General features: G+C 46.3%; 98 protein-coding genes, 1 tRNA gene and 2 riboswitches (1 of these 101 cut by a window edge). Of the genes, 63 read left to right on the plus strand and 36 right to left on the minus strand.

What is annotated here, in order from left to right:
• Positions 1–252, minus strand: partial view of a nuclear transport factor 2-like protein gene (locus SD450_RS08060; RefSeq protein WP_318344073.1) — the 5' portion only. 216 nt of this gene lie to the left of the window's left edge; 252 of the gene's 468 nt are visible here — the first part of the coding sequence; its start codon is at positions 250–252; its stop codon lies off the left edge, out of view.
• A gap of 102 nt (positions 253–354) precedes the next feature.
• A complete protein-coding gene (locus SD450_RS08065; protein ID WP_318344074.1) occupies positions 355–573 on the minus strand; it encodes a helix-turn-helix domain-containing protein in 219 nt (72 codons plus the stop codon).
• A 110-nt stretch (positions 574–683) separates the two neighbouring features.
• Here SD450_RS08065 and SD450_RS08070 point away from each other — a divergent pair, with 110 nt between their 5' ends.
• Complete coding sequence (locus SD450_RS08070) at positions 684–887, plus strand: hypothetical protein (RefSeq protein ID WP_318344075.1); 204 nt, start codon at positions 684–686, stop codon at positions 885–887.
• A 126-nt stretch (positions 888–1,013) separates the two neighbouring features.
• Here SD450_RS08070 and SD450_RS08075 read toward each other — a convergent pair whose 3' ends face one another.
• The 8 genes from SD450_RS08075 to SD450_RS08110 form a co-directional block, all read right to left on the minus strand.
• Positions 1,014–1,520, minus strand: a complete 507-nt coding sequence (locus tag SD450_RS08075; protein WP_318344076.1) for a hypothetical protein — start codon at positions 1,518–1,520, stop codon at positions 1,014–1,016.
• A 337-nt stretch (positions 1,521–1,857) separates the two neighbouring features.
• On the minus strand, positions 1,858–2,208 hold the full coding sequence (locus SD450_RS08080) for a hypothetical protein (protein WP_318344077.1): 351 nt from the start codon (positions 2,206–2,208) through the stop codon (positions 1,858–1,860).
• 74 nt (positions 2,209–2,282) lie between these two features.
• Positions 2,283–3,107, minus strand: coding sequence for a thymidylate synthase (locus SD450_RS08085; RefSeq protein ID WP_318344078.1), 825 nt, complete (start codon positions 3,105–3,107; stop codon positions 2,283–2,285).
• 132 nt (positions 3,108–3,239) lie between these two features.
• The gene (locus SD450_RS08090; protein ID WP_318344079.1) at positions 3,240–3,599 is read right to left on the minus strand and encodes a four helix bundle protein; all 360 of its coding nucleotides are present in this window, start codon (positions 3,597–3,599) and stop codon (positions 3,240–3,242) included.
• A 116-nt stretch (positions 3,600–3,715) separates the two neighbouring features.
• Positions 3,716–5,176, minus strand: coding sequence for a NupC/NupG family nucleoside CNT transporter (locus SD450_RS08095; protein ID WP_318344080.1), 1,461 nt, complete (start codon positions 5,174–5,176; stop codon positions 3,716–3,718).
• Positions 5,177–5,182: 6 nt separating this feature from the next.
• Positions 5,183–5,815, minus strand: coding sequence for a bifunctional nuclease family protein (locus SD450_RS08100; RefSeq protein WP_072878396.1), 633 nt, complete (start codon positions 5,813–5,815; stop codon positions 5,183–5,185).
• A 91-nt stretch (positions 5,816–5,906) separates the two neighbouring features.
• Positions 5,907–6,875 (minus strand): electron transfer flavoprotein subunit alpha/FixB family protein, encoded by a 969-nt coding sequence (locus SD450_RS08105; protein WP_318344081.1) that lies wholly within the window; start codon positions 6,873–6,875, stop codon positions 5,907–5,909.
• Between the two features lie 70 nt (positions 6,876–6,945).
• Positions 6,946–7,692, minus strand: a complete 747-nt coding sequence (locus SD450_RS08110; RefSeq protein ID WP_151889796.1) for an electron transfer flavoprotein subunit beta/FixA family protein — start codon at positions 7,690–7,692, stop codon at positions 6,946–6,948.
• Between the two features lie 172 nt (positions 7,693–7,864).
• Between SD450_RS08110 and SD450_RS08115 the strand changes: the two genes are divergently transcribed.
• The 4 genes from SD450_RS08115 (at position 7,865) to SD450_RS08130 (ending at position 14,826) form a co-directional block, all read left to right on the plus strand.
• Entirely contained in the window at positions 7,865–8,845 is a 981-nt protein-coding gene (locus SD450_RS08115; protein WP_318344082.1) for a pyruvate dehydrogenase complex E1 component subunit beta, read from the plus strand.
• Between the two features lie 157 nt (positions 8,846–9,002).
• A complete protein-coding gene (locus SD450_RS08120) occupies positions 9,003–11,498 on the plus strand; it encodes a DUF5686 and carboxypeptidase-like regulatory domain-containing protein (RefSeq protein ID WP_318344083.1) in 2,496 nt (831 codons plus the stop codon).
• A 282-nt stretch (positions 11,499–11,780) separates the two neighbouring features.
• Complete coding sequence (locus SD450_RS08125) at positions 11,781–12,308, plus strand: inorganic diphosphatase (protein WP_318344084.1); 528 nt, start codon at positions 11,781–11,783, stop codon at positions 12,306–12,308.
• A 112-nt stretch (positions 12,309–12,420) separates the two neighbouring features.
• Complete coding sequence (locus SD450_RS08130) at positions 12,421–14,826, plus strand: sodium-translocating pyrophosphatase (protein ID WP_318344085.1); 2,406 nt, start codon at positions 12,421–12,423, stop codon at positions 14,824–14,826.
• Positions 14,827–14,963: 137 nt separating this feature from the next.
• Here the strand turns inward: SD450_RS08130 and SD450_RS08135 are convergent, their stop codons facing one another.
• Both SD450_RS08135 and SD450_RS08140 read right to left on the minus strand, forming a co-directional pair.
• A complete protein-coding gene (locus tag SD450_RS08135; RefSeq protein ID WP_318344086.1) occupies positions 14,964–15,677 on the minus strand; it encodes an energy transducer TonB in 714 nt (237 codons plus the stop codon).
• A gap of 143 nt (positions 15,678–15,820) precedes the next feature.
• The gene (locus SD450_RS08140) at positions 15,821–16,447 is read right to left on the minus strand and encodes a deoxynucleoside kinase (protein WP_151889790.1); all 627 of its coding nucleotides are present in this window, start codon (positions 16,445–16,447) and stop codon (positions 15,821–15,823) included.
• A gap of 332 nt (positions 16,448–16,779) precedes the next feature.
• On the opposite strand from SD450_RS08140, the gene metK reads away from it, so the two are divergent.
• From metK to SD450_RS08255, 23 genes are all read left to right on the plus strand, one after another.
• The gene (gene metK / locus SD450_RS08145) at positions 16,780–18,033 is read left to right on the plus strand and encodes a methionine adenosyltransferase (RefSeq protein WP_318344087.1); all 1,254 of its coding nucleotides are present in this window, start codon (positions 16,780–16,782) and stop codon (positions 18,031–18,033) included.
• Between the two features lie 110 nt (positions 18,034–18,143).
• Positions 18,144–20,081 (plus strand): CocE/NonD family hydrolase, encoded by a 1,938-nt coding sequence (locus SD450_RS08150; protein WP_318344088.1) that lies wholly within the window; start codon positions 18,144–18,146, stop codon positions 20,079–20,081.
• Between the two features lie 97 nt (positions 20,082–20,178).
• A riboswitch (SAM riboswitch) is annotated at positions 20,179–20,285 on the plus strand.
• A 115-nt stretch (positions 20,286–20,400) separates the two neighbouring features.
• Positions 20,401–21,681: an O-acetylhomoserine aminocarboxypropyltransferase/cysteine synthase family protein gene (locus SD450_RS08155; RefSeq protein ID WP_318344089.1), complete on the plus strand. Its 1,281-nt coding sequence runs from the start codon at positions 20,401–20,403 to the stop codon at positions 21,679–21,681.
• Positions 21,682–21,717: 36 nt separating this feature from the next.
• Positions 21,718–25,104 (plus strand): bifunctional aspartate kinase/homoserine dehydrogenase I, encoded by a 3,387-nt coding sequence (gene thrA / locus SD450_RS08160; protein WP_318344090.1) that lies wholly within the window; start codon positions 21,718–21,720, stop codon positions 25,102–25,104.
• A 171-nt stretch (positions 25,105–25,275) separates the two neighbouring features.
• Positions 25,276–25,578 carry a GIY-YIG nuclease family protein gene (locus tag SD450_RS08165; protein WP_318344091.1) on the plus strand — a complete coding sequence of 101 codons (303 nt, stop codon included), beginning with the start codon at positions 25,276–25,278 and terminating at the stop codon, positions 25,576–25,578.
• Between the two features lie 40 nt (positions 25,579–25,618).
• A complete protein-coding gene (locus SD450_RS08170; RefSeq protein WP_318344092.1) occupies positions 25,619–26,782 on the plus strand; it encodes a trans-sulfuration enzyme family protein in 1,164 nt (387 codons plus the stop codon).
• A gap of 54 nt (positions 26,783–26,836) precedes the next feature.
• Entirely contained in the window at positions 26,837–27,244 is a 408-nt protein-coding gene (locus SD450_RS08175; RefSeq protein WP_318344093.1) for an RrF2 family transcriptional regulator, read from the plus strand.
• 175 nt (positions 27,245–27,419) lie between these two features.
• On the plus strand, positions 27,420–27,683 hold the full coding sequence (locus SD450_RS08180) for a DUF2061 domain-containing protein (protein WP_318344094.1): 264 nt from the start codon (positions 27,420–27,422) through the stop codon (positions 27,681–27,683).
• A gap of 11 nt (positions 27,684–27,694) precedes the next feature.
• Positions 27,695–28,318: a phosphoadenosine phosphosulfate reductase domain-containing protein gene (locus tag SD450_RS08185; RefSeq protein ID WP_151889783.1), complete on the plus strand. Its 624-nt coding sequence runs from the start codon at positions 27,695–27,697 to the stop codon at positions 28,316–28,318.
• Entirely contained in the window at positions 28,300–29,295 is a 996-nt protein-coding gene (gene cysD / locus SD450_RS08190; RefSeq protein WP_404828234.1) for a sulfate adenylyltransferase subunit CysD, read from the plus strand. Before SD450_RS08185 ends, cysD begins: the two co-directional genes overlap by 19 nt.
• A gap of 10 nt (positions 29,296–29,305) precedes the next feature.
• Positions 29,306–30,553: a sulfate adenylyltransferase subunit 1 gene (locus tag SD450_RS08195; RefSeq protein ID WP_318344096.1), complete on the plus strand. Its 1,248-nt coding sequence runs from the start codon at positions 29,306–29,308 to the stop codon at positions 30,551–30,553.
• Between the two features lie 74 nt (positions 30,554–30,627).
• Complete coding sequence (locus tag SD450_RS08200; RefSeq protein ID WP_318344097.1) at positions 30,628–32,718, plus strand: HEPN domain-containing protein; 2,091 nt, start codon at positions 30,628–30,630, stop codon at positions 32,716–32,718.
• A complete protein-coding gene (gene cobA, locus SD450_RS08205) occupies positions 32,711–33,487 on the plus strand; it encodes a uroporphyrinogen-III C-methyltransferase (protein ID WP_318344165.1) in 777 nt (258 codons plus the stop codon). Before SD450_RS08200 ends, cobA begins: the two co-directional genes overlap by 8 nt.
• 71 nt (positions 33,488–33,558) lie before the next feature.
• The gene (locus SD450_RS08210; RefSeq protein ID WP_318344098.1) at positions 33,559–34,620 is read left to right on the plus strand and encodes an NAD(P)/FAD-dependent oxidoreductase; all 1,062 of its coding nucleotides are present in this window, start codon (positions 33,559–33,561) and stop codon (positions 34,618–34,620) included.
• Positions 34,621–34,710: 90 nt separating this feature from the next.
• Entirely contained in the window at positions 34,711–35,628 is a 918-nt protein-coding gene (locus SD450_RS08215; protein WP_318344099.1) for a helix-turn-helix domain-containing protein, read from the plus strand.
• 86 nt (positions 35,629–35,714) lie between these two features.
• Positions 35,715–36,476: an SDR family NAD(P)-dependent oxidoreductase gene (locus SD450_RS08220; RefSeq protein WP_318344100.1), complete on the plus strand. Its 762-nt coding sequence runs from the start codon at positions 35,715–35,717 to the stop codon at positions 36,474–36,476.
• A gap of 142 nt (positions 36,477–36,618) precedes the next feature.
• Positions 36,619–36,730, plus strand: a riboswitch (SAM riboswitch).
• Between the two features lie 103 nt (positions 36,731–36,833).
• Positions 36,834–37,847 (plus strand): homocysteine S-methyltransferase family protein, encoded by a 1,014-nt coding sequence (locus SD450_RS08225; protein ID WP_318344101.1) that lies wholly within the window; start codon positions 36,834–36,836, stop codon positions 37,845–37,847.
• The gene (locus SD450_RS08230; protein ID WP_318344102.1) at positions 37,831–38,301 is read left to right on the plus strand and encodes a hypothetical protein; all 471 of its coding nucleotides are present in this window, start codon (positions 37,831–37,833) and stop codon (positions 38,299–38,301) included. The genes SD450_RS08225 and SD450_RS08230 overlap by 17 nt, the downstream gene beginning before the upstream one ends.
• 9 nt (positions 38,302–38,310) lie before the next feature.
• Positions 38,311–41,055, plus strand: a complete 2,745-nt coding sequence (gene metH, locus SD450_RS08235; RefSeq protein WP_318344103.1) for a methionine synthase — start codon at positions 38,311–38,313, stop codon at positions 41,053–41,055.
• A 5-nt stretch (positions 41,056–41,060) separates the two neighbouring features.
• Positions 41,061–42,014, plus strand: coding sequence for a methylenetetrahydrofolate reductase [NAD(P)H] (gene metF, locus SD450_RS08240; RefSeq protein WP_318344104.1), 954 nt, complete (start codon positions 41,061–41,063; stop codon positions 42,012–42,014).
• Between the two features lie 19 nt (positions 42,015–42,033).
• Positions 42,034–43,134 carry an acyloxyacyl hydrolase gene (locus tag SD450_RS08245; RefSeq protein ID WP_318344105.1) on the plus strand — a complete coding sequence of 367 codons (1,101 nt, stop codon included), beginning with the start codon at positions 42,034–42,036 and terminating at the stop codon, positions 43,132–43,134.
• A gap of 35 nt (positions 43,135–43,169) precedes the next feature.
• Positions 43,170–43,979: a head GIN domain-containing protein gene (locus SD450_RS08250; RefSeq protein WP_318344106.1), complete on the plus strand. Its 810-nt coding sequence runs from the start codon at positions 43,170–43,172 to the stop codon at positions 43,977–43,979.
• 72 nt (positions 43,980–44,051) lie between these two features.
• Positions 44,052–45,146 (plus strand): serine hydrolase domain-containing protein, encoded by a 1,095-nt coding sequence (locus tag SD450_RS08255; RefSeq protein WP_404828235.1) that lies wholly within the window; start codon positions 44,052–44,054, stop codon positions 45,144–45,146.
• On the opposite strand, the gene SD450_RS08260 is transcribed toward SD450_RS08255, so the two are convergent.
• Positions 45,143–46,594 carry a pyridoxal phosphate-dependent decarboxylase family protein gene (locus SD450_RS08260; RefSeq protein ID WP_318344108.1) on the minus strand — a complete coding sequence of 484 codons (1,452 nt, stop codon included), beginning with the start codon at positions 46,592–46,594 and terminating at the stop codon, positions 45,143–45,145. The genes SD450_RS08255 and SD450_RS08260 overlap by 4 nt on opposite strands.
• 131 nt (positions 46,595–46,725) lie before the next feature.
• Here SD450_RS08260 and SD450_RS08265 point away from each other — a divergent pair, with 131 nt between their 5' ends.
• Positions 46,726–47,127 (plus strand): group III truncated hemoglobin, encoded by a 402-nt coding sequence (locus SD450_RS08265; protein WP_318344109.1) that lies wholly within the window; start codon positions 46,726–46,728, stop codon positions 47,125–47,127.
• An 11-nt stretch (positions 47,128–47,138) separates the two neighbouring features.
• Here the strand turns inward: SD450_RS08265 and gldA are convergent, their stop codons facing one another.
• Positions 47,139–48,032 carry a gliding motility-associated ABC transporter ATP-binding subunit GldA gene (gene gldA / locus SD450_RS08270; RefSeq protein WP_318344110.1) on the minus strand — a complete coding sequence of 298 codons (894 nt, stop codon included), beginning with the start codon at positions 48,030–48,032 and terminating at the stop codon, positions 47,139–47,141.
• A gap of 376 nt (positions 48,033–48,408) precedes the next feature.
• Between gldA and SD450_RS08275 the strand changes: the two genes are divergently transcribed.
• The 5 genes from SD450_RS08275 (at position 48,409) to SD450_RS08295 (ending at position 53,195) form a co-directional block, all read left to right on the plus strand.
• On the plus strand, positions 48,409–49,239 hold the full coding sequence (locus SD450_RS08275) for a prephenate dehydratase (RefSeq protein WP_318344111.1): 831 nt from the start codon (positions 48,409–48,411) through the stop codon (positions 49,237–49,239).
• On the plus strand, positions 49,236–50,378 hold the full coding sequence (locus SD450_RS08280) for a pyridoxal phosphate-dependent aminotransferase (RefSeq protein WP_318344112.1): 1,143 nt from the start codon (positions 49,236–49,238) through the stop codon (positions 50,376–50,378). Before SD450_RS08275 ends, SD450_RS08280 begins: the two co-directional genes overlap by 4 nt.
• Before the next feature lies 1 nt (position 50,379).
• Positions 50,380–51,240, plus strand: coding sequence for a prephenate dehydrogenase (locus SD450_RS08285; protein WP_318344113.1), 861 nt, complete (start codon positions 50,380–50,382; stop codon positions 51,238–51,240).
• Between the two features lie 8 nt (positions 51,241–51,248).
• Positions 51,249–52,331 (plus strand): bifunctional 3-deoxy-7-phosphoheptulonate synthase/chorismate mutase type II, encoded by a 1,083-nt coding sequence (locus tag SD450_RS08290; RefSeq protein WP_318344114.1) that lies wholly within the window; start codon positions 51,249–51,251, stop codon positions 52,329–52,331.
• Between the two features lie 189 nt (positions 52,332–52,520).
• Positions 52,521–53,195, plus strand: coding sequence for a head GIN domain-containing protein (locus tag SD450_RS08295; RefSeq protein ID WP_318344115.1), 675 nt, complete (start codon positions 52,521–52,523; stop codon positions 53,193–53,195).
• Positions 53,196–53,262: 67 nt separating this feature from the next.
• Here SD450_RS08295 and SD450_RS08300 read toward each other — a convergent pair whose 3' ends face one another.
• Positions 53,263–53,703 carry a hypothetical protein gene (locus SD450_RS08300; protein WP_318344116.1) on the minus strand — a complete coding sequence of 147 codons (441 nt, stop codon included), beginning with the start codon at positions 53,701–53,703 and terminating at the stop codon, positions 53,263–53,265.
• A gap of 94 nt (positions 53,704–53,797) precedes the next feature.
• Here SD450_RS08300 and rsgA point away from each other — a divergent pair, with 94 nt between their 5' ends.
• From rsgA to SD450_RS08350, 10 genes are all read left to right on the plus strand, one after another.
• Positions 53,798–54,742, plus strand: a complete 945-nt coding sequence (rsgA, locus tag SD450_RS08305; protein WP_318344117.1) for a ribosome small subunit-dependent GTPase A — start codon at positions 53,798–53,800, stop codon at positions 54,740–54,742.
• Between the two features lie 6 nt (positions 54,743–54,748).
• The gene (dtd, locus tag SD450_RS08310) at positions 54,749–55,201 is read left to right on the plus strand and encodes a D-aminoacyl-tRNA deacylase (protein ID WP_318344118.1); all 453 of its coding nucleotides are present in this window, start codon (positions 54,749–54,751) and stop codon (positions 55,199–55,201) included.
• Complete coding sequence (locus SD450_RS08315) at positions 55,201–55,527, plus strand: nucleotide pyrophosphohydrolase (protein WP_318344119.1); 327 nt, start codon at positions 55,201–55,203, stop codon at positions 55,525–55,527. Before dtd ends, SD450_RS08315 begins: the two co-directional genes overlap by 1 nt.
• A gap of 69 nt (positions 55,528–55,596) precedes the next feature.
• Positions 55,597–56,826 (plus strand): 3-phosphoshikimate 1-carboxyvinyltransferase, encoded by a 1,230-nt coding sequence (locus SD450_RS08320; protein WP_318344120.1) that lies wholly within the window; start codon positions 55,597–55,599, stop codon positions 56,824–56,826.
• An 87-nt stretch (positions 56,827–56,913) separates the two neighbouring features.
• On the plus strand, positions 56,914–57,963 hold the full coding sequence (queA, locus tag SD450_RS08325) for a tRNA preQ1(34) S-adenosylmethionine ribosyltransferase-isomerase QueA (RefSeq protein WP_318344121.1): 1,050 nt from the start codon (positions 56,914–56,916) through the stop codon (positions 57,961–57,963).
• Positions 57,964–58,039: 76 nt separating this feature from the next.
• The gene (gene rlmN, locus SD450_RS08330) at positions 58,040–59,080 is read left to right on the plus strand and encodes a 23S rRNA (adenine(2503)-C(2))-methyltransferase RlmN (protein WP_318344122.1); all 1,041 of its coding nucleotides are present in this window, start codon (positions 58,040–58,042) and stop codon (positions 59,078–59,080) included.
• 325 nt (positions 59,081–59,405) lie between these two features.
• Positions 59,406–60,380 carry a polyprenyl synthetase family protein gene (locus tag SD450_RS08335; protein ID WP_318344123.1) on the plus strand — a complete coding sequence of 325 codons (975 nt, stop codon included), beginning with the start codon at positions 59,406–59,408 and terminating at the stop codon, positions 60,378–60,380.
• Positions 60,381–60,491: 111 nt separating this feature from the next.
• Complete coding sequence (locus SD450_RS08340) at positions 60,492–61,061, plus strand: RNA polymerase sigma factor (RefSeq protein ID WP_318344124.1); 570 nt, start codon at positions 60,492–60,494, stop codon at positions 61,059–61,061.
• A gap of 10 nt (positions 61,062–61,071) precedes the next feature.
• Positions 61,072–61,812 (plus strand): hypothetical protein, encoded by a 741-nt coding sequence (locus SD450_RS08345; protein WP_318344125.1) that lies wholly within the window; start codon positions 61,072–61,074, stop codon positions 61,810–61,812.
• Positions 61,813–61,898: 86 nt separating this feature from the next.
• Positions 61,899–62,969, plus strand: coding sequence for a coiled-coil domain-containing protein (locus SD450_RS08350; RefSeq protein ID WP_318344126.1), 1,071 nt, complete (start codon positions 61,899–61,901; stop codon positions 62,967–62,969).
• Between the two features lie 167 nt (positions 62,970–63,136).
• On the opposite strand, the gene SD450_RS08355 is transcribed toward SD450_RS08350, so the two are convergent.
• Entirely contained in the window at positions 63,137–63,379 is a 243-nt protein-coding gene (locus tag SD450_RS08355) for a zinc-ribbon domain-containing protein (RefSeq protein WP_318344127.1), read from the minus strand.
• Between the two features lie 36 nt (positions 63,380–63,415).
• Positions 63,416–63,766: a DUF6150 family protein gene (locus SD450_RS08360; protein WP_318344128.1), complete on the minus strand. Its 351-nt coding sequence runs from the start codon at positions 63,764–63,766 to the stop codon at positions 63,416–63,418.
• An 82-nt stretch (positions 63,767–63,848) separates the two neighbouring features.
• On the opposite strand from SD450_RS08360, the gene SD450_RS08365 reads away from it, so the two are divergent.
• Positions 63,849–64,517 carry a 2OG-Fe(II) oxygenase gene (locus SD450_RS08365; RefSeq protein WP_318344129.1) on the plus strand — a complete coding sequence of 223 codons (669 nt, stop codon included), beginning with the start codon at positions 63,849–63,851 and terminating at the stop codon, positions 64,515–64,517.
• 2 nt (positions 64,518–64,519) lie between these two features.
• On the opposite strand, the gene SD450_RS08370 is transcribed toward SD450_RS08365, so the two are convergent.
• Both SD450_RS08370 and SD450_RS08375 read right to left on the minus strand, forming a co-directional pair.
• Positions 64,520–64,831, minus strand: coding sequence for a phosphoribosylpyrophosphate synthetase (locus tag SD450_RS08370; RefSeq protein WP_318344130.1), 312 nt, complete (start codon positions 64,829–64,831; stop codon positions 64,520–64,522).
• 58 nt (positions 64,832–64,889) lie between these two features.
• The gene (locus SD450_RS08375; RefSeq protein ID WP_318344131.1) at positions 64,890–66,728 is read right to left on the minus strand and encodes a Xaa-Pro dipeptidyl-peptidase; all 1,839 of its coding nucleotides are present in this window, start codon (positions 66,726–66,728) and stop codon (positions 64,890–64,892) included.
• A gap of 144 nt (positions 66,729–66,872) precedes the next feature.
• Between SD450_RS08375 and dnaG the strand changes: the two genes are divergently transcribed.
• The gene (gene dnaG / locus SD450_RS08380) at positions 66,873–68,846 is read left to right on the plus strand and encodes a DNA primase (RefSeq protein ID WP_318344132.1); all 1,974 of its coding nucleotides are present in this window, start codon (positions 66,873–66,875) and stop codon (positions 68,844–68,846) included.
• Between the two features lie 69 nt (positions 68,847–68,915).
• On the opposite strand, the gene SD450_RS08385 is transcribed toward dnaG, so the two are convergent.
• Both SD450_RS08385 and nadE read right to left on the minus strand, forming a co-directional pair.
• Positions 68,916–69,545, minus strand: a complete 630-nt coding sequence (locus SD450_RS08385) for a response regulator (RefSeq protein WP_151889747.1) — start codon at positions 69,543–69,545, stop codon at positions 68,916–68,918.
• 161 nt (positions 69,546–69,706) lie between these two features.
• Positions 69,707–70,495: an NAD(+) synthase gene (gene nadE, locus SD450_RS08390; RefSeq protein ID WP_318344133.1), complete on the minus strand. Its 789-nt coding sequence runs from the start codon at positions 70,493–70,495 to the stop codon at positions 69,707–69,709.
• Between the two features lie 66 nt (positions 70,496–70,561).
• Here nadE and gldB point away from each other — a divergent pair, with 66 nt between their 5' ends.
• Entirely contained in the window at positions 70,562–71,551 is a 990-nt protein-coding gene (gene gldB / locus SD450_RS08395) for a gliding motility lipoprotein GldB (RefSeq protein WP_318344134.1), read from the plus strand.
• Complete coding sequence (gene gldC, locus SD450_RS08400; protein ID WP_318344135.1) at positions 71,552–71,893, plus strand: gliding motility protein GldC; 342 nt, start codon at positions 71,552–71,554, stop codon at positions 71,891–71,893.
• Here the strand turns inward: gldC and SD450_RS08405 are convergent.
• The 5 genes from SD450_RS08405 to SD450_RS08425 form a co-directional block, all read right to left on the minus strand.
• Positions 71,890–72,387 (minus strand): hypothetical protein, encoded by a 498-nt coding sequence (locus SD450_RS08405; RefSeq protein WP_318344136.1) that lies wholly within the window; start codon positions 72,385–72,387, stop codon positions 71,890–71,892. The two genes, gldC and SD450_RS08405, sit on opposite strands and share 4 nt — an antisense overlap.
• Before the next feature lie 115 nt (positions 72,388–72,502).
• A complete protein-coding gene (locus tag SD450_RS08410; protein WP_318344137.1) occupies positions 72,503–73,231 on the minus strand; it encodes a pirin family protein in 729 nt (242 codons plus the stop codon).
• A gap of 90 nt (positions 73,232–73,321) precedes the next feature.
• On the minus strand, positions 73,322–74,188 hold the full coding sequence (locus SD450_RS08415) for an AraC family transcriptional regulator (protein WP_318344138.1): 867 nt from the start codon (positions 74,186–74,188) through the stop codon (positions 73,322–73,324).
• 61 nt (positions 74,189–74,249) lie between these two features.
• The gene (gene yihA / locus SD450_RS08420; protein WP_318344139.1) at positions 74,250–74,861 is read right to left on the minus strand and encodes a ribosome biogenesis GTP-binding protein YihA/YsxC; all 612 of its coding nucleotides are present in this window, start codon (positions 74,859–74,861) and stop codon (positions 74,250–74,252) included.
• 97 nt (positions 74,862–74,958) lie between these two features.
• Positions 74,959–75,723 (minus strand): alpha/beta fold hydrolase, encoded by a 765-nt coding sequence (locus SD450_RS08425; RefSeq protein ID WP_318344140.1) that lies wholly within the window; start codon positions 75,721–75,723, stop codon positions 74,959–74,961.
• A gap of 266 nt (positions 75,724–75,989) precedes the next feature.
• Between SD450_RS08425 and mraZ the strand changes: the two genes are divergently transcribed.
• From mraZ to SD450_RS08500, 15 genes are all read left to right on the plus strand, one after another.
• Positions 75,990–76,445 carry a division/cell wall cluster transcriptional repressor MraZ gene (gene mraZ, locus SD450_RS08430; protein ID WP_072878523.1) on the plus strand — a complete coding sequence of 152 codons (456 nt, stop codon included), beginning with the start codon at positions 75,990–75,992 and terminating at the stop codon, positions 76,443–76,445.
• Positions 76,438–77,340: a 16S rRNA (cytosine(1402)-N(4))-methyltransferase RsmH gene (gene rsmH, locus SD450_RS08435; protein WP_318344141.1), complete on the plus strand. Its 903-nt coding sequence runs from the start codon at positions 76,438–76,440 to the stop codon at positions 77,338–77,340. The genes mraZ and rsmH overlap by 8 nt, the downstream gene beginning before the upstream one ends.
• A gap of 4 nt (positions 77,341–77,344) precedes the next feature.
• Positions 77,345–77,662 carry an FtsL-like putative cell division protein gene (locus tag SD450_RS08440; protein ID WP_108424287.1) on the plus strand — a complete coding sequence of 106 codons (318 nt, stop codon included), beginning with the start codon at positions 77,345–77,347 and terminating at the stop codon, positions 77,660–77,662.
• Positions 77,662–79,671, plus strand: coding sequence for a penicillin-binding protein (locus tag SD450_RS08445; protein ID WP_318344142.1), 2,010 nt, complete (start codon positions 77,662–77,664; stop codon positions 79,669–79,671). The genes SD450_RS08440 and SD450_RS08445 overlap by 1 nt, the downstream gene beginning before the upstream one ends.
• Positions 79,668–81,131: a UDP-N-acetylmuramoyl-L-alanyl-D-glutamate--2,6-diaminopimelate ligase gene (locus SD450_RS08450; RefSeq protein WP_318344143.1), complete on the plus strand. Its 1,464-nt coding sequence runs from the start codon at positions 79,668–79,670 to the stop codon at positions 81,129–81,131. Before SD450_RS08445 ends, SD450_RS08450 begins: the two co-directional genes overlap by 4 nt.
• 90 nt (positions 81,132–81,221) lie before the next feature.
• Positions 81,222–82,442 (plus strand): phospho-N-acetylmuramoyl-pentapeptide-transferase, encoded by a 1,221-nt coding sequence (mraY, locus tag SD450_RS08455; RefSeq protein ID WP_318344144.1) that lies wholly within the window; start codon positions 81,222–81,224, stop codon positions 82,440–82,442.
• Positions 82,443–83,777 carry a UDP-N-acetylmuramoyl-L-alanine--D-glutamate ligase gene (murD, locus tag SD450_RS08460; RefSeq protein WP_318344145.1) on the plus strand — a complete coding sequence of 445 codons (1,335 nt, stop codon included), beginning with the start codon at positions 82,443–82,445 and terminating at the stop codon, positions 83,775–83,777.
• A gap of 3 nt (positions 83,778–83,780) precedes the next feature.
• The gene (locus tag SD450_RS08465) at positions 83,781–84,986 is read left to right on the plus strand and encodes an FtsW/RodA/SpoVE family cell cycle protein (RefSeq protein WP_318344146.1); all 1,206 of its coding nucleotides are present in this window, start codon (positions 83,781–83,783) and stop codon (positions 84,984–84,986) included.
• On the plus strand, positions 84,973–86,061 hold the full coding sequence (gene murG, locus SD450_RS08470) for an undecaprenyldiphospho-muramoylpentapeptide beta-N-acetylglucosaminyltransferase (protein ID WP_318344147.1): 1,089 nt from the start codon (positions 84,973–84,975) through the stop codon (positions 86,059–86,061). Before SD450_RS08465 ends, murG begins: the two co-directional genes overlap by 14 nt.
• Positions 86,058–87,407 (plus strand): UDP-N-acetylmuramate--L-alanine ligase, encoded by a 1,350-nt coding sequence (gene murC, locus SD450_RS08475; RefSeq protein ID WP_318344148.1) that lies wholly within the window; start codon positions 86,058–86,060, stop codon positions 87,405–87,407. Before murG ends, murC begins: the two co-directional genes overlap by 4 nt.
• A gap of 208 nt (positions 87,408–87,615) precedes the next feature.
• Entirely contained in the window at positions 87,616–88,116 is a 501-nt protein-coding gene (locus SD450_RS08480) for a cell division protein FtsQ/DivIB (RefSeq protein ID WP_318344149.1), read from the plus strand.
• A gap of 3 nt (positions 88,117–88,119) precedes the next feature.
• A complete protein-coding gene (ftsA, locus tag SD450_RS08485) occupies positions 88,120–89,451 on the plus strand; it encodes a cell division protein FtsA (protein WP_318344150.1) in 1,332 nt (443 codons plus the stop codon).
• Positions 89,452–89,480: 29 nt separating this feature from the next.
• Positions 89,481–91,460 carry a cell division protein FtsZ gene (gene ftsZ / locus SD450_RS08490; protein ID WP_318344151.1) on the plus strand — a complete coding sequence of 660 codons (1,980 nt, stop codon included), beginning with the start codon at positions 89,481–89,483 and terminating at the stop codon, positions 91,458–91,460.
• A 101-nt stretch (positions 91,461–91,561) separates the two neighbouring features.
• A complete protein-coding gene (locus SD450_RS08495; protein ID WP_318344152.1) occupies positions 91,562–92,014 on the plus strand; it encodes a GatB/YqeY domain-containing protein in 453 nt (150 codons plus the stop codon).
• Positions 92,015–92,026: 12 nt separating this feature from the next.
• Positions 92,027–92,100 (plus strand) — tRNA-Arg (locus SD450_RS08500).
• On the opposite strand, the gene SD450_RS08505 is transcribed toward SD450_RS08500, so the two are convergent.
• The 10 genes from SD450_RS08505 to SD450_RS08550 all read right to left on the minus strand — a co-directional run bounded on the left by SD450_RS08505 (position 92,054) and on the right by SD450_RS08550 (position 100,044).
• Positions 92,054–93,670 (minus strand): recombinase family protein, encoded by a 1,617-nt coding sequence (locus SD450_RS08505; protein WP_318344166.1) that lies wholly within the window; start codon positions 93,668–93,670, stop codon positions 92,054–92,056. The genes SD450_RS08500 and SD450_RS08505 overlap by 47 nt on opposite strands.
• 3 nt (positions 93,671–93,673) lie before the next feature.
• Positions 93,674–94,513, minus strand: a complete 840-nt coding sequence (locus SD450_RS08510) for a Fic family protein (protein ID WP_318344153.1) — start codon at positions 94,511–94,513, stop codon at positions 93,674–93,676.
• Between the two features lie 3 nt (positions 94,514–94,516).
• On the minus strand, positions 94,517–94,654 hold the full coding sequence (locus SD450_RS08515; protein ID WP_318344154.1) for a hypothetical protein: 138 nt from the start codon (positions 94,652–94,654) through the stop codon (positions 94,517–94,519).
• Positions 94,651–95,022 (minus strand): type II toxin-antitoxin system HicB family antitoxin, encoded by a 372-nt coding sequence (locus SD450_RS08520; RefSeq protein WP_094997766.1) that lies wholly within the window; start codon positions 95,020–95,022, stop codon positions 94,651–94,653. Before SD450_RS08520 ends, SD450_RS08515 begins: the two co-directional genes overlap by 4 nt.
• Positions 95,023–95,145: 123 nt before the next feature.
• The gene (locus tag SD450_RS08525; RefSeq protein WP_318344155.1) at positions 95,146–95,328 is read right to left on the minus strand and encodes a hypothetical protein; all 183 of its coding nucleotides are present in this window, start codon (positions 95,326–95,328) and stop codon (positions 95,146–95,148) included.
• 434 nt (positions 95,329–95,762) lie between these two features.
• The gene (locus SD450_RS08530) at positions 95,763–96,812 is read right to left on the minus strand and encodes a relaxase/mobilization nuclease domain-containing protein (RefSeq protein ID WP_318344156.1); all 1,050 of its coding nucleotides are present in this window, start codon (positions 96,810–96,812) and stop codon (positions 95,763–95,765) included.
• Positions 96,802–97,149, minus strand: a complete 348-nt coding sequence (locus SD450_RS08535; protein ID WP_318344157.1) for a plasmid mobilization protein — start codon at positions 97,147–97,149, stop codon at positions 96,802–96,804. Before SD450_RS08535 ends, SD450_RS08530 begins: the two co-directional genes overlap by 11 nt.
• Before the next feature lie 171 nt (positions 97,150–97,320).
• Complete coding sequence (locus SD450_RS08540; protein ID WP_119648329.1) at positions 97,321–97,806, minus strand: hypothetical protein; 486 nt, start codon at positions 97,804–97,806, stop codon at positions 97,321–97,323.
• Positions 97,803–98,591, minus strand: coding sequence for a hypothetical protein (locus SD450_RS08545; RefSeq protein ID WP_119648328.1), 789 nt, complete (start codon positions 98,589–98,591; stop codon positions 97,803–97,805). Before SD450_RS08545 ends, SD450_RS08540 begins: the two co-directional genes overlap by 4 nt.
• Positions 98,592–99,204: 613 nt before the next feature.
• Positions 99,205–100,044 carry a nucleotidyl transferase AbiEii/AbiGii toxin family protein gene (locus SD450_RS08550; protein WP_119648327.1) on the minus strand — a complete coding sequence of 280 codons (840 nt, stop codon included), beginning with the start codon at positions 100,042–100,044 and terminating at the stop codon, positions 99,205–99,207.
• Between the last annotated feature and the right edge of the window lie 85 nt (positions 100,045–100,129).

Below are 100,129 nucleotides of genomic sequence, written 5' to 3' on the forward strand. Positions count from 1 at the left end.
ATCTTCTCTTGTGTAAGTCCCGCCATATTTTGGATGGACGTATTCAAAATCATCTGTGAAAAGCTCAAAGACACTATCTATATCTTCGATTGTTGAGTTTGCCTGAAATATTTTGAGGTTCAACTCGTAATAGTTCTCAATGACCGTGTTTAATGAGTCTTTATGGGCTTCGGTGGCATCCTGTGCGACAATGCGGTCCCTTGCGAAGAGAATCAAAAAAATGGAAACTGAAATTTTTAAATATGTTTTCATGTCTGGTCTTTTTCTTATTGGGTTCCTATTGCTGGCGGGCCTGCTTCTGTCGGCAGACAGGCGTCATGCTCGTTCCATTATGGGATTCGGGACGGATTGAAATCAAAACTTAAATAATTCTACAAACTCAATTTCAAGAGCATTCGCTATCGTGTAAAGCGTGTACGTGTTTGCGGAAACTTTATGGTTCTCGATAAGTTCGATGTGCTGTTTGTCACGACCGCACAATCTTCCCAACTCAGCTTGGGAAATGTTTTTTTCCTTCCTGAGTTGTTTGATACGGTTGCCGATTTTTATCGATAATTCCTGCTTTGTCAACATTGAAAAATCCTAACAAAACAAAAGTCATTAGATAAAGCCTATAAAACGTCATAATATATTATGACGAATTAAAAATATAATCTACATTAGGGTCACATTTTATTATGACCATGGGGAAATTTGATAAAAATACTACAGTCATATTTTTTTCTGAATTGTTTGAAGATGCTTATGCTTCACCCAATGAATTAGCAAATGTTTTGGATATGGGAGTGGAAATGCTTTTCTATTTGGAAGAAGGAGTCTTTTCCAAAGAGGATATGCGAAATGTAGTAACCGCTTTAAGAAAGATAACTTTGGAGCTAAGAAAATGATATTCTTCAAAAATTATCATTTCAAGCCTATTTTTGGTGCGAGCGTCACGCTCGTTCCAATCAAGTAACATTTTGCTTGTCGTTTGCATTTGGCACGAGCCAAGAGGCTCGCGCTAGCGGGGGGGGCTAGTATTTTTTTTCTATTTCAAGAATTTTATTAAGATAATTGAATGTCGAATTTTTATTAATTATAAATTGTTTAAATCCAGATAGTAAAATAACAGGAACGTCAATATTTGATGTATCAATTATATTACAGCCTTTAGGAATTGTTACTTTTTTAGATACGTCAATTTCTGTGGTTAAATTGTTTAATTCAGATAATTCGTTTAAGTGTTTTTCGGATTTTAATGGAGAAGATAGATATTCAAAACCCTCCATTTCTCCAACATATTTCATTATATTTTTGTCTATGTCAAGTTGTAATAAATGTATTCCACCGTCATTGTGTGAGTTCCCTAAAACTAACCCTCCTTTTTCACCACTAAAAATAACTTTTAAATCATTTAGTTTATAAATTTCTTCAGTCGAAAAAATAAGTTCAGTTATAGGGATGGTAGAATCGAAATTCCATTCCCATTTCCCAATTCCATGTTTGATGCAAAATTGATAAAATTTCTCCCCAATTTTCATAAGTCATATGTTAAGGGCTATAAAACTCTATTGTTGCCACGACCTTCACGCTCGTTCCAATCACGTAACATTTTGCTTGCTGTTTGCATTCGGCACGAGCCAAGAGGCTCGCGCGAGCGGGGGGGATTGTTACTCTAGCGGGGAATTAATTTTATTAATAAATATCGCCATCATTGCAATAGCGATTGAAAATATGCTAATCACAATTGCTATGTTAGAGTTCCTGCGATTTATATATTGGTCTTCAAATGACTTTCCATCAAGGTAATGTCTTAATCCTTTTTCGGTTAGTTTAATTCTTGATTTAATAGGATTCCCTTCTATAAAATAGCTTTTGTTAATTAGTTCTTTTTTGAGCACCTTCAATTTTTTTAATTAGCTCGAAGCCAATCTTAAATCCAGAATTTTGTAGTCGTTTAGAAAGTCCTAGCGACAATTTCTTTTTTTCAGGTAGTATTTGGCAAAATTCAGTGTCTCTAGTTGTGTAATAGGCTCTAAATCGTTTTGAGTTTTTAAGTTGTTCAACGAAGCGAGCTGTCATTGGTTCTTCAAGAACTGACGGGTCATCGTACGTGATTGAACTTCCATCACCTTCCATCCTTTGTACTATTTCATTATAGCAATGGTCATATACGAAGTCAATTAATATATCCTTAAGGCGTTCATTTCTTGTTTTGAATAGATTCATGCCTATTTCATTCAGATAAAATTCATCAAATTCACCTTAATCATAATATCGAAGCACAGAAGCTAAGGTTATCATCACACCGCCACAACCCCCTTAATATGTGGGTGCGGGTCGTAGTTCAAGAGCTCGAAATCATCAAAGGTAAAGGCAAAGATGTCCTTCACTTCGGGGTTCAGTTTCATGGTGGGCAAGGGGCGGGGATCGCGGCTCAATTGCAGCTCCACCTGCTCCCTATGGTTGTTGTAGATGTGCGCATCACCAAAGGTGTGAATGAACTCCCCGGGCTGGTAACCGCATACTTGGGCCATCATCAAGGTGAACAAGGCGTAGGAGGCAATGTTGAAGGGCACGCCCAAAAAGATGTCCGCACTGCGCTGGTACAATTGGCAGGAGAGCTTGCCATCGGCCACATAGAACTGGAAAAATGCATGGCAGGGGGGGAGAGCGGCCTTTCCGTTCGCCACATTTTCCGCAAACGACACCGAAGTGTCCGGCAACACGCTGGGGTTCCAAGCGGAGACCAGCATACGGCGGCTGTTCGGGTTGTGTTTCAAGGTCTCGACCACTTCCTTGATCTGGTCAATCTCCTCACTGTTCCAGTTGCGCCATTGGTGACCATAGACCGGTCCAAGGTCGCCGTTGTCATCGGCCCACTCGTTCCAAATGCGGACCCCGTTCTCCTGAAGGTACTGGATGTTCGTGTCACCCTTCAAAAACCACAAGAGTTCGTGTACAATGGATTTCAAGTGCAGTTTCTTCGTGGTCACCATGGGAAACCCTTCGGAAAGGTCAAATCGCATCTGATAGCCAAAAACGCTCAAGGTTCCTGTGCCTGTGCGGTCCCCTTTCTGGTTGCCGTGTTCCAATACGTGTTTGAGGAGGTCGTGGTACTGTTTCATAGTGGGTTAAAGGTAAATGGTTATGGGTAACAGGACAATAGGCAATGGGTCGACTTATGAAAATTTTATCAACGAAGATGTGAGGGGGCGAAGGGCTAAAGGTAAAGGGTGAAAGGGTAAAGGGCTAAAGGGTCAATGGTTTGATTTGATGTGTTTGATGAACGATACGATTTTCTGTTGCAGTCTTTGAATCTTTTCTATAACGCAATCTGTTGCATCGGGAGAAAGAAAGCCCAAATCTTGACAAAGGATCAAGTGGGTTTCCAATTCGTAGGCTGACCCAAGACTAACTTGAAGAAATCGAACAAAATCCTTCTCGGAATATTTGCCGCAACCTTCCGCAATATTGGCAGGAATGGAAATGGAACTTCTATTTGCCTGGGATATCAATCCAAATCGTTCGGAATCTGGTAACAGTTTAGTGAGCGTGTAAACTTCTTTCACTAAAATTCGACCATCTTTCCAGACGGTTAACTCTCGAAAATTTCGCATAACTATATATGTTTAAAAATTCCGAGGTTGAATTCTAATTTGTATGATTGGTGAAAAGGCCTTTTACCCTTCACCCTTGACCTTTTACCTTTTTCCCCATTTACCTTACACCATGTTTACCCCAAAATCATCCCGGCAATGGTAGCGGAAAGTAAAGAGGCCAAGGAACCGCCCAGAACGGCTTTCATCCCAAATTCGGAAAGCGTTTTGCGCTGGCCCGGGGCCAAGGAGCCTATCCCCCCGATCTGGATACCGATGGAAGCGAAGTTGGCAAAGCCACAGAGCATATAGGTGGCCATGATGACCGATTTGTTGTAGGTGAAGTGCATGCCACTGGCTACGTTCTTGAGTTCCGCCAGTTGGATGTATCCCACAAATTCACTGGCCGCCAGTTTGATGCCCAACAGTTGTCCCATGAGCATGACATCCTCGTTCGCCACCCCGATGAGCCACATAAGGGGCGCGAACACCGTACCGAGTATGGCTTCTAGTGAAAAACTCTCGTATGGGGAATTGGCTGCGATCCAATTGTTGAAAGTGGTCAGGTCGCCGACCCAGCCCAGAATACCATTGAGCATGGCGATAAAGGCCACAAAGACCAAGAGCATGGCGCCCACGTTCAGGGCCAGTTTCAATCCTTCGGTGGTCCCGTTGGCAATGGCGTCCAAGATGTTGGCGCCGATTTTTTCCGAAGAGACCTTCACATCGGTGTTGACCGCTTCGGTCTGCGGATACAATATTTTAGAGATCACAATGGCTCCTGGTGCGGCCATAACAGAGGCGGCCAAAAGGTGTTTGGCAAAGACAAGGCGCAGTTCAGGATCGTCCCCGCCCAAAAAACCAATGTAGGCGGCCAGTACGGCACCGGCCACAGTGGCCATTCCCCCGACCATGACCAGAAGGATCTCGGACTTGTTCATTTTTTCCAGATAGGCCTTGATCAGCAGTGGGGCCTCTGTCTGGCCCAAAAAGATATTCCCGGCCACGGAAAGACTTTCCGCCCCAGAAATCCCGAGGGATTTGGATAGTAGCCAAGCCATCGCCTTTACCACTTTTTGGATGACACCTAAATAAAAGAGCACGGAGGTGAGGGCGGAGAAGAACACAATGGTAGGGAGCACCTGAAAGGCAAAAATGTAGCCAAAAGTATCCATGTCCACTACGAGTCCTTCAAAAAGGAATCGACTTCCGGCCCTTGTAAATTCAAGGATGCTGACGAAGACCTCGCCTATTTTTTCAAAAATATATTGTACAAAAGGCACTTTCAATACCCCGATGGCAATCAAAAGTTGGAGTGCCAGGCCAATGCCCACTGTTTTCCAGTTGATGGCCTTTCGGTTGGAACTGAACAGAAACGAGATCAAGATCAAGACGGCCATCCCCAATGCACCGCGCCAAAGGGTGTTGAAGGAAAATCCTTGGTTGGGGACAATGCCAGAAGTGTTTTGCGTCGAAATGTCGTCAACGATGGTGGTGCCAATAGCGACATTGAGGGAGTCTGTGGGTAGGGAATTTTGGCCAAAAGCGACCGAACAAAGGAGCAGGAGTATCAGAAAACAGTTGGTCTTTTTCGCCATGTATGTTTATTTGCGCTTGGAAATTTCGTCCCGAAGTTTGGCTGCCTTTTCGTAGTCTTCATTGGCCACGGCCTTGTCCAGTTCTTTGTGGAGTTCATCGAGGGACATTTCGCGGTACCCGTGAGAGGCTGCCCCGGATTCGATTTCCACGGCTTCCCCTTCCTGAAGGATCTCGTCCACCACGATGCTGTCGTCCTCATCCTTTTCCTCATCTTCCTTCGATGAGAACTTTAGGAAGATACCGGCCTTGTCCAAAATGGTCTTGTAGGTGAAGATGGGGGCGTCAAAACGAAGGGCAAGGGCAATGGCGTCACTGGTCCTTGCATCAATGATCTCCTCCACATTGTCACGCTCACAAATGATACTGGAGTAGAAAACCCCATCCACCAATTTATGGATGATGACCTGTTTGATCACAATCTGGAACCTATCCGCAAAATTCTTGAACAGATCATGGGTGAGTGGTCTGGGCGGTTTGATTTCCTTTTCCAGGGCAATGGCAATGGACTGCGCCTCGAATGCCCCTATCACAATGGGAAGTTTTCGGTCTCCATCAACCTCATTTAAAATAAGGGCATAAGCGCCATTTTGTGTTTGACTGTATGATATTCCCTTTATTTTTAATCGAACTAAGCTCATAATCTCCTCCTAAAAACCCCAAAGGGCCGTTCAAATAAGTGGCAATGCCAGTTATCTGAACAGCCCCTTGCAATGGGCAAATTAACAAAATTTAAGCGTTTTGGGCTTTAAATTCCTTTAATTTTTCGATGAGCTTGGGCACTACCTCGAAGGCGTCCCCGACAATGCCGTAATCGGCCGCCTTGAAGAAGGGGGCCTCAGGGTCGTTGTTGATCACCACTTTGGTTTTTGAAGCACTTACCCCGGCCAGATGTTGGATGGCCCCAGAGATTCCAATGGCAATATAAAGATTACTTGCCACGGGCTTTCCGGTTTGGCCCACGTGTTCGCCATGTGGACGCCATCCTAGATCGGATACGGGCTTGGAGCAGGCAGTCGCGGCACCGAGGACATCGGCGAGCTCTTCGATCATTCCCCAATTTTCAGGGCCTTTGAGGCCTCGTCCACCCGATACCACAATATCGGCATCAGCAATAGTGGCTTTTCCGACCACTCTATCCACTTCCACAGATTTTACCGCAAAATCGCCATCGCTCAAGGAAGGGCTGAAGCTCTCTACAGTGGCAGAACCGCCATTTTCCTCCACGCCAAAGGCATTGCTGGACAGCCCGATGACCTTGATGTCCGCGCTGATTTCCGTGTGGGCAAAGCCCTTGTTGCTGAAAGCGGTCCTTTTGACCACAAAAGGGGAGGTGCTGTCTGGAGCGGAGACTACATTGGGTACATAGCCTGCATTCAATTTGGTGGTGAGTATGGGTGCCAAGAACTTACTGTCGGCACTGGAACTCAATATGATGACCTTGGCACCTTCGGCCTGGGCAGCTTGTGCCAGTGCATCGGCATAGGCCTTTGCATTGAAGGTTTCCAGTTTGTCGTCTGTTATTTTTAGGACCTTGGACACGCCATAGTTGCCCAAGGAGGCATCGTCACTGGCGTTGAAGGTGACCGCTGTGACACTGGTACCTAGGTCTTGGGCCACTTTGTGGGCATAGGAGGCCACTTCAAAGGCGTTTTTCTTAAATTTTCCCTTCAGGGATTCGGTATATACTAAAACTGACATAATTTTCTGAAATTTCAATTTTTCAAACCCCAAATGATTGGTATTTGGTGCTTTACATTTGAGTTTTGGGTTAAATTACTTTCGCTTCGTTGTGCAAAAGGTTGACCAGTTCGCCCACATTGTCCGCATCGACCAACTTGACCGCACCTTTTGGGGCAGGTTTTTCAAATTTTTGGTCTTGGGTAGGCTGTGGGGCGTCCACAGGCTCCACTACATTCAGTGCTTTTTGACGTGCCATCATGATGCCCCTCATGTTGGGAATGCGGAGATCACTTTCTTGGACCAGTCCTTTTTGACCCCCGATGACCAAGGGAAGGGTAGTGCTGATCTTTTCCTTTCCTCCATCAATTTCGCGCATGGCGGTGGCATTGTTGCCATCAATTTCCAACCCGATGCAGGTGTTCACGAAGTTCATGTCCAACAAGGTGGCCAGCATGCCGGGCACCATGCCTCCGTTATAGTCAATGGATTCCCTTCCTGCAATGACCAGGTCGTACCCGCCATTTTTGACCACTTCGGCCAACTGTTTGGCCACAAAAAAACCATCGGTTGGCTCCGCATTTACTCGGATGGCCTCATCGGCACCAATGGCCAAGGCCTTTCGTATGGTCGGCTCCGTCTGTGCACCGCCCACAGTGACCACATGCACAGCGGCACCCTGCTTCTCCTTGAACCACATGGCGCGTGTCAAACCAAACTCATCATTCGGATTGATAACAAACTGGACCCCGTTTGTGTCAAATTTGGTGTCGCCTTCCGTGAAGTTGATCTTGGACGTGGTATCCGGTACATTACTGATGCAAACTAGAATCTTCATATATGCTTAAGGTTTATGGTTTCAAATATAGTCATATAAATCTAAAATTTATTATGCATGCATAATAAATTTTGTTCTTTTTTTTAGTTTCATGCAAAGCTTTGTTCTTTTAGTTTTTCCTATTTTTGCTTGCATTTTTAAGGATACTGACGAATCATATTAGTACGATATAATGAAGACAATTCAATTCAGGGAAGCCATAGCCGAGGCCATGAGCGAGGAAATGAGAAGGGACGACACCATTTATTTGATGGGCGAGGAAGTCGCCGAATATAACGGTGCCTACAAGGCTTCCAAAGGAATGTTGGACGAGTTTGGCCCCGAGCGCGTGTTGGACACCCCGATTTCAGAGCTTGGTTTTGCCGGTATCGGTGTCGGTTCAGCCATGAACGGGAACAGACCTATTATTGAATTTATGACTTTCAACTTCTCTTTGGTGGGGATTGATCAGATCATCAACAACGCTGCGAAGATCCGCCAAATGTCAGCTGGTCAGTTCAACTGTCCCATTGTGTTCAGGGGGCCAACGGCCTCTGCGGGACAATTGGCCGCTACACACTCCCAGGCCTTTGAAAGTTGGTTCGCCAACTGCCCTGGTCTTAAGGTAGTGGTCCCATCCAACCCTGCCGATGCGAAGGGCTTGTTGAAATCCGCCATTCGCGATGACGACCCCGTGATCTTTATGGAATCCGAGCAGATGTATGGTGACAAAGGTGAGGTTCCTGAGGGAGAGTACACCATTCCATTGGGTGTGGCCGACATCAAAAGGGAAGGAACGGATGTGACCATTGTTTCCTTTGGAAAGATCATCAAGGAAGCCTACAAGGCTGCCGAAGAATTGGAAAAAGAAGGTATCAGCTGTGAGATCATCGATTTGCGTACCGTGCGCCCTATGGACATCAATGCCATCATCACTTCTGTTAAAAAGACCAACAGGATGGTGATTTTGGAAGAAGCGTGGCCATTCGGTAACGTGGCCACCGAAATCATCTACCACGTTCAGGACAAGGCATTCGATTATTTGGATGCACCCATTGTTAAAATAAACACTGCGGACACGCCAGCACCTTATTCTCCAGTGCTTTTGGCCGAATGGTTGCCCAACCACGAGGATGTGATTAAGGCTGTTAAGAAAGTGTTATATAAGCTATAGTATCCTATTTCTAAGGTATATTAGCCCCGTCAACAGAGTTGTCGGGGCTTTTTTAGGGAACAATTTTTGATAGGAAACTACTTTTGAACCAAATTTGACCGAAATTGAAAACGGGAAGCCTTTGGTGGTTCTCCCTAATTGTCCCATATATCTGAACATGAAAAGATATCTCCTTCTTTTTTTCTGCCTTACTTTTTTAACTGCCTTTTCCCAGACCAAGATCGAGGGAATCGTCATGGATGACTCGGGAATGCCCATTGCCTTTGCCAATATCATCTTCACGGGTTCGACCGAAGGCACCATCACCAACGACAATGGCCGTTTCTATTTTGAATCGGACAATACCTATAAAGCCATCAAGGTGTCTTTTATGGGGTATGAATCCAAGGAAATCCCGCTCACCCAAAAAGTGAACTATGGGATGGAGATCGTGCTGGCGGAATCCGCCGAACAGCTGAAAGAGGTGGTGGTCTATACCGGAAAACAGTCCAAAAAGAACAATCCGGCGATAGATATTCTCAGAAAAATCTGGGAAAAAAAGCGGGAGAACGGGGTCCGTAAGTTCAAGCAATACCAATATGACAAATACGAAAAGGTGGAGTTCGACCTCAATACGATAGACAGTGCCCTGATAAAAAGTAAACTTTTCAAGGGGTTGGAATTCATGTTCGAGGACTTGGACACGTCCCGGATCACGGGAAAAACCTACCTCCCCATCTTTTTGAACGAGACCTTCTCAAAAGTCTATGGCGACAACACGCTTGAAAAGGAAAAAGAGGACGTTCTGGGCAACAAGAGTTCAGGGTTCAGTGGCAACCAAGCCATCACAGCCTTTGTGGAGGACCTGTATTCGGACTATGACATTTATGACAACTATCTGAAATTTTTCGATAAGAGTTTCACCAGCCCCTTGTCCAAAACCGGGATTGACACTTATAATTATGTGCTTTCGGACAGTACTTTTATCGACAATAAATGGTGCTACAATATCATTTATTACCCCAGACGGAAGAACGAGCTCACCTTCAAAGGGGACTTTTGGGTGAACGACACCACCTTCGCCATCAAGAAGATCAACATGCAGGTCACCAAAAGTGCGAACATCAACTGGGTGAAGGAAATCTATATCGAACAGGAGTTCAACGTGGTGAGCGATTCGGTCTTTTTGCTCAAGCGTGACTATATGCTGAGCGATTTCAGTTTTTCGAAAAAGGAAACATCAAAAGGTGTGTATGGCAAGCGGACCACGGTCTATGACAATTACAATTTCAACACCAACCGTCCCGAGGAATTTTACAAAGCCGTCTCCGATCCCTATGACCCGAGAGTGTTCTCGCAGGACAGTGTGTTCTGGGAAAATGCCCGTTTGGAAAACCTGAACGAAGACGAGTCCGGGATCTTCAAGTTACTGGACACCCTGAAGACCGTGCCGAAGTTCAGGACCTATTACGACATTGTCAGCATTCTGGGTTCGGGCTATGTCGAAATTGACAAATGGAACATCGACATTGGGGACATCTACAGCACTTTTGGTTATAACGATGCCGAAGGAATCCGATTGCGGGGCGGTGCACGGACCTATTTTGGGCAAAACGATACTTGGCGTCTGGAAGGCTATATGGCCTATGGGTTTGACGACAAAAAGTTCAAGCACGGTTTTTCGGGCAAGTTCCTGCTGGACCGAAAGAGCAGGCTTATCGTTTCCGGCGGTAACCGAAGGGACATAGAGCAATTGGGGCTCAGTCTCACCAGCACCAATGACGTGCTGGGAAGGAGCATTGCATCGTCTTCCTTGGTCACGGTCGGCTCCAATGATAGGCTCACCAACATCAACCTGTCCACCTTCAATGTGGAGATGGAACCCGTGAAAAACTTTAGGATCAGTGTGGGAAGTTCGTTCCGGACCTTGAGTTCCGCATTGCCCGAAGCCTTCAATCTGGATTATGTGGACCCCAGTTCGCCCACGGGCGTATCTTCCGAAGTGAAACAGATGGACCTGACCACTACGTTGATCTACACGCCCGGCAAACGGACCATTGGTTATGGGGTGGAAAGGGCCAACATCAATGACGATTACAGCACTCTGGTGCTCAACTATACCAAAGGTATAAGTGGTTTTTTGGAAAGTGATTTCGATTACGAACGATTGCAGTTCTCATACAGGCAACCTTGGCAGATAGGGGGATTGGGCCGATTGACGAGCAGTGTGGAACTGGGCAAGACCTTTGGCGAGGTCCCGTTGAGTCTATTGAGCGTCATTCCAGGTAACCAGACCCTTTTCTCATTATATAATGTGTTCCCCAACCTTGATTTTTATGAGTTTGTGACCGATACGTATGCGACCGTGCATTTGGAGCATAATTTCAATGGGCGCATATTTTCGAGGGTTCCTTTTTTACGCAAGCTGAACCTTCGGGAAATTGTAGGGCTCAGGGGAGCTTGGGGCCAATTGTCCGACGAGAACATTGCGCTGAGCGCACCTGCCAATATCCCTTTGATGGCCCCGGAAGATCAGATTTATTGGGAATACTCCGTCGGGGTAGGCAACATCTTTAAGATATTGCGGATCGACTTTAATTTCAGGGGCAATTATTTGGACAATCCCAATGCACGCCGATTTGGAATCACGGGAACCTTCGGATTTAACTTTTGATGGATTTAATTAGGCTTCCTAAAATCATTTGATTTGATTGATGGTGATTCGATTTTCATTGGTTGCGACTCCCTTCGACTTCGCTCAGGGATCAACGCTCAACCATCAAAAATCACTCGAACTGACAAATTCATATTCAAATGAGCAAGGGGTAAAAGTCTATTTTCTTGTGTCTGGCAACGTAGCGGTCCCATGTCATACAAAAGGCAAGCAGTTTAAACCGATTTATTTGCCCTATTCCAGCCATACTGGTTATTTTTGCACCAAATTAAAACTTCAAGAATGTCCAAAAAACAATCAGTCACTTTTGACGTGCTCATCGAAATTCCAAAGGGTAGCCGAAACAAATACGAATACGACTTTACTTTACACAAAATACGGTTCGACCGTACCCTCTTTTCTTCCATGATGTATCCCGGCGATTATGGTTTTGTGCCGGAGACCTTGGCCTTGGACCAAGATCCATTGGACGTACTCGTATTGGGAACCGAGCCTACCTATCCGATGGTGGTGATGGAGGTGAAGCCCGTTGGGGTTTTCCATATGACCGATGAAAAAGGGCCCGATGAAAAATTGATCTGTGTGCCCGTGTCCGATCCCATCTGGAGCAAAAGGGACGATATCAGCGAGCTGAACCCGCATAGGTTGAAGGAAATAGAGCATTTTTTCCAAGTGTACAAGGACCTTGAAAAGAAGAAAGTGGACACCGGCGGATGGGGCGGTGTGGACGAAGCCATCCAGATTTACCACGAATGTGTGAAGCGGTATGACGAGAGTGAACACAAAAAGAAACGAACCTATACCATATAAGTAATAATCATTGCTAAAAAATACGCTATTGTTTATGAATGGCGTATTTTTTTTATTACTTCGTATTTTACTACTTTAGCAGCCGTTAAAAATTTCTTAAACAACTCAAATTATGGATTTGATCGTAAAATTTCTGCCCGTTTTCGGTATCCTGGGCCTGTTGTACGTTTTCATAAAGAACGTATGGATTTCCAAACAAGAGGTCGGTGACGCTAAAATGGCGCGAATCGCCAAGAACATTGCGGATGGGGCAATGTCGTTCTTAAAGGCAGAATACAAAATACTCAGCATATTTGTTTTGGCCGTGGCCGTACTTTTGTTCTTCAAAGGGAGCAATGAGGCCGGTTCCAATGGTATGGTGGCCGTCTCCTTTGTTGTGGGCGCCATCTGTTCTGCCTTGGCAGGTTTCATTGGGATGAAGGTCGCCACAAAGGCCAACGTAAGGACCACAAATGCAGCAAGGACCTCTTTGGGCAAGGCCCTCGAAGTCGCTTTTGCCGGTGGGGCCGTTATGGGTCTTGGTGTTGTGGGTCTTGGTGTTCTTGGATTGAGTGGACTTTTTATGATATACAGTGGCCAAGGCTGGGAACTTGGTGAAGTGCTCAATGTACTTTCAGGATTTTCACTTGGTGCATCGTCCATCGCACTTTTTGCGCGTGTGGGAGGTGGAATCTACACTAAAGCGGCCGACGTAGGGGCCGACCTTGTTGGAAAAGTGGAAGCCGGTATTCCGGAAGATCACCCATTGAACCCTGCTACCATTGCGGATAACGTTGGGGACAACGTAGGGGATGTGGCCGGTATGGGTGCCGACCTTTTTGAATCCTATGTAGGTTCCATTATCGGAACCATGGTATTGGGAGCCGTTTTTGCCGGATTACCAGAGTTCCAAACAGCCTTTGATGGTCTTGGAGCAGTGTACCTGCCTTTGGCATTGGCAGCGGTGGGCATCGTGATGTCCATTATAGGGACCTTTTTTGTGAAAGTAAAGGATGGCGGAAACCCACAGACCGCATTGAACATAGGTGAATTTGGTTCCGCCGGGCTTATGTTGGTGGCTTCCTATTTCATCATTAAAGGTATGTTGCCAGAATCTTGGGTCGAAGGAGGCACTGAATATACCTCTTTGGGTGTGTTCTTGGCAACTATCGCAGGTTTGGTGGCCGGACTTTTGGTCGGTAAGATCACCGAATATTATACAGGAACGGGGACAAAACCCGTAAACTCCATCGTTCGCCAGTCCGAAACAGGATCGGCGACCAACATTATTGCAGGATTGGGTGTTGGGATGATGTCAACCGCCATTCCGATCGTTTTGATCGCTGCGGCCATTTTGGTTTCCCACCACTTTGCCGGACTTTACGGAATCGCGATCGCTGCCGTGGGTATGTTGGCAAACACAGGAATCCAGTTGGCGGTCGATGCCTACGGACCTATTTCTGACAACGCAGGAGGTATTGCCGAAATGGCGGAACTACCAAAAGAAGTTCGCGAAAGAACAGATAAATTGGATGCTGTTGGAAACACTACAGCGGCCATCGGAAAAGGATTTGCCATTGCTTCTGCGGCCTTGACTGCCTTGGCACTTTTTGCAGCTTTTATGAAGACCGCAGGGGTGCAGTCCATCGACGTTTCACAACCGGACATCATGGCGGGACTTTTGATAGGAGGTATGCTTCCCTTCGTGTTCTCCGCACTTTCCATGAATGCAGTGGGTAGGGCGGCCATGGCCATGATCGAGGAAGTACGTCGCCAGTTCAGGGACATTCCCCAACTGAAAGCGGCATTGGAGGTGATGCGGAAGTATGATTCCGATATATCCAAGGCATCTGCCGAGGACAGAAAAATATTTGATGCTGCCGATGGTGTAGCGGAATACGATAAATGTGTGGCCATTTCAACCAAGGCCTCCATCAAGGAAATGGTATTGCCCGGATTGTTGGCAATTGCCGTCCCCGTTGCCGTCGGGTTCATCGGTGGTGCCGAAATGTTGGGAGGTTTGTTGGCAGGCGTGACCACAGCTGGTGTGTTGATGGCCATTTTCCAATCCAACGCAGGTGGAGCTTGGGACAATGCCAAGAAGACCATCGAAAGCGAAGGCCGTAAGGGAAGTGATGCCCACAAGGCAGCCGTAGTGGGTGATACCGTAGGTGATCCGTTCAAGGATACCTCAGGCCCTTCTTTGAACATCTTGTTGAAATTGATGTCCGTTGTGGCATTGGTGATAGCCCCTAGTTTGGTAAGCCTTTCTTCTGCGGACGGCGTTAGCATGACCAAGGAAGATGGAACTACCATTACAATTTCTGAGGATGGTATGAAAGAATCCAGGACCATCGAAAAGCAGATTCGTATCGAAATGAGCAATACGGCTGAAGGAGCTTACAAAGCTGTTGTTACCTCAAGCACTGAGGTCGATGGTGAGGTGAAAGAAGAAACCAAGGAATTTGTTGCCGACACCAAGGAAGAAGTGGAAAAATTGGTGGAAGCCTATAAAAACAGTGCTAAGGCAAAGAATTAGCGCTCGCTTTACCCTAAAGCTGAAAAAACCACGCCTTGGCGTGGTTTTTTTATGGGATCAATCCAATACCTGTCATATCGGGCTGTCATCCTGAGTGCAGTCGAAGGAGTGACAGAAGAAATAGTCAAGATGCAGGGTTAATTCAATCTAAAGGTGATGGGAATGGAATAGGGAACCTTTACGGAAGTACCCCTCTGTTTGCCCGGTGCCATTTTGGGCAATTTGGAAATGATTCTGGCCGCCTCGGTCTCCAAACTCTTGTCCGGCCCGCGCATTTGTACGTTTCCGATGCTTCCATCCTTTTGGATCACAAAAATGACGTTCACCCGGCCTTCGATGCCCATTTCTTGGGCCAATTCCGGGTAGCGGAAGTTTTTACGGATATGGTTCTGCATCATTTCCTGAAAACAGTCTCTTTTTTCTTTTTCGGTCTTTTCGTTTTCGCAGCCCGGGAACACAGGGGCATTTTCGATGAGGACAAAGGGTATTTGGTCAGGGATGTCCTCCTTGGCTACTTCAATGTCTTCAATTTTAGCAATTTCTTCATTTTGATCGGTTTCTGAAGATTCTATGACAGTTTCTTCAATTTCGGTGTCATTCTCTTCAATTTTAATTTCAGGAGGAGATTGGATCTTGGGTTTTGGAAGTTCAATTTTTTGGATGGTGATTGGCACTTCTTCATCGGGCAAGATGTTAGGGTCGATTAGGCCAACTTCCCAGTCACTGGTCGTGTCGTAGGTCTTCCACTCCAAGGCCAAAAAGGCCATAAGCATTATCATTGTCATTCCCACAAAAAAATAGAGCAGGCTGTTTCGGTTGGGGTCCAGTTTTCGGTTCTTTTTAGGTTCCATGATTTTCAAGTTTTTGGCCCAAAGGGCGTAGTTAACAGTTGGTCTAAACTACTTTGAAAATCAACCTATAAAAAGGAGGAATGAGGGAACGGGTCGTTTGGGTGAGGGAATGGACAAACTTTTCCTTGCCTGACCTGTTATGACTAACTATTGGAGTCGAACAACCCGTGGATCTCTGCATCGATTCGGTTGATGACCTTGCCCAGATCTTCGGGATCGGAAACAAAATCCAAATCGTCCACATCAAAAATGAGCAATTTGCCTTTGGCATAGGTGTTGGCCCAAGCTTCGTAGCGTTCGTTCAGTCGGCTGAGGTAATCAATGGAAATGGAGTTTTCATAGTCCCGCCCCCGTTTGTGGATCTGGTTCACCAAATTGGGGATGGAACTGCGGAGGTAGATCAATAGGTCCGGCGGTTCCACCAAACTTTCCATCAGCTCAAAAAGACTCCTGTAGTTCTCAAAATCACGGTTGGTCATCAGCCCCATGGCATGGAGGTTGGGCGCAAAAATATGGGCATCCTCATAAATGGTCCGGTCCTGGATTACATCCTTTCCACTTTCCCTAATCTTTAAGATCTGTCTGTAGCGGCTGTTCAGGAAGTAAATCTGCAGGTTAAAACTCCAACGTTCCATCTGGGTATAGAAATCATCCAGATAGGGATTGTCCACTACGTCCTCAAAATGGGCATCCCACTTGTAGTGTTTAGCAAGCAAGTTGGTCAGGGTGGTCTTTCCGGCGCCAATGTTTCCTGCTACTGCAATGTGCATAAGATGTTGGTGTTTATGATGTTGGTGTTCGAGGACTAGGGAAATCTAATCGGCGCAATATACAAAGTATATCCGCTTGAAGAAAAAAAACTGGATGAAATGGAAAAGAGGACAAACGCTACGGAACAAAGTTTTGAAATATCATTCAAATATGTACTTTTGCCCATCGGAACGAGGAAAGATTTGACTGATTGCAACCTCCGTAGCCAAAATAAATTGGCACAAGAAAAATGCTAAAGCAGTTCGTGTTGGGCATTGCCCGGCACCACTCTTCAAGGGTAACGAACTTCTTTGCTGGGCATAGGTCAGAATATTTCCATTAAATAAGAACAATGCCATATTTGTTTACATCAGAATCTGTTAGTGAGGGTCATCCGGATAAGATCGCGGACCAGATCAGTGATGCCCTATTGGATAATTTTTTGGCCTTCGATCCTGAGAGCAAAGTAGCCTGCGAGACCTTGGTGACCACGGGTCAGGTGGTCTTGGCCGGCGAGGTGAAGAGCCATACCTATGTGGATTTGCAGAGCATTGCCAGGGATGTCATCAACAATATTGGCTATACCAAGGGCGAATATAAGTTCAGTGGCGATTCCTGTGGGGTGATCTCATTGATCCACGAACAGTCGCAGGACATCAACCAAGGCGTGGACAGGGGCAGCAAAGAGGAGCAAGGTGCCGGTGACCAGGGCATGATGTTCGGTTATGCCACCAAGGAAACCGACAATTACATGCCTTTGGCGTTGGATATTTCCCATAAGATCTTGCAGGTACTTGCCGATTTGCGTAGGGAAGGAAAACGCATCAGCTATCTGCGTCCCGATGCCAAGGCACAGGTGACCATTGAATATTCCGATGACAACGTGCCACAGCGTATCGATACGATAGTGGTTTCCACCCAGCACGATGAGTTTGCTGCGGATGAGGTGATGTTGAAACAGATCAAGGAAGACATCATCAATATTCTTATCCCTGAGGTGAAAAGCCTGTTGCCCGAGGATATCCAGAAACTTTTCAATGACAAGATCAAATACCATATCAACCCGACCGGTAAGTTTGTGATCGGTGGTCCACATGGTGATACCGGATTGACCGGTAGAAAGATCATTGTGGATACCTACGGCGGCAAGGGAGCCCATGGTGGAGGTGCCTTTAGTGGCAAGGACCCGAGCAAAGTGGACCGAAGTGCCGCTTACGCCGCACGGCATGTGGCCAAGAACTTGGTGGCCGCTGGAGTGGCCAATGAGGTTTTGGTACAGGTCAGTTATGCCATCGGGGTAGTGGAGCCCACTTCCATTTTTGTGGAAACCTATGGTTCTGCCAATGTAAAACTAAGTGATGGTGAGATTGCGAAGAAAGTATCGGAGCTGTTCGATATGAGACCCTTTGCCATTGAAGAGCGCTTGAAACTGCGCAATCCCATCTATCTGGAAACCGCTGCCTATGGCCATTTGGGCAAAGAACCACAAACCTTGACCAAGGTATTCGAATCTCCCTACAACGGAAGGATTGAAAAAGAAGTGGAACTCTTCACTTGGGAAAAACTGGATATGGTGGACAAGGTGAAAGCAGCATTTGGTCTATAACCCAATATTCATTCACATACAAATGGAAAGGAGCTCTTTTGGAAGGGCTCCTTTTTTATTGGCACACTTTGGGGAACTTTAGTAGATTTAGGGATTCAAAATTGAAAAGCATGAAAAGTTCGGTTAGAATCCTGTTTCTGAGTATCTGTTTCTTATTTGTAGCGGTCAGTTGCAAAAAAACAGTCAAGACCGAAGAGCAGCCAGTTGTTGACACCTATGTGGCCGACCACTACACCAAGAAAGAGGTGGATATTGAAATGCGGGACGGGATAAAACTGCACACCACCATATATTCCCCAAAGGACACGTCCAAAAAATATCCCATTATCATGCAACGTACACCCTATAGTTCACAGCCCTATGGGGAAGGTAATTTTAGGACCAAGATCGGGCCCAATGAGCATTTGATGAAGGAAGGGAACATCATCGTCTATCAAGATGTTCGCGGACGTTGGCTCAGCGAAGGGCATTATGAGAACATGAGGGCCTATATTCCCAACAAGACCTCCAATGACCAAGTGGACGAAAGCTCCGACACCTATGACACTATAGAATGGTTGATCAACAATGTGGAAAACAACAATGGCAAGGTCGGTGTTTGGGGGATTTCGTACCCCGGTTACTATGCCACCTATGCCACTGTTGACGCACACCCTGCGCTAAAGGCGGCATCGCCCCAGGCCTGTATCGGGGATTTCTTTTTTGATGATTTCCACCATAATGGCGCCTATCTGCTGAGCTATTTTAGGGCGACTTCCCTGTTCGGGACGCCTAGGCCCAATGGTGATCAGCCCATCGATACCGCTTGGTACACCCTTCCCGAACTTCCTACCGAAGATCAATACCAGTTCTTTTTGGATGCAGGTCCGTTAAAGAATCTGGACTACTTTTTTGAATATGAAACAGCAGACACCCCCACCATGCGTCCCGAAGGTGTCACCGATGATTATTTTTGGAACGAACTCAAGGAACATCCCAATTATGATGAAATGTGGCAGTCCAAAGGCTTGATTCAACATTTGAAGAATGTAAAGAGCAGCGTGGCCACCATGATCGTGGGCGGTTGGTTCGATGCGGAAGACCTCTACGGACCCTTGGAGACCTATAAGAATATTGAAAAATACAATGAGGGCAACTACAATACCATGGTCTTTGGTCCATGGGATCACGGCGGATGGGCCCGAACCGTGGACAGGAATGTGGTGGGCAATTATTATTTTGGGGATTCCATTTCCTTGTTTTTCCAAAAAGATATTGAAACCAAATTCTTCAATCACTTTTTGAAAGGAGATGGAAGTCCAGATTCAGGATTGCCCGAAGCCTATGTGTTCGATACGGGCAAAAAGGAATGGAAGACCTATGACACATGGCCGCCCGAAAATGCTTCGAAGCAGACCATGTACCTTTCCGAGGACCAAGAGTTGACCCAAACACAAAATGGAACAACGGGTATCCAGTTTATCAGTGACATCAAAAAACCAGTGCCCTATTCCGAGGATATCAAGACTGTGTTCACCCCTCGAAAATACATGACAGATGATCAGCGTTTTGCGGCCAGACGTTCCGATGTACTTGTTTTTGAAACCGATGTTTTGGAGAATGACCTCACTTTGGCAGGGGATATCCTGGCCCATTTGAAAGTGGCCACAACAGGTACTGCCGCGGATTGGATCGTAAAGATCATCGATGTGCACCCTGCGGATGCCGAGACCAATGAAGAAATGCAGAACCACCTCAAGATGAGCAATTACCATTTGATGGTGCGAAGCGAGGTAATGCGTGGACGGTTTAGGAACAGTTTTTCCGACCCCGAACCTTTTACGCCCAACCAAAAAACGGATGTGGACATCAAGTTACAGGATGTGTTCCATACCTTCAAAAAGGGGCACAAATTACAGGTGCAGGTACAAAGTACCTGGTTCCCGCTGATCGATTTGAACCCACAGACCTATGTGGAGAATATCTTCAAGGCCGATGAATCGGACTTCAAGACCCAGACCCATACCGTTTTCACGGATTCGAACATTGAGTTCACGGTGTTGAAATAGAAGACGGGCCATGTTTTGGTGAATTTTTTCTGAAAGATTAGGAAATTCCATCTTTCCATCAGTATATTTGCCCAACGAAGTTCAAACACGTATTGATTAGTTATCAAGAAAGGTGGAGGGAATAGACCCTTTGAAGCCTTAGCAACCCTTGACTCACGATGTCAAGAAGGTGCTACATTCTATCCCGATGGGAATAGATAACGACAATCGACTTTTCGATTTCACTTTCTTATAACTTTTTGATTTTTCCATGCTGTACGTACCATGGGAGTTTGACTTTTTATTTTATCGATTTTATAATTTTTAAAAAACAAAAGTCATGAGTGATCAAAAATTTTCAACCAATGCATTGCATGCCGGCCATGATGTGGCCGCCAATGGAGGAACACAGGCTGTGCCGATTTACCAGACCACATCCTATGTGTTCAGGGATTCGGACCATGCTGCCAATCTTTTCTCCCTGAGTGAGCCGGGGTATATTTACACTAGGCTCAACAACCCAACCAACGATATCTTGGAACAGCGGTTGGCCACACTGGAAGGAGGGATAGCCTCTGTGGTGACTTCCTCGGGAACGGCTGCCATCAACACCGCTTTGTTGGTTTTGTTGAAGGCTGGGGACCATATCGTATCGTCCAATAGCCTGTATGGCGGAACCTATAACCTGTTCAATGTGACCTTGCCGCGTCTGGGCATCACGACCACTTTTGTGGACCCTTCGGACCCTGCCAATTTTGGAAAAGCGGTCCAGGGCAACACTAAGGCCTTCTTTGTGGAATCCTTGGGAAATCCTAAGTTGGACGTACTGGACCTGAAAGCCATTTCCAAGGAAGCCAAGGCAGCCAAGGTGCCGTTCATTGTGGACAATACAGTGGCCTCACCTGCACTGTTGAACCCCATTGCACACGGCGCCAATATTGTGGTGCATTCCTTGACAAAGTACATCAACGGGAACGGGACCACCATGGGAGGGGTGATCATTGATGCCGGAACATTTGACTGGGCCAATGGAAAATTCCCTGAATTTACAGAACCTTCGCAAGGCTACCATGGATTGGTCTATCACGAAGCCTTGGGCCCTGCGGCGTTCATTGCTAAAGTGCGGATCGAGGGATTGCGTGACCATGGGGCCTGTTTAAGCCCATACAATGCATTCCAGATTATCCAAGGTTTGGAAACTTTGGAGATACGTATGAAAAAGCACAGTGAAAACGCCTTGGCCTTGGCCAAGTGGTTGGAAAGTAGGGACGAGGTCACTTGGGTGAACTATCCCGGGCTGGAATCCAGTAAATACAAGGCCCTCTCCGATCAGTATTTGCCAAAAGGTCAAAGTGGTATTGTTACCTTTGGGGTGAAGGGCGGATTTGAATCGGCCAAGAAAATAGCGGATGAAACCAAGATTTTCTCTCTTTTGGCCAATATTGGGGACACCAAATCGCTAATTATCCATCCGGCAAGTACCACGCACCAACAATTGGATGATGCACAACAGGAATCAACAGGTGTGACCAAGGATTTGATCCGTCTGTCCGTTGGTTTGGAAGATCTATCCGACCTGAAAGCTGATTTGGAAAGTGCATTTGCAGGTATAGGAAAATAATTGTTTTACACGAAGAATAAACCACAGTATACATACATGTTACAGTATTTGAAAATCGATCAATTTTCTACCCAGAGCGGCAAAATCCAGGACCTGCAATTGTCCTATCAATTGTTCGGGCAGCCCCTGCACTCGGCCCCGGTGGTGATGGTGAACCATGCCCTTACGGGAAATTCCGATGTTGCCGGGGAAAATGGCTGGTGGTCCGATCTGATCGGGGAAGGAAAATGCATCAATACCGAAAAATACACCATTTTGGCCTTCAACATTCCGGGCAATGGGTATGATGGTTTTGTCATCGAAAATTATAAGGACTTTGTGGCGGGCGATATTGCCCGATTGTTTCTTTTGGGACTGGAACAATTGAAGATTGAAAAACTGTACGCCATCATAGGAGGTTCTTTGGGCGGTGGCATCGCTTGGGAAATGGCGGCTTTCAACCCCAACATTACAGAACATTTGGTTCCTGTGGCATCTGATTGGAAATCAACGGATTGGTTGATAGCCAATTGCCAGATACAAGAACAGTTTTTGGTAAATTCCAAACAGCCGGTACACGATGCCCGTATGCATGCCATGCTTTGCTACCGCACGCCCGAATCCTTCAAGGAAAGGTTCAAAAGGAGCACGAACGAAGAGCTTCAGGTGTTCAATGTGGAGAGCTGGTTGATGCACCACGGGAAAAAACTGCAGGAGCGTTTCCAGTTGTCCGCCTACAAGTTGATGAACCAATTGCTGAAGACCATCGACATCACCCGTAACGGGGATGAGGCCTTCAAGACACTGCAGGAAAGCGAAATGAAGATCCATATCATCGGGGTCAATTCCGATCTGTTCTTTACGGCAGAGGAAAACAGGGAGACTTTTAAACGCTTGGCGCAGGCCAACACCAATGTCACCTATGGTGAAGTACAGTCGCTCCACGGCCACGATGCGTTTTTGATGGAATTTGAACAATTGGAAAAGCTTTTGGAGACCGTTTTTCAGAAAAATGGAAAGACGGAGCGCATCAAAGTGTTGAAGTTTGGCGGGAAATCCTTGGCCAACGGCGAAGGTATCGAAAGAGTGCTGAAGGTGATTGCCAAAAGGGCGGAGAACAAAGAGCACTTTGCCGTGGTGGTATCGGCCCGTGGCAAGGCCACCGATGAGCTGGAAGCCTTGTTGGACAAAGCGGCAAAAGGGAAGGATTTTCAACAGGATCTTGACCATTTCGCGGCCTATCAAAAAAATGATTTTGCAGGGGTAGATATCGAAGAAGAACTAAAGACCATCCAAAAAATACTCAATGGGGTTTCCCTGACCGGGGATTATAGCCTTAAGACCAAGGATGAGGTGTTGTCCTACGGTGAGCTGATCTCTGCCAAGGTAGTGACCACCTTGCTGAATGCCCAAGGGCTGAAGGCACAACTGCTGGACTCCCGAAAATTGATCAAGACCGACGACACCTTTAGCAATGCAGAGGTGGACCAACGGACCTCCAAGGAAAATGTGCTGCGCTATTTCCACAAATTGGATGCGGACACCATAGCGGTGGTCACAGGGTTTATTGGGTCGAACGGGGATGGGTCTACCACCACGCTGGGCAGGAACGGGAGCAACTACTCCGCAGCTTTGCTGGCCAACTTTTTGGATGCCGGGGAACTGGTCAACTACACCCATGTGGATGGTATCTTTACGGCCAATCCCGATTTGGTGAAGGATGCCCGTTTGATCGATGTGATCTCCTATGAGGAAGCCAACGAGCTGGCCAATTTCGGGGCTAATATCCTGCATGCGAAGACCATCATACCCCTTATCGAAAAAAATATTCCGCTGCGGATTTGCAATACGTTCAACGATGAAAACGAAGGGACGCTCATTGGTCCGAAGACCGAAAATGGGGGCATCAAATCTCTGTCGGTACTCGATCATATGGCCCTCATCAACCTGGAGGGTAGGGGATTGCTGGGCAAAGTGGGTGTGGATATGCGTATTTTCCGTGCGTTGGGCCAAAATGGCATCAGCGTGGGCATCATTTCGCAAGGATCCTCCGAAAGGGGTATTGGCCTTGTTGTGGATGCATCCAAAGCGGAAAAGGCCAAAAAAGTACTGGACCAGGAATTTGAGACCGATTATTCCTCGCAGGACATCAACCAGATCACCGTGGTGAAGGATGTTTCGGTCATCTCCATTGTGGGGATGGACCTGAGCAGTTTCCACAGACCTTTCAATGCCTTGGCCAAAAACCAAGTGATTCCCTTGTTGTTCAATAATACGGTGACGGGAAAGAACGTGAGTTTGGTCGTGAAAAAATCAGACCTTCACAAGGCCGTCAATGTGGTGCACGGACAGATTTTTGGCATCGCAAAGCGAATCAACCTGGCCATTTTTGGGCATGGGAATGTCGGGGGCACCTTGATCGATCAGATATTGGATTCGGAAAAGAGCATCGAGTCCAGAAAGGGAATTGGTCTTCGCGTGTTTGCCGTGGCCAATTCCAGAAAGGTATTGTTGGATGCTTCGGGAATTGGCCCCGATTGGAAAGAACGGTTGGAAAAGGAGGGTAAGCCCTACCAGGTGGAGGATATTGCTGCCTTTGCCAAGCAACACCATCTGGAAAACCTCATTGCGGTGGACAATACGGCCAGCAGTGCTTTCGTGGAGCACTACGAACCGTTCATCAGAAAAGGATTTGACCTGGTCTCTTCCAACAAGATTGCCAACACCTTGAGTTTTGAGAAATACAAGTCCATTCGAAAATCCTTGGACCAAAACCAGAAGCAATATTTGTATGAGACCAATGTGGGTGCAGGTCTCCCATTGATCGATACCATTCGACTGTTGCACCTTTCGGGGGAGAACATTACCCGGATCAAAGGGGTATTCTCTGGGTCGTTGAGCTATATTTTCAATACCTTTTCGGAAAAGGAGGCCTCGTTTTCGGCCATTGTGAAGGAGGCCATGAAAAGTGGGTACACGGAACCCGATCCGAGGGAAGACCTTTCCGGAAACGATGTGGGAAGGAAACTATTGATTTTGGCCCGGGAGTTGGATCTTCAGAATGAATTTTCCGATATTGAAGTGCAGAACCTGATTCCAAAGGAATTGCAGACCTTGGATTTTGATGGGTTCATTGATCGGATCGGAGAAATGGACAAGGTGTACGAGGAAGTGAAAAATAAGCAGGAAGCAGGCCATGTTCTCAGGTATGTTGGGGATTTGCATGGCGACCTTCAACAGGACAAAGGGATTTTGGAGGTGAAATTGGTTTCCGTGCCCAAACAAAGTGCATTGGGGCAGGTAAAGGGTTCCGATTCCATTATTGAGATCTATACGGAGTCCTATGGTGAAAACCCATTGGTGATCCAAGGTGCCGGAGCAGGCGCCGCGGTCACGGCCAGAGGTGTTTTTGGGGATATTTTGAGAATAGCTGAGAAAATATAGCTTCGACTGCGCTCAGCTACCTTGTTTAGTATATTTGGATGGCTGAGCGTAGTCGAAATTTATAAAGAATATGATTGGAACGGTGGCTGAGCGTAGTCGAAATTTATAAAGAATATGATTGGAACGGTGGCTGAGCGTAGTCGAAGCCACAAACAAAGGATGAAAGGTTACATGTACATACTTCAATGTTCGGATGGAAGCTATTATACCGGAAGTACGATAGATTTGGACAACCGTATCAGCGAGCATCAAGATGGTAGGGGAGCGAACCATACCAAGAAAAGGCTGCCAGTGGAGTTGATGTATGTTGAAGAATACCTGAACATTGCATCGGCTTTTGAGCGGGAAAAACAAATTCAGGGTTGGTCGAGGGCAAAGAAGGAAGCACTCATCCAAGGAGAATTTCAAACCCTGCCCTATTTGGCCGAGTGCAAGAACCATACAAATTATAGATATTTTAAAGAGGTTAAATGAAGTGGCTTCGACTACGCTCAGCCACCCAAAAAAGAATAGAATGAAAAAGAAATTCGAGACAGAAGCGATACGGACACAAATGGAGCGTAGCCAGAATTTGGAACATTCCAGTCCAATTTATATGACCTCCAGTTTTGTGTTCGAGGATGCGGAGGACATGCGCGCTTCCTTTGCAGAGGAAAAGGATAGGAACATTTATTCCAGATATTCCAACCCCAATTCCTCGGAGTTTATAGACAAGGTGTGCAAAATGGAGGGTGCGGAGAACGGTTTTGCCTTTGCCTCTGGCATGGCTGCCGTGTACTCCACCTTGGCCGCTTTGTTGAATGCAGGTGACCATGTGGTCTCGTCCAAGAGTATTTTTGGTTCCACACACACGCTCTTCACCCAGTTTTTTCCCAAATGGAACATCACCACCAGTTATTTTGATGCCACCGATCTGTCGACCATCGAAGGGTTGATCCAACCCAATACCAAGATCATATATGCGGAATCGCCCACGAACCCGGGAGTGGATGTGCTGGATTTGGAAGTGTTGGGAAACATAGCCAAAAAGCATGGACTTATTTTTATTATCGATAACTGTTTTGCGACGCCTTACCTGCAACAGCCCATTAAGTTCGGAGCTGATCTGGTAATCCATTCAGGGACCAAGTTGATGGATGGTCAGGGCAGGGTTTTGGCCGGTATCACTGTAGGAAACAATGAGTTGATGGACAAAGTGTATCGGTTTTCACGAATTACTGGTCCGGCACTTTCGCCATTCAATGCATGGATACTCTCCAGAAGTGTGGAAACCTTGGCCATTCGGGTGGACAGGCATTGTTCAAATGCGTTGGAATTGGCCACTTTTTTGGAAAACCATCCAAAAATTGAATGGGTAAAGTATCCCTTTCTGAAATCGCATCCCCAACATGAGATTGCCAAAAAACAGATGAAAGCTGGCGGTTGCGTAGTGGCTTTTGAAGTAAAAGGAGGGTTAGATGCAGGTAGAAAATTCTTCGATAGTATTGAATTGCTGTCCCTTTCCGCCAATTTGGGCGATTCACGAAGCATCGTTACCCACCCGGCATCCACTACGCATAGCAAATTATCTAAGGAAGAACGTGAGGCAGTGGGGATTACAGATGGCATGGTACGGGTATCCGTTGGGTTGGAACACATAGACGATATCATTGCAGATATAGAACAAGCGTTGGAATAGGGCATTCCAGGATTATTTTAAAAGGCGATGGTTAATTTTCGCTATATTCGTGCGATGCTCTCCAAGAAGACAAAATACGGTTTAAAGGCGCTTACCTATCTCGCAAGGGCAAAAGGGAAAGAGCCCGTCCAGATTGCCGAGATTGCCAAACATGAGAATATTTCCCAGAAATTTTTGGAAAGTATCCTGCTCACCTTGAGAAGGAACGGGTTTTTGGGATCCAAAAAAGGAAAGGGCGGAGGCTACTATCTCATCAAAGACCCGGAGGACATCCCAATGACCACCGTGATGCGTGTATTGGAAGGACCCATTGCCATGGTGCCCTGCGTCAGCCTCAATTTCTACGAAAAATGCGAGGATTGTCCGGATGAGGCCACTTGTTCCGTACACAAACTCATGCTCCAGATCCGTGACAGTGCCCTGGATGTCTATAGGAACAATACCTTGGCGGACATCCTCTAGATTCTATTCTTTTTTAAAAGATAGGATGAGAAAATTCTAAAAATCCACTTCGATTTTCGATAATCTACTAAAACCATAGGATAAAAGTAAATTTAAGAAGGCTTTTGCATGTGGTTTTGAAATTTAATTCTATTTTTGAATTTCCTAGTAAATCGATAGGAAAATAATAATACTGATGATCACAGACCAACTGGTAATAAAGAATAGCAAAGAAGAGGCCTCCTATACCAAGGATTTGAGGTCCGAAAGCCCCAAAAGGAGCATAGCAAAATCCATTAGCTGGAGGATTGTGGGTACCATCGATACCATTATCATCTCTTGGATCGTGACAGGGACCTTGACGTTGGCCTTCTCCATTGGTATGGTAGAATTGGTCACCAAAATGGTGCTTTATTTTTTTCACGAAAGGATTTGGAACTCCATCAAATGGGGTAAATAAATAGAATGGATATGGCATTGACACAAGACGAAATACAGAATCTGAACCGCCAGTTCAAGGGCATCCCACCAGAAGAAATCATTTCTTGGGCCATCAAACATGGCAAGAAATCGGTGGTGACCACCAATTTCCGACCCTACGAAGTGGCCATTCTACATGCCGTCACCGAAGTGGACAGGAATACTCCGGTCATTTGGTGCGATACAGGCTACAACACGCCACAGACTTACAAACATGCTGAAGAATTGATTGCCCGTTTGGGGCTGAACATTAAATTGTATGTGCCCAAACAGACCAGCTCACACCGTGATGCTGTCATGGGAATACCACAAATCGATGACCCCCGTCACCAAGAATTTACCGAACAGGTCAAATTGGAACCTTTCCGAAGGGCCATGGACGAACACAAACCAGATGTTTGGTTCACCAACCTTAGAAAAGGACAGACCGCCCTTAGGGATTCTTTGGATGTGTTGAGCATGAGCAAGGACGGTGTGCTGAAGGTAAGCCCTTTCTATCATTGGAGCGATGTGCAATTGGACGCCTATCTGAAAGAACACGGTCTGCCCAACGAACACAAATATTTTGATCCCACAAAAGTATTGGCCAACCGCGAATGTGGTTTGCATACCTAATTCCCCAACGCTTAAAAACAAACAGAGCTTTGAGTACACTCGCAGAAGAAATCAAGAAACCGAAAACCATTAACAGTGCCGACAGGCCCAGTGCGAATGCGTTGGAGCATGAGGCCATATATATTATACGAGAAGTGGCCGCACAGTTTGAAAAACCTGTGCTGTTGTTTTCTGGAGGAAAGGATTCCATCACATTGGTCCGTTTGGCCCAAAAGGCATTCTGGCCCGCAAAGATTCCCTTTCCATTGATGCACATTGATACTGGTCACAACTTCCCGGAAACCATTGAGTTCAGGGATAAATTGGTAGAAGAATTGGGTGTGGAACTTATTGTGCGCAACGTGCAGGATTCCATCGACCAAGGAAAAGTGGTGGAAGAAACTGGAAAATATGCCAGTAGGAATATGTTGCAGACCACAACTTTGTTGGATGCCATCGAAGAGTTCAAGTTCGATGCCTGTATCGGTGGAGCCAGGCGTGATGAAGAAAAGGCCAGGGCCAAAGAACGGATATTTTCCGTTCGTGACGATTTTGGCCAATGGGATGAAAAGAACCAACGCCCGGAATTGTTCGATATGTTGAACGGACAAATTGAAATGGGCCAGAACGTGCGGGTATTCCCAATCAGCAACTGGACCGAATTGGACGTTTGGAGCTATATCCAAAAAGAGAATATTGAAATTCCATCCATTTACTTCGCCCACAAAAGAAATACCTTCTTGCGTGACGGACTGATCTGGTCTGCCGAGGATGGTGTGGTTTTCAGGGCAGAGGATGAAAAAGTGGAAGAAAGAATCGTGCGTTTCCGTACCGTAGGGGACATGAGCTGCACCGCAGCCGTGGAATCCCATGCGGACACCATTGATAAAGTGGTTTCGGAGATCAGGGATTCAAAAATATCGGAAAGAGGGGCCCGTATCGATGACAAACGTTCCGAGGCGGCCATGGAAAAACGCAAACAACAGGGTTACTTTTAAGAAGACGAAGATGGAAGTATTGAAAATAGCAACAGCAGGTAGTGTGGATGACGGGAAAAGTACCTTGATCGGAAGATTGTTGTACGACACCAAATCCTTGACCGACGATAAATTGGAGGCCATCGAGCGTACCAGTAAACAAAAGGGGTACGACTACCTCGATTTTTCATTGGCGACCGATGGTTTGGTGGCAGAAAGGGAGCAGGGCATCACCATCGATGTGGCCCACATCTATTTCTCCACGGCAACCAAAAGCTACATCATTGCCGACACCCCTGGGCACGTGGAATATACCCGTAACATGGTTACTGGTGCGTCCACCTCACAGGCGGCCATCATTTTGATCGATGCCCGAAAAGGAGTCATCGAGCAGACTAACAGGCACTTTTTCATCAATAACCTGTTGCGCATCAAAGATGTGATCGTGGCCATCAATAAAATGGACCTCGTGGGCTTTTCCGAGGATGCTTTCAATGATATCAAGGCCGATTTTGAGGAATTGATGGGCAAAAGGGATTATCAAGATCAGAAAATTACCTTCATTCCGGTGAGCGCCCTAAAGGGCGACAACGTGGTGAACCGTTCCCAAAACATGGATTGGTACAAAGGCCAGACCTTGTTGGAGCATCTGGAAGAATTGGACCTTCAGGATATCTATAATGTGGGTACACCCCGTTTTCCGGTACAATATGTCATCAGACCAAAGACCGAGGAATTCCATGATTTCCGTGGATTTGCAGGAAAAGTGTACGGTGGCGAGTTGAGCGTGGGTGACGAAGTGGTGGTTTTGCCATCCATGACCCGATCCAAAATCAAGGCCATTTATTTTTACGATACGGAATACCAAACCGCTCCACGTCGTTCCTCGGTGACCATTACCTTGGAAGATGAGGTAAATGTGAGCCGTGGCGATATGTTGGTGAAAGTAGGGGACCTTCCCATCGTGGACAAACAATTGACGGCAACCGTTTCTTGGATGGATTCCAACCAATTGACCGTTGGTGGCAAATATGTGTTGCAACATGGTGTCAACAAGGCTTTGGCCAAAGTGGATGCCATCGACCACAAGATCCATCCAGATTATTCAGGGATTGAGGAAAATGTGTCCTCGCTCAATATGAACGATATCGCCAAAGTGCGCCTGAAATTGAACAAGCCCATTTTTTATGACAGGTTCAAGGAGCACCGTACCAATGGGTCCTTCATTCTCATCGATAGCAGGACCAATCATACAGCAGGAGTAGGCTTCATAGAATAACATTTTCGTGAATTGCGAAAAAGTAGGAGTGATTTTTATCAATAACCTATAAAAGAGATAGGAAAAATAGGATAATGAAAAGTTTTAGAACAGAAATAGAGAATCCGGTAGTAGAAAAGGACATCATCGAATTGGAGAAAAAAATTCGCCAGTTCAAGGATGGCAACATCGATGAGGAGAAATTCCGAAGCCTTCGTTTGGCGCGTGGGGTCTATGGCCAGCGTCAACCTGGGGTACAGATGGTCCGAATCAAACTTCCGTATGGTAAGGTCACTTCGAACCAACTGCTTCGGATCTGTGATGTTTCCGATGAATATTCCCGTGGTCGACTGCACATCACCACACGTCAGGATATCCAAATCCACTATGTGGATCTCGAACGTACCCCTGAGTTGTGGGCCGAATTGGAAAAAGATGAGGTGACCATCCGAGAAGCATGCGGGAATACCGTTCGGAACGTTACGGCCAGCGAAACAGCGGGTATCGATGTGGATGAGCCATTCGATGTATCGCCCTATGCACAAGCTTTGTTCGAATACTTTTTACGAAACCCCATCGGTCAGGAAATGGGACGAAAGTTCAAGGTTTCCTTTTCTTCAAGTGATGCCGATACCGGATTGTCCTACATGCACGATTTGGGTTTTATCGCCAAAATTGAAAATGGGGTAAGAGGGTTCAAAGTGATGTTGGCCGGAGGCTTGGGTTCACAACCTCGCCACGCCGATGAACTGTACAGCTTTTTACCCACAGATAAGATCATACCCCTCATGGAAGGCGTGGTTCGCGTGTTTGATCGTTACGGGGAACGCAAGAGTAGGGCCAAGGCGCGGATGAAATTTTTGTTGAAGGATATTGGGTTGGATGGCTTCAAACAATTGTTGGAAGAAGAGCAGACCGCCATTCCTATTCAATCCTATCCCATTGATTTTGAAAGTTATCCAAAGGTACAAGTAGCCGAGGTGGAAACGCCCACGGTTGAAATTGAGGATACAAAAGCATTTGAACAATGGAAATCCACCAATTTGGTGCCCCAAAAACAAGAAGGCTATGTGGCCATCGGGATAAAGGTGCTGTTGGGTGATTTTTATACCGATAAGGCAAGGGAACTGGCCCGTTTGGTCCAGAACTATGCGGCAGGTGAGATTCGTCTCTCCCTTCGTCAAAATATATTGATACCCTTCGTGAAGAAGGAATTGGTTCCTTTCTTCTACCAAGAACTTGAAAAATTGGGATTTGCCGAAGCAGGCTACAACAAGGCTTTGGATATCACCGCATGTCCTGGGACCGACACCTGTAATTTGGGTATCGCCAGCAGTACTGGTATCGCCGATGAGTTGGAGCGCGTGATCAAGGCTGAATACCCACAATACATCAATAATGCCGATGTGGTGATCAAGATCAGTGGCTGTATGAATGCCTGCGGACAACACAACATGGCCCACATCGGGTTTCAGGGAATGTCCATCCGCACCAAGGATAAATTGGTAGCACCGGCCCTTCAAGTATTGTTGGGTGGTGGCAACTTGGGCAACGGAAACGGAAAGTTTGCGGACAAAGTGGCCAAAATCCCAAGTAAAAGAGGGCCAGAGGCACTTCGATTGATATTGGATGATTTTGAGGCCAATGGAAACGGGGCCAACTTCACCGAGTATTATGAAGAAAAAGGCCAGCATTATTTCTACGATTTCTTGAAACCATTGACAGAAGTTGACAACCTGACCCAAGAAGATTTCATCGATTGGGGCAACGAGGAAAAATACGTTCAGGAAATTGGTGTCGGGGAATGTGCCGGAGTGATTGTGGACTTGGTGGCGACCCTGTTCTTTGAGAGCCAAGAGAAGATAGAAAATGCCGAAGAAGCTTTGAAACAAGGAAAATGGGCGGCGAGTATTTACTATTCCTATCAGTCCATGGTGAACTCAGCCAAGGCATTGTTGACCGCAGAAAAACAGAAAGTGAACACCCATGCCAGCATCATCAAGGATTTTGATGAACACTATGTGGCCACAGGAAAAATAGCACTGGAGGGAACTTTTGAAAACCTCGCCCTGCAACTTAACAAAAACGAGCCTTCCGAAGCTTTTGCAAAAAGCTATGTGGAAGATGCGAAAACCGTATTGGAACGATTGGAAGCCTACAGAAAATTGGAGTTGGAACATGCGTAACGGAAAATTGACAGTGGTAGGGGCCGGCCCCGGGGATGTGGATTTGATCACCCTAAAGGGTGTGAAGGCATTGCAAACTGCAGATGTGGTATTGTACGATGCCCTGGTGTCCGAGGAATTATTGGATTATGCTCCCCAAGCCGAAAAAATCTTTGTGGGCAAGCGCAAAGGGTGCTATACCTACCAACAGGAACAGATCAACGAGCTGATCGTGCAACGAGCCCATCAAGGACATCATGTGGTCCGATTAAAAGGAGGCGACCCGTTTGTGTTTGGCCGTGGGGCCGAAGAAATGGAATATGCCGCTGGATTGGGCCTTGAAGTGACCGTGGTTCCTGGGATTTCATCCTCGGTGTCGGTTCCGGCATCCCAAAACATCCCAGTGACCAAAAGAGGTGCGGCCGAGAGTTTTTGGGTGATTACAGGTACCACTAAAGAGCATAAACTATCTAACGATGTGGCCTTGGCCGCCAAGTCGAGCGCAACGGTCATCATCCTGATGGGAATGTCAAAGTTGGGGGAGATCATGGAGCTCTTCAAGCAAGAAGGAAAAGAAAAAACTCCGGTGGCCATCATCCAAAATGGCACTACGGAGCATGAAAAAATTGGAATTGGCACTGTTGCTTCCATTGAGGACAAGGCAAGGGAGCAGCAGTTGTCCAACCCAGCGATCATCATCATCGGAGAGGTGGTGAACCATCGCCAAAGAATATTGGATATTCAAAATGAATATCAGAACAAGGGAAAAGAATTGCTAGTTAAAGTTTAAAAATTGTCAAGTTAATCTGGGGGTGCCTGAGCGAAGCCGAAGGGACTTTACAGAATTTTAAAAGTAGAATTATGATCAAAACAGACATCATTATAATTGGAGCGGGACCCACTGGATTGTTCACCGTTTTTGAGGCAGGCTTGTTGAAACTCAAGTGCCATTTGATAGATGCCTTGGCCCAACCCGGAGGGCAATGTGCCGAGATCTATCCCAAAAAACCGATTTATGACATTCCGGCCTTTCCCGAAATCTTGGCCGGGGATTTGGTGAGCAACCTGATGGAACAGATCAGGCCTTTTGAGCCAGGTTTCACTTTGGGCGAACGTGCCGAAACCTTGGATAAGCAAGATGACGGTTCTTTTATCGTCACCACCAACAAAGGTACCCAACACCAAGCGCCAGTTGTGGTCATCGCCGGTGGATTGGGGTCTTTTGAGCCCAGAAAACCATTGATTGCCAATATTGGAATTTTTGAGAGCAAAGGCGTGGAGTATATGGTGAAGGATCCTGAGCAGTTCCGTGACAAGAAAGTGGTCATTTCCGGTGGAGGTGATTCTGCTTTGGATTGGGCCATTTTCTTGGCCGATGTGGCTTCCGAAGTTTCGTTGGTACACCGCAGGAACGAGTTCCGTGGAGCATTGGATTCTGTGGAAAAAGCAAGGGAACTGGCCAAATTGGGCAAAATCCAACTCTACACCGAAGCCGAAGTTCAGGAAATCCACGGAAAGGATGAGCTTCAGGCCGTAGTGATCAAGTACAATGATGAGGCCAAGGAAGATGCCTATGTGGAGACAGATTTCTTTATCCCATTGTTCGGATTGTCCCCAAAATTGGGACCCATCGGTAATTGGGGCTTGGAAATTGAAAAGAACGCCATCAAGGTGAACAATGCCAAGGACTACCAGACCAACATTCCAGGTGTATTTGCCATTGGCGACGTGAATACCTATCCAGGTAAACTTAAATTGATTCTGTCCGGTTTCCACGAAGCAGCTGTAATGTGCCAGTTTGCTTATCAGATCATCAATCCCGACAAGCGTTTTGTGATGAAATATACTACCGTTGGTGGTGTGGAAGGATTCGATGGTTCCAAAAAAGAAGCCAAGAAAGAAGTGGTGCAGAGCATCAACTAAAACTAATTATATTGGCAGTGTAAACACCTTCCAAAAGCAATTTTTGGAGGGTGTTTTTGTTTTTGCACTATATTTGAATTTTACAATTCCATGGAAGAGCTGTTCACTTTACGGGATTTTTATGGAAAAATGCGATTGCCCATCCCGGACACCATTGGGAAGGACATTGGGCATTTCAATGTGTTCAAGATCGATGAATACCGTACCAAGCTCAATGAAGGGGAAATGCGGTATGATCGGCGTTCCTATTTCAAGATCAGTTTGATCAACGGAAAGAACCGCGCTGAATATGCCGATAAGGTCATCGACATTGCCGACAAGGCCCTTTTGTTTGCCTCTCCCCGCATTCCGTACCACTACGTGCCACAGGATGAAAACCAATCAGGCTATTTCTGTGTGTTCACTGAGAACTTTTTATCCAAAGATAAAAGCGGGATCATTTTGGAAAAACTGCCCCTTTTTCAACCCGGTGGTTTACCCATCTTCACTATTTCCGAGGAGGATTATGTCGAATTGGAACAACTTTTTCAAAAGATAGAAAGGGAGCTGTCCTCGGAATATCCCTTTAAATTTGATCTGATCCGTGCCTATGTCGTGGAGTTGCTGCACATGGGACAAAAGCTGCAACCTGTCCAACCTGTGGACAATGGAAAAAATGCGGCGACCCGGATCACAGACCTTTTTGTGGAACTGTTGGAACGTCAGTTTCCCATCAACACCCCGGCCCAACGGTTGGTGTTGAAAACGGCGAACGATTTTGCGGAGCGATTGGCCGTACATGCCAACCATCTGAACAAAGTGCTCAAAGAGACTACCGGAAGTACCACAACGGCCATTATCCATGCCCGCATTTTTGAGGAGGCCAAAATCTTGCTCAACAACACGGATTGGAACATTTCCGAAATCGCGTTCAGTTTGGGGTTTGAGGAAGTGGCCCACTTTTCCAATTTCTTCAAAAAGTTTTCCCACACTTCCCCATTGAAATATCGCGGCCGTATTGCCATTTGATTTTTGCAAAAAATGGATTGATGCTCGCAATCCGTTTGGGCACCTCGTTTCGGAACTTTGTACCCGAATCAAAAATCAAATCAAAAATGGCAAAAAGTAAAATAGCACTGGTGACCGGGGGCAGTAGAGGCCTCGGCGAGGACATGGCCATCAACTTGGCCAAAAAAGGATTGGACGTGGTATTGACCTACCGAAGCAATAAGGAAGAGGGCGATAATACGGTCAAGGAAATCGAGAGCTTGGGACAAAAAGCCTATGCACTGCAATTGGATGTGGCCGATATCGGAAGTTTTGATGCTTTTGTGGATCAGGTCAAAAAAGTGGTCAGTACCCATTTCGGGGCAGACCATATCGATTTTCTGATCAACAATGCAGGAATCGGAATCAATGCCCCGATCACGGAAACCACAGAAGAGCAGTTCGACACCTTGGTGGACATCCATTTCAAAGGAGCATTTTTCCTCACCCAAAAATTGTTGCCCCTCATGGCGGATGGTGGCGGAATTGTGAACATTTCCAGTGGATTGGCCAGATTTTCCTTTCCAGGATATTCAGTTTATGGTTCCCTGAAAGCGGCCATGGAAGCACTTACCCGTTATCAAGCGAAGGAATTGGGAGCACGAAAAATACGGTCGAACGTGGTGGCTCCCGGGGCCATCGAGACCGATTTTGGAGGAGGCACCAACAAAAATGACGAGGACAAAAGAGCGGCGATTGCCAATTTTACTGCTCTGGGCCGAGTGGGTATCCCCAGCGATATTGGGGGCGTAGTGGCCTTTTTGTGTACGGACGATGCCAAGTGGGTCAACGCACAGCGCATAGAAGTTTCAGGTGGAATGATGATTTAAAACCTGAAAAGGTATGGGTTTAAAACGGGTTGGGCAATCAACCCGTTTTTTTATGCCCGCTATTCTAAAAATTCAAGGGCTTTTTTTGCTTTTCACTACCGAGTACCGTTTCTTTGCGGTTCAGTTCATTAATAAATTGAAAGTGTTATCAAGAAAGGTGGAGGGATTGGACCCTGCGAAGCCTTAGCAACCCTCGACTTCGAGAAGGTGCTACATTCTACCCTTGTCCTGAACCGTGATCGGGAAGGTACGGCGCATGATCCTGCCAATGGGGAAGGATAACGTAAAGAATACTTCGCAGTATTTTCCAACCATTTCTTGATTTCGACATATCCTTTTTTGAAGGGAAATTGTATTATGGAAAAAATTGAAGACATTTTAAAGAAACGGATTTTGGTACTGGACGGGGCCATGGGCACCATGTTGCAGCGCTATAAATTCAAGGAAGCCGATTTTAGGGGGGAGCGTTTCAAGGATTGGACAACCGACCTGCAGGGCAACAATGACCTCTTGTCACTGACCCAGCCTCAGGCCATTGCCGATGTGCATAGGGCCTATCTGGAAGCTGGTGCGGATATTTTGGAGACCAATACCTTTTCCGGCACCACCATCGCCATGGCCGATTATGGTATGGAAGAACTGGTGTATGAACTGAATTATGAATCGGCGAGGATTGCAAAGCAAGTGGCCAAGGAATTCACCCAAAAAGACCCCAGCAAACCCCGATTTGTGGCAGGGAGCATCGGACCCACCAATAAAACGGCCAGCATGTCGCCAGATGTGAACGACCCAGGGTTCCGGGCCATCTCCTTTGATGAACTCCGCACGGCCTACAAACAACAAGTAGAGGCGCTTTTGGATGGTGGGGCCGATATTTTATTGGTGGAGACCATTTTTGATACCCTGAATGCCAAAGCGGCCCTTTTTGCCATTGAAGAAGTAAAGGACGAACGGAACATTCAAGTGCCTGTCATGGTCAGTGGTACCATCACCGATGCTTCCGGAAGGACCTTGTCCGGGCAGACGGCGGAAGCCTTTTTGATCTCAATTTCACACATTCCGATTTTGTCCGTTGGGTTCAATTGTGCCCTCGGTGCCAAACAATTGGTGCCCCATTTGGAGGTGATTTCGGCCAAATCGGGATTTGCCACTTCGGCCCACCCCAATGCAGGACTGCCCAACGCCTTTGGCGAATATGACGAAACCCCGGAGCAGATGGCCGCCCAGATCAAGGAATATGTGGAAAAGGGGCTGGTGAACATTGTGGGCGGATGTTGTGGTACCACACCGGAACACATCAAGGCCATTGCCGATCTTGTCAAAGAATACACACCCAGAAAATTGGAAACCACCCATGAAAAAACCATTTAGTATATCCGCACTGATCATTGCCATGGTCATTTTTATTTCCTGTGGGGATAAAGAAAAGCCCAAAGAAAAGGAAACCGCAATCGTTGAGACCAAAAATGAAATAGTGGGCAGTTGGCTTTTGGTCTATGGCGAAACCAGGACAGCGGATACCGTAGAAGTGAAAGACTTGTCCAATAGTGAATTCATAAAAATATTGAACGAGGACCATTTTGCCTTTTTCAACCAAAAGAAAGATACCGCCGAAGGGTTTTACGGAGGTGCTGGCACATATACCCTCAAGGGAAATGTGTACACCGAAAAGTTGGACTACATCGGCGTGAAGGAATTGAGGGGACATGAGTTTACCTTTGATCTGGAGATCAAGGGGGACACACTGATCCAATCAGGTGTGGAGGACGTGCCCGAGGCCGGCATCAAAAGGCATATTGTGGAAAAATACATAAGAATCAAGTAAAACCAAGGCATGGCTGAAACTAGAGCTTTGAAACTATCGGGTCTGGAACCCTTGGTGATCACTCCCGAGAGCAATTTCATCAATGTAGGGGAGCGTACCAATGTGGCCGGCTCCAAACGTTTTTTAAGGCTGATCAAGGAAGAGAAATTCGATGAGGCGCTCGATGTGGCACGAGATCAAGTGGAAGGAGGCGCCCAGATCATCGATGTGAACATGGATGACGGACTGATCGATGGAAAAGAGGCTATGGTCAAGTTTTTGAACTTGATCGTTTCGGAACCCGATATCGCCCGTGTGCCCATCATGATCGATAGCTCCAAATGGGAGATCATCGAGGCCGGGTTGCAAGTGGTACAGGGTAAATGCGTGGTGAACTCCATCAGCCTGAAAGAAGGCAAAGAGGAGTTTGTGCACCATGCAAAGCTCATCAAGCGATACGGTGCCGCAGTGATTGTCATGGCCTTTGATGAAGTGGGCCAGGCCGATAACCTGGAACGCCGTATCGAGATTGCCAAACGGTCCTATGAAATTCTGGTCCACGAAGTGAAATTTGCCCCAGAGGACATCATCTTCGACCTGAATATTTTTCCGGTCGCCACGGGAATGGAAGAGCATAGGCGCAACGCCCTTGATTTCATCGAGGCGACTCGTTGGGTAAAGGAGAATCTCCCCCATTGCAGTGTCAGTGGTGGGGTCAGCAATGTTTCCTTTTCCTTTCGAGGGAACGACCCGGTTCGGGAGGCCATCAATTCGGCATTTTTGTACCATGCCATAAAAGCAGGAATGAACATGGGTATCGTGAACCCCACGATGTTGGAGGTGTATGACGATATCCCCAAGGATTTGTTGGAACATGTGGAAGATGTGCTGCTCGACAGAAGGGACGATGCCACGGAGCGATTGCTGGAATTTGCAGAGACCGTTGTTGGAAAGGAAAAGGAAAGCAAGGTGGATCTGTCGTGGAGGCAAGAGCCGCTCCAAGATCGGATTACCCGTGCCTTGGTCAAGGGAATCGATCAATATATCGTCGAGGATGTGGAAGAGGCCCGTCAGCAGGCAGCCAAGCCTTTGGAAGTGATCGAAGGCAACCTGATGACCGGAATGAATGTCGTCGGTGACCTTTTCGGCAACGGAAAAATGTTCTTGCCCCAAGTGGTGAAATCGGCAAGGGTCATGAAAAAGGCCGTAGCCTATTTGACACCTTTCATTGAGGCATCCAAAGACCAGAACGCCAAGGCCGCCGGTAAAATTTTGATGGCCACGGTGAAGGGAGATGTGCACGATATCGGAAAAAACATAGTGAGTGTGGTGCTTGCCTGCAACAATTACCAGATTGTGGATCTTGGGGTAATGGTGCCACCGGAAAAGATCATCAACAAGGCCAAGGAGGAACAGGTGGACATCATCGGCCTGAGTGGTTTGATCACTCCTTCCTTGGATGAAATGGTGTTCTTGGCCAAGGAAATGGAACGTCAGAATTTCAATGTGCCCCTTCTGATCGGTGGTGCAACGACGAGCAAGGCGCATACGGCTGTCAAGATAGACCCCATGTACAGTCATTCCGTGGTGCACGTGAACGATGCATCCAGGGCCGTGACCGTGGTGGGCGACCTGCTGCAGGACGGGACTTCAGACCGATATAAAAAGGCCATCAAACTGGATTATGAGAGTTTTAGGGACAAATTTCTGAGCAGGTCCAGACAAAAGGAATATTTGACTTTGGAAGAGGCCCGAAACAACAAGCTCCGGATAACATGGAACCCATCGGACATCAAAGTGCCAGAACAATTGGGCATACAGATCATGGAGGATGTTGATTTGAAACTATTGGTGGATTTCATCGATTGGACCCCGTTTTTCAGAAGTTGGGATCTGCATGGAAAATATCCGGCCATCCTAAAGGATGATGTGGTGGGCAAACAGGCCACGGAACTTTTTAAAGATGCCCAAGAACTTTTGCAGAAGGTTTTGGATGAAAAGCTGCTCAAGGCAAAGGCCATTTTTGGGCTGTTTCCAGCCAATCAGATCGGTGACGATGATATTGAAGTGCATTTGTCACCTCGAGCGCAGTCGAGAGGTGGTGAGCAGAAGGAGTCTTCTTTGGATTTCTCGACTGCGCTCGAAATGACAGAAGAAGCTAAAACAGCTATTTTCAGGACACTTCGTCAACAACTGAAAAAACGGGAAGGGGTTCCCAACATCGCCCTGTCCGACTTCATCGCCCCGAAGGAAACCGGAATACAGGATTATATAGGCTGTTTCTGTGTCAGCGCAGGGTTTGGGACGCAGGAGTTGGCAACAGCATTTGAAAAAAAGCATGATGATTACAATTCCATCATGATCAAGGCCCTTGCAGACAGGTTGGCTGAAGCTCTGGCCGAATACCTTCACAAGGAGGTCAGGACCAAGTTTTGGGGCTATGCTTCCGCAGAAACTTTGGACAACAATGCCCTGATCGATGAAAAATACCAAGGTATCCGTCCGGCGCCGGGCTATCCCGCTTGTCCCGATCATTTGGAAAAGCTGACCATTTGGAAAATATTGGGCGTGGAAGAAAAGATAGGTGTAAAATTGACCGATAGTTTGGCGATGTGGCCCGCTGCCAGCGTGAGTGGCTATTATTTTGCGCACCCGGAGGCCAAATATTTTGGATTGGGAAAAATAGAACAGGACCAAGTCAAGGATTTCGCAGAACGAAAAAACATAAAACTGGAGGAAGCCCAAAAATGGCTGGCCCCCAACATAGTTGATTAAGACCGATGAAAATTACCGACCACATTAAAAGAGCGAACGGCGAAACGCTTTTTAGTTTTGAGATTGTACCGCCCGTAAAGGGAAAAAGCATCCAGGAGCTCTACAAAAATATAGACCCTTTGATGGAGTTCAAGCCTCCGTTCATTGATGTGACCACCTCCCGCGAAGAATACATCTACAAGGAAAAAGATGGGCTGTTGGACAAAAAACTGACCCGGACACGTCCCGGGACCTTGGGTATCTGTGCATCACTTAAGCATAAATACAATGTGGACACCGTGCCCCACGTGCTGTGCGGAGGGTTTACCAAAGAGGAGACCGAGTACCTTTTGGTGGACTGCCAATATTTGGAGATCGAAAACGTGATGGCACTTCGCGGCGACGCCCGTAAAGAGGAAAAATATTTTACCCCGACCCAGGGCGGACATCAATATGCCACCGAGTTGGTCAAACAGATCCAGGATATCAACGAAGGGAATTACCTGCATGACACCATTGAAGCGAGTGATCTGAGCAGTTTCTGTATTGGTGTGGCCGGTTATCCAGAAAAGCATATGGAAGCACCGTCCCTCCAGTCTGATCTCAAGCGATTGAAGGAAAAAGTGGATTTGGGAGCGGATTATGTGGTGACCCAGATGTTCTTCGATAACCAAAAATTCTTCGCGTTTGTGGAGGCAGCACGCGCCATGGGCATCAATGTGCCGATTATTCCGGGCATAAAACCGATTGCTGTAAAAAACCATTTGCAATTGTTGCCACAGGTATTTCGGGTGGACATTCCGCAAGATCTTATCGATGCCGTGGAAGCCTGCAAGACCAATCATGATGTGCGACAAGTCGGTGTGGAGTGGGCCATTCAGCAATCTCGTGAGTTGAGGGAATACGGCGTGCCCGTGTTGCACTACTATTCGATGGGAAAATCAGATAATGTGGAGGCCATTGCCAAGGAACTTTTTTAATTTCCTACTTTAGCCCTCCATGAGGTACCTACTCTATCCCGTATTTCTGCTGTGTCTTTGCATTGGATTTTCCCAAGACGGGGATGTTCCAAAAAAATATACGTTGGATATGAGCCAGTTCTATGGTTCCGTAGTCTTGCACAACACGGACATTTCCCACCTGATCACCAACCATCCCGGGGGTATCATTTTGGGATTCAACCGCAAACGTTTTGGACATGAGGATTGGGAGGCTGCCCTCGGATATCCCGATACCGGCTTTTCCTTTGTGTACCAGGATATGAACAATCCCACCCTTGGTGAACATTTTGGGTTGTATGCCCACTACAACTTTTACTTTTTAAAGAGAAACCTTCAGCTTCGGATTGGCCAGGGAGTGGCCTACAATACCAATCCGTATGACAAAAATGAAAATTTCAGGAACAATGCCTATGGAAGCCATCTATTGAGCTCCACCATGGTGATGTTCAACTATCACAAGGAAAATATTGTGTCGGGACTGGGGTTCAAAGCAGGAATTTCACTCATCCATTACTCCAATGCCAATTTCAAGGCCCCGAACACATCCACCAACACCATGGCCTTTAATTTTGGCCTGACCTACGATTTGGACCAGGATGCCACCATTGAATATATAGAACCGAAAGAAAAGGAAAAAATAAAGGAACCTATTCGCTATAATTTGGTGCTCCGTGGTGGGGCCAACGAGAGTGATGTGATCGATATGGGGAGATATGGCTTTGCCATTGTTTCCGCCTATGCCGATAAGCGTTTGGGGAATCGGAGTGCCATCCAGTTGGGGACCGATGTCTTCTTCTCCAATTTTCTGAAGGAATTGATCCGTTACCAGTCCACCTCTTTCCCAGAATTGAATGTGGCCCCCAATACCGATTACAAAAGGGTAGGGGTATTTTTGGGACACGAGCTTTTCGTAAACAAATTGAGTGTAGTGGCCCAGTTGGGATATTATGTGTACTATCCGTTTGATTTTGAAGGACGAATGTACAACCGGGTCGGGTTGAAACGGTATTTTGGGGACAAGGTGTTCGGAGCGGTCACCTTAAAATCGCATGGGGCCAAAGCAGAGGCCATAGAATTTGGAATTGGTGTAAGATTATAGAATTGAGATTTGAGATGTTAGAAATTAGAAATCAAATGATAATCAAAAATGCCACCGCGAGAAATGCCATCCTAAGCGCAGTCGAAGGAGCTTTCGCGAGGTGCTTTGTGTTCATTGCTTTTCTGATGCTGATTTCCTGCAACGGCGAAAATGTGCCTGATTGTTTTCAGAATGCAGGCGATATGGTCCGTGGACCCGTTGATGTTCCCGCCTTCACCACCATGACCGTTTTTGAGAACCTGAATGTGGTTCTGAAACAAGGAGATGAACAAAGGGTGGAAATTGAAACCGGGGAATACCTCCTGAACGATGTTTCCGCCTTGGTTGAAGATGGCCGTTTGATCTTGCGGAACGAAAACAGTTGCAATTATGTTCGGGAATATGGATTGACCACAGTGTATGTCACCTCACCGAATATCACCGAAATTCGGAGCAGCACGGGATTACCGATAACAAGTGATGGGGTTTTAGACTATCCAAGTATCTCCCTAATATCAGAAAGCTATACAAATCCAGAGACCGAGACCACCGATGGTTCCTTTGACCTGAACCTGAATGCTACATCGGTCAGGATTGTGGTCAATGGGATAGCATATTTCAAACTGCAGGGGACTACGGAAAATTTCGATGTCACTGTCGCCGCTGGCGATTCCAGGATTGAAGCGGAGGATTTGATCTCGGAAAATGTGGACGTAAACCATAGGGGTTCCAACGATGTTTTTGTGAACCCCCAGCAACGGTTGAGCGGGGTCATTCGTGGTACCGGGGATGTGATCAGCGTCAATCGCCCACCGGAAGTGGACGTGGAAGAACTGTTCAATGGCCGTTTGATCTTTCAAGAATAATTGTTCGGCCATAACGGGGCCAAAACTTCTGGAACTCCCAAGTTTTCTCAGTACTTTTCGGATAGCTAAAACATGGCATCTTTGGGCAGATTTTTTCCCTTTATCAAGCGTTTGTTCTCCTTTGCACCCAAAGTGAGGTCTTTGGAGGGCCTCCATGGTCTGGAAAAGGCAGATGCCCTTTTTCACAACCTTGTGGCTGAAAACAAAGTGCCCGGCTTGGCTGTTACCATATTGGAGAAAGGCCAAGTGCTGTTGCAAAAAGGATATGGCCGGGCTGATCTGGAACGAAAAATCCCTGTTGACCCCAAACAAACAGTCTTCAGGATAGCCAGTATCTCCAAGTGCATCACTGGATTGACCTTGGGAAAGATGATGGAAGAGGGGCTCGTGGAGTTGGACGGCTCATTTTATGGGTATGTCCCGTATTACCCAAAAAAGGACCATGATTTTACATTGCGCCAATTGGCAAGCCATACGGCCGGAATCAGGGGATACCGCGGCAAGGAATTCGCACTGAACAAATGTTTTTCCATCAAGGAAAGCATCGGTATTTTTCAACACGATCCCTTGGTCTTCGAACCGGGAAAAGGGTATCTCTACAATAGTTTTGACTTTGTGTTGTTGTCCTTGGCCATGCAAGAGGCCAGTGGAGTCCCGTTTCAAAAATATGTACGGGAAAAAGTGTTCATCCCTTTAGGGATGCGATGTACCTTTTCACCCCAAGATGCGGATGTCAGTTCGAGCGCAATCAGCGACATGGCACAATTCTATACCAAGCAATCATTGTGTTTCAAGAAATCGATGGAAGTGGACAACGCCTACAAATTGGCGGGTGGCGGATTTTTATCCACTAGTAACGATATTGCCCAAATGGGACAGGCTATTTTAGAGGGGAAGCTCCTCAAAAAAGGGACTTACGAACAAATCTTGACCTCACAAACGGTGAATGGCAAGCCTACGTACTATGGTCTGGGTTTTCAGGTGAGCCAAGATGCCAATGGGAGGGAGTTTTTGGGTCATGTGGGCAATAGTGTAGGGGCCTATACCAACTTTTTTGTCTATCCGAAGGAAGAAAAAGTGATTTCCATTTTGATCAATTGTACTGACCCAAAGGTGCAAGCGCAACTGGATATGGCCATTTCGTCCATTGTAGGGCAGGGGGGTTAGACCTTGCCCGCCATCAATTCCTCTTTCTCCAAAGCAAATTTTTTGCAAAGGTCAAGGGTCTCGGTCACATCCTCCAAAGAAGTCCTAGGGTTAATGAGGCACATACGGAGCACCACCTGTCCATGGAGCAGGGTCGTGACCAGCAAGGCCTTCCGGGAGTCCACCACATGTTTTGAAATGTACTGGTTGATCTCGTCCAGTTCTTTCTCCTTATAGTTTTGTTTGATGGGGTTGTACCTGAAATTGATTACGGCCAAGGTCGCCGGAAAGACCACTTCCCAACTTTTGCTGCCCCGCAACAGATTTTCCACCTCTTCGGAAAGGTCAATGTTGTAGGTGACGGCATCCCTGAATTCCTTCAGTCCAAAGGTTTTTAGGGACATATAGAACTTGAGTGCCCTGAACCTTCGGGTGAGTTGGATGCCATGGTCGTAAAAATTGATTTCCGAAGTGTTCCCTTCAATATCACGGAGATACTCCGGTTTTTCGGTAAAGGTATGGCTGAGGTTTTTGTGGTTCCGTACCAACAAACAGCCCATTTCATAGGGCTGATAGAACCATTTATGTGGATCAACGGTCAGTGAATCGGCCTTTTCAATGCCTTTCAACAGCTGTTTGCCCTTGACGGATAAAATGGCTGCGCCGCCATAAGCACCATCAACATGGAACCAAATATCTTCCTTTTTGCAGATTTTCGCCAGCTCGGACAGCGGGTCAACAGTGCCTGTGTTGGTGGTTCCAGCGGAAGCGATCAAGCAGAAAGGTTGCAGCCCTTCCAATCGATCTTTGGCAATACAGTTTTTGAGTTTGTTCAGCGCAAACTTGAATTCATTGTCGGTGGGGATGATCCGGATCTGTTCCTTTTTGAAGCCCAGCACACGAATGGCCTTGATGTTGGAAGAGTGGGCTTGATCGGACAGATAGATCACCGCTTTGGAAAAATCGTCCCCACATTTGATCCTTCGGGCCGTCACCACTGCCGTCAAGTTGGCCATGGAACCGCCACTGGTGAAAATCCCACCTCCCTTTTTTCCGGGAAAACCAAAGATTTTCAACAGCCATTGAATGGTCACGATTTCCAGTTCAGCAGCAGCTGGGGACGCCGACCATCCACCCGAAAAGATATTGTAGCCTGTGGCAAGCGCATCGGCCATGACGCTGACATAGTTGCTGGGGCCGGGTACAAACGAGAAAGATCTTGGGTGGGCCATATTGGCACTATTGGTCATCACTTTTTCCAACACAAAATCCAAAACCTTGGAGGCTTCCATGCCCGCCTCTGGGGCCTCTTCCAAAAAGAGATTATCCATTTCCTCCCGGGAGCCCCATGCCACGGGAAATTTTTGGTGTTGGGTATGGTGGTGCTCCACGATCGCATCCACGATCTGGTAGCCATACGTTTGCATCTCCTCTTTGGAAAGCTCCAATCTAGCGGTGTTCTTCTTCATGCGCCTTGTTTCAAGTTGGACTGCAAAAATACCATATTTGGAATGGCCGGAAACTGGAAAAGAAGAGAAATCTGTTTTTAGGTACAGTAATGCTACCTTTGCCAATGGAGCCACCCTGGGCAATTTTTGTTATGGAAAAACAGGATATAGCGAACAGAAAGGATATCTCAGTATTGGTGCACCGCTTTTATGAAAAAGTACGTGCTGATGCGGAAATTGGCCATTTTTTCAATGAAACGATCACCGACTGGCCGGAACACTTGGAAAAGTTGACCGATTTTTGGGAAATGAACCTGTTCTTCGTCCAAAAATACAAAGGGAACCCTATGCAGATCCATGCCGAGTTGGATAGGGATATGGACAGGACCATCGACAATTATCATTTTGGGATATGGCTCAGGCATTGGTTTGCAACCTTGGACACTCATTTTAGCGGTCCAAATACTGAAAAAGCGAAACAACGGGCCAGGAACATCAGTGTTCGGATGTTCATTGCGATATATGAACAGCGAAAGCGGGACGGGGTCCTTTAATATCCCAAAAATTATCGGGTAAGTTCGGTAAAAAGGCTCTCCAAGTTTCTGTTTTTCCGGCTCAACTGGAGTGTTTTCAATTGGTTGTCGTGGGCAAAATCGAAAACGGCAGATCGCATGTCGGTAGAGGTGCTGAACGCGATCTCATAGACAAAACCACCAGTGTTGGTCACTTTGGACACGTGGGGCAGCTGTTGAAGCAGTTGTTCCTCCACCCGGTAATCGAACTCCACTTCGATGATCTGTTCTTCCGCTTCGCGCAGCTCCTCCAATTTTTTGTCGGCTACCAATTGTCCTTTGTTGATGATGATGACCCTGTCACAGACAGCTTCCACTTCCTTCATGATGTGTGTGGACAAGAGAATGGTCTTCTCCTTTCCGATATCACGGATCATTTTTCGTATCTCGATCAATTGGTTGGGATCAAGTCCTGTGGTGGGCTCGTCCAAGATCAGTACTTCCGGATCGTGTAGCAGCGCGGCGGCCAGACCCACACGTTGGCGGTATCCTTTGGACAACTGGCCTATTTTTTTGTGGGCTTCGGGGGTGAGCCCGGTCTGCTCGATCACTTCCTCGATCTTTGATTTTGGAACCTTGTACACATCTGCATTGAAGGCCAAATATTCCTTTACGTACATCTCCAAATAAAGGGGATTGTGTTCGGGAAGATAGCCAATGCTTTTCTGAACGGCCCTTTCGGCAGTGAGGACATCGTGCCCGTTCACTTCGGCATCACCGCTGTCCGCTTTGTAGTAGGTGGTCAAAATCCGCATCATGGTCGACTTTCCTGCCCCATTGGGACCCAAAAAACCCACAATTTCCCCTTTTTTGATGGAGAAGGAAACATTGTTCAGGGCTTTTTGCTGACCAAAGGTCTTGGTGATGTTCTTTACGGTGATGGACATTCAATTGGGTTTGGAAACCAAAAATACACTTTTAGATGTTTCAATCCATTCCTTTGTTCGGCCTGAAATGTCGAAACTTCTGGCGAGGTGAAACTGCTTGGGAAAATGAATTCTCAAAAAAAGGTCGTTTTCTTGGGTACAATCTGCAACGAAATCGGCTTTTTCAAAAAAAATCAAAAAAAATTTGTGAATGATCGGCATTTTCGGATTGAATACCTAAATTAGCCGGGAATTTACATCGAAATGACAAACACGTATTTCTGGAACGGTTTCTATTTTTACTTCTTTTTTAAGAGAGGTACGGGACTGTTGTGAATGCGTTTAAAGTATAACCAATACATGAAGTCCCGATACAAATCGGGGCTTTTTTTTTGCCATGGGTTTAAAAATAGCCATACAGGGAATCAAGGGATCCAACCACCATCAGGTCGCAAAAGATTTTTTTGGGGACAATATCGAGTTGATAGAGTGTGCCTCGTTCGATGCAATAGTGGACCATTTGCTCATTGGTACGGCCGACAAGGGTATCATGGCCATTGAAAATTCCATTGCGGGCTCCATTATTCCCAATTACAATTTGGTGTACCACAATAACATTCATGTTATTGGCGAGCATTATCTAAGCATTCACCATAATCTGATGGTATTGAAGGGAAAATCTTTTGAGGATATCCAGGAAGTGCATTCACATCCCATGGCCCTGCTCCAATGTAAGGAGTTCTTCAGGGCCCACCCACAGATCAAATTGGTGGAAAGCTCCGATACGGCAGAGACCGCAAAAAGAATCAAGGATGAAAATTTAGGGCATATTGCGGCAATAGCCCCTAGAATGGCAGCCGAACTGTACGATCTGGAAATAATTGCGGACAATATCCAGACCATAATGAACAACTCCACAAGGTTCATCATCCTTAAGAAACAGAACAAGGTGCTGCCCAAAAAGGAAATCAACAAGGCTTCTTTAAGGTTCATTACGGACCATAAACGGGGGAGTTTGGCCACGGTATTGAACGTGATGAGCGATTGCAACATGAACCTGACCAAGATACAATCGCTCCCTGTGATAGAGACGCCGTGGAAATATGCCTTTTTTGTGGATGTGACCTTTGAAAAATATGAACACTTTGCCAAGGCCAAGTCCCTTTTGGAAATCATGTTGGAGGACTTTCGGGTACTTGGGGAATATAAAAACGCATTGTTGATATGATTACAGCGGACAGGCTACACAGTGTGCAAGAATACTACTTCTCCAAAAAGTTGCGGGAAGTACGGGGGTTGATGGATCAAGGAAGGCCCATCATCAACATGGGTATCGGAAGTCCCGACTTGGCGCCATCGCCAAAGGTCATGGAAACGTTGAGGGACTGCATTGCAGATGCTGGTGCCCACCAATATCAAAGCTATCAAGGGCTCCCAGAGCTCAGAAAGGCCATTGCTGATTTTTACCAACATAAATTTGGGGTTGCCGTTGATCCTTCCACCGAAATATTGCCCTTGATGGGCTCCAAGGAAGGTATCATGCACATCAGCATGGCATTCTTGAACGTGGGGGACGAAGTGTTGTTGCCCAATCCGGGCTACCCAACATATGCTTCTGTGACCAATTTGGTTGAAGCTGTTCCGGTGACCTATGACCTGAATTTGGAAAATGGCTGGTTCCCCGATCTAGAGGCACTGTCCCGAAAAGACCTTTCCAAAGTGAAATTGATGTGGGTCAGCTACCCGCACATGCCCACGGGGGCCACGGCAACGATGGAACAATTGGAATCTTTGGTGGATTTTGCCAAAGCGAACGATATTTTGTTGGTCAATGATAATCCGTACAGTTTTGTATTGTCCAGCAATCCGATGAGTATTTTGTCCATCGATGGAGCAAAGGAATGTACCTTGGAACTGAACAGTCTCAGCAAGACCTTCAACATGGCCGGGTGGCGAGTAGGGATGGTATTGGGCAGTGCGGAGCATATCAATGCCGTGCTGAAGGTGAAGAGCAATATGGATTCGGGTATGTTCTACGGCATTCAGAAAGGCGCGGTCGCCGCACTCCAAAGTGGCCCTGAATGGTTTGAGCAACTGGATACGGTGTACACCCAAAGAAGGGAACTGATGTTTGAATTGGCGGACAAATTGGGCTGTGAATACGACCGAAATGCTGTGGGCATGTTCGTGTGGTGCAAACTCCCTGAAGGATCACTTTCTTCCGAGGCATTCATCGACAAGGTTCTGTATGAAAAGGACATCTTCATTGCGCCGGGGACCATTTTTGGTAGCAATGGTAAAGGGTACATTCGATTTTCCCTCTGTGTGAAGGAAGAAAAAATCAAGGAAGCCATAGAAAGATTTTAGCATGGACGTAGTAGTAATAGGAATAGGATTGATTGGGGGATCGTTCGCGAAGGATGTGAAAAAAATGCATCCCCATGCCACTATCATTGGTGTGGACAAGAATGAGGCCCATTTGGAAGAGGCCATGTCACTTGGGATCATCGATGAGAAAGGAAGTTATGGTTCCTTGGGTGCTGCGGATATGGTGTATGTGAGCATTCCCGTCAATGTTCTGGTCACCGAACTGCCCAAGATTTTGGATGCGGTTGGGGACGAGACCGTGGTGATGGATGCCGGTTCCACCAAACGGTTGATCTGTGAAAGTGTGGAAGAACATCCCAAGCGTAGAAATTTTATGGCCTGTCATCCCATTGCGGGGACGGAGTTTTCAGGGCCATCGGCCGCCTTGGAGGGGTTGTACGACGGAAAGACCATGATCATATGTGAGGTGGAGAAAACAGCGTTCAAATTGCAGGAAAGAGCCTTGGCCATTTTTCAGGAAATGGGAATGCGGATAAGGTACATGAACCCCGAAGCGCACGACAAGCACATCGCCTATGTTTCGCATTTATCACACATCAGCTCATTTATGTTGGGAAAGACGGTTATTGAGAAAGAAAAAAATGAGCGTGATATTTTTGACATGGCGGGAAGTGGTTTTGAGAGCACGGTCCGATTGGCCAAAAGTTCGCCCGATATGTGGACACCCATATTTGAGCAGAACAAGGACAATGTGGTGGAGACCTTGGAGGAGTACATCCAAAACCTGACCACCTTCAAACAATTGATCATGGACAACGATTTTGAAAATGTCCATCTGGAAATGAGCAATACCAACAAAATAAAACAAATACTAAAAGGAATTCCACTTACAAAAAAATAGGAAGCATTATGGAAAACAATAAGGAAATGAGGAAATGGTTGGATGATATGAATCTGTCACATCCATTGGTAATAGCTGGGCCATGCAGTGCCGAGACGGAAGATCAGGTGCTGAAGATCGCACACGAACTGAAGGATACCGACGTGAGCTACTACCGTGCCGGAATCTGGAAACCCAGAACGCGCCCTGGAAATTTTGAGGGAGTGGGAGCCATCGGGTTGAAATGGTTGCAAAAGGTAAAGCAGGAAACCGGGCTGAAGACAGCTACCGAGGTGGCGAACAAGGCCCATGTGGACCTTGCATTGGAATACGATGTGGACCTGTTGTGGATCGGCGCACGATCTACCGTGAGCCCGTTCATCATCCAGGAAATTGCGGATGCCTTGGAAGGTACCGATAAGATTGTATTGGTGAAGAACCCCGTGAACCCTGACCTTTCTTTGTGGTTGGGAGCTGTGGAGCGTCTGCATACGGCCAATATCAAGAAATTGGGGGTGATCCACCGAGGATTTTCTACCTACGAGAAGACGAAGTACCGAAACATTCCCGAATGGCAGTTGGCCATCGAACTTCAAACGAAGTTCCCCGATTTGCCCATCATCAATGACCCGAGCCACATTACCGGAAGGCGAGACATGATCTTTGACGTATCCCAAACAGCTTTGGATCTGAACTTTGACGGGTTGATGATCGAGACCCACTGCGATCCCGATAACGCTTGGAGTGATGCGGCCCAGCAAGTGACCCCTAAACGATTGGTACAGATCATGAAGGACCTTCGCATCAGAAAGGAAACTGACGAAGAAGCAGAATACAACAGCAAATTGAGCAACCTTAGAGCGCAGATTGATGTGTTGGACAACCAATTGATCGACCTGCTCGGAAAACGCATGAAAGTTTCTGACGGCATCGGTGAGCTGAAAAAGCAAAAAAACGTTGCCGTGTTGCAGAGCAACCGTTGGAACGCCATTTTAGGCAACATGATCCTGGAAGGGGAGCAGCGGGGATTGAGCGAGGAATTCATCTTGAAGATGTTCAAGGCCATCCACCAAGAATCCATCAACCACCAAGAAAAGATCATCAACGCATAGACTGATTTTTTCTGGACCATTATAAAAACTATCTGTGGCTTGGCATTTTCCAAGATTGCAGATAGTTTTTTTGTTTGGAACTGTAACAATTGGAAATAGAGCTCATCTTTATGGGGTAAAAGCACTGTGTCACTGAACACTTTCAAATACAAAAACATTTATTTCCAATAACCTAAAAATTTTATACCGATGAGAAAACTATACACATGGGGTCTTCTAGTACTACCTTTATTGACCTTCGCCCAGCGGATCATAGACACAGAGGTAGGGGAGTTCAACGAGATCAAGGTCTTTGACCTGATTGAGGTAAACTTGATCCAATCCGATGAGAACAGGATCATGATCAAGGGCTGGAATGTGGACGATATCACTTGGACCAACAAGAAAGGTGTGTTGAAACTCCGCATGCAATTGGATAAAAAATTTCAGGGAGAGGATACCATGATCGAGGTCTACTATACCAACTTGGACGTCATCGATGGGAACGAAGGAGCGCAGATTACTTGTAACGAAATGGTACAGAAGAGCAAAATTGAACTAAGGGCCCAAGAAGGTGCCAAGATCCATATCGGGATGGATGTGGACTATGCCGATATCCGTGCGGTCACGGGGGGAATAGTGGAAGCCTCCGGTTTGGCCAAAAACCAGACTGTGGTGCTCAACACCGGCGGAATTTTCGATGGTCGCGATCTTAGGACCGCCAATACCGATGTGAAAATCTCGGCTGGCGGCGAAGCGGAGGTCTTTGCCTCGGAAGTGGTGGACATCAACGTTAGGGCAGGTGGTGATGTGAATGTGTACGGCAAGCCGAAAAAAGTGTACAAAAAAACTTTTGTGGGCGGAAGGGTCCACATAGTGAATTGATTACTGAACTGAAACAGAAAGCCCACCTTGGATATCCAAGGTGGGCTTTTTCTTTGGGAGCTTTCCCTTATTTTTTGAATATGTAACGGGTGATGAAGATACCTTGCCCATCGCCTTTTCCACCTTCACTTTCCACACCACTTACCACAAAGGCAAGTTCCCAACCGTTGGTGATCATGTCGTTGATCATGGAAGTGATCAGGGCATCGTTGGCAGCAATGTTCTGAAAACGGATACCGCCCAAGTTGTAGAAATTCAACAGTTTGGTTTCCTCAAAGTTCTTCACACGGATTTCACCCCTGTCGGCCTTGTTCCTTGTATTGTCCTCTTCGGTCTGCACGCTGGTGTATTCCTTGTAGTCCTTGTCCTCGAGGGAATTGATGATCCTAGATCGGCCAAGACCATTGGGAACAATGGACTCCACACTGGTGATCACCTTGTACTGTTGGGCGTTCGCACTGAACGCTGCAACTAGGGTCATCACTGCGATAAAAACGATTTTTTTCATAATAAATAGATTGTTGATTGTTAAAACTGTTGGCAAAGATATACGCACAAAAACAAGGATTGTCGTTTCTTTGTAATGAAAATATGAACAAATCGTGAACGGAACTGTTTATAAATCAACAGGAAGCTGGTACACCGTGAAGTCGGAAGATGGTGTCTTTTATGAGTGTAGGATAAAGGGAAAGTTCAGGACCCAGGGCATCAAAAGTACAAACCCGGTGGCCGTTGGCGATCATGTGGTCTTTGAGTTGGAAGAACATGGGGATGAATCGGTCGGGGTCATTTCTGAAATCCTGGAGCGGAAAAACTACATCATCCGGAAATCTGTAAAACTCTCCAAACAGACCCATATCATTGCTTCCAACCTGGATCAGGTGTTTTTGTTGGTGACGCTGAACAATCCGCCCACCTTTACCAGTTTTATAGATCGATTTTTGGTGACCGCCGAAGCTTATGACATCCCCGTTGTGCTCCTGTTCAACAAAATGGATACCTATAACGAGGATGAAAAGGCAGAGGTGGCCTATTTGATGGACCTGTACACCCAAATCGGGTACCAATGCATACCAATAGCTGCCAAAGACGGAAAAAACGTGGATAAGGTGAAACAACTGATGAAGGACAGGACCAGTATGTTCTCAGGACATTCCGGAGTGGGCAAATCCACTTTGGTGAACGCTCTGGAAAAGGGACTGCACCTGAAGACGGCCGAAATTTCCGAACAGCACCTGCAAGGACAGCATACCACCACTTTTGCCGAGATGTACGACCTCTCCTTTGGAGCCCAGATCATAGACACCCCGGGAATCAAAGGATTTGGTATCGTGGACATGGAACAGGATGAGATAGGGGATTATTTTCCCGAGTTCTTCCAATTGAAATCCCAATGCAAATTCAACAATTGCCTGCATCTGGACGAACCCAAATGTGCCGTGAAGGAAGCCCTGGAAAAAGATGAGGTGGCATGGAGCAGATACCGTAGTTATGTGCAGATGCTGACAGGTGAGGAAGAAAACTATAGAACGGACAATTACAGATAAAAGCAGATGAGGGCAGTGATCCAAAGAGTTTCAAGGGCAAGTGTGACTGTGGATGGACAGGTGGTTTCCGCCATTGGTCAGGGTTTGTTGGTATTGTTGGGCATCGAGGACGCCGATGGTAAGGAGGATACGGAATGGCTGTCCCAAAAGATCACCAATCTTCGCATATTCAATGATGAACATGGAGTGATGAACCGTTCCGTCCTTGACGTGGGTGGGGATATCATCGTGGTAAGCCAATTTACCCTGCATGCCCAGACCAAAAAAGGCAATAGACCATCCTACATCAAGGCTTCAAAACCCGATGTGGCCATCCCCATTTACGAGGCATTTGTCCAAAAGATGGAACAGGATCTGGGCAAAAAGATCGGGACCGGAATATTTGGTGCGGATATGAAAGTGGAACTCTTGAACGATGGCCCTGTGACCATTACAATGGATACCAAAAACAAAGAATAATGGACATAGCAAATGCACAAAAAGCGGTTGATGAATGGATCCAAGACCATGGGGTCCGTTACTTCAACGAACTGACCAATATGGCGCAGCTTACAGAGGAAGTGGGAGAGGTGGCCCGGATCATTGCCCGCAGGTACGGCGAACAAAGCGAAAAGGAATCGGACAAGGCCAAGGACCTGGGAGAGGAACTGGCCGATGTGGTCTTTGTGGTACTTTGCTTGGCCAACCAAACCGGAATCGATCTTCAAAAGGCCTTTGACAAAAAACTGGACCTGAAGACCAAACGCGACCACGACCGTCATCAAAATAACAAAAAGCTCAAATAAAGTTGTGTCCCAAAGGGAACATTAGGGCTGTTTTTTCTAGTTTTGAAGTTTGAATCAAACCATAGAACATTGAGACTCCAGCTTTCTGCACCCTCCACAAAAAACATCCAAAAAACAATACAGGTCACGGGCTCCAAAAGCGAGACCAACCGCTCTTTGCTGCTACGGGCACTTTTTCCCAATATCAGCATAGAGAACCTTTCCATTTCGGATGATGGTGAGGTCATGCAAAAGGGACTCCAGATTTCTTCCGGAGAGGTGGATATCCACCATGCCGGTACGGCCATGCGGTTCCTGACGGCCTATTTTGCCTCACAACCCAACAAGGAAGTGGTGCTCACAGGATCTCAACGCATGCATGAACGACCCATCCAAGTCTTGGTGGAAGCCCTGCAGTCCCTGGGTGCGGACATCCAATACGTCAAGCAAGAGGGCTATCCGCCATTGAAGATTTCGGGAAAAAAATTGACCAAGTCCCAAGTGTCCCTTCCAGCGAACATCAGCAGCCAATATATTTCGGCACTTTTGCTGATCGCCCCAAGTTTGGAGAACGGACTGGAACTGGAGTTGGTGGGCAAGGTAACTTCCGTGCCCTATATCAAAATGACCTTGGGCCTATTGGAACAGATTGGGGTCGATTTCATTTTTGAAGGGAACAAAATCAAGGTGGATCCCAAGAACAAGGTAATGGACACGAAGTTGGTCGTGGAATCGGATTGGAGCTCTGCCAGTTACTTTTATAGTATTGCCGCCCTATGTGAGGTGGGGACCAAGATCAAGTTGTCTTCCTACAAACAAAATTCCCTGCAAGGCGATAGTGTGTTGAGCAAGATCTACAAGGATTTTGGCGTTGTCACCACTTTTTCGAACAATCAGATCACCTTGGAAAAAACCGAAGAGAGCGGACAGGAAAATGTCTCTTACGACCTTTCCAATGCTCCCGACATTGCGCAGACCATTGCAGTGACCTGTTTGGGATTGGGTATGGGCTGTCATCTCACAGGACTTCACACGCTTCCCATCAAGGAAACCGACCGTTTGGCCGCACTGCAGACCGAAATGTCCAAATTTGGCGCAAAAGTGACCATCGATAGCGAGAGCCTTACCCTGCAACCCATTACCAATATCAAATCGGGCGTGGATGTGGACACCTACAATGACCACCGGATGGCGATGGCCTTTGGCCCACTTGCCCTGAAGACCGATTTGATCGTCAACGATGCAGGAGTGGTCTCCAAATCCTATCCCGACTTTTGGAAGGATCTCAAGACCCTCGGATTTGGCGTGTCCGAAATGTAACCGACATTTAATCATCAAATTACTTGACATCCGCTATCACGAGGTCGTATATTTGCCCCTCTTTAAAAAAATCCAAAAAAAGTCTAGATGAAATTATCCAACTTCAATTTTGAATTGCCCAAGGAACTATTGGCCGAATACCCCGCTGAAAACAGGGATGAATCCAAACTGATGGTAATTCATAGGGATTCTGGAAAAATCGAACATAGAATGTTCAAGGACCTTATCGAATATTTTGATGAAGGTGATGTGATGGTCCTGAACAACACCAAGGTATTCCCTGCAAGACTGTTTGGAAACAAGGAAAAAACTGGGGCCCGTATCGAAGTGTTCTTGCTCCGGGAACTGAACCAAGAACAGCGCCTTTGGGACGTTTTGGTGGACCCGGCCAGAAAGATAAGGATTGGGAACAAGCTCTATTTTGGGGACGATGAAAGTCTAGTGGCCGAAGTGATCGACAACACCACATCCAGAGGAAGGACCCTTCGTTTCCTTTACGACGGTTCCTATACCGATTTTAGGAGAAAATTGAGGGAATTGGGGGAAACACCACTTCCCAAATACATCAAAAGGAATGTGGAGCCCGAAGATGAGGAGCGCTATCAGACCATTTATGCAAAGCATGAAGGCGCAGTGGCGGCACCGACTGCGGGACTACACTTTTCAAAACACTTGCTGAAACGCTTGGAGATCAAAGGCATCGATTTTGCCGAAGTCACCTTGCATGTGGGCTTGGGAACCTTTAACCCTGTTGAGGTAGAGGATCTTTCCAAGCACAAAATGGACAGTGAGGAGCTGGTCATCGATGAAAAGGCTACAGAAATTGTGAACAGGGCCAAGGCCAAGAAAAGACGTATCTGTGCCGTGGGGACCACCGTGATGAGAGGACTTGAAAGTGCCGTTTCCTCAGAACAGACCCTGAACACCTACGAAGGATGGACCAACAAGTTCATCTTCCCTCCATACGATTTCAGCATTGCCAATTGCATGGTCACCAATTTCCATTTGCCAAAATCAACCCTGTTGATGATGGTATCTGCATTTGCAGGTCATGACCTTATCAAAAAAGCCTACAAACAGGCCATTTTGGAAGGATATCGCTTCTACTCCTACGGGGATGCGATGTTGATCCTATAATTGAGTATACGAACAAACCATAGAATCCCGTTCGGTTCCACGACCAACGGGATTTTTTCTTGATTATCTTTATCCTGTGGAAACCAAAAAGAAGGACATACGAGCATTGACCAAGGAACAGCTTCGGCAGTTCTTTGTGGAGCATGGGGACAAGGCCTTTCGGGGCAACCAAGTCTATGAATGGCTTTGGCAGAAATCGGCCCATACCTTTGATGCCATGACCAATGTTTCCAAGGAAACCCGACAAATGTTGGAAGATAACTTCGTGATCAACCACATACGGGTGGACCAAATGCAGCGCAGCTCCGATGGCACCATCAAAAATGCGGTACGCCTGCACGATGGACTTGTGGTCGAATCCGTTCTCATCCCGACCGAGACCCGGACCACCGCCTGTGTTTCCAGTCAGGTAGGTTGCAGTTTGGATTGTAGGTTCTGTGCCACCGCCCGCATGAAACGGATGCGTAACCTGAACCCCGATGAGATCTATGATCAGGTGGTGGCCATAGACAACGAAAGCAGGCTCTATTTTGACCGTCCCCTGAGCAATATTGTGTTCATGGGCATGGGCGAACCCCTGATGAACTACAACAACGTGCTCAAGGCCATAGAAATGATCACCTCGCCCGAAGGATTGGGCATGTCCCCAAGACGGATCACCGTATCCACTTCAGGGGTGCCCAAGATGATCAAGAAAATGGCCGACGAAGAAGTCAAGTTCCGATTGGCGGTATCCCTTCATTCCGCTATCGATGAGGTGCGTACCTCCATCATGCCCTTCAATGCCACCTTCCCCTTGAAAGACCTTCGGGAGGCATTGGAATATTGGTATAGCAAGACAAAAAATAGAATCACGTACGAATATGTGGTCTGGAAAGGCATAAACGATACCAGGGAGGCAGCCGACGCACTGGTCAGGTTTTGCAAGTTTGCCCCATCCAAGGTCAATCTGATCGAGTACAACCCCATAGACGATGGCGAGTTCCAACAAGCCTCCATGGATGCTGTGGAAATGTACCAAAACATTCTGGAGAGCAATGGCATTACCGTTACCGTCCGCAGATCCAGAGGGAAGGATATCGACGCCGCATGTGGGCAGTTGGCCAATAAAAGTTAGGTTTAGGAGTCAGGAGTCAGGAGTCAGGAGTCGGGAGTCAGGAGTCGGGAGTCGGCAAGTACCAATTCTCAAATCCCAAATCCCAAATTCCAATAACACAATAACCAAGTAACAAAATAATTTGTTCTTTCCCTTAACCCTTAACCCTTAACCCTTAACCCTTAACCCTTAACCCTTAACCCTTAACCCTTAACCCTTAACCCTGGAAACCCCCTCAAATCATCGATAGTTTCACCCATCGGGCTTAAATCTTTCCGCATCTTTATACCAACTCTTTCATTTTCCCTACTTTTAAGGCTTCAAAATCAAACGCACCAAACCGTTGTTGAAAATAGTATCTCAGATCAGGGAACCCATAGAGGATGAAATGGAACTTTTTGAGGAAAAATTCCTCAAGTCCATGTCGTCCAAGGTGGCATTGTTCAATAGGATCACCTACTATATTGTCAACAGAAAAGGCAAGCAGATGCGGCCCATGTTCGTTTTTCTTACCGCCAAATTGTTGAACGGTGAGGTGAACGAAAGGACCTATACCGGAGCTTCCATCATCGAACTGATCCACACGGCCAGCTTAGTCCATGACGATGTGGTGGACGACAGCAACAAACGAAGGGGATTTTTCTCCATCAATGCACTTTGGAAGAACAAAATTGCCGTTTTGGTGGGCGATTTCCTTTTTTCGAAAGGCCTATTGGTCTCTTTGGAAAGCAAGGACTACGATCTGCTCCATATCATTTCCAATGCCGTTCGGGACATGAGCGAAGGGGAATTGCTGCAGATTGAAAAGGCACGTCTCCTCGATATCACCGAAGAGGTCTATTACGATATCATCCGTCAAAAAACAGCGACCCTCATTGCGGCCTGTTGCAGCATGGGAGCCTGTTCCGTCCGGCCCGATTCCGAAGAGGTGGAGACCTTTAGAAAGTTCGGGGAACTCTGCGGTATGGCCTTCCAGATAAAGGATGACCTTTTTGACTATGGTGCCGAACAGATTGGAAAACCTACGGGCATCGACATTAAAGAACAGAAGATGACCCTTCCCTTGATCTATGCTTTGAACCAGAGCGACAAGGAGAAGAAGAAATGGTTGATCAATTCCATCAAAAACCACAACAAGAACAAGAAAAGGGTAAAGGAGGTCATCGCCTATGTAAAGGAAATGGGCGGATTGGAATATGCCGTGGACAAAATGCTGGAATTTAAGGACGAGGCCCTGGCCATCTTGGACAATTACCCCGATTCTGAATACAAAAGTGCCCTCACGCTTATGGTCAACTATGTGGTTGACCGAAAAAAATAAAATTGTAAATAACTGATTTTCAATTTTGAATGAAAAAATTTATTTTTTCAGGCAACTCCTATTGAACATTATCCGTCTATCTAAATAGAACCACTTTTTGAAACCAAACTTTTGAAGATCATTTCGCTATATAACAATGAAGGCCAATTGATAAAAAAGGCCGTGAAGGGCGACCAACAGGCCCAAAAGGTGCTGTATGGGAAGTATGCGCCAAAAATGTTGGGCGTGTGCAGACAGTACATCAAGGACCAGCATTTAGCGGAGGACGTCATGATCAATGGTTTCATCAAGGTGTTCAAAAGTCTGGACACATTTGCGCACAAGGGAAGCTTTGAAGGGTGGATCAGGACCATCATGGTGAGGGAGAGCATTTCCCATTTGCGGAAAAAACAGTTCGTGGTCTATGACGATGAAGTGTTTGATGCCCAGCCCAAAGAAACTGTGAGCGGTGATGGATTGTTGGATGTGGAATACGTACAGCAGCTCATCGATTCGCTTCCCGAGGGGTACAAAACCGTTTTTTTGCTCCATGCCATCGAAGGTTATGGCCACCAAGAGATAGCCGAAATGTTGGAAATCTCCGAAGGAACCTCCAAATCGCAGCTGTTCAAGGCGAGGAAGATGCTTCAGGAAAATTTGACTTTAAAAGGAATGTCGCCCAAAACAAGGTTGGGCAAGTAAAGCATAGGATATGGATAAATTGGAAAAGCATATCAAGGAAAAACTGGAGGAGCGCACCATAACTCCTTCACCCGGGGCTTGGGACAAAATTGCGTCGCAATTGGATGTCGCACCCAAGAAGAAAGGCCGTAAATGGCAACTGTATGCCATGGCCGCAAGTTTTGTGGGCATTTTGTTGTTGTCCCTATTGTTTGTGGACAAAGGGGAAAGCATCCCGGAAATCCAAGTCGTGGAAGAAAAAGTGGATCAAATCGATACGGAAAAGGAAAACGTAACCCAATCCCCGCAACAAGACCTTACCAAAACACTTCTGGTACAAGAGGAGACCAAGGTGGCCAACAGCGATTTGGAACCGATGACCAAAGAAAACCCAAAGGGTTTTGCAGACGAGCTTCCCATTTCGCAACCGGTTTTGACCCAAGAGGAAACAAAACAAGAGGTACAGGACAAGTTCATCAAAGAGTCGGATGCATTGATCACCCAAAAAGTGGAGGAAGTGATCGCCCAGGTGCAGCATATGGAAGGCTTGAACAAAGGGGTCTCGGATGCTGAGGTGGACTCTTTGCTCCGACAGGCCCAAAAACAGATCATGGCCGACAGATTGTTCCCTAAAAATGGATCAGTGGATGCCATGAGCTTGCTCGCCGAGGTGGAGGACGAACTGGATGAGTCGTTTAGGGACCAAATATTCGATGCACTCAAGGAAGGATATTTCAAACTGCGGACTGCCGTGGCCGACCGAAACAATTAAAATTTTATTCATCAATCAAAACACCTTTCTCTTCCTGCCCAAACAACTTGGGCAGGGACAAGGAAGGCTATAATCCAGAATCAATCATGAAAACAATTACATTTTATTTAGCGACACTGGTATTTCTGCTCGTTTCTCACCAAATCTTGGGACAGGAAGACTATGAAAAGGAAATCAAGACCCTTAAAATTGAAAGGGAGCGTATCGTGGAACAGGAAAAAGAAGCGCTCAAAGTAGAGGTCAAGGACATCAATAGGCGTTTGGAAAAGGGCGATATTTCTGAAGCCGAAGCAAAAATCTTAAAGGAAGAAGTGGCCAAGCGCAGGGCCCTCAATATTGAAAACAGGGTTGCCATTGTGGACAACAAGATTTCCCTTTTGGAGCGTAACGAAGGCCAAGTGCTTACCCTGTCCGAACTGGATACCTTGGATAACGACCGGACGCACATCGGTATCATGATCGATGGAAAACCAGCAATCTGGTTCAATTCAAACAGATGGAAAAAGGACATCAAATACGACAGACGGACCTATTCTGACTTTGTCATGGCCATTGGTCTCAACAATGCCCTGATAGAGGGTCAGTCGTTGGACGATTCCCCGTACAAAATCGGTGGGAGCCGATTTTTTGAAATGGGTTGGCAGTGGCGCACCCGGGTTTTTGAAAATTCGAACTGGCTGCGGCTCAACTATGGGTTTTCATTCCAGTTCAACGGCCTCAAACCAAAGGACAACCAGATTTTTGTCAGGAATGGCGATCAGACCGTTTTGGAGGAGTTCGAATACGACTTGGACAAATCCAAACTGCGAATGGATAATTTGGTCTTCCCGGTACATTTTGAATTTGGTCCTTCCCGGTTTCGAAAAACGGAACGCACCATCCGATATTCCATCCGGGATCAGTTCAGGGTCGGTTTGGGAGGATATGGTGGTTTCAATTTGGGGACCCGTCAAAAACTGAAGTACAGTAGGGATGGGGAAGATGTCAAGGACAAGCTCAAGAGGGACTACAATACCAGCGACCTGATCTATGGAGTGAGTGGTTATATGGGTTTTGATGGGGTGCTGCTATACGTCAAGTACGATTTGAATCCCATTTTCACGGATGCTGACATCAAACAAAACAATATTTCCTTGGGCCTTCGGTTCGATATATGACCGAAATAATGTTGAATGTAAAGGTCTAAAAATTGTCATTTTGAGCTGTCACCCTGAGCGCAGTCGAAGGGCCAGTCGAAAAATCTCGTTCAACCAATTATCGAAGAGTTGAACTTTAATAAGATTCTTCATTTCATTCAGAATGACACTTTTTAGACCTTTTTATATTAGGACGATAGGGCCCGTTCCATTTCAGGTGTAAACTCTTCCTTGTAATAAACCCGCTTGCAGTGGGAACATTCCGCATAGCGGATCGTGTTGAGGGTAAAAATCGGTATCCAGAACAAATGGGCATGATTGGGTTGGGAAACTGCGGTCAATGTGTCCCGTTGGTGGCAATGCGGACAGCTGACATTTTTCAAGGTTTTAGTCTCTTTTTTTCCAGGTCTGCTTCCAAAGAAAAGGATCATACGTTTCGATTTGGGCACAAAGATACAGCGTTGGGATCATTCCAAGACCGGGAATTCAAGTGCCAGTCTTTTGGCATCGTTTCTCCAGCCCGCTTTATGGTCCCGGTCCACGAAGAACACCGTAAGGTCCGCTTTATATTCTCGATCCACAAAGAACACCTCAAAATCTGCCTTGTAATCCCTGTCCGTAAAAAACCATAGCCCCTTATTGTATTTCGCCTTGTAGTCCCGGTCCACTTTGTGGACAAGAAGGTCTGCTTTGTATTCGCTATCCACCTCAAAGACCAAATAATCAGCCTTATAGTCGGCATCAACTTCAAAAACACGTTGCGCCGAAAGGGCAGGGGAAAGGAGGGAAAGGATAAGAATGGGGGGTATGTTTTTCATAATGAAACGATTGGGACAAAATTGGTGCCATGATATATCGATGTAGGTTGAGCATGTCCAAAATAAGAAAAACAGTGGTTCATTGTTGAATATTCTCTACATTCGCACACATTTTGAACCATTGGAAACCTACCACAGTTTGGAAGATTGGTTGTCTTGGATGGATGACCTCTCCAGTAAAGATTACGTGATCATTGACCATTTTCTTCGGGATGAACTCTATGCCGAGATCAGGTCTTTTTTTCTGGACATGCTGCCCAAGTTCAATGAGGCAGGGATAGGTGCAGATACGGAAAAGCAGATCAACAGCAAGATCAGGGGCGATTTCACCTATTGGTTGGACCGGGAAAGGGACAGTCACTTGAGGACGTACTGGGGATTGGTGGATGAGATCATGCAGATGTTCAATCGATATTGCTACCTGAGTCTTTCCGGATATGAGTTCCATTTGGCACATTACCCTTCGGGCGGGCATTACGATAAACATTTGGATCAATTTGAACGCAGGAACAACCGGATGATCTCCGTGGTGATTTACCTTAATGAAGGTTGGCAAAGAGGGGACGGTGGGGAACTAGAAATTTTTGAAAAGGACGGTTCCAGCTTTTTGGTGGATCCTTTGGCGGCCAGATGCGTGATGTTCAAAAGTGCCGAAGTGCCCCATGCAGTGCTCCAAGCGCACAAAAGTCGGTTCAGCTTAACAGGGTGGCTGCTCTATCAACCTTCTGCCTTGGGCCAGTTTTTTGGATAGATCTAGCTCCTCGTCACAATCGGGATTTTTTTGATGAGCTCCTCATTTTGATTATGCTCCGCACTGTACGACATCACTAGCGTGCCCTTGGTGCCATCAGTGGCCTCAATGGTGAACACAGTAGCTTGGTCTTCGGGGTCGGTCATCCCCTCAAAACGGTATGAGGCCATGATCTTCAACTCACTGGGGTGGTATTCCTTTTTGGAATACAGGGCTTTGATACAACTGTCCCCTGCTTCAAAATCTTCTATATACCCCTCTTGGGTCAAGGTGTTCACGGCTTCAGAAAGCGTATCAAAACTGTGTTTGTCCATTGTTGTCCAGTTATTTTTATTTCACCTTTATAAGATCCAAAATCGATTTCCCTTCCATTTAAGGACTTGTGACAGGGATTTTTCCTCCCACCACCGGGAGAACGAGTTGCGTTCCGTCCAAGTCCACGGTCAGTTCCGTGCCGGGTTCGGGCCATAGGGTGAATTCCTTGTCACTGGAGAAGATCATCAACCCAATTTGCTGCCCCTTGGGGATGATTTGGTCATCCGGCATCAGTCCAAACTCCATTTCATAAAACTTGTCCGGGACCAAAGGCTCACTTTCAGTAAGGGATTTGTGGTTCTGGGGATCCGCCCATCCCCGGGTAATGATGTTGTCCGTGATCTTGGTGCTGTGCCCCTCATTCCAGGGCAAGGATACCAACCAAACGGACAGATTGGCGGCGGGTTTGCTGCTGGCCAGTTTGATCTTGATTTTTGGGATGCCCGAAATGTGCACATCCTCGGAAAGGGGAGGTGTTACATAAATCAACCTATGGTTGGTCATCTCGGCCTGCGCCAAACTAGATCCCGAAAAGGAATAGTTGTCCACCAAGGTCTCCGTTCCCTGTTTTTGCGGTTTGGAGGTGAAGAGCTGTCCTTTTTTAGGTGCCCCTTTGGTCAAAAATAAAGTGACGTCCGATGCTTTCGGATTGGGATAGTCCTCATAGGATGTCGGGTTTTCCATTTTATCATCTTCCCGAACGATCCAGGCCTTTGGGTCATTTTCCACCCCATTGTCAATGCCGTGCAGGTATTTGGTGAACCATCGGTTTATCATGGAGATGGGGGGTGGGCCACCGTGTCCATTTTGATGGTAATAGATTTGGACCGGTAAACCTTTCTCCCTGGCCTTGTCATAAATACGGTAGCTGTGTTCGGGCATCACGTTCCAGTCGTTGAAGCCATGCGACATCAAAAGGGCGGCCTTCATGGGTCCCATGTCGTTGAGGTAGTCCCGTCCGGCCCAGAAATCGTTATAATCCCCGGTGATGCGGTCCTGTCCGTTCTTCATCTCCGTGTCGCGGACCACCTTGTTGTTCCTGGCCCTTTTGGATTCATCGCCACTGTGGATAAAATCGTAGAGCACATCAATGTCTTCCCCCAAATACCCGCCGGGTGAGCGTACGAGTCCATTGGAGCGATAGTAATGGTAGTACGAAGTGTTCGGGGCGATGGGGATAATGGCCTCCAGTCCTTCCACGCCCGTTGTGGCAGCCGCCAAGGGCAGGGTGCCATTGTACGAAGTGCCCGTCATGCCCACTTTGCCCGTGGACCAATAGGCCTTTACTTCCGTGTTGCCATTTCGCTCGGTATATCCTTTTGCCCTGCCGCACAACCAGTCGATAACGGCCTTGGGTGCCAGGGACTCATTGTCGCCTCCAACGGTCGGAGCGCCATCGGAAAGTCCGGTGCCGGGCGAGGAGGAATGCACCACGACATATCCGCGGGGTACCCATGTCCTTATTTGGGAATTGGAAATGATGGGGCGTTCCCCTATCCGGGTCACCTCTGGGTGTTTTCGAGGTTTTCCGGCTTCTCCCAATTCGTGTTTCACGTCCCAGAAAATACCATCGCCCAAACCAGCAGTTCCTGCATAATAAGGGCTGGATTCATAGATGACGGGAAGTTTCAGGCCTTCGGTCTCGGTCTGTTCCGGACGGGTGACATCCACATGCATACGATCCAATTTTCCATCCCCATCGGAATCAAACTCGGTTTCCACCCAAAGATCGTGGCGTATCCATTTGCTGGGGTCGGAAAAAGCCTCGACCACTTGGGCCTCCCCATTTTCATAGATCGGGGCTGCTTTCTCCACCATTTGAGAATGGACGTTGAAGGCTATTCCCCATGAAAAAACGGCCAAAACGGCTAACTTCCGTAATCTTTTAAATGTCATATCTCTTTCTGTGTTTTTGAAAAATCCCTAAGGGACGTCCATAACGGACACCTAAGATAAGAAATCTTGAAAGGGAATGTTGGTACCGGATTCACCAAATCTTTGTTTTTATTTACCTTTAACAGCTATTTCAAAGCATTGTCCTTGATTTCAAAAACCACCATAGACCAAGTATATGAGACCGCCCGATTGGAGGAGGTGATCGGGGATTTTGTGCAGTTGAAGAAGTCAGGCTCCAATTTTAAGGGACTCAGCCCTTTTACGGACGAGCGCACCCCAAGTTTTATGGTGTCCCCCGTCAAGCAGATCTGGAAGGATTTCAGTAGTGGAAAAGGGGGGAATGTGGTGGCCTTTTTGATGGAACATGAGCACTTTACCTATCCCGAAGCCATAAAATATTTGGCGAAAAAGTACAATATCGAGGTAGAGGAGACCGAGCAGACCAGTGAGGAAAAGGAGCAGGCCAACGAGCGGGAAAGCATGTACCTGGTCTCCGAACATGCACAAAAATACTTTGCGCAGACCCTCTGGGACTCGGGACCGGGAAAGGCCATTGGCCTTACGTATTTCAAAGAGCGTGGTTTTACCGATGGGACCATCAAAAAGTTCGGGCTCGGATATAGCTTGGACGAGTGGGAGGCCTATACCCAAACTGCTTTGGACCAGGGCTACCAATTGGAGTTTTTGGAAAAGACGGGGCTCACCATTGTGAAGGAACAAGCAGGCGGGGAGGTCAAACGGTTCGATCGTTTCAAGGGAAGGGTCATGTTTCCCATCCACTCCATGAGCGGACGGGTACTGGGTTTTGGCGGAAGGATTTTGGGCAATGACAAAAAAGCGGCCAAGTACCTCAATTCGCCCGAAAGCGACATCTACCACAAGAGCAAGGTACTTTATGGCATCTACTATGCCAAGCAGGCCATTGCCAAAGAGGACAACTGTTATTTGGTGGAAGGCTATACGGACGTCATCCAAATGTACCAGAAGGGCGTCGAAAACGTGGTCTCTTCCAGTGGTACCGCCTTGACGCCAGAACAGATACGGTTAATCAACAGGCTCACGAAGAACATCACGGTGCTTTTTGATGGGGATGCGGCCGGATTGCGTGCCTCGCTCCGTGGGATTGACTTGATCTTGGAACAGGGAATGAACGTAAAGGTGTGCACCTTCCCCGAAGGAGAGGATCCCGATAGTTTTGCCAAGAACAATACGTATGAGGACTTGGTGCTTTATCTGGAGGAGAATGCCAAGGATTTTATCCAGTTCAAGACATCTTTGCTGGCCAAGGAGGCGGCCAATGACCCCATCAAGCGAGCGGACACGGTAAGGGATATCGTTAACAGTATCAGCAAGATACCCGACCGCATACAAAAGGAGATCTACATTCAGGAATGCGCCAAGATCATGCAGATTTCGGAGGAAGTACTGTACAATACTTTGGCGCAGATTGATAAAAAGGGTATGGCAGATGCCTCCAAGAAGATCAAGGAGGAACAGAAAGCCTTTGAGGTCGTTAAAAACGACCCTGTGGTGGAGAAGGTGGATGTGCAATATGAACTGGAGCGCAAGATCATTGAAGTGCTCTTGTTGTACGGAAACCAAAAGCAGGAGTTTGAAGACCTGGTGCTCAAGGAAAATGAGTCTGGGGAGTTGGTCTTGGAGCCTGAAATTGTAGAGGCCAAGGTGTATGAAAAGGTATTTTTGGATCTTCAGGAGGATGAAATCGAACTCACCAATGGACAGTTTAAGAACATCTATTACAAATTGATAGAAAGCTTGAACGAGAACGAGGAATTCTCATTGAACACTTTTTTGGCCGAACTGGACCAAGATGTGGTGCCAGAGGTGTCGTCCATTTTAATGGAAGAGGAGCAATATGTCCTGCACGATTGGGAACGTCGTGAAATCTATCCGAAAGGGAAAAAGTTGGGCGTGGCCCAGTTGGTGGGGGAGACCATTCTTACCCTAAGGTGCAATCTGATCAAGAACCGCATCCAAAAACTACAGGAAAAAACGCAGGAAAGCAATGGGGACCATACTGAAATTTTGGAAGAAATAGTCAACTACTTGCAGTTGAACAAGTTGTTGAATGCAAAACTGAACCGGGTCCTTTCGTGATGGGATAAAAAAAATCCCGGAAAGTGAAAACTGTCCGGGACTTACCTTAGTTGGTTTGGTTGGGTATTTTCAATATAATTCCAGGGCCTTGGCCTGTTGCAACAGATCCACCAAGTTATCCACATTCAATTTTTTCATCAAACGGGCCTTGTAGGTGCTCACTGTCTTTTCGTTCAAGTTGAGTCCTTCGGCGACTTCCTTGTTTCTTTTTCCACTGGCCAGCAGTTTTAGTACCTCAACTTCCCTTGAGGACAATTTTCTGAAGAACCTTCGTGGTTTTTGGGTGCCTTCGTCAAAGGCCAGGCGTTGGGCCAGCTCATTGGTAATGAACATATTGCCGTCGCTCACTTTTCTCACCGCGGAAATGATGTAATCCAGGTCAGCAGTTTTGGATAGATAGCCGTAAGCTCCGGCACGAATGGTGCTCAGGGCGTACACATCTTCGGATTGACCACTGTACATCAGGGTTTTGATGTCAGGGAATTCCAATTTCATCTTTCTTAGAGTGGCAATCCCGTTGATTTCTGGGATATCCATTTCCAAAATGACCACGTCCGGGGTCATTTTTTTCAATGTTTCAAAAAGCTCTGATGTAGTGGAGACGTCTGCAATGATTTCAATATCTGAGCTAGATTCAAGCACCTGTTTAATACCAAGCCTTACTACAGGATGGTTGTCAGCGATCAATACCTTTATCATTCGGTTTTGAGTTTAGTTTTTTTGTTAGTTAGTGTCTGATTACCTGCACGGTATAGCGGGCAAGATAATAATTTGACAGCGTAAAATTGTACTTTTTTTCTTAAAACCATAGTTTTTCTATGGTTTTTTTCGTCTTAAACTGGGATTTCTGCGTCAAAAGGTCATTTCAGGCTGGCTGGAACCTCACAAATGGGGATAGGAACCATCTTATGTTTGTTTGCAGTATTGTACCTTTTATATATGGAGAATACTTCTTTTTTCCTGTCAGAGAAATCTTCAATTGTTTTTCCGGCCCCATCCATTTTCATGGCCCACTCCAATTCTGGGTAAGACGCCCCTATCTGGTCCTCATCCGTTCTACTGTCGCCCCAAAGGCCATCAGTAGGTGCTGCTTCCATAATGTCCTGGTTAACGCCCAACACCCTCCCGAGTTCATACACTTCGGTCTTCACCAAATCCGCAATGGGGCTAAGGTCCACCCCTCCATCCCCGTATTTGGTATAGAAACCTACGCCAAAATCTTCTACTTTGTTTCCGGTACCAGCCACGAGGTAGCCTTGGAGTGCGGCAAAATAATAGAGTGTGGTCATCCGTAATCGGGCCCTGGTATTGGCAAGGGACATAAACCGTTCCTCTTCGTTCAGCACTTTGGGAAAAGCGGCCACAAGACTGTCGAACACAGGGGTAAGGTCCACAGGCTGTCGGGACACATTCGGGAAATTTTCCATCAACCAATCAATATGGCGGTCGGCACGGGTAACCTGGCTTTCAGCCTGGTGTATGGGCATCTCCAAACACAATAGATCCAGCCCGGTCTTGGCGCAAAGTGTTGAAGTGACGGCGGAATCGATCCCTCCCGATACCCCGATTACAAAACCTTTGCAATTGGCATTGGTGGCATACGCTTTCAACCAATCCACAATATGGGCTATTACCTTTTCTGTTTGCATATCTTACTTTTTGTTTTCAATAAATTACCTTTGTTCCCTGTAAATTTAAACCCTACGCCCATAAAAATGAAGAGGTTGTTCAAATACTTTGCGAAACAGGCACCTTTGTGTTTGGTTTTGGGGATTTTTCTTTTCTTTTTCTCCTGTAAAAAAGAGGACAAGGTGGAGCAGGAGATTGCAAAAGTGCCCATTGAACTCCAAATTTCCCGTTTTGACCGTGAGTTTGCACAGGCGACGCCTGAGGGCATTCCCCAATTGAAGAAAAAATACCCCTACCTCTTTCCCGAACAATTTCCCGATAGCATCTGGGAGGCAAAATTGTCCGATACCCTTCAAATTGAACTTTCCGAAGAGGTGGACAAGACCTTTGGGGATTTTGAAGAGGAAGCAGGGGAGTTGGAGTCCCTTTTTCAGCATATCAAATATTATTTCCCGGAGTTTGAAGTGCCCAAAGTGGTCACGCTCACTTCAGATGTGCGGTATGAGGACCGCATCATATTGACGGATACCCTTCTGCTGATAGGGTTGGACAATTATTTGGGCCCGGACCATCGTTTTTATGGCGGCATACAGCGATACATATCGTCCGGACTGGACAAGCAATTTCTGGTTTCCGATGTGGCCAGTGCTTTTTCCAAAAGAGTGCTTGCCTATCCTAGAAACCGGACTTTCCTTTCGAGAATGGTGCATTACGGCAAGGAACTGTATATAAAGGACAGGCTGCTTCCCCATAATACGGATGCACAAAAAATAGGCTATACCCAAGAAGAAATGGACTGGGCCATGGCGAACGAGGAACAGATGTGGAAATATTTTGTGGAACGGGACCTGCTCTACAGTACGGACTCCCAACTGGACCGAAAGTTTTTGGACCCAGCACCGTTTTCCAAGTTTGGACTGGAACTGGACAATGAATCCCCGGGAAGGCTGGGCAGATATATGGGTTGGCAGATCGTTAGGGCCTTTATGGAAAAAAATGAGGTGGGTCTCCGACAGCTTTTGGATATGCCGGCGGATGAGATCCTAAAAAAATCGAACTATAAACCAAGAAAGTAGATGGCGGTAGTACATACTTCAGAAATAAAATTGACAGTGGGACTTGATGAGAACAGGGTTCCTGAGGAATTGAAATGGTCTGCCCAGGACGGTGGTGTGCAAGAGGAAGATGCAAAGGCCATGATGTTGTCCGTTTGGGACAGCAAGAACAAGGAATCCCTTAAAATAGACCTTTGGACCAAGGATATGCCAGTGGACGAGATGAAGATTTTCTTCCATCAGACCTTGATGACCATGACCGATACCTTTATGAAGGCCACGCAGGACGATAAAATGACGGCCACCATGAGGGATTTCTGCGATTATTTTGCAGAAAAACTGGAGCTTGGCAAGTCACGTTAGCCCAAAGGCATGTCCAATTTGTTGAATTGGGCTTTTTGTTCGCCGGTCAATCCCAAAACATGCTCTATTTTATTCTTCGTAGGTTTTTGCAGGAACAGGAAGAGGACCAAAAAGGCGCCTATGATGATGTAGGCCAAATTTTGGGTGTTTGAAAAAATCACCATCGAGAAAAGGGCTGCACCTTCCAACAGTGCATATTTAATGATGGAAACGGTTTGGAACTTGGCCAGTTTCTCTTTAAGTCCAAGTTCTTTGGGGACCTTGCCCATTATTTTCTTAAAGATAAAATTCCCCATAACAATACTGCTTAGGGCAATGAGAGGGACAATAGCCAAAAACATATCGCCTGAACCCGAAAAGTCCAATAGGATATTATCTGCTTGCGAATAAAATAATACTCCCATGATGATGGGGGTGGCGGCAATGCCCAGGTGCAAAAAAGACATGGTTTTCAAAAAGCCGCTAGGTGTGATGTATTTTTTGTCTTGTTTCATTGTAGGTGAATGAATGGTTATCCTAAAATAACCAATAATCCACTTCATCGTCCATGGTTGGGAAAATAAAAAGCCCCGGTCGGGGCTTTTTTTAATGATGCTTTCATTGGAAAAATCAACGTCCAACGCTGCCAAGGCCCATCGGCACTTCCATGAGCAGCACCCTACTGTCTGTGTTGGATTTCAGGTCGAAGGAATCCGTTTCCCAAATTCCAAGACCATCCCGTTTTTCAAGTTGCTGTCCATTGATGTCCACGGTACCTTCCAGTACAAAGACATAGACCCCATTTCCTTCTTTCTTGATGTTGTAGGTGTCCATGGCGCCAGATTCAAACTTGCCCAAATGGAACCAGGCATCTTGATGTACCCACACACCTTCATCATCAGGGTTGGGGGAGAGTACTTGGTAAAAAGCATTCTTTTTCTCAATGTCCCTTATGGAAATCTGGTCATAACGGGGCTCCACGTTCCTTTTATTGGGGAAGACCCAGATCTGTAGGAACTTCACCTCCTTATCATCATTCTTATTGTATTCACTGTGAAAGATGCCCGTTCCGGCACTCATTACCTGTACGTCCCCTTCTTTTATGGTGGTCACATTGCCCATGCTGTCCTTGTGTTCCAAGTCCCCTTCCAAAGGAATGGAAATAATCTCCATGTTGTCGTGGGGGTGGGAGCCAAACCCCTTGCCCGGTGCCACTTGGTCATCATTTAGTACGCGGAGCACCCCAAAATGCATCCGTTCTGGATTTTGATAGGCGGCGAAACTGAATGTATGGTGACTGTTGAGCCAGCCATGGTCGGCATGCCCTCTGGTGTCTGCTTTGTGCAATACGGTCTTCATATGTCTTATTTTTTTGTTCCCTACAAAGGTCGGGCAAGCAAGAGGTTTTGGGGATATGAAAACACGGGAGGGACTTATGAAAATCCGATATTAGGCCAATTCTTTGAACTTGCTCGGGGAAATGCCCGTGCAGGACTTGAAAAAAGCACTGAAGTTGGCCGGCTCTGAAAAACCAAGTTCAAAGGCAATCTCTGTTTGGGAGAGGGCAGAAAAATACAGCAATCGTTTGGCGGCAATGGTGATCCTACTTTGGATGTGCTCCTTGGATGTTTTTCCGGTGAGGGATTTCACCACACGGTTCAGGTGGTCGGGGGTGATGTGCAGCGCATCGGCATAGGCGGATGCATGGTGCCACGTCTTGAACTTTTCGTTCACCAGTTGTTTGAAGTTGCGCACCAAAACGGCACCGACCTCCATGGTCTGGGAATCCAGTTGGGTCAAAGAACACAGGTTGTGGCAAGCAATCAAAAGCAATTTGAGCAAAGCGCCGATGGCCTCAAACTTATAAGTGTCGTGGGACCGGTAATAAAATTCCATTTCCGAGGCGTAGGACAGGATGCGGTCCATTTCCGGCTCGCTGACCATCAGGGGCGGGGTGTTGCCAAAATCATTGAACAGGTTGATGTCGTCAATGAAATCCACTAAAATATGGTTCATGGCGAGGAACTGGGCGGAAAAAACAATGGAATAGCCAAAGGAGCTCGTTTCTTCCTTGAGTTGATGCACCTGCCCGGGACTGATGAAAAAAACCTGGTTTCCTGCAATGGGATGCGTCTTGAAATCGACCAAATGGACGCCCTTTCCTTTTTTGACGACAAGAATGGTGTAATAGTCATGTCGGTGGGGCTCATCGGCCAGACCGTTCCTTTTTTTATGGATATCCTCCATCTTGGAAATGCCAAAACTGAGCGAACCATCGGCCCTGTTCACATTATGGTAAGTCTTCACTGCATCCATGCTCCCTAAATTGCATGGAAAATACGCATTAAAAAAATAAATCCTTTGGATTTATCCGAGATCAATTATTGGAGAAAAATTGTTGGTTGATGCCATCTATGAACTCCAAAAGTTCATCCTTGCCCATCCGGTTGCTGGATGAGGTGGTGAAATGTGGTGGAGCTTCTTCCCATGCGCCTTCCCTTAATTTTTGTAGATAGGCTTCCGCTTGTTTTTCAATGGTGCCGGGCTTGAGTTTGTCCGCTTTGGTGAAGATAATGGCAAACGGCACCTGATTGGTCCCCAGCCATTCCATGAACTCAAGATCAATGGGTTGTGGGTCGTGTCGGATGTCCACAAGCACAAAACCGCAGACCAATTGTTTCCGTTTTTGAAAATATTCGGTGATGTATTTCTGAAAGGTGTTTTTGTCCTTTTTGGAGACCCTCGCATAGCCATATCCGGGCAAATCCACCAAAAACCAATTGTTGTTGATCTTGAAATGGTTGATGAGCTGCGTTTTCCCCGGTCTTCCAGAGGTCTTGGCCAATCCCTTTCTGTCCACGAGCATATTGATAAGGGACGATTTTCCCACATTGGACCGCCCAATAAAGGCATACTCCGGCAGCGGTTCATTGGGGCATTTGGCCACATTGGAATTGCTCATTATGAATTCGGCGGAAGAAATCTTCATTTTGAATAGATGTTAGACAATAGAAAATAGACGATAGACAATGGTAAAATACTAAAAACACCCATTAATAAAACTAAAAAATGCTAACGTCTAACTATTAGAACCCTCTCTTCTTCAACCAAGCGTCCAGAATGCGGTTAAAGTCCTCTGGGTGCTCCATCATGGGCGCATGGCCGCATTTCTCTATCCAGTACAGGTCGGAATCCGGCAAGAGTTCGTGAAATTCCTTGGCCACATTGGGAGGGGTCACCGTATCGTTCTCGCCCCAAATGATGCAAGTAGGGGTTTTCATGTGCGGCAGGTCCTTTGACATGTTGTGGCGGATGGCACTTTTGGCAATGGCAAGGGTCTTTACCAACTTCATCCTATCGTTCACCGTGGCAAACACCTCGTCCACAATTTCTTTGGTGGCCACTTCGGGATCATAAAAGACATCCTGCGCCTTTTTCTTGATGAACTCATAATCGCCACGTTTGGGATAGCCATCGCCCATGGCACTTTCATAGAGCCCGGAGCTTCCGGTGATCACCAGTGCCTTGACCATTTCGGGGAACATTTTGGTGTGCAAGAGACCAATGTGCCCACCTAGGGAATTGCCCAAAAGAATGACATCCTTCAACTCTTTGGCCTCGATGAAACCTTCCAAAAACTTGGCAAAGTTCTTTACGGTCGTCTTCAGGATGGGCATGTCGTAAATGGGGAGCTCGGGGATCAAGACCTTGTAGCCCTTGGAGGGGAAATAGTCAGATACGCCCTGAAAATTGCTGAGTCCACCCATAAGTCCGTGAAGGATGATCATGGGGATTCCCTCGCCCTTTTCTATATACCTGTATTTGCCATCCTCAATTAAATGCTCTTCCATTAATAGTCAGTTGGTAGTAAGAGGCGCAAATATAGGCATTTCATGTTACAAAGAATTCAGGTTTTTGGTGCATCGGGGGCAAGTTTTTTCGGTTTGCCCAAGATTTCGGAAGTGTGCGGGCCTTTTTGATGAAGGGATTTTTTGGCTTCAAAAGTTTGCTTTTGGTCTAAAAGTGGTGAATTTATCAACAAAAGTGGTGGTAAGTGGAGAAATGTGGAAATAAAATCTATATATTTGAGTTGTATTAAGTAACCAATTGATTTCTAGTGACCCATATCATAGGACAACATGATTGCAAAGCGGATTCAAAAGGAAGGGTATTGCTGCCCATTTCCTTGAAAAATCAGCTATTGCCTGTCCTGAAGGAAGGGTTCATTATCAAGAGGTCGGTTTTTCAGCAGTGTCTGGAACTCTATCCAAAGCAAGAGTTCGATGCGCTGATGCAGAAGGTGATGAAGAAGAGCAAGATCAACCGCAAGTACGATGCCTTTGTGAGGAATTTTGTGGCCGGGATGAAGGAAGTCGCCATCGATGGGGATTCCGGAAGGTTGCAGATACCCAAGAACCTCGTGGATTTTGCGGGAATCGATAAGGAGGTTGTGCTCAATGCGGTCTTTGACAAAATTGAGATCTGGGACAAGGACAAGTATGAAAAAGTCTTGGCCGAAGGGGAGAAGGATTATGCAGATTTGGCCGAAGAGATCTTTGATGACGATGAGTAATGCATATCACAATCCGGTGCTGTTGCAAGAGTCGGTGGACGGATTGGACATAAAGAAAGATGGGGTGTATGTGGATGTCACCTTTGGTGGTGGAGGGCACTCCAGTGAAATATTGAAACGATTGGGCGAGGGCGGAAAGCTGTTCGCATTTGATCAAGACGAGGATGCCCTGCAAAATGCATTGCTCGATGACAGGTTCCAGTTGATCAACCAGAATTTTCGCTACCTCAAGCAATATCTAAAGTTCTATGGTATTCGGAAAGTCGATGGAATCTTGGCAGATTTCGGGGTTTCCTCCCATCAGTTCGATGAAGCGGCCCGCGGATTCTCCACTAGGTTCAATGCTGATCTGGACATGCGAATGAACAGGGGCAATGCCCTATCGGCCTATGAGGTGATCAACGCTTACCCCCAAGAAGATCTGGCATCGGTGCTGTTCCAATATGGGGAACTGCGAAACGCCAACGCCATGGCCAAGACCATTGTGGAAGCAAGGGCGGTCAATCCGATCAAAACCACGGAAGAATTGAAACAGACCTTGGGCAAGTTTTTGCCCAAGATGAAGGAGAACAAAATCTTGGCCCAGATCTATCAGGCCATTCGGATAGAGGTCAACCAAGAAATAGAGGTGCTGAAGGAGTTTTTGCTCCAAGTGCCGGAGGTTCTGGAAAAAGGTGGGCGATTGAGCATGATCAGCTACCACTCCCTGGAAGACCGTTTGGTGAAGCGTTTCATACGTGACGGACGGTTCGAGGGTGAACCTGAAAAGGACTTTTATGGGAACATCGACGTTCCCTTGAAAAAAGTGGGAGGGCTCATAGTGCCATCCGCAGAAGAAGTGGCCCGAAACAATAGGGCAAGAAGCGCAAAACTCCGCATTGCGGAACGCATATAGAAAAATGAGAAAAGGATTGCTGGACATATTAAAAGGAAAGTTTTTGGTGAGCGGGGATGCTCCCAAGAACTGGATGTTTTTGTTGTATGCCTCCTTCTTGGCCGCATTGATGATTTCCAGTAGTCACAATGCCGATAAAAAAGTAATGGAAATAGCCGCCTTGAACGAGGAGGTGAGAAAATTGAAAAGTGAGTTTTTTCAAGGAAGGTCCAATGTGCAACAGCTCAAGCTGGAATCCACTTTGCGAAAAGAAGTGGCGGACAAAGGGCTTGTTCCTTCCGAAAACCCACCGAAGAAAATAGTGGTAAAATCAGCGGAATAGTGGCAATCACCGAAAAAAATATCATGAATAGGCTCTACCTCGTAGCAGGTGGACTTCTGGTCATGGCCATTGCCGTGGTGGTGAAGCTGGTGGATATCCAGATGGTGGAAGGTGAAAAATATAAGGAACTTGCCCTGAGCAAGACCGAAAAAATGTTCACCATAGAACCCAATCGGGGCAATCTGTATTCCGAAGATGGTAGTCTATTGGCCGCATCCGTTCCCAAATACGAGATCAGGTTCGATGCGCAAACGGTGTCCGAAGCAAATTTCCAAAAATATGTTGCCGCCCTGTCCGATTCGTTGGGGAACCTTTTCAACAGACCTTCTTCCTATTACAGGCAATTGTTCAGAAAGGCCAGGGTCAATGGCAGCAGGTACGAACTGGTGGCGCGTAACGTGGATTACTTGAGTTATGTCCGCATCAAACAATTCCCTCTTTTCAACCTAGGCCCATATAAAGGCGGTTTCATCGAGACCCATCGTGTGGTGAGGGAATACCCTTTGGGTAAGATGGCAGCCAGGAGCATTGGTTATGAAAGAGTGGATGAAAACGGATACTATACCCGTGTAGGTTTGGATGGTGCCTTTGGAGAGACCTATCTGAGGGGCAGGGAAGGAAAACGTTTGAAGCAAAAAATAGCCAAGGGCCAATGGAAACCCGTCGGTCTGGATAATATTGTGGAGCCACAGGATGGACTGGACGTGGTGTCCACCATCGATGTGAACATCCAGGACATTGCCCACCACGAATTGTTGAAGCAGCTGGAAAAATATAAGGCCGACCATGGTTGTGTGGTGGTCATGGAGACCAAGACCGGGGAGGTGAAGGCCATCTCCAATCTGGGGCGAACCTCTGATGGGACATACTACGAAAAACTGAACTATGCCGTGGGGGAATCGCATGAGCCGGGTTCTACCTTTAAATTGATGTCCTTGGTGGCCGCTTTGGAAGATAAGGTCGTGGATACCAGCACGGTCATCGATACGGAAAGGGGAAAATACAGGATATATGATGGTGTGGTAAAGGATTCCAAGTGGGATGGCTACGGGAAGATTTCCACGGCAAAGGCCTTTGCAGTTTCTTCGAACACTGCTTTTGCCAAGATCATCAATGAAAATTATAAGGAACAGCCAGCCAAGTTCGTGAACCGTTTGATGAACATGGGGCTGCACAAAAAATTGGACCTCCCGATCATTGGTGAAGGAGATCCCGTGATCCGTTATCCAGGAGACAAAGGTTGGTCGGGCATATCCCTTGGGTGGATGTCCCACGGCTACGAAGTGTCGTTGACGCCCATGCAGACCTTGGCCTTTTACAATGCCATTGCCAATGACGGAGAGTTGGTAAAACCCCGATTGATCAAAGAGGTGAGGGACGGCAGTAAAGTGGTGAAACGATTTGACAAGGAGGTGCTGAATCCTTCCATCTGCTCCAAAGAGACTGTGGACAAGGTAAGGCAACTCATGAAGGATGTGGTGGAGAAAAAATACGGCACCGGACACGGGCTGTACTCCAAGAACTTTTCCATGGCAGGCAAAACGGGTACCACCCAGAAGAACTATGTGGAAAAGGATCCGGACAAACTGGCCTATATCTCCTCTTTCGCAGGGTATTTTCCGGCAGACAATCCCAAATATTCCTGTATCGTGATCATCCATGAACCGGATAAGAGCGAGGGGTATTACGGCGCGGACGTATCAGGTCCTGTCTTCAAATCCATGGCACAAAAGATACATGCCATTTCACCTTTGGTGGACGAAGTAGAAACCAAGGAATATGATGACCCTGATCTGGACAAGGCATATGAGCAATACTTTGCCATGGCCCAGAAAAAATTTGGGACCGTGCCCAATGTGAAAGGGATGAGCGGAATGGACGCAGTGTCTTTGCTTGAAAATTTGGGGCTGGAAGTGGAGGTGCACGGAAATGGAAAAGTGAAGAAGCAGTCCATCGATCAAGGAACGGACATCAAAAAAGTAAAGAAAATAGTATTGGAGCTTTCATGAAGTTGTTGAAGGACATATTATATGGTGTGAGCCTAAATGCGGTGAGCGGGGATACCAACGTCATGGTGAACCATATCCATTTTGATTCGAGAAAAGTGGAGATGGACGATGTGTTCGTGGCTGTTCGGGGTACCATCACTGATGGGCACATGTACATCCAAAAAGCGGTGGACTTTGGTGCCAAAGCGGTGGTCTGTGAAGAATTGCCCGAACTGTTGGTCAATGGTGTCACCTATTTGAAGGTGCCGGATTGCAACAGTGCCTTGGCCGTGATGGCTTCCAATTTTTATGGAAACCCATCCAAAAACCTAAAACTGGTCGGAATTACAGGGACCAACGGAAAGACTACGGTAGCCACACTGCTCTACAACCTCTATACGAAAGCGGGTTACAAAGCGGGCCTTCTTTCAACCATAAAGGTAATGGTGGGGGATAAGGAATATCCGGCGAGCCACACGACGCCAGATGTTATGACCATCAACAATTATCTGGCAAAGATGAGTGCCGAAGGGGTGGAATGCTGTTTTATGGAGGTGAGCTCGCACGGTATCCATCAGAAAAGATCCGAAGGACTGCATTTTGCAGGGGCGGTCTTTACCAATCTTTCCCATGATCATTTGGACTACCACAAAACTTTTGCAGAATACCGCGACACCAAGAAAAAACTGTTCGACACTTTGCCCAAGACGGCTTTTGCCTTGGTCAACATCGATGACAAGAATGGATTGGTGATGTTGCAGAACACGAGGGCCAAAAAATATACGTATGCCCTAAAATCGTATGCGGATTACAGGGCCCAAATATTGGAGAAGCAATTCAATGGACAGTTGTTGAAGCTGGATGACAATGAACTGTGGACGAAGCTCATTGGGGATTTCAATGCCTATAACCTATTGGCCATCTATGCGGTGGCGGACCTTTTGGGGTTGGAAAAAATGGAGATCCTGAGACTGATGAGCGAACTGGAGACCGTGAACGGCAGGTTCCAATACTATATATCCAAAGAAAAAATAACGGCAATAGTTGATTATGCCCATACGCCGGACGCACTAAAAAATGTATTGATCACCATCAATGCATTGAGGACTGGAAATGAAAAGGTCATCACCGTAGTGGGGTGTGGTGGTGACCGCGATAAGTCTAAGCGTCCGGTTATGGGTCATATCGCTTCCGAGATGAGTGACCAGGCCATTTTCACATCCGATAACCCCAGGACCGAGTCCCCGGCGACCATCATTGAGGAAATGGAAAAGGGAGTGGAGGCCCAGAACACCAAAAAAGTATTGTCCATCGAGAACAGAAAGCAGGCCATAAAGGCAGCTTGCAAGTTGGCCTTGGCCAATGATATCATCTTGGTGGCGGGAAAAGGACATGAAACCTATCAGGAAACCAATGGCGTCCGGGTGGATTTTGATGATTTTAAAGAAGTAAAAGAGGCTCTCGAGAGCCTAAATAAGTAATTGAATAAAGGTAATAGGAAGCAAGGCCAAGGAATATGGTTCGAAGCAATTTCTGTCTTGTGTCTTACATCTTAAGTCTTATATCTGAATATGTTATACTACTTGTTCGAATTTTTAGAGAAACAATACCAACTGCCGGGTGCGGGCCTTTTTAGGTTCTTGACCTTTAGGGCGGCCATGGCCGTGATGTTGTCTCTTCTGATAGCAATGGTATATGGAAAGCGGATCATCCTGTTCCTGCAAAAAAAGCAGATTGGGGAAAGCATCCGGGATCTGGGACTGGAAGGCCAACAGCAAAAAGCGGGAACACCCACCATGGGAGGGTTGATCATCATTATGTCCACCCTATTGCCCGTAATTTTGTTTGCCGATATCAAAAATATCTATGTGATTCTGTTAATCGTCACCACGATTTGGATGGGCGCCATCGGGTTTGTGGACGATTATATCAAGATATTCAAAAAGGATAAAAAGGGACTGAAGGGAAGATTCAAGGTCATGGGCCAAGTAGGTTTGGGCTTGATTGTGGGCGTTACGCTCTATTTCCATCCCATGGTCACCATCAAGGAGAAAGATACCACGACCATCACGGAGGATTTCAAAGTGGAAAAGGTTTTTGGTGAAGAGACAAAGGCGGTCCGGACCAATGTGCCCTTTTTCAAGAACAATGAGTTGGATTATGCCGACTTTATTTCCTGGATGGGCGAAGGGGTCGAGGACTATGCGTGGCTCATCTTTGTCCCCGTGGTCATTTTGATCGTCACCGCGGTTTCCAATGGGGCCAACCTGACGGATGGAATTGACGGCCTCGCAGCAGGTTCTTCAGCAATCATCGTGCTGACCCTGGGCATCTTCGCATGGGTTTCGGGAAATATCCAGTTTTCAAACTATCTGGATATTTTCTACCTGCCCCGAGTGGGGGAATTGGTGGTGTTCATTGCAGCTTTTGTAGGGGCCTTGGTCGGATTCCTATGGTACAACACCTATCCGGCCCAAGTGTTTATGGGAGATACAGGGAGCCTTACCATCGGGGGCGTCATTGCGGTGATCGCCATTATGGTGAGAAAAGAATTGCTGATTCCCGTATTGTGCGGGATTTTCTTTGCCGAGTCCCTGTCCGTGATGTTGCAGGTGGGGTATTTCAAGCATACAAAAAAGAAATATGGTGAAGGGAAACGGATATTCCTGATGGCGCCCTTGCACCACCATTACCAAAAGAAATTATATCACGAGAGCAAGATAGTGACGCGGTTCTGGATCATTGGGATCTTATTGGCCATCATCAGCATCGTCACGTTAAAAATTCGATAGATGGGCCGCTTGGTGATACTTGGAGGAGGAGAAAGTGGGGTGGGAACCGCCATTTTGGGAAAGCAAAAAGGATTTGAAGTCTTTGTCTCGGACAAAGGTGAGATCAAAGAGAAATATAAAGAAGTTCTTGAACATTTTGAGATTGAATGGGAGTCTGGCGACCATACGGAGGCCAAGATCCTGAATGCTGATGTGGTGATGAAAAGTCCCGGCATTCCCGATAAGGCGCCATTGGTCAAGGCACTAGTTGCCAAAGGCATTCCGGTCATTTCGGAGATAGAGTTTGCATCAACATATACCGATGCGACCATCATCGGAATAACGGGAAGCAACGGGAAGACCACGACCACGATGATGACCCATCATCTTTTGAAGGAAGGTGGATTGAACGTGGGCATGGCAGGAAACATCGGTGACAGCTTTGCCAAAATGGTGGCCGAGAAAGATATGGATCAGTATGTGTTGGAGATCAGCAGTTTTCAGCTGGACGGCATTGTGGATTTCAAACCACATATCGCCGTGATCACCAACATCACCCCGGACCACTTGGACCGATATGAGTACCAATTTGAAAACTATATCGCCTCCAAGTTCCGTATCGCCATGAACCAGGATGAAAACGATTACCTGGTCTATGATGCCGACGATGAAGTCATGGAAAGTTGGTTAAAGAAAAACCCTGTTCAATCCAAATTGGTCCCTTTTTCTGTCAAAAGAAGAGTAGAGGAAGGCGCCTGGTTGGAGGATAAAACGATTAAAATAAAATTAGAACATAAAACCTTGGAAATGAGTACAGATAGTTTGGCCTTGGAAGGGCAGCACAACGTAAAGAACACTATGGCCGCAAGTATGGCCGCCCTTTTGGTGAAGGTCAGGAAAGAGACCATCCGCCAAAGTATCCAGTCCTTTCAGGGAGTGCCCCATAGGCTGGAAAAAGTGTTGAAAATCAATCATGTGGAGTACATCAACGATTCCAAGGCAACCAATGTCAACGCCACCTTCTATGCCCTGGACGGCATCAAAAAGCCCATTGTTTGGATAGCGGGCGGAGTGGACAAAGGAAACGACTATGCGGAGTTGATGCCGCTGGTAAGGGAGAAGGTGAAGGCCATTATCTGTTTGGGTGTGGACAATACCAAGTTGAAAGAGTCTTTTGGCAATGTGATAGACCTTATGGTGGAGACCTATTCCATGGAGGAAGCGGTCAAAGTGGCCTATAAGATTGCGGAACGGGGCGATGCCGTCCTTTTGTCGCCGGCCTGTGCCAGTTTTGACCTTTTCAAGAACTATGAGGATAGGGGAGATCAATTTAAAGCAGCAATCAAAAATTTGTAGAACGTGTTGGCCATATTCAAAAATCTGAAAGGTGATAAAGCCATCTGGGGCGTAGTGGCCCTTTTGGCCCTTTTCTCATTTTTGCCTGTCTATAGCGCAAGTACCAATTTGGTTTTTGTGAACGATGACGGGACCACGTTCGGGCACTTGGTGAAGCATGCCGTGCTCTTGTTCTTGGGCTTCGGGATCATTTATGCCATCCATAAGGTCCCTACCCATTATTTTAAGGGGCTTTCCATTATTGCCCTGCCCATTGTATTGATTTTACTGGGTTACACCTTGACCGTGGAAACGGAAATCGGCGGTGTCACGGCCAACCGTTGGATCAAGATTCCTTTTGTGGGGGTCAATTTCCAGACATCCACTTTGGCCTCTGTGGTATTGATGATATGGATTGCCCGGTATTTGACCAAGATCAAGGACGTCAAGATCACTTTCAAGGAAAGTATATTGCCGCTTTGGCTCCCAACGGCCTTGGTGGTGCTGCTCATTCTGCCCGAAAACTTTTCAACGGCAGCCATCATCTCTTTTATGGTGTTGGTGCTGTGCTTTTTGGGGGGATATCCGCTAAAATACCTGTTTGCCATGGTGGGTACGGGAATCGTTCTGGGCGGTATGTTCATGTTCGTGCTCTTCAAGGCACCCGAGGTGTTGCCGGATAGGGCGGGCACATGGAAATCCAGGATAGAGACCTTTCTTCATCCTGAACAGGCGGACAAGGACGATTTGCACCAGCTGACCCTGGCCCAGATAGCCATCGCCGAAGGCGGCGTGGTGGGCAAAGGGGCCGGAAAGAGCGTCATGAAAAACATGTTGTCGCAAAGTACCTCGGATTTCATCTTTGCGATCATAATTGAAGAATATGGATTGTTGGGTGGAGGAGCCTTGTTGTTCTTTTACCTCTTGTTGTTGTTCCGGATAGTCGTGGTGGCACACTCGGCCAAAACGGTGTTTTCAAAACTGTTGGTGATCGGGGTCGGGCTGCCCATTGTGTTCCAGGCATTCATCAATATGGCCGTAGTGGTGCAATTGTTCCCGGTAACGGGCCAGCCATTGCCGCTGATCAGTATGGGGGGGACGTCCATTTGGATGACCTGCTTGGCCATCGGCATCGTATTGAGCGCGAGCAACAAGACAGAGAATTTGGAGGAGCAATCCTATGATATAGATGAGACCAACCCTTTAGAAGTATTGAGTGGGCAGTTATAGGTTCATACTTTCTGGAGGAGGCACGGGAGGACATATCTATCCCGCGGTGGCCATAGCCAACGAGCTGAAGAAAAGGCATCCCGATGCCAAGTTCCTGTTCGTGGGGGCCAAGGATAAAATGGAGATGGAAAAAGTGCCACAGGCCGGATATGAGATCAAAGGCTTGTGGATAAGTGGATTACAACGGAAACTGACATTGAAAAATCTCATGTTTCCCTTTAAAGTGATAAGTAGTTTGTTGGAAGCCAGAAAAATAATGAAGCAGTTCAAGCCCCATGTGGCCATAGGTACGGGAGGCTTTGCCAGTGGCCCATTGTTGCGGATGGCAACCAGTGCGGGCATTCCCTGTGTGCTTCAGGAACAGAATTCCTTTGCGGGCATCACGAACAAACTATTGGCAGGAAAGGCCGAGAAAATATGTGTGGCCTATGATGGCATGGAACGGTTTTTTCCAAAGGAAAAGATCGTGAAGACAGGTAACCCTGTCCGCATGGATTTGGTGGACCAGAAATCGGGCAAGGAAGAGGCCCTTGGTTTCTTTGGCTTGGATGCAAACAAGAAGACCGTCCTGATCTTGGGAGGAAGTCTGGGTGCCAGACGCATCAACCAATTGGTGGGGAAAGAATTGAAATTTTTTGAAGGGCAGAGGCTGCAAGTGCTTTGGCAGTGTGGCAAGCTCTATGTGGAGGAATACAAAACATACGATTCGGATTCGGTTAAGGTATTGGCCTTCGTCAATCGGATGGACTTGGCCTATGCTGCTGCGGATGTGATCATTTCAAGGGCCGGTGCAGGTTCGGTTTCGGAGTTGTGTTTGGTAGGAAAACCGGTAATCTTTATCCCATCGCCCAATGTGGCCGAAGACCATCAGACCCAAAATGCAAATGCCTTGGTGTCCAAAGAAGCTGCCATCATGCTGAAGGAAAGCGAACTGGATGCCGAATTTGAAAAAAAGTTTACGGAGTTGATGGCTTCCACAGCGATGCAGGAACGTCTAGGAACGAACATCAAAAAATTGGCCATGCCCAAGGCCACGGAACATATAGTGGATGAAATTGAAAAATTGCTGAAGTGAACCTGAAGGATATACATAGCGTCTATTTTATTGGTATAGGAGGCATAGGTATGTCCGCTCTGGCCCGTTATTTCGATTTTATCGGAAAACCGGTTGCCGGGTACGACAAAACCTCAACGCCCATTACCGATGGTCTTCAGGAAAAGGGGATCCAGGTCCATTTTGAGGATGATATCGCTTCGGTGCCGGACACGTTCAAACAGCCGGGCACCTTGGTGGTCTATACCCCTGCGGTCCCTGCATCCCATGGTGAACTCAATTTTTACAAAGCGAATGGTTTCGAGATCAAGAAACGTTCGGAGGTATTGGGTATCATCACCAAAGACTCCTATTGCTTGGCCGTAGCGGGCACGCATGGAAAAACGACCACCTCATGCATCTTGGCGCACCTGCTCAAGGAGTGCGGACTTCCCTTCACTGCCTTTTTGGGAGGGGTGTCGGAAGATTTCAACAGCAATTTTGTGTTGGAGGGCACTGAATATTCCGTGGTGGAGGCTGATGAGTTCGATCGTTCCTTTTTGAGATTGTTCCCCACGGTGGCCTGTATCACAAGTATGGATGCCGACCACTTGGACATTTATGGCACCCATGAAGAGTTGCAACAGTCCTTTCGGGATTTTGCAGGAAAGATAAAACCAGGCGGTAAGCTGTTCGTGCGAAGAGGATTGCCCATGGAGGGCATCACCTTTGGCATAGAGGACGGCTCCGACTTTTGTATTGAACATATTGACATTGAACAGGGAACCTACGTATTTGATATTGTTACGCCTTCCGAGGTGCTGAAACAAGTCCGTTTCGGTAAGCCGGGTAGGCACAATTTGCTCAATGGATTGGCTGCTTTTGCGATGGCGGTGCAAACGGGTTGCCCACCCCACCGCCTTGCCGAAGCTTTGGCCACATTCAAGGGCGTGCAGCGTAGGTTTTCGTACCAGATCAAGGAAAAGGATTTCGTTTTTATTGATGACTATGCGCACCATCCCGCTGAAATTGATGCAGTGCACCAGGCCATACGAGAGATGCATCCCGGGGAAAAGGTGACGGCAATATTTCAGCCCCATCTGTTTTCGAGGACCAAGGATTTTGCGGACGATTTTGCCCGAAGTCTTTCCCAGTTCGATGAAGTTATTCTCTTGGAAATCTATCCGGCACGGGAAGAACCCATGGAGGGCATCACATCGGCCTGGCTATTGCAGAAAATAGACAACCCGAATAAAAAACTGGTTCCCAAAGCAGAATTGATAAAAGAAGTGAGTAACTGCAAAACAGGGGTTTTAGTGGCCCTTGGCGCAGGGGATATAGGGCTCGAAGTGCCCAAAATAAAAAAAGAATTGGCTTATGCGGGTTAATTGGAATTACATCAAACTGGTTTTTTTGTCGGTTGCCGTAATTGCACTTTACGGTTTTGCCGATCAGCGGAGCAAAAAAAGGAAGGTAGAAGACGTCTCGGTTAAATTTGTGGGCGACAACAATTTGTACTTGACTGAGGATGCGGTTAATAAATTGTTAATACAAAATTACGGGCCCTTAAAAAATAGGGCCAAAGAACAGTTAGTTTTGAATACCATAGAGGAGGTAATTCTGTCCAACGATATGGTGAAAAATGCCCAAGTCTATCTTACTGTAAACGGGGAACTTATCTCGAAGATTGTTCAGCGTAAACCGATTGGAAGAGTAGAAGGGGTCTCCAAATTTTATTTGGATGATTTGGGAGAGCGCATGCCATTGTCCAAGGAACATTCGGCAAGGGTGCCCATCATCACGGGTAAAATTACGGGCAGGACCCTCGAGGACGCATATGTGATCCTCAACTATATCAACGAAGATGATTTTCTCAGGAAAAACGTCATCGGGATACATATTGAAGAGGAAGGAAGCTATCAACTCAAATTCCGCATGGAGAACTTTGTGGTGAATTTGGGGGGAGTGGACAATCTAAATACAAAGTTTAAGAATTTCATGGCCTTCTATGCCAAAGCGGCCAAGGACAATTCCTTGGAGGATTATGCAATAGTGAGTTTGGAGTTCAACAATCAAGTGGTTTGCACCAAAATATAAGATATGGAACAGGGTAATTATTCAGTTGGGTTGGATATTGGAACCACCAAGATCGTAGCGATCATTGGTAGGGAGAACGAGTATGGAAAAATTGAGGTTCTGGGCATGGGCAAGTCCAAAAGTCTGGGCGTGCACAGAGGGGTGGTGAACAACATCACGCAGACCATCTCCTCCATTCAGCAAGCAGTGGAGCAGGCAGAACTGAACTCTGGTCTAAAAATAGGTTCCGTTGTTGTGGGCATTGCCGGACAGCACATACGCAGCCTTCAACACAGTGACTACATCACCAGGCCAAATTCCGAGGAAGTCATCAACAATGACGATTTGGACAGGCTTTGCAACCAAGTCTACAAACTGGTCATGCTTCCCGGTGAGGAGATCATCCATGTACTGCCACAGGAATACAAAGTGGACGGCCAGTCCGAAATAAAGGAACCAAAAGGAATGTACGGTGGCCGTTTGGAGGCCAATTTCCATGTGGTGGTCGGCCAAGTATCATCCATCAAGAACATTGGAAGGTGCATCAAAAGTGCTGGGCTGGACCTGGGCAACATCACCTTGGAGCCTTTGGCCTCTGCCGAAGCCGTTCTGAGCCAAGAAGAAAAAGAAGCGGGCGTTGCCCTTATCGATATAGGTGGTGGGACAACGGACCTTGCCATTTTCAAGGATGGTATCATCCGCCATACCTCCGTTATCCCTTTTGGGGGCAACGTGATCACCGAAGACATCAAAGAAGGCTGTTCCATCATTGAAAAGCAGGCCGAACTGTTGAAAATCAAATTCGGTTCCGCATGGCCAGGCGAGAACAAGGACAACGAGATTGTCTCCATTCCAGGTCTAAGGGGAAGGGAACCCAAGGAAATTACCTTGAAGAACCTTTCCAAGATCATCCATGCAAGAGTGGTGGAGATCATAGAGCAGGTCTATGTGGAGATCAAGAACTACGGCCATGAGGACCAGAAGAAAAAATTGATTGCCGGAATCGTATTGACCGGTGGGGGAAGCCAATTGAAGCACTTGAAGCAATTGGTGGAGTACATCACCGGGATGGACACCCGAATCGGTTATCCCAACGAACATTTGGCGGGTGATTCCGACGAGGAAATTGCCAGTCCGTTGTATGCGACAGCGGTAGGACTGTTGATGAATGCCCTGGAGTCCAAAACAATGGGCAAGGTGGCACAACAACAGGAAGAAGCAAAAAAAGAGGAAAAGGTACTGGTGGAGCAGGAACATGTAGGGGCGGAAGCCACCATGACCTCGCATAAGGAAAGAAAATCCATTTTTGACAAGTGGTCCGAGAAGTTGAAGGACTTTTTGGACAACGCAGAATAATATAACCCCATTAATGAAACACAACTGTCATGAGTAAGAACACTGAATTTGACAACATCGCTTTTGATTTGCCCAAGAACAAGAGCAACGTAATAAAGGTAATAGGAGTAGGCGGCGGCGGTAGCAATGCCATCAACCACATGTTCCAGGCAGGGATCAATGGAGTGGATTTCGTGATCTGCAACACCGATGCCCAAGCTTTGCAGAACAGTCCTGTTCCCAATAAGATACAACTGGGAGTTTCCCTCACCGAAGGTCTAGGCGCAGGGGCCAACCCCGATGTAGGGGAGCAGGCTGCCTTGGAGAGCATGGAAGAGATCAAGGGCATGTTGGGACACAATACCAAAATGGCCTTCATCACAGCAGGTATGGGAGGAGGAACCGGTACCGGGGCCGCACCCATTTTGGCCAAATTGGCCAAGGAACTGGACATCCTTACCGTGGGCATCGTTACCATCCCATTCCAGTTTGAAGGGGCCATGCGTAACAAGCAAGCACAATTGGGGATAGAAAAATTGAGGGCGAACGTGGATTCGCTCATCGTGATCAACAACAACAAACTTCGTGAAGTGTACGGCAATCTTGGGTTTAAGGCCGGCTTCTCAAAAGCGGACGAGGTGTTGGCCACTGCAGCAAGGGGTATCGCAGAAGTCATCACGCACCACTACACACAGAACATTGACCTTCGGGATGCCAAGACCGTGCTTTCCAACAGCGGAACGGCCATTATGGGTTCTGCCGTGGCATCTGGATCGGCCAGGGCCACAGAGGCCATCATGAAAGCCTTGGATTCCCCATTGCTGAACGATAACAAGATCCATGGGGCCAAAAATGTGCTGCTGCTCATTGTTTCGGGTTCCCAGGAAATCACTATTGATGAGATTGGAGAAATCAATGACCATATCCAGATAGAGGCCGGACATGGTGCTAACATCATCATGGGTGTGGGTGAGGACGAAAACCTGGGAGAGGCCATTGCGGTGACCGTGATCGCCACTGGCTTCAATGTGGACCAGCAGGACAACATAGTGAACACGGAATCCAAAAAGGTGTTCTATACCCTGGAGGATGAACAGACGGCGGAACAGGATTTGACCCCTGAATCCACAGCGGTTCAGGAGGTTAAGGTAGAAAGGACTCCCGTAGTGGAACCTGAACCAGAACCCACCGTGGTGAAGCACACCTTGGAGATGAAAGAAGAGGTGGAAGAGCGTATGGTGCCCAAGGCCAAGACACAGGAACCCGATTTGGTGCCCACCACAAGCTATATCCGTAATTTCAATGTTTTCTATGAAGAAGTGGTCCCTGAATATGTGGAGGATGACTTTATCATCATCGAAGCCAAAAATATCATCAATAATATAGAGGTAGTGGAGCCCGAAGTGGTTGCTCCCAAGTCGCAGGAAGACCAGTTTACCCTGAGTTTTGATATGCCCCTTAACAATGAGGTGGAGGAAGAAGAGGATGAAAGGGAACACACGGTCACTTTCAATCTGGATGATGGCGTTGGAGATGTGAGGGTGAATGAATATGTGGAGGTAAAACCTGTTTTGGAATATAAAAACCAAGGAGAGACCCGCTACAATCTGGAAGAGTACATGGAACTGGAGTCCAAATTGACCGGAGCCAAGTCCATGGCCGAGACCCACGAACCCAAGTTGGTGGAAAACGAACTCGTCTTTGAGAAAAAGACCTTGAAGGTCGAGGCGTCCAACCAAAAAGAAGAGACCGCGGACAACCTGGATCCGTTCAATAGTTCCATCAGTGAACTTCTAAAGGATAGGGCGGACGAGCGACGAAGAAAGCTGAAAAATTTCAACTATAAGTTCCAGAACAACAGGAACAGCATAGACGAGATTGAGAAACAACCGGCATATAAGCGCCAAGGTGTGGACCTGAACGATGTTCCAAAGGAACAGAAGGTTTCCAGGACCACATTGAGCGAGGATAGCAACGATGATCTACAGTTGCGTTCCAACAACTCATTTTTGCACGATAATGTTGATTAGTAGTGTTTAAATTGACATCCATTTTTTAATGGAAGCATGAACCCGAAAGTTGAGATACTTTCGGGTTTATTTTTTATCTTCGCAGCCCAAAATAGATGGAAATGGGTTTGCAGGAAAAGGTAATGACAGAAATGAAGGTGGCCATGAAGGCAAAGGATACCGTTGCCTTGGAATCATTGCGTGCCATCAAGTCGGCCATTTTGTTGGCAAAGACGGAAACAGGTGCCGGTACCGAACTTTCGGAGGAAGATGAAGTGAAACTGGTCCAGAAATTGGTAAAACAACGAAAGGACAGTGCCGCGATCTTTCAACAACAAGGAAGGGAAGATTTGGCTGGGCCAGAGCTTGCACAGGTGGCGGTGATCGAGAAGTTCCTGCCCGAACAATTGTCCGAGGAAGAAGTTGAAAAAGTGGTGGTCAATACCATTGAATCGGTTGGTGCTTCGGGAATGCAGGATATGGGCAAGGTGATGGGCATCGTTTCCAAGGAATTGGCAGGCCAGGCCGACGGCAAGACCATTTCCAACATCGTAAAGGCAAAATTAAGTTCGTAACATAAGATATAAGGCCGCGTAGTTCAACTGGATAGAATATCAGATTTCGGCTCTGAGGGTTGGGGGTTCGAATCCTCCCGCGGTCACTAAAGGGGATTTTCTGCAAATCGAGTGGAAAGTCCCCTTTTCTATTTCCTTACAATTATCTGAAAACGAGGAGATTGCACCAAAAATTTCATTGACTCGAAAAGTTTGAACTAGCTTGTTTTTGAAGTCATACCTAATCCCGTCAGGGAACACCATATATTGTACGGCTCTTTTAGTTTCCAAATCGCCTAACTCCCACAATTTAGGCAGGTTACAGGCATAGTTAAGTGCCATCTTTACCGACTTTTTGAGGTTTGAACTATTGATTCCCCCATTTTCCAGTTTTACCTCCAGTTCCCTTTGTTTGGCTTTTAGTTCCGGCATAAAAAGGTCGTACTGCGACTTCGTAATCTCGTTCAGTACAACGAACCTTCTTTCCAATGTATCAATCCTTTCTTCGAGCTGGCCGAGTTCTTTGGTCAATCTCTTTTGGTCGTCAACTGCCTCTTGGTTCTTATCGATCAGGGTGTCGTGAATTATCTCGGTCAAGGGTTCGATATACTTTCTATCGGCTATTGTAAACCTCCCTAACACATTTAAAAATTCGTCATGAAGCTTTTTGGCACTTCTGTTTTCCTTACTGCCCTTACGCCTGTTCTTGTAATAGTAAAGGCCCTTTTTCTTTACGATGAATCCCGTATAAGGCGTTCCACAAACCGAGGATCTGACGAACTTTTTCAATGGCAGGTTTTCATCATCGAACGAATATTTCTTCGGTGAATCCCCTGCGTGAAGCAAATCATGGATTTTAAGAAATACTTTCTTTGGTATTAAAGCTTCATGTTTTCCCGGAATTACCTCTCCCGGAATCAGACTATTGACAATAAGCCCACAATAGAAAGGGTTTCTAAAAAGGTCCGTCAGCTTTTTTGCTTTAATGCTCAGGCCCTTTTCTTCCAAGCGTTTTGCAATCTCGACATGGGACATATTTGCGTTCGCCTTCCATAAAAAAGCGTGCTTAAGCAATCTTCCTTGTTCAGAAATTACAAAATTCGGAATCTTCCCTTTTCCAGGATTGGTGTTGGTGTAACCAAAGGGATAAGCTCCCGTCCAGTATCCCTTTCGTAACTTTTCCTGCATGCCCGTAATGGATTTGTCCCTGCGGATTTGGTTGTCGAAGTGGGAAAACATGTGGAAAAGATTTTCCTGGAACGTACCTGCGCTTGTTGTAACATCGATTTCCTGGGTGGCCGAAACGACCGCTATTCCCTGTTTCTTTAGTTGCCCACTGATATATGCACCGTTCGCGCCAGTTCTTGAAAACCTATCGTAGGAATAGACAATGATATAACCGATGTTCTTTCGTCGCTTGACATAGCTTAGCATCTTTTGGAATTCCCTACGTTCGTCGCTCTTTGCCGATTCATAGGTTCCCCCGAAATATTCGATTACCTCGAGCTTTTTTCTGATGGCATACTCTTGGCAATACTTAAGCTGGGTGGTCAGACTGGCATTGTTGTCGAACTGTTCCTTACTGGAAACACGGGTATAGATAACGGCCGTATCACTTTTGCCGATAATCCTTCCTTTTTCCTTTTTCGCGAATTGTTCGAACACCTCTAAGTTCATATGCTATCTTTTTGGTCCTGTAAAACCCTTTTTTCTTTTATTCCCGTCCTCAAAACCCAAGTTGAAATTCTTCGAAAGGTTTTTTTTTTGACCAATTTCCTTTTGCATTCTCTTGATCGATGTATCATAGAAAAAGTTGACTATCGCCAACATATTGTTGTGCTTCTCGGAAGCTTTGAGTGCATCGATATATTCCTGCCTATCCTCCTTTAAAATAATGATATGTGGATGTTTGAACTTCTCCAGAATAAAATTGGACAGCAACCGGCCTAACCTTCCGTTACCATCCGGAAAGGGATGGCTGTAAATGAACATCTTGTGGAATATGGCACTCAACTCCAAAGGGTGCGTTTTTTTGTTTTTGATGGCATCGTCGAAACTGGCCAGAAGCCTTGGCATGTTCGCTATGGCCTTTTTGGTGTCACGGAATACCGTATCACCGGCCGCCATTTGGGTCTTGGCATATTCCCCGGGTTTGTGGCCTTTATAGGGCAATGTATTTTTGGTCAATATTTTATGTACCGTTCTTACGAAGGATTCGTTGAAATCGGAACCCTTGTTTTTCAGGATATAATCGTAGGCATTGAAATGGTCCATTATTTCGAACGCTTCCAGTAAGGTCTTGTTGACAAGATTAACGGCATACCCCTTTTCCTTAAGCTCCCTCGTGTCGTCCACGCTGAAGCTATTGCCCTCTATACCACAACTGTGGGCGGAGAACAGGATTTCATTGTATCTCCTGAAATCATCGGCATCAAAGGCCGATACGATCAATTTATCGTATTTCTCCTTTAGGGAATCGTATTTTTTTCTGGTTGCGACGAACGGATCCTTTCCTCCCATGGGCTATTTGAATTTTGAATCGATTTCTATTTTCTTTTGGGCCTGTCTTTCGGCTTTCCAGAACACTCTTTTTCGAAATGGCCTCAAATGTTTGGCCCGTTCCCCACTTGCGGTCAACATTCTTTTGGTTCCCCTTCTCATTGTTCGACCTTATTTTGGTTCAGGACCTTGTCCTCGTTCTTTACCAGATAATCAAAGGCCTTGTTGACCAGTTCGTTCAGTTTCATTTTTTTCCTTTCGGCCATTATCGAAAGCTCCCTGTGGATTTCACTGGATGTACGGATATTGAACCCTCCCCTATAAAACCTGTTCGGTTCTTTACCAAGCTCCTTGCAGGTTTCAAGATAATGGTCGACGGACCCTTCAAAAGCCTCCTTCAGCTCTTTGACCGAAGTACCCTCATAGCTGACCAAGTCGTTTATTCCGATAACTTTTCCGTGTAGCAGCCCGTCCCGAGAACTATACTCCACAGAACCGAAATACCCTTCATGTTCCAAATTATCCGCCATTGCTTCTATTTTCCTAATCCGCTTTATTCCCTATTGTTTAGTTCGTTCACGAACATGATCCTAAATCCACCCTCTATCAAAGATACTAAAATGCAACTATTATTTAGTTGCTGTTTTTTAAATTTAATCTTCGTCTTTACTTACCTTTTGGACATGGTCACAGACTATGTTGGCAAGTGCTAGAAGTTGTTCTACGATTCGCTCCGCATCTTCTTCCGAGTAATCCTCAAAACCTTCATAAGTTTTCAGCCATACGCTGTTGAATTTTTTGTTTTTCTGCTTTGGCTCAAGTATTGAGTTTGACATCTTTCCTGAAAATCGGCAGCTCCTTTGTCGTGAAGGTCGTTACCGTATTTGTAAAAGCAGGCTTTAATTTACCTTTTTTAACTTATTAAATCCATTATGGAATGGTTATTTTATCCCCTAATTATAAGTAGTTGGTTAACAACTTTTAGATTTGACGGGAGGGATGACTTTTTTCCTGTAAATTCTGTTTACACAGACGATCTTACCATTACTTTGCTTGATTTCCAGATTTTGAAAATCATGTTGTTTCAACATATCGATAATACGCTCTCCTGTATGCAGTCGCTCCAAACCCTCGATTGTATCGACCTCCCCATTTTTGATTATCAACTTAATGGATAGGAACCTTTTGTTCCGTATCATCTCCAACACCTGAATTTCAGATGGAGTTAATTCCGAAGATCGTAACTTATTGTTCTCTTTCATAATATCTTCTATAGGTTCAGTCCTTTCTTTTTCTTCTTTCTTTTGCGCTTTTTCTTAATACCGTCATCCATAAGTTCAAGTTTAAACGGATTCCATTCCGTTTCATCTACCAGAGGTTGGACTACTCCATCTCCTTCAATTTTTCCCAGATGACCTTTTGATTGCCCAGAAGAATCTTGAGTGCCTTGCGCAGTTCTATTATTTCTTTGTTCATGCCTGATTGTCGTTCCATTGTTTCCTTCGCCAGTAAGATGAGTTCCTCGTTCTTTTTCATTAGCCGATAGTATAACCGAACGGTCTCTTGTTTGCTCATAAGCGATATGTTTTACGATGCTGTTCCATGAAAATTTTTTACCGAGCGTACTGCCTTTATATACAACTCCTTGGTATTTGAAAGATATGCCCGAAACTCTTCCCGTGGTTTTGCTCACGTTAAATCTTGGCGATATATTTTGTTTTTGTAGTAATGTGATGAATTGCGCTGTATCCGCTGCCCTTGAAACTACTGAACCGATTTTGTCCTGAAGAACAAGTTTTATCGGTACATTACCAGTTCTTAGGGTCTTCTCTATTTCTTTTTGGGTAAGTGATTTTTGGGTATTTGTGTTACCTACTATTTGGGTCAGTCCGTATTTCTTTTCCAGATCATCGAGTATTTTACGGTTTCTTCTTTTAATATTACTGTCACTTGTTAATCTCCCCGAATACCTTACCCGATTGGCTATGATATGGATATGCTCATGTTCCGTATCGGTATGACGGTACATGATAAATTGATTGTTGTCAAAACCCATCTTCATCAAATAATCACACCCTACCGATACGAACGTTTTATCATCCAAATAATCCGAGTGCGGCAGGTTCAGGGAGACATGAAGTACCGCTTTCCCGAGGTTTGGGCGTAGCTCCCTTATCAAATTGAATTCCTGCGTCATTTCAACGGAAGTGGAATGTTCGATATTGGAATCGATGACATACCCGACCCCTTCACGTACTTTTTTTTCATTGTAGGCCAGTACTCCATAAAAATCCTTTCCTATCACTATCTTACCTATCATTTTTCTTGATATTTGATTTAAGGTATTGCAATAGTGTTTTTACTTCTTCCAATTGCCTATGAATACTGAACGGGTCGCGAATGCCCGAGTTCACGACCTTGGCGATTTGGTTCAGATTGTTTCCCACTCGACTAAGTTCAACGAAAAGTTTCCGGTCCGATGGACTTACCTTTTTCTTTGGTAGCGACTTTTTCGTAATCCTTCTTCGGATAAATTCCGCAATGGATAACCCGATAGTTTCCGCATTATTGGAAACTTTGGAATAATCATCAACGGTCATTCTTACATTGACCTGTATTGTCTTTCGTGCCGTAAATTCTTTTTTCGGTCTTCCCATTTCAATGGATTTAGCTTGTATTTCAGATAATCTGCAAACGAAGTGCGTAGGGTTTTTGTTAGCAAAAACACAACTTGCTACGTGACCTCCGATTAACTTAGGCCAAACCTAAAACATATCTCAAGTCAATAAGGGCTTTGCCGTACACGGAGTGTTGTACGGTAAATGGATTCAGCAGAGTTTAACGTCCTCGAAAAGGATTTTAAGGGAGGCCTCGGCTTCAGGAACCTCAAAGTATCTATGGGATTCCAATACGAGATGCTTTAATGCGGATCTATAGCGTGCCTTGCCATGGGCGTTGTCCTCATAAAAAGTACAGGGGTCTTTGGGATGCACCTCCATGGGCGTTGTAAAGGATTTTACGTCTCTGTTCATATATTCGAACCGTTGGGAAGCCCTTCTGTGGATACCACGAAGGGTAAGTCCTTCTGGATAGTTCGGGACGTTGTAATAACGTTCCTCCAAGATTACGATAAAGGCCCGCCTACGGGAAAGTTTTGGTTTTTGCGAACCGATACCGATTGCATTTTGTACATCGCGTACCAGACGCTCGGCCAAAAGGACCTGTGATAGGGAATATTCCTTGCCGTTGACCTCGGGATGTTCCTCCTTGGCCAATTCCTCCAGATAGCTGAGCAGTTTTTCCGACGGAATCATAATTTAGGGCCGCCCCTGCGTTTGTTTATGTTTGGAGTTCGCTCTATAACATTTACCAATGCCTTGGCAAGTTTTTCGAGCCGAAGGGAGAGGCCGAGCAGGTGTTGTTGCACTATAGAGCCCGCCAACAAATAATCGGCCATAGTAGTCTTCTCGGGCAGGAGCTTGGCCTTTACGACAAGATGTAGTAGTACTTGTTCATGGGCATCGAGACCATAGCGTGCATTTTCCAGTTCCTTATCAAAATTTTTGAGATAAGCTTCGGGGCGTGGTTTCTTTTCTTTCACGGTTTTCTCCACTTTTTTCCATTGGGCCTGCGTCGAAAAATGCGCTGTTAAATAAGCTACGGAGAATCGGCCATATTCCCATTTCCGGTACGAGGTGGTCTGGTCCAAGAGTTCCATTTCTACAAAATCCACTAGCGGTTCATTGGACAATGGCCGTTTAAAGTCATATTCGATATTTTTTAGTGCTTCCAGCTGTAATTTCGCGGAATTACCCAGGTTGTTTATCAGATGTCTTCCAAAGGTTTGGGACAGGTCAAACAGCGGTTGTTTATCTTCCAGAATGGCCTTTAACAGCAGTTCCCTTTGCTCTTTGGGGACTTCGTCATAATGAAGTCCATACGTAAAGATGGCCGCGATAAGGGTTTTCAGTTGCCCTTCTGAAAGCGCATGCTTTTTGTGGGAAGGGGGAAGACTGTCCAATTCACTGATTACCTCCATGAAAGACTGTCTGTCGATAGGCCGACTGAAATCCAGTACTTTATATAGGGTTTCCGACATGGTATAAATTTAATCAATGTAACGGAAAAGATTCAAATAATACATCACTTCGTTCTTGGCCGTATCCACCCTTTTGAAGAGAACATAAATAGCAGAAACTGATTATCGCAATTACCCTCCAAAAGATAGTCTATAACTTCTTCCTTATAAATGGGAAGACCGTACAAATCCATCAAGGTATTCTCCTTGCTATTTTGACTTTACCTGTATGGAAAATTCGTCTTCTGGCATTCCTATTCGTTTTAATTGCCTATTTGTACTTTTTTGGTTTTTCGAAAGAGAATAAAATTAACGGAACAATAATCATTAAAGTAATCATAACGAAAGTGAATGTTCTTATCATGTAGACCACTTTAATCTCATTAACCTCTAATTCAAAAACAAGTGGTGCGATCCAAGAACACAGCGACACGGACATTAATAGGGCGAATATCCTTAAGAAGGTGTCCGAATTAAATTTTTTAATTTTTCCCATAACTCATTGATTCTTTAATCGATAACAAAGATGATTAAATTTAGGTGTTCATATCAAACATCATCCATTATGGATTCCGATTATATAGTCTTTATTCCTATTTGATTCGTTTATATGGTTGTCCTGCCCAAATTGATCTCAACTTTTGGGTAAGGGAAATTCCACTCCCATTCTCCAATCCAAAACATTCATCTTTTCTAAAAATCCTTGGATTCCCTTGACCAAATTTTCATAGGCTGGGGAATCCCCATAAATCATTTGCTCTTGCATGGTTTTATAATCTGCCTTCCAATCGTCCTCATACTCAGGGGGTGGGATGGGCCGTATATCCTGAGGTCGATGCAGATTATAATCGACCCCACCAAGTTTTGTGAATACATATCTATGATTTACAATGGTTTCATATAAACCTTTGTCGTGGATGGCATTGACCGCAAATTCCGTTTTCGATAATTGGAAAATATCGTACAAATGACGGCTTAGCCTATCCACCCTTATCTTTTCCTTGGGACGTTGGAATTCCTCATGCAATAGAAAAAGTTTTTCTAAAAAAGTCCTTTCAGGGGTTACGGATGGAACCTTTACTGGAGGCGCTACAAATTCGGCATCGGGATATTCTTCGTCCACAAAGGAGCTTATCGGTTTTGATTGAAATGGTTCCCTTAGAGAACGACAGCCAATTTCAACTTGTACCCTTGGTTGGATGTATCCGGGGGATTTGGTCAGAAATGGATAATAGATTTCTATGATACGAGGGTCTTGGTCGCTTGATTCGGCCGGAATGATATTGAAACCCACATCCTTAAATCCATTGCTCTTAAATCGCTGCTGCAACTCTGGATAAAATTTCCCTGAAATATAGGAACTCGTTTCTTTCCTCAGCTTGGTCAGCTGTTTTTTTGATAGCTCCCCTGAATATCCAAAAAATCCGCGGTCAACGGCAAGGTCGATATCTTCACTAAACTTATCACGACTCATGATAAGTTTTCTTATCCAAGGTAAATCGTTATCCAAAGTTCTTGATAGGTACTCTTCATAAATACCTGTAAACCAATATTACTTT

Origin of the sequence: Flagellimonas baculiformis, assembly GCF_033441575.1 — a bacterium.
Taxonomy (GTDB): Bacteria; Bacteroidota; Bacteroidia; order Flavobacteriales; family Flavobacteriaceae; genus Flagellimonas; species Flagellimonas baculiformis.

Coding starts and splice junctions, on each gene's coding strand:
- SD450_RS08230 (WP_318344102.1), top strand. CDS start 37,831: ATGAAAAAACCATTTAGTATATCCGCACTGATCATTGCCATGGTCATT.
- SD450_RS08140 (WP_151889790.1), bottom strand. CDS start 16,447: ATGCACATTGCAGTAGCAGGAAACATTGGCGCCGGAAAGACCACCCTG.
- SD450_RS08520 (WP_094997766.1), bottom strand. CDS start 95,022: ATGGCGGATAATTTGGAACATGAAGGGTATTTCGGTTCTGTGGAGTAT.
- SD450_RS08360 (WP_318344128.1), bottom strand. CDS start 63,766: ATGAAAAACATACCCCCCATTCTTATCCTTTCCCTCCTTTCCCCTGCC.
- SD450_RS08150 (WP_318344088.1), top strand. CDS start 18,144: ATGAAAAGTTCGGTTAGAATCCTGTTTCTGAGTATCTGTTTCTTATTT.
- metK (WP_318344087.1), top strand. CDS start 16,780: ATGCCATATTTGTTTACATCAGAATCTGTTAGTGAGGGTCATCCGGAT.
- SD450_RS08220 (WP_318344100.1), top strand. CDS start 35,715: ATGGCAAAAAGTAAAATAGCACTGGTGACCGGGGGCAGTAGAGGCCTC.
- SD450_RS08210 (WP_318344098.1), top strand. CDS start 33,559: ATGATCAAAACAGACATCATTATAATTGGAGCGGGACCCACTGGATTG.
- gldA (WP_318344110.1), bottom strand. CDS start 48,032: ATGTCCATCACCGTAAAGAACATCACCAAGACCTTTGGTCAGCAAAAA.
- SD450_RS08425 (WP_318344140.1), bottom strand. CDS start 75,723: ATGGAAGAGCATTTAATTGAGGATGGCAAATACAGGTATATAGAAAAG.
- SD450_RS08510 (WP_318344153.1), bottom strand. CDS start 94,513: ATGGGAGGAAAGGATCCGTTCGTCGCAACCAGAAAAAAATACGATTCC.
- metH (WP_318344103.1), top strand. CDS start 38,311: ATGGCTGAAACTAGAGCTTTGAAACTATCGGGTCTGGAACCCTTGGTG.
- SD450_RS08175 (WP_318344093.1), top strand. CDS start 26,837: ATGCTCTCCAAGAAGACAAAATACGGTTTAAAGGCGCTTACCTATCTC.
- dtd (WP_318344118.1), top strand. CDS start 54,749: ATGAGGGCAGTGATCCAAAGAGTTTCAAGGGCAAGTGTGACTGTGGAT.
- SD450_RS08345 (WP_318344125.1), top strand. CDS start 61,072: ATGGATAAATTGGAAAAGCATATCAAGGAAAAACTGGAGGAGCGCACC.
- queA (WP_318344121.1), top strand. CDS start 56,914: ATGAAATTATCCAACTTCAATTTTGAATTGCCCAAGGAACTATTGGCC.
- rsmH (WP_318344141.1), top strand. CDS start 76,438: ATGAGTAATGCATATCACAATCCGGTGCTGTTGCAAGAGTCGGTGGAC.
- SD450_RS08080 (WP_318344077.1), bottom strand. CDS start 2,208: ATGAATCTATTCAAAACAAGAAATGAACGCCTTAAGGATATATTAATT.
- yihA (WP_318344139.1), bottom strand. CDS start 74,861: ATGAAGATTTCTTCCGCCGAATTCATAATGAGCAATTCCAATGTGGCC.
- SD450_RS08405 (WP_318344136.1), bottom strand. CDS start 72,387: ATGAAACAAGACAAAAAATACATCACACCTAGCGGCTTTTTGAAAACC.
- SD450_RS08195 (WP_318344096.1), top strand. CDS start 29,306: ATGGAAGTATTGAAAATAGCAACAGCAGGTAGTGTGGATGACGGGAAA.
- SD450_RS08315 (WP_318344119.1), top strand. CDS start 55,201: ATGGACATAGCAAATGCACAAAAAGCGGTTGATGAATGGATCCAAGAC.
- metF (WP_318344104.1), top strand. CDS start 41,061: ATGAAAATTACCGACCACATTAAAAGAGCGAACGGCGAAACGCTTTTT.
- SD450_RS08250 (WP_318344106.1), top strand. CDS start 43,170: ATGATAATCAAAAATGCCACCGCGAGAAATGCCATCCTAAGCGCAGTC.
- SD450_RS08495 (WP_318344152.1), top strand. CDS start 91,562: ATGGGTTTGCAGGAAAAGGTAATGACAGAAATGAAGGTGGCCATGAAG.
- SD450_RS08505 (WP_318344166.1), bottom strand. CDS start 93,670: ATGAACTTAGAGGTGTTCGAACAATTCGCGAAAAAGGAAAAAGGAAGG.
- thrA (WP_318344090.1), top strand. CDS start 21,718: ATGTTACAGTATTTGAAAATCGATCAATTTTCTACCCAGAGCGGCAAA.
- murD (WP_318344145.1), top strand. CDS start 82,443: ATGGGCCGCTTGGTGATACTTGGAGGAGGAGAAAGTGGGGTGGGAACC.
- SD450_RS08550 (WP_119648327.1), bottom strand. CDS start 100,044: ATGAGTCGTGATAAGTTTAGTGAAGATATCGACCTTGCCGTTGACCGC.
- SD450_RS08225 (WP_318344101.1), top strand. CDS start 36,834: ATGGAAAAAATTGAAGACATTTTAAAGAAACGGATTTTGGTACTGGAC.
- SD450_RS08100 (WP_072878396.1), bottom strand. CDS start 5,815: ATGAGCTTAGTTCGATTAAAAATAAAGGGAATATCATACAGTCAAACA.
- SD450_RS08295 (WP_318344115.1), top strand. CDS start 52,521: ATGAGAAAACTATACACATGGGGTCTTCTAGTACTACCTTTATTGACC.
- gldB (WP_318344134.1), top strand. CDS start 70,562: ATGAAGAGGTTGTTCAAATACTTTGCGAAACAGGCACCTTTGTGTTTG.
- gldC (WP_318344135.1), top strand. CDS start 71,552: ATGGCGGTAGTACATACTTCAGAAATAAAATTGACAGTGGGACTTGAT.
- SD450_RS08155 (WP_318344089.1), top strand. CDS start 20,401: ATGAGTGATCAAAAATTTTCAACCAATGCATTGCATGCCGGCCATGAT.
- SD450_RS08260 (WP_318344108.1), bottom strand. CDS start 46,594: ATGAAGAAGAACACCGCTAGATTGGAGCTTTCCAAAGAGGAGATGCAA.
- mraY (WP_318344144.1), top strand. CDS start 81,222: ATGTTATACTACTTGTTCGAATTTTTAGAGAAACAATACCAACTGCCG.
- SD450_RS08545 (WP_119648328.1), bottom strand. CDS start 98,591: ATGTCGGAAACCCTATATAAAGTACTGGATTTCAGTCGGCCTATCGAC.
- SD450_RS08090 (WP_318344079.1), bottom strand. CDS start 3,599: ATGCGAAATTTTCGAGAGTTAACCGTCTGGAAAGATGGTCGAATTTTA.
- SD450_RS08540 (WP_119648329.1), bottom strand. CDS start 97,806: ATGATTCCGTCGGAAAAACTGCTCAGCTATCTGGAGGAATTGGCCAAG.
- SD450_RS08185 (WP_151889783.1), top strand. CDS start 27,695: ATGGCATTGACACAAGACGAAATACAGAATCTGAACCGCCAGTTCAAG.
- SD450_RS08410 (WP_318344137.1), bottom strand. CDS start 73,231: ATGAAGACCGTATTGCACAAAGCAGACACCAGAGGGCATGCCGACCAT.
- SD450_RS08125 (WP_318344084.1), top strand. CDS start 11,781: ATGTCCAAAAAACAATCAGTCACTTTTGACGTGCTCATCGAAATTCCA.
- SD450_RS08370 (WP_318344130.1), bottom strand. CDS start 64,831: ATGGACAAACACAGTTTTGATACGCTTTCTGAAGCCGTGAACACCTTG.
- cysD (WP_404828234.1), top strand. CDS start 28,300: ATGTGGTTTGCATACCTAATTCCCCAACGCTTAAAAACAAACAGAGCT.
- SD450_RS08415 (WP_318344138.1), bottom strand. CDS start 74,188: ATGGATGCAGTGAAGACTTACCATAATGTGAACAGGGCCGATGGTTCG.
- SD450_RS08065 (WP_318344074.1), bottom strand. CDS start 573: ATGTTGACAAAGCAGGAATTATCGATAAAAATCGGCAACCGTATCAAA.
- SD450_RS08095 (WP_318344080.1), bottom strand. CDS start 5,176: ATGGCGAAAAAGACCAACTGTTTTCTGATACTCCTGCTCCTTTGTTCG.
- SD450_RS08350 (WP_318344126.1), top strand. CDS start 61,899: ATGAAAACAATTACATTTTATTTAGCGACACTGGTATTTCTGCTCGTT.
- SD450_RS08110 (WP_151889796.1), bottom strand. CDS start 7,692: ATGAAGATTCTAGTTTGCATCAGTAATGTACCGGATACCACGTCCAAG.
- SD450_RS08385 (WP_151889747.1), bottom strand. CDS start 69,545: ATGATAAAGGTATTGATCGCTGACAACCATCCTGTAGTAAGGCTTGGT.
- SD450_RS08070 (WP_318344075.1), top strand. CDS start 684: ATGGGGAAATTTGATAAAAATACTACAGTCATATTTTTTTCTGAATTG.
- SD450_RS08130 (WP_318344085.1), top strand. CDS start 12,421: ATGGATTTGATCGTAAAATTTCTGCCCGTTTTCGGTATCCTGGGCCTG.
- SD450_RS08075 (WP_318344076.1), bottom strand. CDS start 1,520: ATGAAAATTGGGGAGAAATTTTATCAATTTTGCATCAAACATGGAATT.
- SD450_RS08165 (WP_318344091.1), top strand. CDS start 25,276: ATGTACATACTTCAATGTTCGGATGGAAGCTATTATACCGGAAGTACG.
- SD450_RS08355 (WP_318344127.1), bottom strand. CDS start 63,379: ATGATCCTTTTCTTTGGAAGCAGACCTGGAAAAAAAGAGACTAAAACC.
- ftsZ (WP_318344151.1), top strand. CDS start 89,481: ATGAGTAAGAACACTGAATTTGACAACATCGCTTTTGATTTGCCCAAG.
- SD450_RS08515 (WP_318344154.1), bottom strand. CDS start 94,654: ATGAGAAGGGGAACCAAAAGAATGTTGACCGCAAGTGGGGAACGGGCC.
- ftsA (WP_318344150.1), top strand. CDS start 88,120: ATGGAACAGGGTAATTATTCAGTTGGGTTGGATATTGGAACCACCAAG.
- SD450_RS08135 (WP_318344086.1), bottom strand. CDS start 15,677: ATGGAACCTAAAAAGAACCGAAAACTGGACCCCAACCGAAACAGCCTG.
- SD450_RS08280 (WP_318344112.1), top strand. CDS start 49,236: ATGATTACAGCGGACAGGCTACACAGTGTGCAAGAATACTACTTCTCC.
- cobA (WP_318344165.1), top strand. CDS start 32,711: ATGCGTAACGGAAAATTGACAGTGGTAGGGGCCGGCCCCGGGGATGTG.
- SD450_RS08105 (WP_318344081.1), bottom strand. CDS start 6,875: ATGTCAGTTTTAGTATATACCGAATCCCTGAAGGGAAAATTTAAGAAA.
- SD450_RS08525 (WP_318344155.1), bottom strand. CDS start 95,328: ATGTCAAACTCAATACTTGAGCCAAAGCAGAAAAACAAAAAATTCAAC.
- SD450_RS08440 (WP_108424287.1), top strand. CDS start 77,345: ATGAGAAAAGGATTGCTGGACATATTAAAAGGAAAGTTTTTGGTGAGC.
- SD450_RS08450 (WP_318344143.1), top strand. CDS start 79,668: ATGAAGTTGTTGAAGGACATATTATATGGTGTGAGCCTAAATGCGGTG.
- SD450_RS08215 (WP_318344099.1), top strand. CDS start 34,711: ATGGAAGAGCTGTTCACTTTACGGGATTTTTATGGAAAAATGCGATTG.
- SD450_RS08085 (WP_318344078.1), bottom strand. CDS start 3,107: ATGAAACAGTACCACGACCTCCTCAAACACGTATTGGAACACGGCAAC.
- SD450_RS08255 (WP_404828235.1), top strand. CDS start 44,052: ATGGCATCTTTGGGCAGATTTTTTCCCTTTATCAAGCGTTTGTTCTCC.
- SD450_RS08200 (WP_318344097.1), top strand. CDS start 30,628: ATGAAAAGTTTTAGAACAGAAATAGAGAATCCGGTAGTAGAAAAGGAC.
- SD450_RS08180 (WP_318344094.1), top strand. CDS start 27,420: ATGATCACAGACCAACTGGTAATAAAGAATAGCAAAGAAGAGGCCTCC.
- SD450_RS08115 (WP_318344082.1), top strand. CDS start 7,865: ATGAAGACAATTCAATTCAGGGAAGCCATAGCCGAGGCCATGAGCGAG.
- SD450_RS08265 (WP_318344109.1), top strand. CDS start 46,726: ATGGAAAAACAGGATATAGCGAACAGAAAGGATATCTCAGTATTGGTG.
- SD450_RS08285 (WP_318344113.1), top strand. CDS start 50,380: ATGGACGTAGTAGTAATAGGAATAGGATTGATTGGGGGATCGTTCGCG.
- SD450_RS08300 (WP_318344116.1), bottom strand. CDS start 53,703: ATGAAAAAAATCGTTTTTATCGCAGTGATGACCCTAGTTGCAGCGTTC.
- nadE (WP_318344133.1), bottom strand. CDS start 70,495: ATGCAAACAGAAAAGGTAATAGCCCATATTGTGGATTGGTTGAAAGCG.
- SD450_RS08120 (WP_318344083.1), top strand. CDS start 9,003: ATGAAAAGATATCTCCTTCTTTTTTTCTGCCTTACTTTTTTAACTGCC.
- SD450_RS08375 (WP_318344131.1), bottom strand. CDS start 66,728: ATGACATTTAAAAGATTACGGAAGTTAGCCGTTTTGGCCGTTTTTTCA.
- SD450_RS08170 (WP_318344092.1), top strand. CDS start 25,619: ATGAAAAAGAAATTCGAGACAGAAGCGATACGGACACAAATGGAGCGT.
- SD450_RS08245 (WP_318344105.1), top strand. CDS start 42,034: ATGAGGTACCTACTCTATCCCGTATTTCTGCTGTGTCTTTGCATTGGA.
- SD450_RS08535 (WP_318344157.1), bottom strand. CDS start 97,149: ATGGGAAGACCGAAAAAAGAATTTACGGCACGAAAGACAATACAGGTC.
- SD450_RS08290 (WP_318344114.1), top strand. CDS start 51,249: ATGGAAAACAATAAGGAAATGAGGAAATGGTTGGATGATATGAATCTG.
- SD450_RS08275 (WP_318344111.1), top strand. CDS start 48,409: ATGGGTTTAAAAATAGCCATACAGGGAATCAAGGGATCCAACCACCAT.
- SD450_RS08530 (WP_318344156.1), bottom strand. CDS start 96,812: ATGATAGGTAAGATAGTGATAGGAAAGGATTTTTATGGAGTACTGGCC.